Here is a 112,826-nt window from a genome sequence, read left to right on the forward strand (position 1 = left end):
CTGCGCGGGCAGGAAGGCACCATGTCCGAGATCGACCATGACACGGTCGCCTATCATTTCCATGAGCCGCTGGGCGTCGTGGGGCAGATCATCCCGTGGAATTTCTCGATCCTGATGGCCGCGTGGAAGCTGGCCCCGGCGCTGGCCGCCGGCAACTGCGTCGTGCTGAAACCGGCCGAGCAGACGCCCGCGGCGATCATGGTTATGGCCGAGCTCATCGCCGATCTGCTGCCCGCCGGGGTGCTGAACATCGTAAACGGCTATGGCGCCGAAGTGGGTGCGGCCCTCGCCCGCAGCCCACGGATTGCCAAGATCGCTTTCACCGGCTCGACCGAGACCGGGCGCAAGATCATGCAGGCCGCGACCGAGAACCTGATCCCCGTCACGCTGGAACTGGGGGGCAAGTCGCCCAACATCTTCTTCTCGGACGTGATGGCGCAGGACGATGCTTTCCTCGACAAGGCGGTGGAGGGGTTCGTGCTCTTCGCTTTTAACCAGGGCGAGGTCTGCACCTGCCCCAGCCGCGCGCTGATCCAGGAGGATATCTACGAGGAGTTCATCGCCCGCTGCATCGAGCGTGTGAAGGCGATCAAGCAGGGCGATCCGCGTGACCCCGAAACCATGGTTGGCGCGCAGGCGAGCCAAGAGCAGCAGGAGAAAATCCTCTCCTACCTGACGATCGGTGTGCAAGAGGGCGCCGAGGTGCTGACGGGGGGCGGTGTGGCGCGCTTCAATGGCGATCTTGCGGGCGGATTCTACATCCAGCCCACGATCCTGAAAGGCCACAACAAGATGCGCGTCTTCCAGGAGGAAATCTTCGGCCCCGTCGTGTCGGTCACGACCTTCAAGGACGAGGCCGAGGCATTGGCCATTGCCAATGACACGATGTACGGCCTCGGGGCCGGTGTCTGGACGCGCGACGGTACCCGCGCCTATCGCTTCGGCCGCGCGATCGAGGCAGGCCGTGTCTGGGTCAACAACTATCACGCCTACCCAGCGCATGCGGCCTTCGGCGGCTACAAGCAGTCGGGCATCGGGCGCGAAACCCACAAGATGATGCTCGATCACTACCAGCAGACCAAGAACATGCTGGTCAGCTACAACCCCAACAAGCTCGGCTTTTTCTAAGCCGTAGCCGGCGGGCGGCCCTGCAATCGCTCCCGCGCCCAAAGGGCCGCCCGCCACCAAACCGTTAATGGGAGGCGCCCCCTTCGCCGCCCCGCTGCCCACAGATAGAACACTGCGGCGAACAAGGCGGGATTCCACCAAGGCCCCCGGACGAGCGCGATCATAGAAAGCGGATTCTCGAACCGTTCAATCGGCGCAGATGGGCACGGTTTCGCCCGATGTGGCCACCAGGGCATCCCGCGGCGCCAGACGCAGCACCACCCCGCGTTTCCCGCCGTTGATGCAGATCTTCGACAGCGTCAGAATCGTAGCGTCGAACAGCACCGGACAGGGCTTTTTTTGCGCGATCGGGCTGATTCCGCCGACAGTGTAGCCGGTCTGCCGCAGGAGCGCCTCGCGTGAGAACATCGACGCGCGCTTCCCGCCGAAATGTCTGGCGACCGTCTTCAACGCCACGGTCCGGGCAACCGGGATCACGGCACATACGGGGGATTGGTCCACCGCAACCATCAACGTCTTGAACATCGCGTCAGGCTCGATGCCAAGCGCCGCGGCGGCATGGCGCCCAAGCTCACCTTCGGTGGCATCGAAGGCGTAGGTCAGAACCTGGAAGGGAATATCCAGGGTTTCGAGCCGGCGAACGGCAGGTGTGCTAACGGCCATAGGTCTTCCAGATGTCTTAGGGAGCAGGCCCCGGGGGCGCAGTTTCGCCAGTTTAACAGTTGCGGACGGTCGGCCAAGGCTTCTTCAATCGTCAACCGACCGCGCAGAATATGGTGTTCGGCGGGAACCGGGCCCCGCCGAACACGATCTGTCAGTCTCCAACCTGTCACCCAAGCTGGGCGTAGGCCTCGATTTCGACCTTCTGCCAGGGACGCATCATGGAAACCACTTGGACCAGCGTGGAGGCCGGACGAACGTCACCGAATACTTCGCAATGGGCCCGGGCCACTTCCTCGGCATCGTTGATGTCGCGCAGATAGACCACCGTGCGCACCACGTCCGAGAAGCTGGCGCCACCCTCGGCCAACGCCTTTTCGATGGTTTCGAAGATCGCCTTGGCCTGGATGTAAGGGCCGCTCTTCTCGTAACCGGCCGGGGCGCAGGTGCCTGAGACATGCACATGGTCGGATGTCGCGAAGGCGCGGGAATAGCCATACACGCCTTCGAACGCGCCGCCCGACGAGATCCCTTTCCTCGCAGAGGTCCGCTGTGCATAGGCCTCGATCTCGACCTTCTGCCAAGGCCGCATCATCGAAACGACCTGAACCAGTGTGCTTGCCGGCCGGATATCCCCGAACACCTCGCAATGGGCACGAGCCACTTCTTCGGCATCGTAGATGTCGCGCAGGAACACGGTCGTGCGCACGACCTCGTCGAATGAGCTGCCGGCCTCGGCCAATGCGGTCTCAATGGTCTTGAAGATCGCTCGGGCCTGAAGATAGGCGGTCTGCTTTTCGCAGCTTGCCGGGGCGCATGTGCCCGAAACGTGGACATGGTCGCCGTAGGACACGGCGCGGGAATACCCGAACACGTCCTCGAACGCGCCGCCAGAGGACACGTTCTTGCGAGCCTTGGCGCTGCGGCGTGTCGTGCCGCCCTGCACGGGGGTGATGTCTTGCTGAGTGCTGTCTTTCGGCATGGTACCTCCCATTTATTTGCCGGTGGATTTGAAATTGTTCAGGTGTAGGAATCCTTGACCCGGTACCAGCTCTCGACGACGGGCACGGCGCGGTCGGCGACGAAGTGGAATGGATGTGTCGGGAAGGTGATGTCGTCGAATTCTGTGCGCCCCTTGGGGTCGCCCAGCACCTTCAAAGCAATCTTGTGACCGAAATAGGTGGAGCGGGTGACGCCGGTCCCGCAATAACCCATCGCAAAGTGTATGCCCTTGGGCGTCTTGCCCAGATGCGGCAGCTCATCGAACGTGTAGCCAATCTGGCCCGTCCAGCCATGGGTCGCCTTGACCGCGCCCAGATCGGGGAATACCCGCAGCATGTCCGCCGCCAGATGCCCGAAGGCATGCGGCGTATTGGCGCGGACCATCCGGCCCACGCGCCCGCCCCAAATCAGCCGTGGCTCGGACGGCGCAGCGCGGAAATAGAAAAAGACCCGTGCCGAGTTGCCATACATGCGCTTGGCAGGCATCAGCGCGTCAATCGTCTGTTGCGGCACGGTTTCGGTGACGATCACCGAGGACGGCACTTGGACGATCCGCCGGCTCAGGTAGCGGTCGAAGCCCCTTGTGTAGCCATTGGTGGCCGCAATGACGTTGGCGGCGCGAATTGGCCCGGCAGGAGTGGAGACGACGAATTCACGTCCGTCCGCCTCGATTCCCAGAGCGGGTGTCTCTTCCAGCAGCACGGCACCGGAGTCGCGCAGCCGCGTCACCAGCGCATGGTGATAGAGGCCGGGATGCAGACTTGCATCGTCAGGTAGCACAGAGCCGCCGTGAAAGAAATCGGTGTAAATCTCTTTGTGCTGATCTTCCTTGGGCACCATGAATGACTCGACGCCAGCGTGTTTACGCAAATCCTCCATGTCGCGGGCCATGGCGTCATAGTGAGCAGGGCGAACCGCGCCGCGGAACCGCCCGCAGCGGCCGAAATGGCAGTCCAGCTTCTCCACCCGAATCAGCTCTTCAATGTAGTCCAGCATCGCGACGCCCTCGAGCAGCAGCGCTTTCGCTTTCAGTTCGCCGAACATCTCGATCAGCGTTTTCACATGGAACTTCTGGTTTCCGCTGCCCAGCTGGCTGCCGTTTCGGGTGCTGGCGCCCGCGCCCAGTTGATCCTTCTCCAGCACCGCCACTGAACGACCCGCACGGACCAGCGTCAACGCGGCCGAAAGTCCAGTAAAACCGGATCCGATCACCGCCACATCGACCTTTTCCGGCTGCGGCAGACGCTCGCCCCCGGAGGCATCTGGAATCTGTCTCCAATAGGGTTCGCAACACAGTGCGGCGGGAACTCCGCCTTGGGGCGGGGCTGCCTTTCCAGCAAGCTCGGCAAGCGTTGGTTGACGGTCGGCGGAGGGCTTTGTCATCTCGTTGCTTTCTTACAGGTCCAAGCGCGTTTTCCCGCGCATCCAGAAGCCGCAGGTGTGGGAAGTGATATGCATCTAATACAAAAAGATTGCGCTTCCTGCAACTTTTCTTTACACCTCGAGACATAGACAAAAACTGAACAGGACAAACCACGGGAGGTTGGAATACCATGAATGCAGAGAAGACAAAGTCCGGACGGCACTCCTTCGGCGCCTTAGCGACACCACTGGGACTGACCGGGGATTCAGCCCTGGAATTCCTCAAGAAAAATGGTGTTCACTTTGTGTTGGCGCAATTCGTCGACATTCACGGTGTCGCCAAGAGCAAAGCCGTTCCGCGGCACCATCTGGGGGATCTGCTGACTGACGGCGCAGGCTTTGCCGGGGCCGGCGCCTGGGGTCTCGGCATAAAACCTCACGAATCGGAATATATGGTGCGCTGCGAACTCGACACGCTGCGCCTGAAGCCCTGGCGCCCCGAATACGCCTCGATGTTCGGCGTCGGCTTGGTCGATGGCGAAGAGCATCCGATCGACACCCGCAACGTACTGCGCCGCCAACTTGACCGGCTGGCCAAACGCGGGCTGAAGCTGAATACGGGCATGGAACCTGAGTTCATCCTGCTCCGGGAACAGAACGGCGAGTTCGTCCCCTTCGACGAAACCGACAAGCTGGCCAAGGCCGCCTACGATTATCGCGGGCTGTCGCGCGCCCGGGAATTCCTGCATCCGCTCGTCGAGACGCTCGAGGCGGTTGGCATCGACGTCTACCAGATCGACCACGAGGACGCCAACGGCCAGTATGAGATCAATTTCAGGTACAACGAAGCGCTTCGCACCGCAGATCAGATCACGTACTTCAAGATGGCGGCCGCCGAGATTGCTCATGATATCGGGGCGATCTGTACCTTCATGCCCAAACCTAAGGCCGAATCCACCGGCAACGGGATGCACATCCACCTATCGCTGGAGGATGAGAGCGGCAAGAACGCATTCGGCGACGATAGCGACCCCCGGGGCATGGGGCTGAGCAAGCTGGCCTACCATTTCCTTGGAGGACTCCTGGCGCATGCGCCGGCGCTTACCGCTCTCTTGGCGCCCACGGTCAACTCCTACAAGCGGCTGGTTGTCGGGAACAACCTGTCCGGCACCACCTGGGCGCCGGTTTACGTCGCCTATGGCGACAACAACCGCACGGCCATGGTGCGCGTGCCTTACGGGCGCCTGGAGCTGCGTGTCGGCGACTCCGCGATGAACCCATATCTCGCGACGGCCGCGATGCTGGCGGCGGGTCTCGACGGGGTCGACCGCGAGCTCGACCCGGGCGAGCCCCATAACATCAACTTCTACGACCTGTCGCTGAAACAGATCGCGGAAATGGCTGTCGATGTGCTGCCGCAGAACCTGAACGAAGCGCTCGCGGCCCTGCGCAGCGACAGTTTGTTCGCCGACACGTTGGGCGAGGAGCTCATCTCGGAGTTCCTCGAGATCAAGCAAGAGGAATGGACGGAATACCACCGGTCGGTCTCGCAATGGGAGATCAACCGGTATTTGCGGTTTTACTAACTAGGAAGGAAGAAAAACATGTGCGGAATTGCAGGTTTGTTTATCAAGAACAAGGCGCTAGAGTCTCAAATGGGCGTCATGTTGGCGCAGATGACCTCGACGCTCTGCGGTCGTGGCCCGGACTCAGCCGGGTTCGCCATCTATACGACCGACGATCCGGGCTTTACCAAGCTGTCGGTCATCGCGCAGGGCGATGCCGATCTCGATAGTCTCCATGAGCAGATGTGCCGGGAGGTCGCCCCGGAGATCCAGAAATCGGCGACCGGCAGCAATGTCGTCTTCCGGGTGCCCGACGCCAAGGCGGGACAGGCCATCGAATGGATCGATGCCCGCCCCGCCGAACTGGCGCTAATCGGTCAGGGCAAGCGTCTGGAGATGTACAAGGACGTAGGCTATCCCGACGACGTGGCCGAGCGTTTTGGCATCGCCCAGATGCGTGGCACGCACGGTATCGCCCATACCCGGATGGCGACGGAATCCGCAGTAACGCCGGAAGGGGCGCACCCGTTCTCGACCGCCAACGACCAGTGCCTGGTGCACAATGGCTCGATTTCGAACCACGCCTCGATGCGCCGCGCCCTGCGCAAGGACGGCATCAAGGTCCGGACCGAGAACGACAGCGAAGTAGCCGCAGGCTACCTCAGCCAGCAGATGCACCAAGGCAAGTCGCTTGGCGACGCGCTCGACTCATCGCTCGACGTTCTGGACGGATTCTTCACCTTCGTGGTCGGCACCGAGAATGGCTTCGGCGTCCTGCGCGACCCCATCGCCTGCAAACCGGCGGTCATGGCCGAGACCAACGACTACGTCGCTTTCGCCTCCGAATACAAATCGCTGACCGGCCTGCCAGGCATTGAAAATGCCCGCGTCTGGGAACCGACCCCGGCCCACAGCTACTTCTGGGAGCATTGAGATGACGACCAACACCCTTCAAAAGGCGGGCAATGAGACGGTCTTCGACCTGTCCCGATCTTCCGTCCGCGACCTGAACGCCTATCTTCACGAACTGCCTGCTAATCGCCCCTGCGACCCGGTGCGTGTCACCCACCTGACCGGGGACCATTCGGTCGTCGCGGGGCTGGACGCGGATCTGGATATTCAGGTCGATGGCCATGTGGGCTATTTCTGCGGCGGCATGCTGCGCCAAGCCCGGCTGACCATCAACGGAAACGCCGGTCAGGGCGTCGGATCGAACATCGAATCCGGCCAGATCCACGTGCGTGGCGATGCCAGCCAGTCCGCTGGCGCCACCGGCCGCGGCGGGCGCCTCGTCATCGACGGCAACGCCTCTGCGCGCTGCGGTATCTCGCTCAAGGGCACCGATATCATCGTGAAGGGCAATATTGGCCACCTCTCCGCGTTCATGGCTCAGAGCGGGCGCTTGGTGGTCTTCGGCGATGCCGGCGACTCCCTCGGCGACTCCCTTTACGAGGCGCATATCTATGTGCGCGGCTCGGTGGCCAGCCTCGGCGCCGACTGCATCGCCAAGAAAATGCGCGATGAGCATCGCAAGGAACTGGCCGAACTGCTGGAAGCCGCGGGCGAGGCGGGCAAGGTCGATGTGAACGACTTCACCCGCTACGGCTCGGCACGGCAGCTCTACAACTTCAAAGTCGACAATATCGGAGCCTACTAACATGTCGGAAACCATTCTTCCCCACACGCCTCCGCGGATGTCGGCGACCTTTGACGACTATTCCCTTGCGGAGATCCGCCGGGCTGCAACCTCCGGTATCTATGATATCCGCGGCGGCGGCGCCAAGCGCAAGGTGCCCAGTTTCGACGATCTTCTGTTCCTGGGAGCGTCGATGTCGCGCTACCCGCTCGAAGGCTATCGCGAGAAATGCGACACCAGCGTCGTTCTGGGCACGCGCTTCGCGAAGAACCCCATCGAACTGAAGATCCCGATCACCATCGCCGGCATGAGCTTCGGCGCGCTGTCGGCGACCGCGAAAGAGGCGCTCGGCCGCGGGGCCAGTGCCATGGGCACCTCGACCACCACGGGTGACGGGGGCATGACCCCCGAAGAGCGCGGTCAGTCGACGACGCTCGTCTACCAGTACCTTCCGTCGCGCTATGGCATGAATCTGCACGATCTGAAGAAGGCCGATGCCATCGAGATCGTCGTGGGGCAAGGCGCGAAGCCCGGCGGCGGCGGCATGCTCCTGGGGCAAAAAATCACCGACCGCGTGGCGCAGATGCGCACCCTGCCCAAGGGAATCGACCAGCGTTCCGCCTGCCGCCATCCCGACTGGACCGGCGCAGACGACCTGGAACTGAAGATCCAGGAACTGCGCGAGATCACCGACTGGGAAAAGCCGATCTATCTGAAGGTTGGCGCGTCGCGGCCCTACTACGACGTGGCGCTGGCTGTGAAATCCGGCGCCGATGTCGTGGTGCTCGACGGGATGCAGGGCGGCACTGCCGCAACGCAGGATGTGTTCATCGAGCATATCGGCATTCCGACCTTGGCGGCCATCCGCCCTGCCGTTCAGGCCCTTCAGGACCTTGGGATGCATCGCAAGGTGCAGCTGATCGTCTCGGGCGGGATCCGCAACGGCGCCGACGTGGCCAAGGCGCTGGCACTCGGCGCGGATGCCGTCGCGATCGGCACCGCAGCAATGGTTGCGCTCGGGGATAACGACCCCAAGTGGGAAGATGAGTATCAGAAGCTCGGCACGACCGCGGGTGCCTACGATGACTGGCAAGACGGCCGCGATCCCGCGGGCATCTCGACCCAGGACCCCGATCTAATGAAGCGCCTCGACCCGGTTCAGGGCGGTCGCAGGCTGGCCAATTACCTGTCGGTCCTGACGCTCGAAACTCAGACCATCGCGCGGGCCTGCGGCCACAACCATGTTCACAACCTCGAACCCGAGGATCTGGTCGCGTTGACCGTTGAGGCCGCCGCAATGGCTCAGGTGCCGCTGGCCGGCACCGGTTGGATCCCGGGAAAGAGTGCCATGTGATCCAAATGCGCCGCCCCTTCCGCGGGGGGGGCGGGGCTGCCGACCACGTTTGGACTGGACGCGGGCCCGCGCCGGGGAATAGACTGGCGCGGGCGACGTTGTTATCGGCGCTGGGCCAGCGCGGCTTTCCGAAAAGTGCCCCGACAGAGCGACGTATCTTCGCCCCGGTGTCCAGTGCTGATCCGGGCAGCAGCCGTCGGGACCTTGACCGCGTCCCTGCCGTCCTGCATTCCATGGCGCCGCGCACACGTAAACCGAAAGCGGGCAGTTGCAAGGAGCCGAATTTGAAAGCGAAAAAGGGCGACCAGCGGCGCACCGAAACCAAATCCAAGAACATGGGAAGCGACGCGTTTGATCCCGTCGACATGACCTCCATTCCCATCGACATGCGCATTGGTTCGGTTGTGCGGCGCAAGCGGCAGCAGCTGGGGTTGACCTTGGCTGAGTTGTCGGCTGGCTGTGGTCTGTCCTCTGCCATGCTGAGCCGCATCGAGAACGGACAGAACGCCGCCAGCCTGGAAGTGCTGGAGCGGATCTCCGGCGCGCTTGGTGTCAAATTGTCCTTTCTGATGAGCGAGATCGACAAGCCACAGGGGATGGCTCAGCTACTCAAGGCCGGCGAACAACCCGAAGTCATCCGCACCGGATCGCGCTACGGACACAATTACCGGCTTCTATCCTACCAACGCGGCGCAAATCGCTTGTTTGAGCCATTCGTGATCCATTTGGATCGCGAAAGCGAAGAATTTCCACGTTTCCAGCATCCCGGAACCGAGTTTATCTACATTCTCGAAGGCAGGATGAAGTACAAATTCGGTGACAATTCGTATCTGCTCGAGCCCGGGGATGCCTTTACCTTTTCAGGCGAGGTCCTGCATGGGCCCGAGGACGTCCTGTCCGAGGCGGTCAATTTCATCGCCATCATCTTCCACGATTGACAGGCCATCGCGACGCGCGCCGATTGCGGTAGGGACTGATCTGCCCGAGGGGCAGCTCGGTCACGTCCATCGGTGGTTCCTGAAGTGGGCCCCGAAACGAAACGGGGTGACGGCCAAAACGAAATGCCCCCGTACCGGCGTATCGGTTCAGGCGGTTTGCGGCGGGCCGTCAGGCCCTGTGTTCAATGGGGTTTGCGCTCAATGCGAAATGAAATGGGTGTTTTCGGGGCTGTCACTGGGAAAGCGTCGCGCCTCGCCCCCCGAATACACCCAACGCAGGGAGGAACCCATACAATTTCCAAGACTTAAAGATTAATCACAGCCGACGTGACCTCGATTGTATCGTGCGGAGCCCGCACTCAGCCGTCCGTTTCCGTCGAGAAACGGGTGGATGGTCTCGAACTGGACATGGGCAAGACCCGCGCGGATGTGGGACGAACTCTTTCCGGCCGAGCAGGCGCGCATCGTGGCGCTGCTGGTCGAGCGAGCAGATATTGGCGAAGGCGGGCTCAACGTCCGGCTCCGTGTCGATGGCCTCGGCGGCCTCGCACGCGGGATTATGGCCGGCGGGATCGGAGAAGCTGCGTGACTCGCGCGACGCCGAAGGGACTTGCGAAGTACGCGACGACCTACGGAGAGACCTTCCGCCGGATAGATGCGGTCGCGAAGGTGGGCGAAAGCTTTCGCGTTCTCGATCTTAAGAAAGAGGCGGTGCGAGCCGCCGTCGAGAGTGCGACTTCCGTCAAGGCGCTATACGATAGTGCCGTCGCGGATGACTACGTCCTGTGAGCCACAGTTTCGTTCTCGGTCGCGAACGCAGAGAGACGGCTCATTCGAACCAGCCGATCCTCGCCAATCCAATCCTCAAGACGTTCCGGAAACAGCGTCACCTGATCGCGACCAACACCTTCGATGAAACCTGACATACATGCACTCCCATCCCTCAGGAAGCATACAACATGTTGGAGTTTCCACACAGCCTCGGCCCAGAGCTGCCGTAGACCATCGTCGCGAGGAATTTCTGCTTCGCGCTTAAAGCGGGCATTTCGAGTAGCCGCAATTGCGTTCAGCTGACTTCAACAAGCAACAGCAACTGAGACTTAAATGGGCGAAGCGGCAGCCGAAGCCAGATTTGAGAAAACGGCTTGACATTAATTAGGCGTACGAGAGGGCTCGACGCCATCAAGGATGTGTAAACGGACCCAGTCGTTATCCTTGTGCTTTCGACGAGCCACCGTCTATGTTCGTTAAAGTGCATCTCTGCAGGCCGAATTTGGTGAAATGGGCAAAATGTCGGATAGCGTAACGAGGTGGCTGGCGGACCATGACCTCGATGAGTACGCGGCGATCTTTCACGATAACAAGATAGATCTTGAGATCCTTCCGCATCTTTCGGTTGAAGACCTCAAGGACATGGGCATCACCGCCGTCGGCGATCGCAGGCGCATCATGCGCGCTATCGCGGCACTCGACGCATGCGCCGAGCCGTCAACGCCGCAACCTAAGTCTGCCCTTGCACCGCAGCGGATCGCGGCAAAGCGGCATGTCACGGTCATGTTCATCGACCTGTCCGGGTTCACACGCCTCACCGCCGGCCTCGATGTCGAGGACACGCATGCCGTGCTCGGGCAGTTCTTTGCGGTGGTCGACAGCATCGTCGAGAAATTCGGCGGCACGATCGACAAGCATATCGGCGACGCGGTCATGGCCGTTTTTGGTGGCCAGGTCGCGAGCACGAGCGACACCGAGAAGGCGGCGCGCGCCGCGCTCGAGATTCACGCGGCGATGCCGACGCTCGACCCGCCGATGCGCTGCCATATTGGGATCGCGTCGGGCCAGGTCATCGCCAGTGCGACTGGCAGCGACCTGCACACCGAGAATACGGTTCTCGGCGACGGGGTGAACCTCGCGGCGCGGATCACGGACCACGCGCAGGCGGACGAAACGCTGATCTCGGCGGATATACATCTTGCTCTTCGGTCGCGTTTTTCGGCCGAGGACCGGGGCGAGGTCGCGCTTCCTGGGATCGCTATGCCACAACGGTTGTGGTGCCTGTCGGATGTCGCCTCGCGTCAGAAAACGCCGAAACTCGCCTTCGTCGGACGCGAGCGCGAGGTTTCGCTGTTCCGCACCGCCTGCGAGCGCTGCAGCGAACACGGTTCTGGCGAGATCCATGTCGTGCTGGGCGAGCCGGGAATCGGCAAGACGCACCTGTTCGAAGAGATCGCCGCCATCGCGCACGATATGGGCTATAGCGTCCATCGCGCCGGGGTCCTCGATTTCGGCGCGCTCGAGGGGCGGTCGGCGTTGCAGGACCTTGTGCGAAGCCTGCTCGGGTCCGGCGCCCTGGGGGAGAACGTCACGGTGCGGCAGGCCGCCGACCGGGCCGTCGAGGCTGGCTGGATCGCGCCGGTCGACCGTGTACACCTGAACGCGCTTCTCGAACTTGAACAGGATGCGGGCGTCGCCGAGGTCTACGCCAACATGGACAATGCCGCGCGGCAACGCGGGCGTCGCACGGTCATGGCGAACCTGGTGCGTGCGCGCAGTGCCTTGGCGCCGCTGCTCTTGCAGATCGAGGATGTTCATTGGGCCACCCCCGATATCCTGTCGGCCCTGGCGCATGTCGCAGCGACGATCCGCGACGTCCCGTGCCTGCTGACTATGACAAGCCGCATCGACGGCGATCCGCTCGACCTCGATTGGCAGGCGCAGACCGGCGGCACGTATCTCGCCAAGATCGAACTGGCCGGCCTGTCCGAGGATCATTGCCGCCAACTGAGCCGGGCGATCATCACTTCGGGGGGCGACGACGTCGATCCGTTCATCCAACGCGCGGGCGGCAATCCGCTGTTTCTCGAACAATTGCTGCGCAGTCGTGGCGTCACCGCGTCCGGCGAGCTTCCGGGCTCCATCCAAGGCATCGTGCAGTCGCGCCTCGACGCGATCAATCCCGAAGCCCGCCGCACGATCCAGGCGGCCTCGGTGCTCGGACAACGCCTCTCGCCCGAGGCGCTGGCCTACCTCGTCGAGGACGACACTCCCGATCTGTCCGCCCTGATCCGCGCGGGTCTCATGCGCGAAAGCGGCGCCGATCTGGCGTTCGCGCATGCCCTCATCCGAGACGGATCTTACAACAGCTTGTTCAGGACGGAACGCAACATGCTGCATACCCGGGCGGCCAAATGGTTCGCCGGGCGCGATGCACCGCTTCACGCGAAGCACCTCGACCGCGCCGAGTCCCGCGACGCGCCGCGCGCCTACCTGGACGCAGCCGAAAGTCTGATCCGCGCCTACAAGTTCGAAGAGGCGGAACCCCTGCTCGAGCGGGCGCTTGCGCTGGACGTGGCCCCGGCGCTTCGGGTCGACCTGCTCGGTATGCTGGGCGAGGTGATGCGCCTGCAGGGGCGGCCGACCGAGGCGCTCGCACAGTGCGAGGCCGCCGCCGAGGTCGCCGAGACCGACGCGCAGCTCTGCCGCATCCACCTCGAGTGGGCGCAGTCGGCGCGTCAGACGAGCCAGTACCAGCTGGCGCTGGACAGCCTCGACATCGCCGAAGCTGCGGCGCGGCGCTGCGGCGCCGATGCCAGCCTCGCGCAGGTCTTCTACATCCGCGGCAACATCTACTTTCCGCTTGGCCGTTTCGAAGAGGCGCTTGCCAGCAACGGAGAGGCGCTCGGGCTGGCGCGGGCGCTCGGATCCGTCCGACTCGAGGTGGGAGCGCTCAGCGGTTTCGGAGACGCCTATTTCATGAAGGGATCGATGCGCACGGCCGTCGGATATTACAGCCAAGCGGTCGAGCGGGCGCGGCCCGACGGCCTGGTCCGCGACGTCGCCGCGAACCTGCACAATCTCAGCGTCGCGCGAAGCTACAGCGGCGATGTGCAGCAAGGCAGGGTGGAGGGCATGGAGGCGGTGGAAATATCGCAGACCTACTTCGCGCTCGTGCCCGAATGCGTTGCGCAGACCTGCCTTGGCGTCGCGCTGACCCTTCTGGACGAGATCGACGCAGCGCTGGACGCCTTCGCAAGCTCTGCCGAAGTCGGGCGGCGTGTCGGGGCCAAGCGGCTTGAGGCGCAAGCGCTCGAGCATCTGGCGCGCACGCAGGTCTATGCCGGACAGCGCGCCGAGGCGCGCGAGACCGGACATGAGGCTGTCGAGATCGCCCTGGCGCATGGCCCGACCTTCGTCGGGCCGAAGGCGCTGTCGGCGCTCGCGCTGGCGCTGGACGACCCTGACGAGCAGGACAGGCTTCTCGCCCATGGGGCCGAGATCATTGCGAAGGGGTGCGTCGGTCACAACCATCTGCATTTCTATCCCGATGCCTGTGCCATCATGATCGCCCGCGGCGAGGCCGACCGCGCCACGACGTATGCCCATGCGCTGGAGCGGTTCACCAATAAGGAACCGCTGCCGCTCGTCGATCTCGCTCTGCGCGAGATCCGCCTGCTCGCCGAGAACGGCGCGATACCGGCGGAGTCTGACGCGGCTGCGGCGCTGAGGGCCGATTTCGGGAAGATGGGGATAAGGCGCAGCCTGACGGGCCATACCGATTACGCGGATTGAGGGCGGGAGGCAGGCAGGAGATGAAGACCGGGGAGCGGGACAAGGATGACTGTGGAGAAAAAAATCCGGATCGCCAGCGGCCTTGTGGGTGGTGTCAGACGAATTCGAACCAGTCTCTGAATGGACAGTGAGGCTGCCCCTTATACCGCGCCGAGACCGCGCCACTCGATCAGAGCAGCGGTGCGGTTGAGCTTAAAATTTGGTCGTGAGTTGAGACTTCTTTCCGAATTGAACAGGTTGTAAATTGAGGCGTGGACGGAGGCGAATTTCTGCAAACTTCGCATGCGCCTGAAACGAAGCATCGCCTTCTCCCGTCGTCGAAACGGCAAGTGTGAATTCTCCGCCCTGTTGTTCAGCCAGCGGCCCGTTTCCCGCCTGTCTGCGGCGCCGATCTCTTTCAGCGCAGCACCATGTGAGCGCAGCAGGTCCGTGACGATCACCTCGGGCCGACCGTGCTTACGCATTGCTTTCTTTAAGAATTTCAACGCAGCCTTCTTATCACGGGTCTTCGTGACGAAGCTTTCCAGGACTTCGCCTTCATGATCCACGGCCCGCCAAAGATAGTGCCGCTCACCGTTGATCTTCACGAACATCTCGTCCAGATGCCACCGCCATCGGCTGGACTTCATTCCTGCAATTCGGCGCTTTCGGATCGCCGCCTCGGCACCGGCGCCATCCTCCGCCGGGACTGGCACGGCCAGCGCATCGAGGTGGTGATCGAGCCCGACGGCTTCCGCTGGGATGGCACCCTCTGGCCCAGCCTCTCGGCCATCGCCCGCGCCGCCACCGACACCCGCTGGAACGGCCCGCGCTTCTTCGGCTTGCGGGATGGTCTCCCATGAGCCGGGCTGCGAGCCGGCCCCCGACGCGCCGCTGCGCGCTCTACACCCGAAAGAGTTCCGAGGAGGGTCTCGATCAGGACTTCAACTCTCTCGATGCGCAGCGCGAGGCATGCGCCGCCTACGTGACGAGCCAGTCCAGCGAGGGCTGGACGGCGCTTCCCGCCCTCTACGATGACGGCGGGTATTCCGGCGGCACGATGGAGCGCCCGGCCCTCCAGCGCCTCCTCGGCGACACCATGGCAGGCCGCATCTACATCGTCGTCGTCTACAAGATCGACCGGCTCACCCGCTCGCTCGCCGACTTCGCGCGCATCGTCGAGATATTCGAGCGCCACGAGGTCAGCTTCGTCTCCGTCACCCAGTCCTTCAACACCACCTCCAGCATGGGGCAGCTCACCCTCAACATGCTGCTCTCCTTCGCGCAGTTCGAGCGCGAGATCACCGGCGAGCGCACCCGCGACAAGATCGCCGCCTCCAAGAAGAAGGGCCTTTGGATGGGCGGCACCCTTCCGCTCGGTTATGATCTGCCGGCCGAGAGCAGTCGTGTCCTCGTGGTCAATCCAGGCGAGGCCGACTTCGTCCGGCGGATATTCTCGGCCTATCTCGACCTCGGATCCGTGCATGCGCTGGAACAGCACCTGCGGCAGTCCGGCATCGTCTCGAAGGCACGCACCACCGCCGCCAGCCGCCAGCTGGGCGGCAAGCCCTTCAGTCGCGGCGCCCTCTTCCACCTGTTGCGCAACCGCCTCTACCTCGGCGAGATGCCGCATCGCGACACCACCTATCCCGGACAGCATGCCGCCATCGTGGATCGTGACCTGTTCGAGGCGGTTCAGGCCAGGGTCGAGACAAACACCCGGCGGCGCCGGAGGAGCAGGGACCGAGCGGTGGCATCGCCCCTCACGGGGCGCATATTCGACACCGACGGCCGACCGATGTCGCCGACCTTCGCCTACGGCCGCAATCGCAAGCTCTACCGCTACTGCGTCTCGGCGGATCTCCAGCAAGGCGGGCCACGCGCGGCGCAGGACGGGCGCGCGCCGGCACCGCGACGGATCTCCGCGGACGTGCTGGAAACGCTGCTGGAGAAGACGCTGAACCGGCTGCTCCCCGACCAGTCCTCCGATGCGCTGCCGCTCGTCAGCCGGATCGAGGTGCACCGGGCCCATCTCGACCTGACCCTGCCCATCCGGCTGCTCCGCACGATCCGCCGGCACCTCGGTGTCGGGGAGACCGCCGAGCCCGATCCGGTCCTGATCCGGGCGCTGCGCAATGCGCATCAGATGCTCGAGGTCGCGGCCGATGGTGCGCCCGCCCACCCTCGCGGCAGCCCCGGCCTCTCCCTACCGCCGCCGGCTCATCCGCCTGGCCTTCCTCGCCCCCGATCTGCAGGACGCCATCCTGGGCGGCCGTCAACCGTGCGAGATGGCCCTCGCCGCGCTGATGGATGCGGACTTGCCGCTTTCCTGGTCCGAGCAGCGGCGCAGGTTCGGCGCGCAACTCACCGCCTAAGGCCCGTCGCACATGATCCGGCGTCCCTGTTATTGACGGAAAACCACCTGATATCAGCGTTGCAAAGCCCCTGTTCCTGCGCCCGGATCGCCTGTTTGCGACCAGAACAGGAAAGTGGAATCTCGGACCCCAAGTTACTGGAATCGCACGATCTTCAACGAGACGCACCCGAGTCTCCGCTCGCGGGCGCCTGTTTTTGGCAAGGATTCGGGGAAAATTCCCTGTTATCGGCAAACTCACCCTCAATCCGTGCGAGCAGAGACCGCGCCGCCCAAAGGCCCACAAATGCGGCCAAGGGTCGGTTTGAAAGGGCGAGGGGATTGGGAAATGCACCGGAAAAAGTCCCTGTTACGGCCACTTGCGTGGTCGCGCAACGGTCAGAGACAAATTTCGAATGTGGATGGCGGAGAGACAGGGATTCGAACCCTGGAGACGGTTTCCCGCCTACACGCTTTCCAGGCGTGCGCCTTCGACCACTCGGCCACCTCTCCGTTGCGGCCTTCTAGCCGCAGGTGCGCGGGGTTGGCAAGGGGGCGCGGTGCAGGGTTTCTTGCCGGTGTCATTGCGCCGCGCGGATGCGTTTGCGGCTGTGGTCTACCATGAAGTCGACAAGGTGGCGCACCTTGGGATCCTGCCAGCGCCGGTGCGGGTAGAGACAGCCGAAGAGCGAAGGCTGTGGCGGTGTCTGCGGCAGCACCTCGACGAGGCGACCGGTCGCGATATGGTGTGCCACGTCGAAGAGCGGCCTGTTGGCGATGCCGTGACCGGCGAGCATCCAGTCGGTTAGCACGTCCGAATCGTCGGCATCAAATTTCCCCGACACGGCGAGCTTGCGCGGCCCGTCGCCGGTTTCGAGCGTCCAGAAGTATTCCGGTGAGCGGGGATAGCGCAGCAGCAGGCAGTTGTGCCCGCCATCGAGCAGGTCGGCGGGCCGCCGCGGGGTGCCGTGCCGGTCGAGATAGGACGGCGCGGCGCAGAGCGCGCGGCGGCAGTTCTCGATCCGCCGCAGCTTGAGGTTCGACTCCTGCGGCTGCCCGACGAAGAAGGCCACGTCAAGCCGCTCGGCGAGGATGTCCACCACCCGGTCCGAGAGCCGCATCTGCACCTGTATGTCGGGAAACCGCTCGACGAAGGAGGGCACCAGCGGCGCGATGATCCGTCGCCCGACGCCAAGCGGCGCAGCGATGCGGACCACTCCGCGCGGGGTCGAGGAATAGCTCGCCACCGCCGCCTCGGCGCTCTCGAGGGTGTCGAGCACCTTGCGCGCCTCGTCGTAGAACACGCGCCCCACCTCGGTGGGCGAGAGCGTGCGGGTCGTACGGTTGAACAGCCGCACCCCGAGACGCGCCTCGAGCTCCTTGATGCGCTTGCTCGCTACCGCGGGTGTCATCCGCAGGTCGCGCCCGCCCGAGGTGATGCTGCCAAGCTCGACGACGCGGACGAAGACGCGCAGGCTGTCGATATAGGGCATGGCTCCGCTCCTTACCGCCCGGGGCATGCAGGGAGTGAACACCAGTACGCCCTTATTTTCAATGATTTGTTGAAAGTATTTGCCGAATGCCGCCGTATTCATCGAAAGTCGATTGCGTTATCCTGTGGGCTGTCATGAAATCCGGAGGGGTTCGAATGCCGCAGCGAGACGAGATCAGGTTCCTGCTCAACGACCGCGAGGTCGCGTTGGCCGATGTTGCTGCCACGCGCACGCTGCTGGATTTCCTGCGGCTCGACCGGCGGCTCACCGGCACCAAGGAGGGCTGCGCCGAGGGCGATTGCGGGGCCTGCACCGTTCTGGTGGGCCGCTTGGAGTCGGGCGCGCTGCGCTACGAGCCGGTCAATGCCTGCATCCGCTTCCTCGCGTCGGTGGATGGCTGCCACGTGGTGACGGTCGAGCATCTGCGTGGCGAGGGCGGCGCGCTACACCCGGTGCAGCAGGCAATGGTTGCCGAACATGGCAGCCAATGCGGCTTTTGCACGCCGGGGATCGTGATGGCGCTCTACGCGCTCTGGATGAAGACGCCCGAGCCGGACGAGGCTCAGATCGAAACCGCCCTTCAGGGCAACCTTTGCCGCTGCACCGGGTATGCGCCGATCATCCGCGCGGCGCAGTCCGCCGCCCGCTACGGCACCCCCGCCGGCGACCGGCTTGTGCAGGAGCGCGACCGCGTCGCGGCCCGGCTGGCGGCGCTGCGCGATGGCGCGAGGGTGGTGACCGGCCCCGAGGAGGACCGCGCCATCCTGCCCGCGGACGTGGACGATTTCGCCGAGGTCTACGCCGATACGCCGGAGGCGACCGTTATCGCCGGGGCCACGGATGTGGGGCTGTGGGTCACGAAATTCCTGCGCCCCATCGGCCCCGCCATCTTCATCGGGCATCTCGACGGGCTGCGGCGGATCGAGGTGAGCGACAGTGATATCCGCATCGGTGCCGGGGTGAGCTATAGCGATTTCGCCCCGGTCATCGACGCGCATTTCCCCTGCCTTGCAGACTACTGGAGCCGCATCGCCGGGTGGCAGGTGCGCAACATGGGCACCATCGGCGGCAATATCGCCAACGGCTCGCCCATCGGCGACACCCCCCCCGCGCTGATCGCGCTCGGGGCCGGGGTCACCCTGCGCCACCGCGGCGTGCGCCGCACCCTGCCGCTCGAGGCGTTCTTTGTCGATTACGGCAAGCAGGACCGCGCGCCGGGCGAATTCGTCGAGGAAATCCGCATCCCCCGTATCGCACCCGGACAGGTCGTGGCGGCCTACAAGGTGTCGAAGCGGCGCGACGAGGATATTTCCTCCGTTGCCGCCGGGTTCTCGGTCACGCTGCAAGAAGGCCGGATCGCCGCCTGTCGCCTCGCCTATGGCGGCATGGCCGCCACGCCGAAACGCGCCTCCCAAGCCGAGGCGGCGCTCACCGGGCAGCCCTGGGGCGAGCCGGCAATCCGGGCGGCGATAGCCGCGCTGCCCGATGACTTCACCCCGCTTGCCGACATGCGCGCCTCTGCCGTCTACCGGATGCGCGCGGCGCAGAACCTGTTGCTGCGCTTCTATCTCGAACACGAGCACGGCGCAGCGATGCGGCTGAGCGCCTGAGGGAGACGAGCGATGAAAGATCAGACCGCAAGTCAAAGCCCGGTGCACCAGCCGCTCGCCCATGACAGCGCCGCCAAGCATGTCACGGGCCGGGCCACCTATACCGACGACATCCCCGAGCCCGCGGGCACGCTGCACGCGTATCTCGGCTGCGCCACCGAGACCCACGCGCATATCCGCGCGATGGACCTTGACGAGGTACGGGCCGCCCCCGGCGTGATCGGCGTGCTGACCGCCGCCGACATTCCGGGTCACAACGACATCAGCCCCACGGGCCACCATGACGAGCCGGTCTTTCCCACCGACCTTGTGGAATACCACGGCCAGCCGCTCTTTGCCGTGGTGGCCGAGACGCGCGACGCCGCCCGCCGCGCGGCGACGCACGCGCACATCGACTACGAGGTGCTGCCCCATGCGCTCGACCCGGTGGCGGCACAAGAAGCGGGATATCCCCATGTCACCGATCCGCTGACGCTGGCGCGCGGCGATGCCCGTGCCGCGCTCGCCACCGCGCCGCACCGCATCGAGGGCCGCATGGCGATCGGCGGACAGGATCACATGTATCTCGAGGGGCAGATCGCCTTTGCCGTTCCCGGTGAGGACGAGGATGTGAGCCTGCATTGCTCGACCCAGCATCCCAGCGAGGCGCAGCACATGGTGGCGCATGTCCTTGGCGTGGCGTCCAACGCCGTCACCGTCAATGTCCGGCGCATGGGCGGCGGTTTTGGCGGCAAGGAAAGCCAGATGAACCTGTTTTGCGCCGTTGCCGCGCTGGCCGCGAAAAAATGGAACCGCCCGGTCAAGATTCGCCCCGACCGCGACCAGGACATGACCGCCACCGGCAAGCGGCACGATTTCGTCGTCGATTACGACGTGGGCTTTGACGACGAGGGGCGCATCACAGGCGTCGATGGCACCTTCGCCGCGCGCTGCGGGTTTTCCTCGGACCTCTCGGGGCCGGTCACCGACCGCGCGCTGTTTCACGCCGACAACGCCTATTTCTACCCGCATGTGCGGCTGCAAAGCCGGCCGATGAAGACCAACACCGTCTCCAACACCGCGTTTCGCGGCTTTGGCGGGCCGCAGGGGGTGATCGTCGCCGAGCGCATGATCGAGGAAATCGCCTATGCGTTGGGGCGCGACACGCTGGATATCCGCAAGGCGAATTTCTACGAGGATGAGGGGCGCGACGTGACCCCCTATCACCAGACGGTCGCGGACAACATCATCCTTCGCGTGGTCGAGGAACTGGAGGCCAGCGCCGAGTACCGGGCGCGCCGCCGCGCCGTGCTCGACCACAACGCGCAGGGCGGCATCATCCGGCGCGGGATCACGCTCACCCCGGTGAAGTTTGGCATCTCCTTCACCGCCACGCATTTCAACCAGGCCGGCGCACTGATCCACGTCTACAATGACGGCTCGATCCACCTCAATCACGGCGGCACCGAGATGGGGCAGGGATTGAACACCAAGGTGGCGCAGGTGGTGGCCGATGCGTTCGGCGTGGATATCGCCCGCATCAAGATCACCCAGACCACCACCGAGAAGGTGCCCAATACCTCGGCCACCGCCGCCTCATCCGGGTCGGACCTCAACGGCATGGCCGCCCTCGACGCCGCCGATCAGATCAAGGCGCGGCTGGCGGCTTTCGCCGCCGGACGCTGGCAGACCACACCCGAGGCTGTGCGCTTCGTCGCTGGCGGCGTGCAGGTGGGGGCCGAGATGATCCCCTTCGCCGATCTGGTGCGCGCGGCGTACATGGCGCGGGTGCAGCTCTCGGCCGCCGGGTTCTACAAGACGCCCGACATCCACTGGGACCGCGCCACCGGCAAGGGCCGCCCGTTCTACTACTACGCCTATGGCGCCGCCTGTTCCGAGGTCGAGATCGACACGCTGACCGGCGAATACCGCATCTTGCGTGCCGACGTGCTGCACGACGTGGGCCGCTCGATCAACCCCGCTCTCGACCGCGGACAGGTCGAGGGCGCCTTCGTGCAGGGCGTCGGCTGGCTCACCACCGAAGAGCTCTGGTGGGACGAGGCGGGCCGCCTGCGCACCCACGCGCCCTCGACCTACAAGATCCCGCTCGCGTCGGACCGGCCGCGCGTGTTCAACGTCGCGCTCGCCGAGTGGTCGCAGAACCGCGAGCGCACGATCAAGCGCTCCAAGGCCGTCGGCGAGCCGCCCTTCATGCTGGGCATTTCCGTCTTTGAGGCAATCTCGATGGCGGTGGCGAGCGTGGCAGACTATCGCGAATGCCCCCGGCTCGACACGCCCGCCACGCCCGAGCGCGTGCTGATGGCGGTGGAGCGGCTGAAGGAGGGCGCGGCATGAGCCTCTCGGAGTTTCTCGACCGTCACCCCGATGCGGTGGAGGTGCGTCTCGCTCGCGTGCGCGGCTCGGCCCCGCGCGAGGAAGGCGCGGGAATGATCGTGAGCACCACCGCCTGCCACGGCACCATCGGCGGCGGACAGCTTGAATACATGATGATCGACGCGGCGCGCGCAATGCTGGCACAAGGGCAGATACGGCGTGATCTCGATATACCGCTCGGTCCCGAGATCGGGCAGTGCTGCGGTGGACGGGTGGAGGTGACGCTGCGCCTTATGGACGCCCCCGCCCGCCGCGCCGCCCGCGCCGGGGCCGAGGCAGAGGCACAGGCGCGGCCCCATGTCTACGTCATGGGCGCGGGCCATGTGGGCCGGGCGCTGGCGCAGCTGCTGGTGCAGATGCCGGTCCGCACGGTGGTGGTGGACAGCCGCCGCGCCGAGCTTGCGCTCTGCCCCGAGGAGGCAGACCGCCGCGAAAGCGCCCTGCCCGAGGCCGAGGTCGACCGCGCGCCCCCCGGCTGCGCCTTCGTCATCCTCACCCACGACCATGCGCTCGATTTCCTGCTGGCCGCACAGGCGCTTAGACGCGGCGACGCGGCCTATACCGGCATGATCGGATCGGCCACCAAGCGTGCGCGCCTGGCCACATGGTGCCGGGATCACTGCGACGGCCTGCGTATCGACGCGCTGACCTGCCCGATCGGGGCCGCCACCGGCGGTGACAAGCGCCCCGAGGCGATCGCGGCGGGCGTTCTGGCCGAGGTGATGGCCGCGCTTGCCCGTCACGCCGCAATGCAATCCCGCGCCCTGCACGTGTCAGGCTAGCGCACAACCCCGCCCGGACCGGTCACGGAGGAGAGCACCGCCGGGGCGGCCCATCAGCGAAAGGAGACCTGCACATGCAGGGAGGGAGCTATAGCTACAAACTGTTCGCGCGCCAGGATTTCAGTGCGTTCTGGGCGCTTTTCACCGACAACCTCATCAACCTGATCGTGCTGTCGGGGATTTGCCAGTTCGTGTTTCAGATGCCCGCCGAGATCGTATTCGGCCGCATCGTGCCGGGCGCGGCGGTGGCGATCCTGGCGGGCGTGGGCGTCTATACATGGCTCGCGGCGCGCGTCGCCGCGCGCGAGGGCCGCGACGTGACCGCCCTGCCCTACGGCATTTCGACACCGGTGATGTTCGTCTATCTCTTCGGGGTGATCGGCCCGATCTATTGGTCAACGCAGGACGCCGTGCTGGCCTGGCAGGTGGGGATCGGCGCAGGCTTCATGGGCGGCATCGTCGCAGGGCTCGGCGCAATCATCGGCCCGTTTCTGAAACGGGTGACGCCGCGCGCGGGCATGCTGGGCACGCTGTGCGGCATCGCGCTTGTGTTCATCGGCACGGTGCCGCTGGCCACGGTGTTCGAGGATCCGTTCGTGGGCTTTGCCTCGATGATCATCATCCTTTGGGGGCTGGTCGGTCGGTTCCGGTTGCCCTTCAACATCCCCGCCGGTCTTCTGGCGCTCGTCGTCGGGACGGTGGTGGCCTTCGGCATGGGCAAGGCGTCGGTCAGCTTCGAGGGTGTCGGCGTCTACCCGCCGCTGCCCTATTTCGGCGACCTCGTGCTGGGCATCCAGCACCTGTTCGCCAATCCCGAGCTGTTCCTCGTGCTTGTGCCGGTGCAGATATACAACTTCATCGAGACCATGAACAACGTCGAGAGCGCCGAGGCGGCGGGCGATTCCTACCCCGTCGCGCTCTGCCAGGTGACCGATGGCGCGGGCACCATGATCGGCGCTGTGTTCGGCTCGCCGTTTCCCACCACCGCCTATATCGGCCACCCGGCCTACAAGCGGATGGGGGCGCATGCGGGTTACGTGATCGGGGTGGGCGTCGTGATCCCCGTGGCGGCCTTCTTCGGGCTGCTTGCCTTTCTCAACAACCTGATCCCGGTGGCCGCCGCCGCACCGGTGCTGGTCTTCGTCGCCCTGAGCCTCATCACCAACACCGCCCACGCGATAAAGCCCGGACACATGGCCGCCGTCACCATCGCGATAATGCCGCATGTCTCGGCCTTCCTTGTGGTGAAATGGGGCTCGCTCATGGGCGCGCTCGGGGCGAGCGGCGTCGAGGGGCTTCCAGAGCTGGGGGACGAGGCGCTGACCGCCGCCCTGCTCCAGCAGGGCGCGCATTTCGAGGGCCATCTCGCGCTCAGCCAGGGGGCGATCCTCACCGGGCTGATCTGGGGGGCGATCGTCGCGAGCGTGATCGACGGGCGGTTCCGCAACGCGGGCGGTTTCGCGCTCGCGGCCTGCGCCATGTCGCTCGTCGGGATCATCCATTCGGCCACCCTGCATTGGCCCGAGCCGAGCGGCGTCAGCATGGGCTATCTCATCGCCGCGGCCTTTCTTCTGATCTACCCGGCGCTGCACCGCGATGGCGTGGGCTCGAACATCGACCTGCCGCTTGACGACCCGCAGCCGCTGGCCAGAGACTGAAAACCTGCGCCGGTGGCCGGGGCGCACAGGGTGCCTTGGCCACCGGCCCATAAATATCGGAACACCCATGACAGACAGACTATTGCGCGGTCGCCTTCTGACCTTCCATGCCGAGCCGCAGGGGCCGGAAGATACTGACGCCTACAGCTATATCGAGGACGGCGCGCTTCTGGTTGCGGAGGGACGCATCGGCGCAGCGGGGACATACGCGGACATCGCCGCGCAGGCACCCGGCCTGCCCGTGACCGACCACCGGCCACACCTGATGATGGCGGGATTCATCGACCCGCATATCCATTTCCCGCAGGTCCAGGTGATCGCCTCATGGGGCGCGCAGCTTCTTGACTGGCTCAACACGTATACCTTCCCCGAGGAAACCCGCTTTGCCGACCCGGACCATGCCGCGCGCATGGCGGCGCTGTTTCTCGATCAACTGACCGCGCATGGCACCACCACCGCCGTCGCCTATGCCTCGGTCCACCGGGCCTCGGCAGAGGCGCTGCTTTCCGAGGCGGAGCGGCGCGACATGCGCATCATCGCGGGCAAGGTGATGATGGACCGCAACGCACCCGAGGGGCTGCGCGACACGGCGCAAGCGGGCTATGACGACAGCAAGGCATTGATCGACCGTTGGCATGGGCGTGGCCGCGCGCATTATGCCATCACGCCGCGTTTCGCCATCACCTCGACGCCGGAACAGCTTGAAATGGCTGGTTCTTTGGTGGCCGACCATCCCGGTTGCTATCTGCAAACGCACCTGTCCGAGAACCACGACGAGATCGCCTATACCGCCAGCCTCTACCCGGACGCGCCGGATTACCTCGGCGTCTACGAGCGCTATGGCCTGCTCTCGCCAAAGGCCCTGATGGGGCATTGCCTGCACCTCTCGCCGCGCGAGATCGCGGTGATGCAGGAGACCGGCGCGCGGCCTGTCTTCTGCCCCACCTCGAACCTGTTTCTCGGCAGCGGGCTCTTTGACGATGCCGGGCTGCGGGAGCAGGGCCTTGTCAACGCCATCGCCACCGACGTGGGCGGCGGCACCAGTTATTCGATGCTGCAGACGCTCAACGAAGGCTACAAGGTGCTGCAGCTTCAGGGACAGAAGCTGCACCCGCTGCGCGCCTTTCACTGGATCACGCGGGGCAACGCCGCCGCACTGGGGCTAGAGGATCGCATCGGCACGCTGGAGGCGGGGAGCGAGGCCGATATCGTGGTGCTCGACGCGCGCGCCACTCCGGCGATGGCCTTGCGGATGGAGCGGGCCGAGACCCTTTCGGAAGAGCTGTTCATCCTTCAGATCATGGGCGATGACCGCGCCGTGGCGCAGACCTACGTGGCGGGCGCGCCCCAGAAATCCGGCACCGTTTCAACAACATAGGGTGTGTCGAACCAGTGTTCTTCGAGGTTGGGCCCCTCCCCGATCCGGTCCAGCACCACGAACTGCCCCGCCGCGCCCAGAGGCGCCAACACCCCGTGCCAGACCCCGCGTAACAGGTTGACCGACTGCCCGGGCGCGGTGACGAAGGCGCGCGGGTGCACCGGCACGCCGCCGTCGTCATCGGCCACGACCACGAGAAAGCGCGCGCCGCTCACCGGCATGAATGCCTGGCTGCCCGCGGGGTGGCGCTCGACCATGTCAACGAGGTGGGGCAGGTGCCGCGCGCTGGCGTCGAACAGGCTCAGCCCCGCGTGCCCGTCGCCGAAATCGAGCCGCGCGAGATCGTGGTGGCGGCCACACATTCCCTGGTTGATGAGCCTGTCCGGCGCGCCGCGCGCCTCGATCACGTCGCCCCAGGGCGCGAACGCCTCGGCGGTGAGCGGAGCCACGTCCAGCGGAATCATGGCAGCATGTCCCGCAACCGCAGCTCGGCGATACGCTCCACCTGACGGCACGCCTCGGAAAACTCGGTCTCGTTGTCGTTGTCGATACGCCGCTCCATCGCGGCGCGGACCTGTGCCGTGTCGTGATCCCGCACCGCGATGATGAAGGGAAATCCGTGTTTTTCCATATACTTGGCGTTGAGCCTCTGGAATTCGGCGCGCGCCTCGTCGGTCAGGTGATCGAGCCCTGCCCCGGCCTGCTCGGCAGTGCTCTGGGCGGTGAGGCGGCCGGCGGCGGCGAGCTTGCCGGCGAGGTCAGGGTGGGCGGTCAGCACATCGCGGCGCTCGTCGGGGGTGGCGCGGCGGAAGGCGCGGCAGAGCGCATTGTGCACCCCCGCCGCGCTATCATGCGCGGGGCCAAGCTCGAGCGCGTGGGCGCGTTCGGCCACCCAGGGCGAATGCTCGAACACAGCGCCGAAGCGCGCCACGAAACTGTCGCGGTCCATCTCGCTGGGGCGCTCGCGATCGACAGGCGGGTGAACCCGCGCCCAATGCTCGGCGATGTCGATGCGGCGGGCGCACCACACCCCTTCATGCCCTTGAACATGCTCGATGAATCGCCGCAGCCCGGCGATCTTGCCGGGCCGTCCGATCAGGCGGCAATGCAGCCCCACGCTCATCATCTTGGGCGCGCCGTCCTGCCCCTCGGCATAGAGCGTGTCGAAGGCGTCGATCAGGTAGTCGCCAAAGTCGCGGCCCGTGACCCAGCCGGGGGTGGCGGCGAAGCGCATGTCGTTGGCTTCGAGCGTGTAGGGAATCATCAACTGGTCGCGTCCTTCCATCCGCCGCCAGTAGGGCAGATCGTCGTCGTAGCAGTCCGACAGGTAGGCGAACCTCCCGGTTCGCGCCGCCAACCGCACGGTTCGCATGCTGCACCGTCCGGTGTACCAACCTCTTGGCAACTCCCCCGTCACCTCCTCGTGAAGGGCGATGGCCTCGGCGATCTGGCGGGCCTCTTCCTCCTCGGGCATGTCGCGATGCTCGATCCATTTCAGCCCGTGGCAGGCGATTTCCCATTCCGCCGATTTCATCGCCGCGACCTGCTCGGGCGAGCGGGCGAGCGCGGTGGCGACGCCGTAGACCGTCACCGGGATGCCCGCCCCGGTGAACAGCCGGTGCAACCGCCAGAACCCGGCGCGCGCGCCGTATTCATAAACCGATTCCATGTTCCAGTGGCGCTGCCCCTCCCACGGGGCGGCACCGGGAATGTCCGACAGGAATGCCTCGGAGGCGGGATCGCCGTGCAGCAGGCAATTCTCGCCGCCCTCCTCGTAGTTGAGCACGAATTGCACCGCGATCCGCGCCCCGCCGGGCCATTTCGGATCGGGCGGGTGCGCGCCATAGCCGCGCAGGTCGCGGGGATAACGGGTCATGTCTGTCCTCTCCGGTGATCGGTCGCGTGTTCGGGTTGCCATTCATTTATAAAGCAGAAGAATACGGAAGACTTTACGATTTTCGAAGAAAGACCATCTTCGCATCCCGTGCTGGTCCCCGCCGCCTAAACCGGGCAGAAACGGCGGGGTATACGCGCAAAGGACACGGAAAATGACTGGCTACCTGACCACCCATGTTCTCGATACCGCGCGCGGCATGCCGGCGGCGGGGCTGGCGATCGACCTTTATCGGATCGACGGCGAGACCCGCACCCACCTGTGCAACGTCGTCACCAATGAGGACGGGCGCACCGATGCGCCGATCCTGCCACAAGCGGAGTTTCGCCCGGGCACCTATGAATTGGTGTTTCACGCCGGAGCCTATCTTGATGCCGTTGGCGTGCCGCCGGAAAGCCCGCGTTTTCTCGATCTCGTGCCGCTACGCTTTGGCATGTCCGAGGCGGCGCATTACCATGTGCCACTGCTGCTGTCGCCGTTCGGGTATTCGACCTATCGGGGAAGTTGACGGCAGAGGGCGGGTTTGGCCTGGAGGGGACGTTCGGGTCTTGAGCGATGAGCCGCGCAGCGCCCGACCGCCGGGTGGGCGCAGGTCGGTTTATGATATGCGATTTATGGTGCAAGATACCTCTTTTATTTCAGCGACTTGCAGCGTTGCAAAAGCGCCCGCCCGAGGGGGCGGTCGGGCGCTGCGCGGCGGCGCGCAAGCGCGCCTTGATTCCGCGCGGGGCAGGAGGTGAATGGCAGCAACAGGCCAGACATGCCCACGCGCCCCACCGTCAGGACGCCGCGGGCAGCGACTCGCGTATCCGGCGGGTCATGAAGTCGATGAACAGCCTTGCCTTGGGGTCCTGCCGACGACGGTGGGCATAGAGGCAGGCGAGCTGGATGGGCACCGGCGGCTCGGAGTCGAGCACGCGGCAGAGCCGACCGGCGGCGAGGTGGTCCTGAACCTCGAAGAGCGGCTTGAGCACGATGCCGTGCCCCTCTAGCGCCCATTGGGTGAGCACGTCGCCGTGATCGGATTCGAACGGCCCCGAGACGGTGATCCGGCGCACGCCCTGGGGGGTTTGCAGGGGCCATTGGAATTCCGGCGCCCCGGCATAGCGCAGGTTGATGCAATCATGCTCGCTGCGCAGGCTCGCGCTCGTCCGTGGCTGTCCCTTGCGTTCGATGTATTCCGGCGCGGCGCAGAGCACACGTTCGCAATCGGCGATCTTGCGAATGCGCAGCGAGGAATCCTCTGGCACCCCGAGAAAGAACGCCGCGTCGAGCCCCTCGGCGGCGAGATCGAGCTTGCGATCCGACAGCCGCAGGCGGATGTGGATCAGCGGATAGCGGGCGTGAAACTCTGACATCGCCCCGGCGATGATCCGTTGCCCAAGGCCAAGAGGGGCAGCGATGTGCAGGCTGCCGCGCGGGGCCTGGGTGACGTCGGAGACATCGGCCTCGGCCTCGTCCACGGACTCGAGTATCTTGCACGCGCCGCGATAGAACAGCGTGCCCTGCTCGGTCGGGTTGAGCTGTCGGGTGGTGCGCTGAAAGAGGCGGACGCCGAGATGATCCTCGAGTGCCGCGATCCGCGCCGAGGCCACCGCCGCGGAGATGCGCTGATCGCGGGCCGCGGCGGACATACTGCCGAGTTCATAGACCCGGACGAAGGTCCTGATATTCTCGAGGTAGGCCATGCGCCGAGATTATTCGTCTTTTCTTGAAAGAGCTAGGTTTCCTTTCTCAATTCATGACAATCGCGGCATGTGGCACAAGGGGCGCGCAATCATGCGCAGGGAGGCGGAGAATGCACGATCTGGCGATCATCTGGGACTGGGCGGGTTTCGCGGTGCGGTGGCTTCATGTCGTCACGGCGATCGCGTGGATCGGCTCGTCATTCTATTTCGTGGCGCTTGACCTGGGCCTGCGGCGGGCCGACGACCTGCCGCCCGGTGCGCATGGCGAGGAATGGCAGGTGCATGGTGGCGGGTTCTACCACGTCCGCAAATACCTGGTGGCGCCCGAAAACATGCCCGCGCATCTGACATGGTTCAAATGGGAGAGCTATGCCACGTGGCTGTCGGGTGCGGCGCTTTTGATGATCGTCTACTGGGTCGGGGGCGAGCTATACCTGATCGACCCGAACAAGGCCGATCTGGCGCTGTGGCAGGGGATCGCGATCTCGGCGCTGTCGCTCTCGGTCGGCTGGCTGGTCTATGACCGGCTGTGCAAATCCGGCCTTGGGGAACGGCCCACGTTGCTTATGGCGCTGCTGTTCGTGCTGCTGGTGGCGATGGGCTGGGGCTATGACCAGGTGTTTACCGGGCGCGCGGCGCTGCTGCATCTCGGTGCGTTCACCGCCACGATCATGACCGCGAACGTGTTTTTCATCATCATGCCCAACCAGCGCATCGTGGTGGCCGACCTGCGCGAGGGCCGGGTGCCGGATGCGAAATACGGGCGCATCGCCAAGCTACGCTCGACCCACAACAACTACCTGACGTTGCCGGTGGTGTTCCTGATGCTGTCAAACCACTACCCGCTGGCCTTTGCCACCGAATGGAACTGGCTCATCGCGTCGCTGGTGTTCCTGATGGGGGTGACGATCCGCCACTTCTTTAACACCATGCACGCGGGCGGCGGGATGCTGTGGTGGACGTGGGCGGTGACCGCGATCCTTTTCGTCGGCATCATGTGGCTGTCGACCGCGCCGTTGCAGCACGATGAATACGGGGCCGCCGAGACGCGCCCGCTGAGCGCCGCCGAGCGCCAATTCGCCGAGACCGAGGGATTCGAGGAGGTGGCGTCGATCGTGCCCGGGCGCTGTGCCATGTGCCACGCGCGCGAGCCGTTCCAAGAGGGTATCCGCCGCGCGCCCAGGAACGTGCTGCTGGAGACCGAGGGCGATATCGCCCGCGCGGCGCGGGCGATCTATCTGCACGCGGGCGTGACGGACGCGATGCCGCCCGCGAACGTGAGCTTCATGGAAGAGGAGGAGCGCCGCCGCATCGTCGCGTGGTATCGCGCGGCGACGCGGTGAAGCGGCGCGTCAGAGCGGCTCGCGTTCATTCGCATTCACGCAACCCGCTCTGACCGATTGATTTCGCGTGTCCGAGAAGCTCAAAACCGGTTCCCACTTTTGAGCGACACGCTCTAGCCGTCGGTCTCGGCGGTCTTGCGCGGCAGCACCCAGTCGGGGCGTGGGAAATGGCAGGTATAGCCCTGCGGAAAGCGGGCGAGGTAATCCTGGTGTTCGGGCTCGGCCTCCCAGAAATCGCCGACCGGTTCCACCTCTGTCACGACCTTGCCGGGCCAGAGGCCGCTGGCCTCGACATCGGCGATGGTGCGCAGCGCCTCTTCACGCTGCGCATCGGAGCAGTAGTAGATGGCCGAGCGATAGCTCATGCCGACATCGTTTCCCTGACGGTTGAGCGTGGTGGGGTCGTGGATCTGGAAGAAGATTTCCAACAGCCGCCGATAGCTGATCCGCGAGGGATCGAAGATGATCTCGATGCCCTCGGCATGGGTGCCGTGGTTGCGGTAGGTGGCGTTGGGCACGTCACCGCCCGTGTAGCCCACCCGCGTCGAGATCACCCCGTCGAGCTTGCGGATGAGATCCTGCATCCCCCAGAAACAGCCCCCCGCCAGAACCGCGCGTTCGGTCATGTCACGTCCTCCACCTGATCGAGATAATCGCCGTAGCCTTCGGCCGCCATGTCGTCTCTGTGAATGAATCGCAGGCTCGCCGAGTTGATGCAATAGCGCAGCCCGCCACGGTCGCGGGGCCCGTCGGGAAAGACGTGGCCGAGATGGCTGTCGCCGTCGCGGCTGCGCACCTCGGTGCGGATCATGCCGAGCGTGGCGTCGCGCAGTTCCGTGACATGCGCAGGCGTGATCGGCTTGGTAAAGCTGGGCCAGCCACAGCCCGATTCGAACTTGTCGGAACTGGCAAAGAGCGGTTCGCCCGAGACGATATCGACGTAGATCCCCGGCTCCTTGTTGTTGAGATACGCGCCGGTGCCGGGACGCTCGGTCCCGTTCTGCTGGGTGACGCGGTACTGCTCGGGGCTGAGCGCGCTGATGCGCTCGGGATCCTTGTGGTAGGGGGCCATGCTACGCTCCATGTTCCTGGTTCCTTCAAGATGGGGTGAAAACGCAAAAAGACAAAGAGCCGGGTCACGGCACTTGCCGCAAATGGGGTGTGGTCATATGATCTGACCAGTTTTACCACGGGCCAGCGCCATGCCATTTGAAAAAGTGACCCCCGAAAAGCTATCGACCGCGGTGACGCGGCAGATCGAAAAGCTGATCCTGCGCGGCATCCTGCGCCCGGGCGAGCGCCTGCCCGCCGAGCGCGAGCTGGCCGAGAAACTGGGCGTGTCGCGACCGTCGCTGCGCGAGGCGGTGGCCAATTTGCAGGACAAGGGGCTGCTCACGGCGCGCGCCGGGGCCGGGATCTACGTGGCCGACGTTCTGGGCAGCGCGTTCTCGCCCGCGCTGATCCGGCTCTTTGCCGAGCATGCCGAGGCGGTGTTCGACTACATCGCGTTCCGCCGCGACCTGGAAGGGCTGGCCGCGTGCCGGGCGGCGCGGCTGGCATCGGACACCGATCTGCGGGTGATCCAGACCGTGATGGACAAGATGGAAGCCGCCCACAAGAAGACCAACCCGGCGGACGAGGCGCGGCTCGACGCGGAATTCCACATGGCGATCATCGAGGCGAGCCACAATGTCATCATGCTGCACATGATGCGCTCGATGTTCCAGCTTCTGCGCGAGGGCGTGTTCTACAATCGCCAGGTGATGTTCCGGCAGCGCACCACGCGGGGGGCCCTGCTCGACCAGCATCGCCGGATCAACGCCGCGATTCAGGCGCGCGATTCCAAGGGGGCACGCGAGGCGGTCGATGCACACCTCGCCTACGTGGAAAAGGCGCTCTCGGACCAGCAGAAGGCCGATCACAACGAAGCCATCGCGCGACAGCGGTTCGAGCACGAGCAATCGCGTTAGGATGGCGTGGTCTGGCGCGTGCATCGCAATCCGGGGCGGGCGCATCGCCCATCTGGTGGTCGCTGGCAAATGCGCCACCACATCTTGCATTGCGCATTGCGCAGCGCGCGAACCCGAATTTATTCAAGAAAATTGGTGCTTTGAGCACCGCAGTTCATGTGATACCCTCAAAGAAAATAAGCGCGGCAACAATCGTCGCCACGAGGCAGAAACAAGACAAAAAAGAGCAGAACCATGAAAATATGGGGCAGTCGGCCTCTGCTGTGGGGCCTGGTCGCGCTGGCGACGGTCTGGATGCTCGTGGTCGTGCCGCTGAGCGCGACGGCAGCTCCCTACGCGGGCTACGTGATCGACGGGCGCAACGGCAAGGTGCTCTATTCCGAGAACGCCAACACGCGACTTCACCCCGCCTCTCTGACCAAGATGATGACGCTCTACATCGTGTTCGAGGCGGTGGAAAACGGTGAGATCGGCCTCGACGATCTTGTGACCATCTCGCGCCACGCCGCCTCCGAGCCGCCCAGCAAGCTGGGCCTGCGCACCGGTCAGCGAATCAAGCTGCGCTATCTCGTCCGGGCCGCCGCAGTGCGTTCGGCCAACGATGCCGCCACCGCGCTGGCCGAGGCGATCGAAGGATCGGAGGCGCGCTTTGCCCGCCGCATGAATCGCACGGCCAAGGCGATGGGGATGACGCGGACCACGTTCAAGAACGCGCATGGCCTGACCGAGAGCGGGCACCTGTCCACGGCCCGCGACATGACGATCCTCGGGCGGCACGTGCTTTATGACTATCCCGATTATTACAACCTGTTCTCGCGGATCACCGCCGATGCCGGCGTCAAACGTGTAAGCCACACCAACCGCCGCATGCTGCGCAGCTACCACGGCGCGGACGGGATCAAGACCGGCTATACACGCGCCGCCGGGTTCAACCTCGTGGCAAGTGCCGAGCGGGGAGGCGAGCGCATCATCGCCACCGTGTTCGGCGGCAAATCCACCGCGTCGCGCAACGCGCAGGTGGCCAAGCTGCTCGACCTCGGATTTCGTAAGGCCGCGCACCGCGTCGCCCTGGCACCGCCGGGTCGCCCGCCCTACCTGGGCAAGCTGGACCATGCGCCGGTAACGATTGCCGCCGGAGCGGTACGCCCGGCCTATGCCGCGCGGACGGTGCGGCTTGCCACCGCCGCCGCGGTGCGCAAGAGCCTGCGGCCACGGCCCCGCCCCGGCGCCGAGCCGGTGGCGCCGGCGGCCCCTGTGATGCTGGCCGATGCCGACGGCATAGAGCGCGCGGTGCGCGACGCCGCCGAGGCCGCCGAGGCCAGCACGACAGAGATCGCCGCGGTCGAAGACATCCCGGCATTGCGCCCCGAACCGCGCCCCGAAACGATACCTGACGCGGAACCTGCCGCGGAAACCAGGGTGGCAGCCGGGTCGGCGGAGCCGGAACGGGAGGTCGTCACCCGCGTCTCTACCTCCGATGGTCGCCATTGGGGCGTGAACGTCGGGCGTTATCCCAACGAGTTCAAGGCGCGGCAGGTGCTGCTGCGCACAGCGCTGAGCGAGATTTCCACGCTCGACGGCAGTCTGCGCAAGGTGGTGCGCCATCCCACCGGGTTCGACGCGAATTTCATGGGTATGACCCGCGAGTCCGCCGATCTCGCCTGCCGTCGGCTGCAGGCGCGCCAGGTCACCTGCTTCATGATCGGGCCGGGCTGAGGCGCGTCAGTCGCCGCGCAGTGTGGCCCATGCATAGGGCGGCCACATCATCGCCCGCCGCAACCGTCCCAAAGGCCAGCGCCTGGGCGGGGTCTGCATGATTTCGGGGTAGCGTGCCCGAGGCGTGCGCCCGGTTGCCAGATCGGCGAGGATCGCGCCCGCGTGGCTGGCCATCGCGACACCGTTGCCGTGATAGTTGAGCGCCGCGAAGGCGCCCGGCATCTCGGGGATCGGCCCGGCGAAGGGCGTGAGATCGGGGGCGAGCGACAAAAGGCCATTCCAGCCATGCGGCGTCTCGACATGCCGCCATGCCGGGAACATCGCGTCGAAATGCCGCCGGATGGTGCGGTGCATCCGCTCGTCGTGACGCGGCGAGGAGAATAGCCCGCCGCGCATCCCGAAGAGCATCCGCCGGTCGGGCATCAGCCGGAAATAATGCAGGAAGAACCGATCATCGTAGCACATCTGGTGCGTGGTCCAGCCTTGGGCGGTCAGTTCTTCTTCGGTAAGCGGGCGGGTGACGATCACGTTGGACTGTGTCGGCAGGTAGCGGCCCCGCAGCCAGCCGGGCAGATCGTCCGACGAATAGCCGTTGGTGGCCACGATCAGGCGGCGCGCGGTGATCCGGGCGTCGGGCGTGGTGAGGTGAAAGCGGCCATCGGAGCGAATCGCGGTGACCGGCGAATTGGCGTGGATGCGTGCCCCTGCCCCGGTGGCGGCCCGGGCAAGGCCGAGCGCATATTTCAACGGGTTGAGGGCAAAGCCGATAGGCGTTGTGAGGGCCGCGAAGAACGGGCCGCGCATCCCCTCTCGTGCCAGTTCGGCGCCCGGAATGAGCGTGGGTGTTACGCCGTAATCCGCCTCGATCTGCGCGGCGCGGGCCGTGAACCCGGCGGCGGCGCGGGGTGTGTGGGCCATCGCCGTCTCGCCCTCGGAATGGGTATCAGCAATGATGCCGTGGCGGTCGATCAGGGCGCGCACCGTCTCGACCGCGGCCATCTCGGTGCGCCGCCAGTCACGGCGGGCATCCTCGCCGTGAAACCGGCGCAGCATCGCGTCCGACGCCTTGGCCCCGCCGAGACAGCAGAACCCGCCGTTGCGCCCCGATGCGCCCCAGCCTACGTGCTCTGCCTCGAAGACGCACACGTCCTCGCCCGCCTCTGCGAGGCGCAGCGCCGCCGACAGCCCGGTGAAGCCCGCGCCGATCACCGCCACGTCGCAGGCGATTTCGCCCTCGGCGGCGGGGTAGTCGGGGATATCGGCGGTCCCGGCCCAGAAGCAGGTGGCGCGCGGACCGGGCCCGTAGGCGTGCGCGGGGAAGACGCGCCTCATACCTGTTGCGCCGCGGCGCGCTCCTCGGCCTGTTGGCGCAGGCTGGCGCGCTTGGTGACGAGCGAGGCGGTGATGACCCCGACGGCCACGATGCCGATCATGATGGTCGAAAGCGCGTTGATCTCGGGGCTGACACCCAGCCGGATCGAGGACCAGATCTTGATCGGCAGGGTGGTGGCCGAGGGCCCGGCGGTAAAGGACGCGATCACCAGATCATCGAGCGAGAGCGTAAAGGCCAGCAGCCATCCCGAGATCACGGCGGGCGCGATAATCGGCAGGGTGACGAGGCGGAACGCGTCGAAGGCCGAACAGCCGAGATCGAGCGCCGCCTCTTCCAGCGAGCGATCGAAGCTCATCAGCCGCGAGGATACCACCACCGCAACAAAGGCCATCGAGAAGGTGGTGTGCGCAAGGATGATGGTGAGGATGCCGCGATCGAGCCCGATGCCGATGAAGAGAAGCAGGAGCGACAGGCCGGTGATCACCTCTGGCATCACCAGCGGCGCGTAGATCATGCCGGAAAACAACGTCCGCCCCGGGAACCGCCCGGCGCGCACCAGCACCAGCGCGGCCATCGTGCCCAGCACCGTGGCGATGGTCGAGGACGTCACTGCCACCTTGAGCGTAACGACGGCGGCGTCGAGGAACGCCTCGTTCTGGACGAGCGTGCCATACCATTTGGTCGAGAACCCGGCCCAGACGGTTACCAGCTTCGACTCGTTGAAGCTGTAGACGATGAGAATCAGCATCGGCAGGTAGAGAAAGGCGAAGCCCAGTGTGAGAGAGGTGGCGTTGAACCATGTCAGGCGTCTCATGCGCGCGCCCTCCGGTCGCCGATTTCTTCGAAAGAAATCGGGGCGAAATCTTTTGAAGATTTCGGATGCGTCGCGTTCGTCATCCCTCTGCCTCCCGGCTCTTCTGCTCGTTGCGCTGGAACAGGATGATCGGGATGATGAGGATCAGCAGCAGCACCACCGCCACCGCGCTTGCCACCGGCCAGTCGCGGTTGTTGAAGAATTCCTCCCACAGCACCTTGCCGATCATCAGCGTGCGCGATCCGCCCAGCAGCGAGGGGATGACGAATTCACCGATGGTGGGGATGAAGACGAGGAAACAGCCCGCCACGATCCCGTTCTTCGACAGGGGCACCGTCACCAGCCAGAAGGCCGTGAGCCGCGAGCAGCCCAGGTCCTCGGCCGCTTCGAGAAGCGAGCCGTCCATTCGCTCGAGCGTCGAGTAGATCGGCAGGATCATGAACGGAAGGTACGTATAGACGATGCCGATATAGACGGCCGTGGGGGTGTTGAGGATAACCAGCGGCTCGGAAATCAGCCCTGCCCAGAGCAGAAGCTGGTTGAGATAGCCCTCGGTCGAGAGAATCCCCATCCACGAATAGACCCGGATGAGAAACGACGTCCAGAACGGCAGGATCACCAGCATCATCAGCGTCGGGCGCCAGTGATCGGGCGCGTTGGCCATGCCATAGGCGATGGGATAGCCCACGATCAGCGTGATGAACGTGGCCAGCGCCGCGATCTGGAGCGACGACAGGTAGGCCTTCCAGTAGAGATCATCGGTGGTCAGGAAGGTGAAGTTCTCGAAATCGAGCGCGGCGAGGAAATCCTTGAACCCTGCCCATCCCTCGGACAGGTCGAGCGTGGGCGTGTAGGGCGGGATCGCGAGCGCGATATCCGACAGCGAAATCTTGAGCACGATTCCGAAAGGAACGAGGAACAGCGCCAGAAGCCAGGCATAGGGTAGCGCGATGAGGGCGAAGCGGCGCATCCCGTCACTCCCTCAAGAGCACGGCGGCGGTATCGGTCCACGACAGCCACACCGTGTCTTCCCAAGTGAAATCGCGACGCGAGAGGCGGCGGGTGTTGGCGGCCTGCGCCTTGACCATCTGCCCGCCTTCGATCTCGACATGGTAGGTCGAGAGATTGCCGAGATAGGCGATGTCGATGATCGTGCCCTGCACGGCATTGCGGCGGTCCGCCGGACGCTCGGCGGTGATCGAAACCTTTTCGGGGCGCAGCGCGAGGTGGCAGGTCTCGCCCTCGGCGAGGTCGATATCGAAGGCCGAGTAGATCGGTGCGGCCGCTTCGGCATAGTGCACCTCGTAGCCCTCGCCCGCCGGGCTGGCACGACCGGTGATGATCGTCACATCGCCAATGAAATCCGCGACATAGGTGGTGCTCGGGTTTTCATAGATGCGCGCGGGCGTGTCGGCCTGCACGATGCGGCCCTCGTCCATCACCGCGACGCGGCTGGCCACGGTCATCGCCTCTTCCTGGTCGTGGGTGACGATGACGAAGGTGGTGCCGGTCTTTTCCTGGATGTCCATCAGCTCGAACTGCGTGGCCTGCCGCAGCTTGGCGTCGAGCGCGCCCATTGGCTCGTCGAGCAGCAAGAGCTTGGGCGCCTTGGCGAGGCTGCGCGCGAGCGCCACGCGCTGCCGCTGGCCGCCGGAAATCTGGTGCGGTTTGCGGCGGGCGAATTGCGTGAGCCGCGTGAGCGTGAGCATTTCCTCGACCCGCGCGGCGATCGCGTCCTTCGACATGCGATCGCGCTTGAGGCCGAAGGCGATGTTGTCCCACACGGAGAGATGCGGAAAGAGCGCGTAGGACTGGAACATCATGTTCACCGCGCGCTTGTTGGGCGGGATGGGGGCGATGTCCTGCCCGCCCAGAAGGATGGTACCCTCGGTCGGGGCCTCGAAGCCGGCGAGCATCCGCATCATCGTGGTCTTGCCGCAGCCCGAGGGCCCGAGAAGGGCGAAGAACTCTTTCTCGTAGATGTCGAATGTCTGGTTGTCGATGGCGGTGAAATCGCCGAACCGCTTGGTGACATTCTTGAACTGGATGAGCGGTTTTTCGTCCGGATCGTTCCACGGCTCGAAGACGGTCTGCCCCATGCTGCCCCCGGCATTTACGGATATGAAAAGGCCCGCGCCGGGAGGGCGCGGGCCGGTCATCGCGATCAGGTGCCGGACTTGATCTTGGTCCACAGACGGGTGACCACCCGCTGCACCTTCGCCGGGTAGGGCGTGGTGGTGAAGAGGTTGTCGAGCGCCTCCTGCGAGGGATAGATCGCCGGATCACCGATCACGTCCTCGACCAGGTGTTCCTGCGACGCCTTGTTGCCGTTGGCGTAGTAGACGTAGTTCGACGCCGTCGCCATGTTCTGTGCGTCCATGATGAAGTTCAGGAACGTGTGGGCGCCGTCGGGGTTCGGGGCATCGACCGGAATGGCCATCTGGTCGAACCACATCTGCGCGCCTTCCTTGGGGGCGTTGTAGACGATCTCGACACCGTTATCGGCCTCGTCGGCACGGTCGCGCGCCTGAAGGATGTCGCCGGACCAGCCCACCGCGACGCAGATATCGCCGTTGGCCAGCGCGTTGATGTATTCGGAGCTGTGGAACTTCTGGATGTAGGGGCGCACCGCCATCAGGATCGGCTCGACCTTGGCGATCACGTCCGGGTCATGGCTGTTCGGATCTTCGCCGATATAGTTGAGCGCCATCGGGATCATCTCGGCGGGGGCGTCAAGGAAATGCACGCCGCAGTCGCCGAGTTTCTCCATGTTGTCGGGGTTGAGCACCAGTTCGAGGCTGTCGAGCGGCGCATCCTCGCCCAGTGCCTCCTGTACCTTGCCGACATTGGCGCCGATGCCGGTGGTGCCCCACATGTAGTTGATCGAGTAGGCGTTTTCCGGGTCGTATTGCTCGGTACGCTTGGTGACCACGTCCCACATGTTATCCAGATTGGGCAGCTTGGACTTGTCGAGCTTCTGGAACGCGCCCGCCTGGATCTGACGTTGCAGGAAGGTGCCCGAGGGCACCACCACGTCATAGCCCGAGCCGCCGGCGAGCATCTTGGTTTCCAGCACCTCGTTGCTGTCGAACACGTCGTAGACGAGATCGAGGCCGGTCTCTTCCTCGAACTTGGTGAGCAGCGATTCGTCGATATAGTCGGACCAGTTGTAGACGCGCACTTCCTCTGCCGAGGCGGCGGCGGTACCGAGCGCGAGCGTGGCGGTGGTGGTCAGTATAAGGTATTTCATGGTGGTCTCCCGTTGGTTCGGCACGTTGTCTGCCTTGGTGGCATTTGATCAAAAACTGCCGCGGATGGCAATATGGTAATGTTTTCACGCAGCCGTTAAACTCGCAAGCGATGAGTTTGCACAGACATCGGGGATGCCGGAGTGACATCGAGAACCGCACGCAAAACGGGCAGCGAGACCGCCCTCGCCCCGCGCCTTCCGGCGCATGAGACGATCTATCGCGAGTTGCGCGCGCTGGTGCTCTTTGGCGATCTGGCCCCCGGACAGGCGGTGACGATCCAGGGGCTGTGCGACCGGCTCGGTGCGGGCATGACGCCGGTGCGCGAGGCGCTGCGGCGGCTGATCGCCGAGGGCGCGCTGGAGTTCCAGGGCAACAGGCGGGTCTCGGTGCCGCTGCTGGATGCCGGGAATATCGGGGAATTGATCTTTGCGCGTCAATGGCTTGACCCTCACCTCGCGCGGCGCGCGACAGAGCGCGCAACGCCTGCGGACCTTGACCACCTGACCGAGGTCGACGACGATCTCGACCGCGCCATCCTGCGCGGGGACATGCGCGCCTATCTCGAACTCAACCACCGCTTTCACCGTGCGCTCTATGAAATTGCCGCGGCCCCGATCCTGACGGACGTGGCAGACGGGCTATGGCTGCGCTTTGGTCCGTCGCTGCGGGTGGTGTGCGGACGGGTGGGCACCGAGGGCCTGCCTGATCGGCACAAGGACCTGCTTGCGGCGATGCGCGCGGGCGATACCGAGGCCGCCGCCGAGGCAATCCGTGCCGACGTGGTGCAGGGGATGGAGCAGGTACGCCAATCGCTGTCGCGCCAGCCGCGGGACGACTGATTCGATTGACAGCGATAAATTTGATCATATTCTTGGTGGAAGGCGGCTGACCGGGCCGCACCCCCGATTCCCCGAGACGAAAGGGTCCGCCATGACCACGATCACCAATCACCTGCCCACCGCCGAGCTTCAGGCGCTCGATGCCGCGCATCACATGCATCCCTTTACCCATGGTGACGCGATCAACGCCAAGGGCGCGCGCATCGTCACCCGCGCGCGCGGCGTGACGCTGACCGACAGCGACGGCAACGAGATTCTCGACGCGATGGCGGGGTTGTGGTGCGTCAATATCGGCTACGGGCGCGAGGAGCTGGCCGAGGTGGCAGCGCGGCAGATGCGCGAGCTACCCTATTACAACACCTTCTTCCAGACCAGCCATGTGCCCGCCATCGCGCTGGCCAAGCGGTTGGCGGAACTGGCGCCGGGCGATCTCAACCACGTGTTTTATGCCTGTTCGGGCTCGGAGGCCAATGACACCAATATCCGCATGGTGCGCACCTACTGGGCGGAAAAGGGCGAGCCGGAGCGCAACATCATCATCGCGCGGCACAACGGCTATCACGGCTCGTCGATGGGCAGCGCGAGCCTTGGCGGCATGGGGGGCATGCACGCGCAGGGCGGTATGCCCATTCCCGACATCCACCATATCGACCAGCCCCACTGGTATGCCGAGGGCGGTGATACGGACCCGGAGGCATTCGGCCTCGCCCGCGCGCGGCAACTGGAGGAGAAGATCGAGGAACTGGGGCCGCACCGCATCGCCGCCTTCATCGGCGAGCCGGTACAGGGCGCGGGTGGCGTGATCATTCCGCCCGACAGCTATTGGCCGGAGATCCAGCGGATTTGCGACAAGTACGGCATCCTGTTGATCGCCGACGAGGTGATCTGCGGGTTCGGCCGCACGGGCAACTGGTTCGGCAGCCAGACGCTCGGCATTCGCCCCGACATCATGACCATCGCCAAAGGTCTGTCGTCGGGCTATGCGCCCATCGGCGGGTCGATCGTGTCGGACGAGGTGGCGCGCGTGCTGAATGGCTGCGAGTTCAACCACGGCTATACCTATTCGGGGCACCCGGTGTCCTGCGCCGTGGCGCTGGAGAACCTGCGCATCCTCGACGAGGAGGGGATCGTCACCCGCGTGGCCGAAGAAACCGGCCCTTACCTGAAGGAAAAATGGGAGAGCCTCGCCGCGCACCCGATGGTGGGCGAGGCGCGGATCGTGGGCATGATGGGGTCCATCGCGCTGACACCGGACAAGGGCGCGCGCGCGAAGTTCGCCTCGGAGCCGGGGACGGTGGGCTATATCTGCCGCGAGCGGTGTTTCGCCAACAACCTGGTGATGCGCCACGTGGGCGACCGCATGATCATTTCGCCGCCGCTGGTGATCTCGAAGTCGGAAATCGACACGCTGATCGACCGGGCGTGGCGCTCGCTTGACGAGGCGGAGCGGCAGGTCCGCGACGAGGGGCTGATGAAGGCGGCGGCGTGAGGGGTGGTTTGAGGCGCTGACGCGGCTGGCCTGGAGGGGACGTTGCCGTCTGGTCCCCGCGCGGAGTCAAGGCGCGTTTACGCGCCGCCGCGCAGCGCCCGACCGCCCCCCGGGCGGGCGCTGCGCGGCTCCTCAAGCGTTGTGCTGAACGCCCGCTTCAGGCCATTTCGCAGCGGCGTGAAGCGTCGTTCGGGGCGGGTCATCACCGCCCGACCGCTCTTGCCCCCCGCCCCCTCCCGCGCGACAGTGAGGCAAAGCAACCGGAGGGCGGAAAATGGCGAAGCTTGAGGACCGGATCGCGCAGGGGCGGGGGGACGAACCGGCAGACCTCGTGCTGCGGGGCGGTGCGGTGTTCGACCTGGTCACGGGGGCGATGATCCCCGGCGACGTGGCGATCTGCGGCGATACCATCGTCGGCGTCGGCGCCGAGTACGAGGGGCGGCAGGTGATCGACGTGGCGGGTCTCATCCTCGTGCCCGGCTTCATCGACACGCATCTGCATATCGAAAGCTCGCTGGTCACGCCGCTGGAGTTCGACCGCTGCGTGACGCCCCGGGGCGTGACCACCGCGATTTGCGATCCGCACGAGATTGCCAACGTGATGGGGCTGGATGGCATCCGCTATTTCCAGGAGGCGAGTGCGCATACGCTGATGGATATCAGGGTGCAACTCAGCTCCTGCGTGCCGTCCACGGACATGGAAACGGCGGGCGCCGAGATCGGGGCCGAGGATTTGCGGCAGGTGATGGGCCACCCCTCGGGCATCGGGCTGGCCGAGGTGATGAACTATCCCGGCGTGATCCACCGCGACCCCGGCATGATGGCCAAGCTGCGGCTCTTCGAGGGGGGCCACATGGACGGGCATTGCCCGCAGCTTTCAGGTCGCGATCTCAACGCCTATTGCGCCGCCGGTATCCGCACCGAGCACGAGGCGACCACCGTCGAGGAGGCGCGCGAGAAGCTGCAAAGGGGGATGCGGGTGCTGATCCGTGAAGGCTCGGTCAGCAAGGATCTCGAGGCGCTGGCGCCGCTGCTGTCGGACATCACCGCGCCCTACATGTGCCTGTGCACCGATGACCGCAACCCGCTCGATATTGCCGAGGAAGGCCATCTCGACCACATGATCCGGCGGCTCATCGCGCGCGGAGCCTCGCCGCTCGCGGCCTATCGCGCAGCGTCGCTGTCGGGGGCCGAGGCGTTCGGGCTGCGCGACCGGGGGTTGATCGCGCCGGGGCGACGGGCGGATATCGTGGCTGTGGGATCGCTGGAGGATTGCGACGCGCGGCTGGTGCTGTGCGCGGGCCGGGTGGCCGATGAGGCCGCGTTTGGCACGCGCAGCGGGGTGGCCCCGGTGGGGCGGCGCTCGGTCATGGCCCCGCGCGTGCGCGCCGAGGATTTCCGCCACGGCGGAAACCGGGCGGAAACGGATGTGATCGGTATCCTGGAGGGACGCATCCTGACAGAGCACCTGCGCGAGGAGATCGCGCCCGAGGACGGCGACAAGCGCCCCGACGCGGGCCGCGACCTGGTGCGGATCGCGGTGGTGGAGCGGCACGGGAAGAACGGCAACATCGCCACCGGCTTCGTGCGCGGCTTTGGCCTGCGGGCGGGGGCCATTGCCTCGACCGTGTGCCACGACCACCACAACATCGCCTGCGTCGGCATGGATTACGGCGACATGGCCGTGGCGGTGAACCGGATGGCCGAGATCGAAGGCGGTTTCGTGGTGGTGGAAGGCGGCCGGGTGCTGGCCGAATTGCCGCTGCCGGTGGCCGGGCTGATGAGTCTTGCACCGTTCGAGGAGGTGCGCGCGCGGCTGGTGGAGTTGCGCGCGGCGGCGAAATCGCTCGGCGTGGCGCTGCACGAGCCGTTCCTGCAACTGGCGTTTCTCGCGCTGCCGGTGATTCCGGCGCTCAAGATCACCGACCGGGGGCTGGTGGACGTGACGCGGTTCGAGTTGATCGGGTGAAAGAGCGGGGCGGGGCTGGCCTGGAGGGGACATTGAACCGTCTGGCGATGAGCCGCGCAGCGCCCGACCGCCGGGTGGGCGCAAAACCGGTTACGCAGCGCGATTTATGGTGCAAGATACTTCTGGAATTACCGTTACTTGCACCGTCGAGGAGCGCCCGCCCGAGGGGGCGGTCGGGCGCTGCGCGGCGGCGCGTAAACGCGCCTCGATTCCGCGCATGGGCACCAAGACCTGAACGTCCGCTCCGGGTCATTCGCGACGACACACGAGCGCAAGCCCCCCCGATTGCGCCCCTCAGAATGCCTTGAAGGTCAGCGTCGTCTCGGTGCGCTCGATCCCCTCGATATCGAGCAGGTTGTCGTTGATGTATTTGCCGATATCCGCGTCCTCTGGGACATAGAGCTTCATCAAGAGGTCAAAAGGGCCCGAGGTGGAGTGCAGTTCCGAGTGTATCTCGCGCAGGGCGATGTCCTCGGCCACGCGGTAGGAGTGGCCGGGCTTGCAGCGGATGTTGATGAAGACGCAGCGCATTTTGGCTCTCCCGCTGTGGTGATTTCTCCGCGAGTATTTCCGCTACGCGCGCGATTGTCCATGACCTCGGGCCGGGGTGAGGATGGGCCGCAGAAGCGCCAGCGGATGCGCGCGCAGGGACAGACGCAGGGAGGCGTAATCCTCGACCATTTCCTCGCCAAGGCTCATCGCGGGCAGGGTTGCCGCGGGCTCGTCGATCCGCTCGCCGTCGAGGTCGCGGGCAAAGAGCGGCAGCGGCGCTGCGCTGCGAATCGCGCGCGCCTGCCAGAGCGCGTCGCGGCGCGACATCCCCAGCGCGGCAAAGGCATCGGCCTCGGCCAGCCGCGCGATGAGCGCAGGCGCGGTGCCCGCGCGTCGCCACACGTCCTCGGGGCCCTGGTAGCCGTTGCCGCGCGCCGCCGCGATCCAGTCGGCCTCTTCGCGGGCCACGCCCCGCACCTGCCGGAAGCCCAGCCGCAGCGCCAGCCCGCCGCGCCCGTCCGGTTCCAGCGTATTGTCCCAGCAGGACGCGTTGATGCAGACGGGGCGCACCGTCACGCCATGTTCGCGCGCGTCGCGCACGATCTGCGCGGGGGCGTAAAAGCCCATCGGCTGGGAATTGAGCAGCGCGCAGGCAAAGACCGCCGGGTGGTGGCACTTGATCCAGGCGCTGGCATAGACCAGCAGGGCAAAGCTTGCCGCGTGACTCTCGGGGAAGCCGTAGCTGCCGAAACCCTCGATCTGGCTGAAACACCGCTCGGCAAAGTCCATGTCATAGCCGTTCTCGCGCATCCCCCGCAGGAAGCGGTTGCGAAACTCGCTGACATTGCCATGCTTCTTGAACGTCGCCAGCGACCGGCGCAGGCGGTCGGCCTCTTCCGGCGAGAAGCCCGCGCCGATGATGGCGATCTGCATCGCCTGTTCCTGAAAGAGCGGCACGCCCAGCGTCTTGCCCAGCACGCGGCCCAGCTCGTCCGAGGGAAAGCGCACCGCCTCTTCGCCATTGCGGCGGCGGATGAAGGGATGCACCATATCGCCCTGGATCGGCCCGGGGCGGATGATCGCCACCTGGATCACCAGGTCATAGAAGCATCGCGGGCGCATCCGGGGCAGGAAATTCATCTGCGCGCGGCTTTCCACCTGGAACACGCCGAGGCTGTCGGCGCGGCCCAGCATCTCGTAGACGCGCCCGTCCTCGGGCGGCAGCGTGGCGAGGCCGTAGCGCGTGCCATGGTGATCGGCCAAGAGGTCGAACGCGCGGCGCAGGCAGCTCAGCATGCCCAGCGCCAGCACGTCCACCTTGAGGATGCCGAGGGTGTCGATGTCGTCCTTGTCCCAGCAGATCACCGTGCGCTCCTCCATCGCCGCGTTCTCGATGGGCACAAGCTCGTCCAGCCGGTCGGCGGCGATGACGAAACCGCCGACATGCTGGCTCAGGTGGCGGGGAAAGCCGATGATCTCGTCCACCAGATCGAGCGTCAGGGCAAGGCGGCGGTCGCGCGGGTCGAGGCCGATCCCGGCGAGGCGCGCCGCGTCGGGGCGACGCGCGCTGCCCGCGCCCCATATCTGTGACGAGATCGCCGACAGCATATCCTCCGACAGGCCCATCGCGCGGCCCACCTCGCGGATGGCGCGCTTGGCGCGGTAGTGAATCACCGTGGCGCACAGCCCGGCGCGGTGACGCCCGTAGCGTTCATAAATCCACTGGATCACCTCCTCGCGGCGCTCATGCTCGAAATCCACGTCGATATCGGGCGGCTCGTCGCGGGCCTCTGACACGAAGCGCTCGAACACCATGGTGCCGATCTCGGGGCTGACCGAGGTGACGCCGAGGCAGTAGCAGACCACCGAATTGGCCGCCGAGCCACGCCCCTGGCACAGGATGCCGCGTGAGCGGGCAAAGGCCACCACGTCATGCACGGTCAGGAAATAGGGCTCGTAGCGCATCCGCGCGATGAGGGCCAACTCGTGCTCCATCATCGCGCGCACGCGGTCAGGCGCGCCCTGCGGATAGCGCCAGTTCAGGCCCGCCTCGGCCAACCGCCGCAGCCGCGCGGTCGGGGTCTCGCCGCCCTCCGCCTCGCTGGGATAGTCGTGGCGCAGCTCGTCGAGCGAGAAGGTCAGTCGCGCGGCCAGCGCCGTGGCGCGGTCCACCGCGTCCTCGTGCCCCGTGAACAGGCGGCGCATCTCGGCCTCCGAGCGCAGCCGCCCTTCGGCATTGGGCAGGGCGTGGCGGCCCAGCCGGTCCACCGTCAGCCCGAGCCGGATCGCGCTCAGCACATCGGCGAGGCGACGGCGATGGGCGCGGTGCAGGATCGGGCAGGCGGCGGCGACGGTGGGCAGGCCGAGCCGCGCCGCGATCCCCGCCAGCCGGTCAAAGCGTGCAGGATCGCGCCCGTCGTAATGCGGGTGCAGGAGCAGGTGCAGCCGGTCGCCGAGGCAGCCCCTCAGCCGCCGCGCCTGATCCTGCCAGCCGGGCGCGGTTTCGGGGTGCAGAAGGAGGTGCAAACCCCCTGCCCCCTCCAGCACGTCGGCAAGGGTCAGATCGCAGCCCCCCTTGGCCGCGCGCCGCCGCCCCAGCGTCAGGAGCCGACAGAGCCGCGCCCAGCCCTGCCGGTCGCCGGGCAGCGCGGTGAGCGTGAGGCCATCGCGCAGCACCAGCCGGGTGGCGGGGATGAGGCGGGGAGCGTTGGCCCATGCGGGCGGCGCGGGGTGCGGTGCGGGCGGGCCGTGCAGCCCCTCGCGCGCCTCCAGCGCCTGCCGCTCGCGCACCTGCCGCGCGATCTCTCGCGTGCGGGCATGGGCGCGCACGATCCCCGCCACGGAATTCACATCGGCCACCGCCACGCCCGCGAGGCCCAGCGCGGCGGCACGCTCGATGTATTCCTCGGGGTGGGCGGCCCCGGTGAGGAAGGTGAAATTCGAGGTAGCGGACAGTTCGGCGAACATCATGGGCGATTCGATCAGGCAGCGTTCCGGTCAGGATATTCATGTTTTGTTCTTTTGTGGAGTCGCCTGCCCACCCTGCGACAAAACCGGCGCGGGCCGTCTTGCGGGTTCACAAATTCGTGACCGCGCATATAACCGGATACCGGAAAGGCAGGGGACATGACGGGCAGGCGGGGCATGGGCAGAGGGTGGGCGCGCGGCGGCGCGGCGGTGCTGCTGGCGCTGATCCTCGCGCTGCGCGTCGCGGCGCTGCCGGTGGTGATGGCGGGCGGTGCGCCCGGCCCCGGCATGATGGCGATCTGCACCGGGGCCGAGATCATCTATGTCCCCATCGGCGGCGGCCCGGCCGAGCCCGCGCCCGACGCCGCCCACGACCCCTGCCCCGCCTTCGGCATCACCGCCGCGCTCGCCCTGCCCGACATTGGCGTGACCGTTCCCGCCGGACGGCTGGTTTCGCTCACCCCTGTGCCCGGCCAAGCGGCACGCGTCGCAGCGCGCCCTGCCCCAGCGCACCGGCCCCGCGCCCCGCCCCTCGCCTGATCTGACCCTGAATCCATCAAGACAGATCACCGGGCCGCCCCGAGGCGCGCCCGATTGCGAAGGACGACACGATGCTGAAACGATCCCTTGGCGCGGCGCTGGCCTGCGCCGGGCTGCTGGCCGGCATGGCCACGGCCCAGACCATGACCCCGACGGCCATGCAGGCGGGGGGCGCGATGCCCCACGACCACGCCCGCCACCACATGCACCGCCACGGGCCCGTCGGCCTGCCGGGCCGCCACCAGATCCCCGAGGGGCGGCTGGTGCTGGTCTACCGGGCGGGGGCGATGGCCATGTCGGGCATCCGCGCGGGCACCGACGATCTAGATGCGGCCACGTTGGTGACGACCGTGCCCAACGCCTTTGCCGGCATGCCGGGCCAGCCGCCCACCATCCGCATGGCCCCGGTGGAGATGACCGGCGAGATGCACATGCTGGGCGCGATGTATGGCGCGGGCGCGCGGCTCACGGTGATGGGCATGCTGCCCTATGTGAAGAAATCCATGACCATGCGGACCTATGCCGGCCCCACCGGAACCGCCGTCCTGGGGCAGAGCACCACGCGAAGTGACGGCCTGGGCGATATCCGCCTCGGCGCGCTGTGGTCCCTGCACGAGGCGGGGCGCAGCCGCACCGCGTTCGGCCTCGGCCTGAGCCTGCCCACCGGCTCGATCACCGAGACGGGGCAGATGCTCAGCCCGATGGGCACCACGCCCACCATGCGGCTGGCCTACTCGATGCAGCTCGGCTCTGGCACCTATGACCTGCACCCCGCCCTGACATGGGAGGCCGGGCGCGGCGCGCTCAACTGGGGGGCGCAGGCGCGCGGGATCATCCGGCTGGGCGAGAATGACGAGGGCTATCGGCACGGCCACGAGGCGGCGGTCTCGGGCTGGCTCAGCTATCGCGCGGCACCGTGGATCAGCTATTCGGGCCGACTGGAATACCGCCACGCCGGGCGCATTCACGGGCGCGATCCGCGCATCATGGGGCCGTCGCTCGGGGCCGATCCGCGCAATTACGGCGGGCGTTACGTGACGCTCCATGCCGGGGCCGACCTCGCGCCGAAAAAGGGACTGTTCAAGGGTCACCGAATCGGGGTGGAGCTGGGCGTGCCGCTCTACCAGGACCTTAACGGGGTGCAGTCCAAGACGGACTGGACCCTCGCGCTGGCATGGCGCAAGCCGTTCTAGGGGGCAGAGCGGGGGGTGCGTGGCGTAAAGCGGTTGTTGGGCAGGATGCGATGAGCCGCGCGAGTGCCCGACCGAGGGCGGGTGCTCCGACGGCTTTGGTCGTCGCTTTATGGCACCATGAACGTCGAGCGATCGTGCAGGTGTGCAACGTCGCAAAAGCACCCGCCCGTCCGGGCGGTCGGGTGCTCGCGCGGCGGCGTGCAAGCACGCCTCGACTCCGCGCGGGGGTACTTGGCTACGAGCGTCCGCTCCAGACTAACCCCCCTGCCCCGTGCCGTATGCTACCGCCCGTGGCTGCGGTCATAGCCGTTGCGCGGGGGGCTCTGCCAGCCCTCCAGCGCACCCGGCGCGGGTGCGAACACCTCGACCAGAAGCGGGAAACACGCCGCCGTGTCGCTTGTGTGCTCGGCCGAGCAATCGCCGCCGGGGCAGGCGCTAAGGGCGCCCAGAAGGTCGATCTCGGCGAAGAACTCCAGATAGTCACCCGGGCGCACGGGGCTGGCCTTCATGAAATACTGACCCGTGTCGCGGGTGAAGCCGGTGCACATGAAGACGTTGAGCACATCATGGACATGGGGCTCGGCCTCGGCCAGCGACACGCCCAGCTCGTCGGCCAGCGCGCGCGTCAGGTTGGAATGGCAGCAATGGTGATACTGAACCCCCGACAAGAGGTTGCCTGTGTAAGGATCGCAGCGCGTGCCGATCACGTCATGCACCGACCCGCCATATTCGTCGATCCCGTACCAGTCGAGCGTATCCGCGATGATCGTGGCCATCGGGCGCAGGTGCGGGAAGGACGACCAGAGTCGCTCGCCGGTGGTGACATGGGTGCCGTGCAGCGCGCGGGTCTTGCCGGAATAGAACCGCTCGGACAGGTCATCGGCGTTCCACAGGTTGAGATCGCCCACCTGCGGCCCCTCGACACTGCTGATGCGGAAGAATTGCCCCGCGCCCACGCGAAAGCAGGCGGCCTCGCGCGGGGGCACCACCACCTCGGCCACTTTCGCGGCCCCCTCGCGCGCGGCACGGTAGAGCCCTAGATCCGGCGCGGGCAGCGTGTCGTTGGGGTAGCAGATCACGGGGGCCACGGCGCGGCGCGTGGCAGCATCGGCGGGGGGGTGGGTCATCGGCTATTTCCTCTGGCGACCGGGATCGTGACAGACCTTCGGTGCGTCGCCATCAGATGTAAAGACCTCGGCCCCACACGCCGCGCAGCGCCAGCGCCGACGCAGGTCGCAGCCGCTCACCCGGTATTCGCGCCAACGGCAGCCGCGCGTCGCGCGGTTGGAATAGATCATCACCAGGATGAAGGCGACGATCAGGCCGACGACCACCAGCATGCCTCAGCCTTTCGCCATCGCCGCGACCATCTCGCCGAAGCGGCTGTAGCTGTCGGCCTGTTCCTCGGGGGTGGTGCCGGTGGCGTGGTGGCCCTCGGGGGTCTTCGCATAGTCGAAATTGATGCCGGTGCCCTCGATGATCCGGTTCATCATGTTGAAGAGCGCGCAGACCTGCACCGCCTCGTAGAGCGCGGTCTCGGACCAGCCAGCGTCATAGACGGCTTGCGCGTCGCGCGCGACCAGCCTGCTCGGCAGGGTATTGAGCTTGGCCACGTAGGCAAGCACGGGGCGCAACTTCTCGTCCACCGGCGCGGTGGCGGGATCGGCGATCAGCGCGTCGATAAGGCCCGCGTCGATGCCGAACACCTCGGCATAGGCCCGGTGCGCGCCCGCGCAGAACGTGCAGGCGTTGAGCGCCGAGACATAGGTGGCGATGAGTTCGCGCTCGCCGATGCTCAGCTCGCCCTCGCCGCGCAGGAGGCCATCGGTATAGACCATGAGCGGCTGCACGTTGTCGGGGAACCGCGCGTAGAGATCGCTCAGATGCGCGGGATCGGGGAGGCTGGGGAGGAAGGGCATGGGGTCTCCTTGCGTCATGTCTGACCGCAGTCATAGACCGCGCCGCGGGGAATTTGTATGGCTCGACCGATAGCTGGCGCGGATGTGATCCATCGGCCCGAGACGAGGAGACTGTCCATGCCCATCTACATCGACGCAGACGCCTGCCCGGTCAAGGACGAGGCGGAGCGGGTGGCCACGCGGCACGGGCTGCGGATGTTTCTCGTGTCCAATGGCGGGCTGCGGCCGTCACGCAACCCGCTGGTGGAGACGGTGATCGTGCCGGATGGCCCGGACGTGGCCGACATGTGGATCGCCGAGCGCTCCGGGCCGGGCGACGTCGTGGTGACCGGAGACATCCCGCTGGCGGCGAAATGCGTGGAGGCGGGGGCGATTGTCCTCAAGCACAATGGCGAGGCGCTGACGCGGGCCAATATCGGCAACGTGCTGGCGACGCGCGACCTGATGGCCGACCTGCGCGCCGCCGATCCGTTCCGGCAGGGCGGCGGCAAGGGATTCACCAAGGCGGACCGGTCGCGGTTCCTCGACGCGCTGGAGCGGGCGGTGCGCAGCGCCGGACGCGCCGGGGAGTGAGGGTTGGTGGCACGGACGCGGAAATCGGGGTTACGTCTCTGAATTGACCGCTCGGGTGACCTTGCCCGCCAGGTCCTCGGCGATCCGGGCTTCGAGTGCGAGACGCACCCGCGAATTGCGCTGGACACGGCGTTTCAGGGTGGCTGCGTCCCATTCCACAAGACGCGCGCCCGGGGCCACCCGCACCGTTGCAGAGGCCGGCTTGCCGGTCAGGAAGGCGACCTCGCCGATGAACACCTCCGGGGGAAGGGTGAACTCTTGCGAATTCTTCTCCGCCCACATGCTGCCCGATTCAATGAAGTAGAGCCTGTCCGGCACCTCGCCTTCTTGCGTCAACGTCTCTGTCGTCTCGACCACCCGCCGCGTGGATGAGCGCATCAGCGACCGGAACTCGCCCGGCTCCATGCCACCCATCGTGTGGTACAGGTCCATCAGGCTGCCGGGAATGATGAGCTTCGACCGGCTGACCAGAAGGACCACGAGCCCGTAGAATGTGGCTGTGGCCATGGCGAGGCTTGCGAACGCGGCCTCCCAGAGGGGGGTGGGCAAAACCAGAAGATAGAAAGCGATATAGATCGCGGAACCCGTGATGAAGGTGACGCGAAGGATGATCTGGTGGCGAAACAGCATGGCCATCGTCTGGACGACCGCACCGAGCAGCACCAATTGCTCGCCAGAAAACCAGCCGCCCTCCCCGAACATGATCACCTCCCTCTGCCGCCAACATGCTCCATCTTGCTCACCAAACTGTCGCACCATGGCCTGATCCTGCCCGCTTAACAAGGGTTTGACGCCGCCTCGGGGCAATCGCCGGTGCACGACTACCGGATGGATCGCGTTGCCGCGCCGGCAGGATGTCCGGGCGCGCATCTCTTGCCCCACCGGGTAACGATGTGGACGGCCCGGGGGTTTACAATGCGCGGGCGGTCCGCTCATGTATCGGGGACAGTCGGCAAGCCTTGGATATTCATGACCACCGCGACCGTTCAGCGCGCGAACCTGACCGGCGCCGCCTATGCCTTGGCGGCGGTTACGTGCTTTTCGGTCAACGATGTGGGGATCAAGTTCCTCTCGGGCGGTTACGCGCTGCACCAGGTGGTGTTCATCCGGGCGCTGGTGGCGCTCGTGGTGTTCACCTGCCTCGTCATGCCATTCGCGGGCGGGCTCACGGTGCTGCGCACGCGCCGCCCGGTGATCCACCTCGTGCGCGGGCTGTGCGTGGTGGCGGCCAACATGTGCCTGTTCCTCGGCCTCGCGGCGCTGCCCATCGCGGACGCCACGGCGATCTTCTTCGTCTCGCCGCTGGTCATCACGGTATTCTCCGTGGTCTTCCTGCACGAGACCGTGGGGCCGCGCCGCTGGGCTGCGATCGCGGTGGGATTCGTCGGCGTACTGATCATCGTCAAGCCTGGCACCGCGGCGTTTCAGGCGGCCTCGCTGCTGCCCATCGCAGCGGCGTTTCTCTATGCCACGCTGCACATGCTTACCCGCCGGATCGGCGGCACGGAAAGCGCCGCGACCATGGCCGCCTATATCCAGATCACCTTCCTCGTCGCCAGCACGCTCATTGGCCTCGCCATCGGCGACGGGCGGTTCGCCGGGTCAGGCCACCCGTCGCTGGAATTCCTGTTTCGCGGGTGGGAGTGGCCTGCCACGGGCGATTACCCCATCCTCGCGGTGCTGGGGGTCTCGGGGCTTTTCGGCGGGCTGTTCATCAGCCAGGCCTATCGCCTGTCGGAGGCCGCCTTTGCCGCACCGTTCGAATATGTCGCCATGCCGATGGCGATATTCTGGGGCGTGACGGTCTTTGGCACATGGCCGGACGCGACCGCGTGGATCGGCATCGCGCTCATCGTCGGATCGGGTCTCTACCTGCTGTGGCGCGAGACGGTGCGCGACGCGCAGGTGGCCCGCCGCGCCCCGACCTATCGCCGCTGAGCAAAGGAGACACGCCATGCCCCCCACCATCATTCCCTTCGAAGAGGGCGAGCGCGCGCTCGACTGGCTGAGCCTGTGCGCCGCGTTTCAGGCAGGCCACGACCGCCCCCGCGCCGAGATCGCCGACAGCTTTCTCTATCGCGGCGACGACACGCTGCTGAACCGGGCCGCATGGATCGACGGACTGGGCCTTGCCGTCAAGTCGGCCACCATCTTTCCGGGCAATGCGGCGCGCGACCTGCCCACGATCAATGGCGGCGTCAACCTCTATGACGACGCCACCGGCACGCTTGCCGCGATCGTGGATTTCCACCTCGTCACCAAGTGGAAGACCGCTGGTGACAGCCTCTATGCCGCCACACGGCTGGCGCGGTCCGACAGCCGGCGCATCCTGATCGTCGGCGCGGGCACGGTCGCGCATTCGCTGTGGCAGGCCTATCGCGCCGCCTTTCCCGACGCGGAGTTCACCGTGTGGAACCGCACCCGCGCGCGCGCCGAGGAGATGGCCGAAACATGCGGCGGCATCGCGGTGGCGGACGATCTGGAACAGGCCGTGCGCGCCGCCGATATTGTCACCTCGGCCACCATGAGCACCGAGCCGGTCCTCAAGGGCGAGTGGCTGCAACCGGGCCAGCATATCGACCTCATCGGTGCCTACCGCCCCGACATGCGCGAGGCCGACGACGAAGCGCTGTGCCGTGCGCGCCTGTTCGTGGACAGCATCGACACCACCGTGGGCCATATCGGAGAGATCGAAATCCCGCTCTCGGCGGGGACCATCAGCCGCGATGACATCGTTGCCGATTTCTACGATCCGCGCGCGTTTCAGCGCCTCTCCAATGACGAGATCACGCTGTTCAAGAACGGCGGCGGCGCGCATCTGGACCTGATGACCAGCCGCTACATCCTCGACGCATGGCAATCGGCGCGGTGATCTGGGTCACGCTGGCGCTCGGGGCGCTGGCGGGGGTCGCGCCGGTTCTGCGCGAGGTGGCCCGACCCCGGATCGACAGGGTGCGGGACAACGCGCCGGGGGCGTTCGCCACGCTGTCGCGCGGGCGGACGCATTACCGCTGGCACGGGCCGGAGGGCGGGCCGGTGACGGTCTGCGTGCACGGGCTGACCACGCCCTCGTTCGTCTGGGAGGGGCTGGTGCCGGGGCTTGTCGATGCGGGGCAACGGGTGCTGACCTACGATCTCTATGGGCGCGGCTATTCCGACCGGCCCGGCGGCGCGCAGGATCGGGATTTCTTCGTGGCGCAACTGGAGGAATTGCTGGCCGATCAAGGGGTTGAAGGGCCGGTGACGCTCGTCGGCTATTCGATGGGCGGGGCCATCGCCGCCGCTTTTTCCGCGCGACATCCTGACCGGCTACGCGAGCTGGTGCTGATCGCACCCGCCGGGCTGGGACATGATCTGGGGCCGGTGGCGCGGCTGGTGGCGCGGGGCGGCGTGGTGGGGCGGTGGCTGATGCTCGCGGTCTTTCCGATGAGCTTTCGCCGGGGCTGCGAGGCCGAGCGAGGGCTGCCCACAACGGTGCCGGGGATCGTGGACCGGCAACAGGCGGAACTGCGCTGGCGTGGGTTCATTCCGGCGGTGGCGCGGTCGGTCGCGGGGATACTGGCCGAGGCGCAGGACGCGACCCACGCCGCGATCGCGCGCAGTGGCGTGCCGGTGCGGGCGGTCTGGGGGGCCGAGGATCGGGTGATCCCGCTGTCGCGAAAGGCACGGCTGGTGGAGATAAATCCAGATGCATATCAGTATGTTATCGAGGGTGCGGGGCACGGGCTGACCTATACTCATACCGACCGGGTGCTGGCCGTGATCATGGAGTGACGGGCGGTGGTGCCCGGGCGCGCGTTGGTATATGCCGCGCCCCATGTCCGATTATCACCCGCCCGACACGCCACTCGACATCCTGCACGACGACCACGAATTGCTCGTCGTCAACAAGCCCGCGGGCCTGCTCAGCGTGCCGGGCAAGGGCGCGGATCTCGCCGATTGCCTGCTCTCACGGGTGCAGGAGGTGTTTCCCACCGCGCTCTTGGTGCACCGGCTGGACCGGGACACATCGGGCGTGATGGTCTTTGGCCTGAGCCCCCATGCGCAGCGGCACCTGGGGCTGCAATTCGAGAAGCGTCAGGTGAAGAAAACCTATGTGGCACGGGTACTTGGGCAATTGTCGCCCAAGACGGGCACGGTCGATCTGCCCATCGCCGTGGACTGGCCCAACCGCCCCCGCCAGAAGGTGTGCCACGAGACGGGGCGGGGGGCGGTGACGGAGTGGCGGGTGCTGCGGCAGGGGGACGGCGAGAGCCGGGTGCGGCTGATGCCGCGGACGGGGCGCAGCCATCAGTTGCGCGTGCACATGCTGAGCCTGGGGCACCCGATCCTGGGCGATCCGCTCTATGCCACGGGAAAGGCGCGGGATTATCCGCGGCTGATGCTGCATTCCGAGGAGTTGCGGCTGCGCCATCCGGATGGCGGGGCGGGGGTAAAGTTCCGCGCAAAGGCGCCGTTCTGAGGCCGTGAAACCGGGGGCTGTACCCTGTCGGTATTTCGTCGGTATTGCGTCGGTGCCGCCGGGGAAAGACCGCCGAGGCACTCGCCCGCCGCAAGCTATCGCTTCAGCACACGGTCCGTGAGGTTCAGCCGCCCCGCGATGATCGGGCGCAGGGTCTCTGCGAGGTCGGGCTCGCGCGCCATCATCTCGGCCAACTCGTCCAGCCGATTGGTGGCGATCAGGTTGAGCGCGTCGAGGCGCGGGGTGCCGTCGGCGTGCCGGGGCAGCGCGGTCACCGGCTGAACCAGTTCGGGTTGTGGCGCGGGGGCGAGGCGGCGGAGGGCGGCGGCGTCAAGCCCGGTCTCGACAAAGGCGTAGAGCCCCACCCCGTGCGCGGGCAGCGCATAGGTGCACAGCGCCACCTCGCGCACGTCCGCGTCGGCCATGAGCGCCGCGCGCAAGCCGGGGCCGTCACGGTCCACCCGGTCCTCGGTGCCCTCGCCGTCGGACCAGTGCATCAGCCGCCTTGTGACAAGATTGTAGGCCCGTTTGCCGGTCGCCATCCAGACCCGTGAAGGCCATGCCTTTTGCGCGAGCATCCGGTATTCGGACGGCGTGAGCAGGCCGGGGGCGTAGGCGCGCTTTTGCTTGAGCAGGTGGCGCAGGTCCTCGCGCGCCATGAGGCGAAAGAGCGGCCCGTGCCGGGGGTGGAGCGAGGCAAGCTGAAAGTCGATCACCGCCGCGCGGCCCTCGGGTGTCATCAGCCAGTTCTGCGGCTTGGCGATGTCGTTATGGGTGACACCCCGGCGCCGCATCTCGCGCAGGAGGCGGCGGGCGTCGCGATACCACGCGGCGTCGGCGGGCCGGGCGAGGTGCAGCGGCGTGCCGCGTGTCCAGCTTCTGAGCAGCCCGGTACGATCGGCGCGGATGAGCAGCGGGCAGCCTTCGATCCCTGCCACCGCGCGGAGCGCGCTCGCCTCCTTGCGCGCCAGCCACCATGCGACGGGGCGCGCCCAAAACGGCACGCCGTCGAGCTTGCGCAGCACGACCGGGAAATCCGCCACCCCGTCGAGATGGCCCGACACCGTCTCGGAGAAAACATCGCGCTTGTGCACGGTCTCTGGCAGGAAGCGCGCGGCGGAGAGGTCTGGCGAAGGCGTCATGGCGCCGGGTCTAGTTGGTTTCGCGCGCCGGGGAAAGCCCCGCACGCATCAGAGCCGTGCCCAGCAATCGGGGATCAGGTCCGGATTCGACAGCTTGGTCGTGCCGAACCAGGTGGCCGGTGCGATCACCCGCTTGTCCGGCCCCGGATCGAGCCACGCCCCCCACCACGAAAAGGTGGAATTGGCGATGACGTGATGCGCGCAGCGCGACATCAGGTGCATGTCGAACGCGCCGCGCGTCTCGTCGTTGATGTCCACCACCACCTGTTCGGCCCCGAGGTCGAGGTTGTCGCGCGCCCAGTCGGGATCGTTGGAAAAGACGAAGCAGGTGAGCGGGGTTCCGAGATCGCCGGTCAGCCGGTCGATGGCCTGCCGGTAATAATCCGGCGGGCAGGCGGCGTAGCTGCCCGAGGCGAGGTAATCGCCGCGCCGGACGTGCATCGAGACGGCACAGGGTGCGGCGTCGATCCGCGCCGCCATGTCGGCATTGGCGGGGTCGAGCGGGGTGGTGAAGGCAAGGTCGTCGCGCAGCCGGTCGGCGATGGCGGCGAAAAAGCGTTCGGACTGCCAGTAACCGTGCAGGTAGGTGCCGTCGGGCAGGTCGAAGAAATCCGGATCAAAGCCGAGCCCGCGCTCGCGGTGAAAGCGCGGATCGCGCCCGAAGAGCCGCCAGAACCCGTAGCGCAGCAGCCCGTCGGATTTGGCAGGTGGCAAGGGGACGTCGGAGAGGTAACGGGCCTGCGCGAAATGACCCATTCCGCAGGCCCTGGCGTTGCCGAGATAACGGGGATCTAGCGCCAGCCCGCAGCCAAGATGGTCGGCGAGCGCGCGCCCGGCGGCATACTGGAAAAGCTGGTTGCCCAAGCCCCCGAACAACCGCGCCACGATCATGCAAGGCCGCCCTGCGCCGGGGCGGGGCTGTGCCGCGACGCCTGCATCACCGCCCAGCGATAGCGCAGCCGCGCCCATTCCCGTCCGACCTGTTCGAACGGCGTGCGCACGCCACCCTGTATGGTCGAGCCATCGAGCCGGTCGGCGATATCGGTGATGCCCGAAGGGTAGATCGCGGCAGGACGTATCCTGGTGTGCCAATGGCTCTGAACAAAGGTATCCACGGGCCGGTCGAACGCCTCGGAGAGATGCAGGAGCCGCTCGGCGGCCGCCCGGCTCACCATCTGCGCGGTGGTGCGCAGCCCGGCCATGCGTGGCACCGAAAGCGTCGCCGGGCCATTGGTGTCCACCACGGTGGCCGGGCCATGCGACGGGCGCGTCTGGAATTGTATATAGCCCAGTTCGGCCACATGATCGCGCGCCAGCGCCAGCGCGGCGGCATAGGGCTCGGGTGCGATCTCGGCGTCGTCCTCGATGATGAACGCGTGATCGAGATCACGGCGCACGATCTCGGCCCATATCTGCCGGTGGCTGAGAAAGCAGCCGATCTCTCCGGTCTTGAGCCCGAACGGGTAGACGGGTGCGAAGAGCCGCGCGCCGACACAGGCCGCGAGGTCGGTCGAGGACATGGCGCGCCCGTCCACGGCGGCCCAGACCTCACCCGTCATTCCGCAGCCCGCGAGCAGCGCCTGCGCGTTCTCGCGACGCGCCGAGGCGCGCACGAGATGGAGGACAAAGGCGTGCTCGCTCACCGTCTCAGACGCCGGGCGTCCAGCCCGACACGGCCTTGACCTCGAGGAAATCCTCGATGCCCCATTTGCCGCCTTCGCGCCCGTGGCCCGACTGCTTCATTCCTCCGAAAGGTGCGCCGGCACCGCGCGACTTGCCATTCATCTCGACCATGCCGGAGCGCAAGGCACGCGCAAGCCGGTTGGCGCGCGCCGGATCGCCGGTCTGGACATAGTTGGTCAGGCCATAGGGCGTGTCATTGGCGATCGCGATGCCCTCTTCCTCGGTGTCGAAGGGGATGATCGACAGGACCGGGCCAAAGATTTCCTCCTGCGCGATGGTCATGTCGTTGGTCACGTCGGCAAAGACGGTGGGGCGCACGTAGAACCCCTTGTTGAAGCCCTCGGGCCGCCCGGTGCCGCCCGCCACCAGCCGCGCGCCCTCGTCGATGCCGGTCTGAATCAGATCCTGCACCTTCTGGAACTGCGTGGCGTTGACCACCGGTCCGATGTGGCGGCCCGGCTCGGACGCGGGGCCGACCTTTAGCGACCCGGCGATGGCTGCGGCCTCTTGCACGGTGCGGTCGTAGCGGTCGCGCTGTACCAGCATGCGCGTGGGGGCGTTGCAGGACTGGCCGGTGTTGTTCATGCAGTGCAGCACGCCGCGCTTGACCGCCTTTTCATCGGCATCGTCGAAGATCAGGTTGGCGCCCTTGCCGCCCAGTTCCAGGCTGACACGCTTGAGCGTGTCGGCGGCGGATCTGGAGATGAGCCGCCCGGCGCGCGCCGAGCCGGTGAAGGAGATCATATCGACGTCCGCGTGCGCCGAGAGCTGGCTGCCCACCCCCGCGCCGTCGCCGTTGACGAGGTTGAACACGCCCCTGGGCAGGCCCGCCGCGTCGATGATCTCGGCGAAGATCAGGGCGTCGAGCGGGGACTCTTCGGAAGGTTTGAGCACCATCGTGCAGCCCGCCACCAACGCGGCGATCACCTTGAGCGTGATCTGGTTCATCGGCCAGTTCCAGGGCGTGATCATGCCCACGACGCCCACCGGCTCGTGGATGATGCGGTCGTTCGGGGCGTGGTCGCCCAAGGGCGCGTCAAAGGCGAATTCGCGCGCGGCCTTGAGGAAATTGGCGGTGTGCCAGCTTCCGGCAGGCACCTGGCTGGAGCGGGCCATGTCGATGGGCGCGCCCATTTCCATGCTGATCGCCTGTGCAAGGTCCTCGGCGCGGGTCTCGTAGATCTCGAGGATCTTCTCGACATGGGCGATGCGCTCGGCGGGCGGGGTGGCCATCCATGCCGGAAAGGCGGCGCGCGCAGCGGCGACGGCAGCGTCTGTATCGGCCTGTCCGCCAAGCGCGATCACCGCGCAGGGTTCTTCGGTCGAGGGGTCGATTACCGGGTGATCGCGGCCCTCGCGCGCCTCCACCCATGCCCCGTCGATATAGAACTGGCGTTTCTCGATCATGGTTGACCTCCGTGAATTTAACGACACTCTGTCAGGGCCACCGGCGGGCTACAAGCCCGTATCGACCGGGTTGGGCGGCGTTTGATCAGACCCCGCCATACGCCGCCGCGAAGATCACGAAAGGAGATCACCATGAGTTTGCGCATCAACGATACCATCCCCGACCTCACCGTCGAGACCGATCTCGGCCGCTTTTCACTGCATGACTGGATCGGCGATGACTGGGCGATCCTGTTCTCGCATCCCAAGGACTTTACGCCCGTTTGCACCACCGAGTTCGGCGCTGTCGCGCAGCTTGCCGACGAGTGGGAGAAACGCGGCTGCAAGGTGATCGGCGTCTCGGTGGACAGCGCCGAGGACCATCGCAAGTGGAAGGCCGATATCGAGAAGGTCGGACGCGCAGCACCGGAATTCCCGATCATCGCCGATGCCGGGCTGGAGGTATCCAAGGCGTTCGGGATGCTGCCCGCCGAGGCCTATCTGCCCGAGGGGCGCACCCCCGCCGACAGCGCCACGGTGCGCAGCGTGTTCATCATCGCACCGGACAAGCAGGTAAAGCTGATGATGACCTACCCGATGACCGTGGGCCGCAATTTCGCCGAGGTGCTGCGCGCGCTGGACGCGCTTCAGACCACGGTGAAGCATGGTGTGGCCACGCCTGCCGACTGGACCGTCGGGCAGGACGTGATCGTGCCACCCTCGGTCGATGACGCGGCGGCGCGGGAGAAATTCGGCGATTTCGATGCCGATCTGCCCTATCTGCGGCGGGTGAAACTGCCGGGCTGAGGGCTTAGGGGGCCGGGCGACCGGCCCCTCTCTCCTTATCGCACGACCATCACCAAGGAATGAACCTTGGTGGGGGGGCGAGTTTGGCTTGGAGGGGACGTTGAGCCTCAAGCGCTGAGCCGCGCCATCGCATGTCCGCGGGCAGGCGATCCGACAGTTTTTCAGTGCGCTTTATTTCTGCTTTCCCGCAAAAGATTTAATCGGCGCGCTGGCTTAACCATATCGCCTGTCCGGGGGGCGGACATGCGATGGCGCGGCGGGCTTCGCCCTTGAATCCGCGCCGGGACCAAATCCCAAACGTCCGCTCCAGGCCACAAACGGTCCTGCGGCAAGCCCCCTACCGCACCACCATCACCGAGCAATCGGCGTGGCGCACCACGCGCGCGGCGTTGGGGCCGAGCAGGAAGTCGCGGAAATCTGGTTTGTGCGCGCCGATCACAATCAGGGCCGCGCCATCCGCCCGCGCCACGCGCAGGATTTCCTCGTAGGCGTTGCCGGTCACCACGACGTGACGGACCTTTTCGTTGGCCTCGGGTCCGAGAACCTCTGCCACGAGGTCGTGGAGCCGCTGCAGCGCATCTTCCTCGATACGTGGATGGTGACCCTTGTCGAAATAGGTGCCGACCACGCTCATCCCGTAGTCGGGGACCACGGTGATCACGTCGAGCTGCGCGTCGTCGAGGGCGGCAAGCCGCGCCGCCATGCGCAGCACGTGATCGTCGCGATGCGGGTTGCTGACATCGACGGCGCAGAGAACGGGACCGGTCATGCGGTGACTCCTTCCTTGGTGTTCGGCTCGCGCTCCATGCGGGCGCGCTGCAGCAGCACGATCAGCCCCAGCAGAAGGAAGGCGGGGATGAACAGAAGTTCCTGCGGCCATTGATCTACCGGTGCCTTGGCGCTGGTGACGGTCACCGGTTCGTCGCCGTAGAAATCATAGCCCTGCATCGTCTCGGAGAAGGGCGTGCCGAACATCGGCTCTTCGAGCAGAACGCGGTCACCCTCGGGGATGAGGGTAAGGCCATACTCCTGCAACAGCGCCGCGCCGTCCTTGTCCTCGGTCACCGACAGCACGAGGGTCGTCTCCTTGGGCTCGCCGCTGATGAAATCGGGGCCGGAGACGACCAAGCGGAGATCCTGCCCCGGCGTGGCCCGCCCGAGCGCCTGTTCGAGATTGGCGGGCTCGACCATCTCGAAGGGGGGCTGGATGCGGTTCATGAAATAGTCGGGCCGGAACAGCGCGAAGGCAACCAGAACCAGCGCCACGCTCTCGTAAATGCGGCTCTTGGTGAGGAACCAGCCCATCGTGCCGGCGGTAAAGACGAGGATCGCGATCGAGGCCACGATGAAGGTGATGATGCCTTGCGTCAGCGTCACGTCGATCAGCAGGAGGTTGGTGTTGAAGATGAACACGAAGGGCAGCGCCACGGTACGCAAGCTGTAGAAGAAGGCGGTGAAGCCGGTGCGGATCGCGTCGCCGCCCGAGACGGCGGCGGCGGCAAAGCTGGCCAGCCCCACCGGCGGCGTCACGTCGGCCATGATGCCGAAATAGAACACGAAGAGGTGCACCGCGATCAGCGGCACGATCAGCCCAGATTGCGCGCCAAGCTCGACCACGACCCCGGCCATCAGCGACGACACCACGATGTAGTTGGCCGTGGTCGGCAAGCCCATCCCGAGGATCAGGCTGAGAAGCCCCACGAAGATCAACATCAGCACGAGGTTGCCGCCCGAGACGAACTCGACCAGGTCGGCCATCACCTGCCCCACCCCGGTCAGCGTCACGGTGCCCACGATCACCCCCGCCGTGGCGGTGGCAAGACCGATGCCGATCATGTTGCGCGCGCCCGCGATCAGCCCGTCGAGCAGATCCTGAAGCCCGGCGCGCATGGCGTTGGCGGTATCGCTTTGGCCGCGAAAGATCGCCTTTAACGGGCGCTGCGTCAGCAGGATCACGAACAGCAGCGACGTCGCCCAGAACGCCGAGAGGCCGGGCGATTTCTGTTCGATCATCAGGAAGTAGACCAGCACCACGATGGGCAGCAGGAAGTAGAGCCCGGCCTTGTAGATCTCGCCCACCACGGGCAGGCGCACGTCTTCTGAATTGGGATCGTCCGGTTCCAGATCCGGCACGCCCGACGCCAGCCACAGAAGGGCCAGATAGGCGAGGATCAGCAGACCCGACAGGACCAGGCCCGAGCCCTCGGGCACCATCGCCACGATCCAGCCAACCGGGTATTGCACCCCGTAGCACAGCCCCGCGAAGCCCGCGAAAAAGACGAACATGCCGCCGATCGTGCGCCCGAGGCTGACCACGCGGTCGCCCAAAGTGGGCATGTTCTGTTTCACCGCCTCGAGATGGACGATGTAGACGAGCGCGATATAGCTGATCGTGGCGGGCAGGAAGGCGTGGGTGATCACCTCGACATAGGAAATGCCCACGTATTCAACCATGAGGAAGGCCGCCGCGCCCATAACCGGGGGCATGATCTGGCCGTTGACCGAGCTTGCCACCTCGACCGCGCCCGCCTTTTCGGAGGTGAAGCCCACGCGTTTCATCAGCGGAATGGTGAAGGTGCCGGTGGTGACCACGTTGGCGATGGAGGAGCCGGAGATGAGGCCGGTGGCGGCAGAGCCCACCACGGCGGCCTTGGCCGGGCCGCCGCGCAGGTGGCCGAGCGCACCGAAGGCCATCTTGATGAAGTAGTTGCCGGCGCCCGCCTTGTCCAAGAGCGCACCGAACAGGACGAAGAGAAAGACGAACTTGGCCGAGACGCCCAATGCGATACCGAACACGCCCTCTGACGTGATCCACATGTGGCTCATCGCCTTTTGCAGGCTGGCGCCCTTCCAGCGGATGACCTCGGGTATCCAGTCGGAGGCCCCGAAGAAGACATAGCCAAGGAAAATCGTGGCGATGATCGCCATCGCCGGGCCGAGCGCGCGGCGCGCGCCCTCGAACAGGATGATGAGACCGGCGAGCGCGGCCCATTTATCTGTGTGGTCGGCCAGCCCGCCGTTGTTGACGATCTTTTCGTAGAAGAAATAGCCGTAGAGCGCGAAGAATGTCCCTGCGAGGCCCAGCACCCAGTCATAGATAGGCACGTAGCGGCGCGGGCTGGAATTCAGCATCGGGTAGGCCATGAACGCCAGGAAAATCGCGAAGGCGAGGTGGATCTGGCGCGAGTTGTTGATCAGGTCGCCGGGCAGGACGTAATTGGCCAGCGGCGAGGCCAGCAGCACCTGGTAGAGCGACCAGACCACGGCCACCACCGCGATGAGCATCGCCACCGCGCCCGTGGGGTTGCGCGCGCCGCCATCGCTGGAGGCGACCATTTCCTGGAGTTCGCCCTCGCTGAGCGGGCCCTTGCCCTGCCTGTCCTCGGCCATATGTCCCGTCTCCCTGACACGCCGCGATCGGGGCGCGGTCGTTGATTATCGCTTGATAGTGGAATGACACGAACGAAAAAGGCAAGGGCAGCGTGCCGCCCTTGCCGTGTGGGTGGAGTCGTTATTCGATCCAGCCCTGTTCCTTGTAATACTTGGCCGCGCCCGCGTGCAGCGGAGCGGAAAGACCGGCGGTCGCCATTTCCTGCGGGTCGAGATTGGCGAAGGCGGGGTGCAGGCCGCGGAAATCGTCGAAGTTCTCGAACACCGATTTCACGACCGTGTAGACCGCGTCCTCGCTGACCGCATCGGAGCTGACGAAGGTGGCACCGACGCCGAAGGTCTGCGTGTCGGCGTCATTGCCGCGATACATGCCGCCGGGGATGGTGGCGGTGCGGTAGTAGGGGTTGTCGTTGACGAGCCCGTCGACGGCGTCACCCGAGACCTCGACCAGCACGCTGTCGCAGGCCGTGGTTGCCTCCTGGATCGAGCCCGAGGGGTGGCCGACGGTGTAGACCATCGCGTCGATCTGGTTGTCGCACAGAGCAGCAGACTGCTCGGCGGCCTTGAGCTCGGTCGCGAGCGCGAAATCGTCGGTGGTCCAGCCCTTGGCGTCCATCAGCACTTCCATCGTGCCACGCTGACCGGAGCCGGGGTTGCCGATATTGACGCGCTTGCCCTTGAGATCGTCGAAGGTGGTGATGCCGCTATCGGCGCGGGCCACCACGGTGAACGGCTCGGGGTGGACCGAGAACACCGCGCGCAGACCCTCGAACGCGCCGTCCTCCTCGAAGCGCGAGGTGCCGTGAAAGGCGTGATACTGCCAGTCGGACTGCGCCACGCCGAACTCAAGCTCACCCGCGCGGATGGTCTTGATGTTGTAGATCGAGCCGCCGGTGGATTCGACCGAGCAGCGGATGCCGTGATCCTTGCGGCCCTTGTTCACGAGGCGGCAGATCGCGCCGCCCGTGGGATAGTAGACGCCGGTGACGCCACCGGTGCCGATGGTGATGAATTCCTCGGCCATTGCCGCCGGGGCCATCATCGCGGCGAGCGCGGCCCCCGCAACGGTGAATTTGAACTTGGCAAACATCATTATCTCCCTTTGTTGCTGATGTTGTTGGGTTTTCGTATCAGCCGTCCCAGGTTTCGCCAAGGCGGCGGCTGCTCTCTTCGACCCGGGCGATGCGCGCGCGCGCCGCCGGGCCTGCGCGGCTCACCAGCATCCCGACCATTGCTTCGGCGAGGACGAGGGTGGCCACATAGGAGGAATAGAAATGCGGGCTGTCGGAGGGCACGACAAAGCCCGCCGAGGCGTGGCGCAGGGCTGGACAGGCGTGGCTGTCAGTGATGACCACGACATAGGCGCCCTGCGCCGCCGCGAGATGAGCGGCCTCGATCGAGCGGGTTGAGAATGGCGGCTTGGTGATGACGAGCAGCGCGTCGCGCGCGTCGAGCCCCGCGAGCGCGGCCCCGAGCGAGGCCCCCATCCGGCCACCGATGGTCCATTTACCGGTGCAGAAATGCGCCATGTAGGCGAGATATTCGACGATTCCCGTGGAGCCCAGCGCGCCGAACACCAGCACGTTGCGCGCGCCGTGAAGCCGGTCCACCGCCTGTTCCAGAAGCGCGCGGTCGATATCGCGCCGGAGCGATTCGAGATTGCTCTGGCAGGCGCTGACATGCGCCTCGAAGAAGCCGGTCTCTCCCGCCTCGTGCGCCGCCTGCAACCGCTCGGCGCGCTCGGCGAAGCTGTTGACGCGCGCGCCGATCTTTTCGCGCATCGCCTCGCGCAGGTCCTCGAAGCTCTGGTAGCCGATTGCGCGGGCGAAGCGCGAGAACGTGGCGGGGGCCAGGCCGCTGTCACTGGCGACGGTGCGCAGGGACCGCGTGGCGGTATCGACGGGATGGGCCGCCACGTATTCGCCCGCCTGCCGCAGCTTGTCGCTGAGGCCGTCGAAATTGCGCGACAGTCTCTGTTCGAACGAAGCGTTCAAACGGTCCCTCCCTGAATTTTAGATTATTCGTTCCATCTGTTTCACCCCTTGTCAATATGTGATTCATTTGTTTCATTCGTGCGAACCAGCAAGGACTCGCGCCATGACCCACGTCTTTCCCCGCCACACCAAGGCCCGCCCGCCCCGCGCCGCACGCGGCGACGGTGCTTATATCATCGACGAATCGGGGAAGAGATACCTCGACGGATCGGGCGGCGCGGCGGTCTCGTGCCTCGGGCATTCCGACCCGGACGTGACACAGGCGATCAAGGATCAGGCCGACCGAATCGCCTTTGCCCATACCGGGTTCTTCACGTCCGAGCCTGCCGAGCGGCTGGCCGACCGCTTGATCGCCCACGCGCCGGAGGGGATCGAGCGGGTCTATTTCGTCTCGGGCGGGTCCGAGGCGGTGGAGGCGGCGCTGAAACTCGCACGGCAGTATTTCCTGGAGAAGGGCGAGCCATCGCGCACCCGGTTCATCGCGCGCAGGCAGAGCTATCACGGCAACACGCTGGGCGCGCTGGGCACCGGCGGCAACATGTGGCGGCGCGAGCCGTTTGCGCCGCTGATGGTCGAGACCTCGCACATCGCGCCCTGCTATGAATATCGCGGGCGCGAGGATGGCGAGACGCCCGAGGACTATGGATTGCGCGTAGCCGATGAGCTTGAGGCGGAACTGCGCCGCGTCGGGCCGGAGAACGTGATCGGCTTCGTCGCCGAACCGGTGGTGGGGGCGACGCTGGGCGCGGTGCCATCCGTGCCGGGATATTTCCGGCGCATCCGCGAGATCTGCGACCGGCACGGCATCCTGCTGATCCTCGACGAGGTGATGTGCGGGATGGGGCGGACCGGCACGCTGTTTGCCTGCGAGCAGGACGACGTGCGCCCCGATATCGTGACCATCGCCAAGGGGCTGGGCGCGGGCTATCAGCCGATCGGCGCGATGCTGTGTTCGGGCGAGATATACGCCGCCATCGAGGGCGGATCGGGGTTTTTCCAGCATGGCCACACCTATATCGGCCATCCCGTCGCCTGTGCCGCCGCCGATGTCGTGGTCGGCAAGCTGACGGCGGGCGGGATGACCGACCGCGCGGCGCGGATGGGCGAGGTGCTGGGCGCGGCGTTGCGCGAGCGGTTCGGGCAGCATCCGCATATTGGCGACATTCGCGGGCGCGGCATGTTTCGCGGGCTGGAACTGGTCGAGGACCGGGAGAGCAAGACGCCCTTTGACCCGGCGCGCGGGATCAACAAGCGGATCAAGGCGGCGGCGTTCGAGGCGGGGCTGATCTGTTACCCGATGGGCGGCACGATTGATGGGCGGCGTGGCGATCACGTGCTGCTCGCGCCGCCCTTTATCCTGACCGAGGATCAGGTGGGCGAGCTGACCGACAAGCTGGCCACCGCGCTCGAGGTGGCGCTGGCGTGAGGGTGCTGCCCCGGCTGATGGTCGCGCCCACCGGGGCGCGGCGCGGCAAGGCCGACCACCCGGCCCTGCCCGTTACCCTGCCCGAGATCGTGGAAACCGCGCGCACGTGCCACGAGGCGGGGGCGGACGGGCTACACCTGCACCTGCGCGACGCCGAGGGGCGGCACCTGCTGGACGCCGGGGCCTATCGCGAGGCGCTGGCCGAATTGCGCGACGCGGTGCCCGAGATGGCGGTGCAGGTCACGACCGAGGCGGCGGGCGCCTATGCGCCACCCCATCAGCGGGCGGTGGCGCTGGCGGCGGGGGCCGATCTGGTTTCGGTCGCGTTGCGCGAGATGGCGGCGGAGGCGCGGGCGGCGCCGGGGTTTTATGCCACCTGCGCCGAGCGGGGCATCGCGGTGCAGCATATCCTTTATGACGCGGGGGATTTCGATCTGCTGACGCGGCTGGTGCCGGAGGGGTTGCGCGATATCGCAGAATTGCAACTGATCTTCGTGCTGGGGCGCTACAGCGCCGGGCAGGAGAGCGATGCGCGCGACCTGGGCCCGTTCCTCGACCGGCTGGCGGCGCGGGAGGGGCCCGTCGACTGGGCCGCCTGCGCCTTTGGCCGGGCCGAGACCGCGTGCCTGCGCGCCGCGCACGCGGCGGGGGGGAAGATGCGCGTGGGGTTCGAGAACAGCCTGTGGCACGAAGATGGCCGGGTGGCGCGTGACAATGCCGAACGGGTGCGGGCGGTGGTCGGGGCCTGCGGGTTGGACTCGCCGTGACCGGCCGAAGGGATGCGATGGACGCGGGTTCAGGTTCTGGGTGCGAAACGGCCAGATGACGGCCTGGACCTGAGCTTGTGCATTCCACCGGATCGGGGCAGTCGGCATAAGGGCTGGAAGGGATGTTGCAGTGAGCCGCGCATCGACGGGCCGCGGCGCGGCGATCCGACGGTGGTTCTGCCGTGCTTTATGGCTGCCGAATCCTAAAAGGGCCTGAGCGGTGCGCAGGTTGCAGCCATATCGCCGTGCCGGGGGGCGGCCCGGCGATGCGCGGCGGCGTGCAAGCACGCCTCGAATCCGCGCATTGGCACCAAGACCTGAAAGACCGCTCCAGGCCAATCGCGCCCCTCACAGGGCGGTGTCGAGGCGCTGCCACTCCGCTGCTGTCCCGGCGAGGCCGAGGCGCAGCCAGTGCCGCGAATAGGGGAAGATGCGCGACCAGATGCGATGGCGCGCGAGATGCTCTTGCGCCGCCACCGCATCGGGGGTGGCATAGGTGCGAAAGAGCGGCGTGCCGCCAACGAGCGACCAGCCCGCACGGAGGCTAAGTGCATCGAGCCGCGCGGCATCGCCGGTGAGGCGGGCGGCGGTTTCGGCCTGCCACGCGGTGTCGCGGAGGGCCTGCGCCCCCACCGTGATTGCCGGGCCGGAAACGGGCCAGGGCCCCGCCATCCCGGCGAGATGGCGGGCGATTTCCGGGGACGAGAGGGCGAAGCCGAGACGCAGACCGGCCAACCCGTAGAACTTGCCGAAGGACCGCAGGACGAGGATGTTTTCCGGCCCGTCGTGCAGGCGCGGGGCGAGCGACAGGCGCGGTTCGGGATCGGCGAAGCTCTCGTCCACGACCAGGAGCCTGACCCGGTCGGCAAGCGCCATCAGGCGGTCGGGATCGTGGCGGGTGCCGTCGGGGTTGTTGGGGTTCACCACCACGGCACAATCGGCCCCGGCGAGGGCGTCGAGGCTCAACGCCTCGTCCACCGTCCAGCCCCCGGCGCGCAGGGCGGCGGCGTGCTCGTTATAGGTGGGCACGAGCACCCGGGCGCGGCCCGGCGCGACGAGTTGTGGCACCGCCTGGATCGCCGCCTGCGCGCCGGCCAGCGGGGTGATGTGGGCGCGGGTGCCGTAGGCCTCTGCCGCCGCCGCGCGCAGGCGGGCCATGTCGGCACGGGTGGGCAGCACGGCAAAGGCACGTGGCGGAAGCGCGGGCAGCGGGTAGGGCACCGGGTTGATGCCCGTCGACAGGTCGAGCCAATCGGCGGCGTCGCCGCCGAAGCGGCGCTGCGCGGCGTCGAGATCGCCGCCGTGATCGCGGGGGGCGTTGTCCATGCCGTCTTAGACCAGCCAGAGGGCCAAAAGTGCAAGCGCGAGAAGCGTCATCGCGCGGGCATAGAGCGTCAGCGCGCGGCGCATCCGCGCCGCCCCGGGATCGGGCGCGCCGGGGTTGAGCCACGGCTCTTCGCTGACATGCGTGTCGTAGCGACGCGGCCCAGAGAGCCGCACGCCCAGCGCGCCCGCCATCGCCGCCTCGGGCCAGCCCGCGTTGGGCGAGCGGTGGTTGCGGGCATCGCGCAGCATCACCCGCAGGGCGCGGGCGGCGTGGCGCGGCGCGGCCAGCGCGAAAAGCAGCCCGGTCAGCCGTGCGGGGATGAAATTGGCAACGTCATCGAGGCGGGCGGCCAGCTTGCCAAAGGCATCAAAGCGGTCGTTGCGGTGGCCAATCATCGAATCAAGCGTGTTGATGGCCTTGTAGGCGGCGATGCCGGGCAAGCCCGCCACAGCGCCCCAGAAAACCGGGGCCACGATCCCGTCGCCGGTATTCTCGGCAAGGCTCTCTATCCCGGCGCGGGCCACGCCCGCCGCGTCGAGCATGGCCGGGTCGCGGCCCACGATCATCGCCACCGCCGCACGCGCGCCGGGCAGGTCGCCCGCCGCCAGCGGCGCGGCGACGGCGGCGACGTGATCGTGCATCGACCGAAGCGCGATCAGCGGCCAGGCCAGCACGCCACCCAGAACGGCGCCCAGGGGTCCGGCGGGCAGCAACCACTGCACCGCCAGCGCGGGGAGCGCGGCGAGCGCCACCACGGCCAGCGCGGTGATCGCCCCGGCGATCAGCCGCCGGTCGCGTGCCCCGGTATTCCAGCGCGCCTCGAGCGCCGCGACCGCCGCGCCGAGCCACGTCACCGGATGCTCGATCCGGGCATGGAGCCAACCGGGCCAGCCAAATGCGAGGTCGAGCGCCAGCCCGACCAGCATCATTCCGGCAAAGCTCATTCCGCACCGCCGGTTGCAAACCCGAATACACCCGACAGCCCCGCCTCGCGCAGGGCCGCCGCCACCGCGTCCGGCACCTTGCCCGGAGCGAAGATCAGCGCCCGCGCGGTGCCGGTATGCGCCCGCGCATGGCCCAGCGCGCCCAGGTCGCGCGCCAGCGCGTCGATCGGATCGTCGGGGCCGCGCAGGGCGGTGCAGCGCCGCGCGGATTCTGTGGCGATCCCGGCCACGGCCGCAAGATCATCGCGCGCCACGGCCCCGCGCCAGAACGACACGAGGTCCGAGATATCGGGGAAGTCATGATCTTCGGGGTCGGTGCGTTGGGGCGTGCCCAGATAGCCGCCCACGATCTCGCAACGAGGCGGCGGGGCGAGATCCTCGAGGTTGCGCGCCTCGCGCGAGGCCCAGAGCATCCGGTCCGGGGCGGGATGCATCAGCGGATCGGTCGCGCCCTCGACGTCGAGGCAGGCGCGGGCCAGCGCCTGCGGGTCGCCCTGCCATCCCGCCGCCCGCGCGCTCGCCACGAGGCAGGCGGTCGAGGCCCCGGCGCCCGCGCCCATCGGCATGTCGGGGTCGAGCCCCGGCCATGCGACGGGGCCAAGGCCCAGCGCCCGTGCGAAACCGGCCACGGCGCGGGGCGGGAACAGACGGTCGATGCCCGGCCCCTGCCCCGGTGCCGCCACCGCCAGCGCCGGGCAGGCCAGCGTCACCAGCGCGACCGGTCCATCGGGGCCGAGCCGCCCCTGTATCCATTCACCGAAATGGCCCGGCACGCGCGTAGCGGGCCGGGCCATCGGGGTCGTTGTGTCAGCCATCTTTGCCGCTCCCGTCATCCTGTCGTGTTGTCACGCGGGGATGACGAAAAGTCGAGGCCGAAACGCGGGCCTAGTGCACCACGGCGTCGGCGGGCGGCTCCTGTGTCGCGGTGCCCACGCGCTCGCCGATGATGAGCCCGTCGGGGCCGGCGGTCACCGGCACGGTGCTGCCGTCGAGGATGTCGCCCGACAGCAGCGCCTCGGCCAGCGGATCCTGCAACGCCTTCTGGATCACGCGCTTCAATGGGCGCGCGCCATAGACCGGGTCATAGCCCTCGTCGGCGAGCCACTGCCGCGCGCTGTCGTCCAGCTCGAGCCGGATATTGCGGGTGGCCAGCCGCTTGAGCAGGCGGCGCATCTGGATGTCCACGATGCTGGTCATCTGCTCGCGGGTGATCCGGTCGAAGACCACGATCTCGTCCAGCCGGTTGAGGAACTCGGGCCGGAAATGCGAGCGCACCGCCTCCATCACGTCGCGCTTGGCGGCCTCGGCATCGGACCCCTCTGGCAACTGGCTGAGCGCCTGGCTGCCAAGGTTGGACGTGAGCACGATGGTCGTCTGCTTGAAGTCCACCGTCCGGCCATGCCCGTCGGTCAGCACGCCATCGTCGAGCACCTGCAACAGCACGTTGAACACCTCCGGGTGCGCCTTTTCGACCTCGTCGAACAGCACCACCTGGTAGGGGCGGCGGCGGACGGCCTCGGTCAGCACGCCGCCTTCCTCGTAGCCGACATATCCCGGCGGCGCGCCGATCAGGCGGGCGACCGAGTGTTTCTCCATGAACTCGGACATGTCGATGCGGACCATCGCCGAATCGTCGTCGAAGAGGAACTCTGCCACGGCCTTGGTCAGCTCGGTCTTGCCCACGCCGGTGGGACCGAGGAACAGGAAGCTGCCAAGCGGCCGGTTCTCGTCGTTGAGGCCCGCGCGGGCGCGGCGCACGGCGTTGGCCACGGCCTTGACGGCGGTGTCCTGCCCGATCACGCGGCGGTGGAGGTTCTCCTCCATGCCCAGCAGCTTCTCGCGCTCGCCCTCGAGCATCTTGGCGGTCGGGATGCCGGTCCAGCGTTCGACCACCTGCGCGATCTGTTCGGGGCGCACGGCCTCTTCGACCATGATATCGTCATCGCCTTGTTGCTCGGCCTCGACCAGTCGCTTTTCAAGCTGCGGGATCACGCCGTAGCTGAGCTCGCCCGCCTTGGCGAGATTGCCCTCGCGCTTGGCGATGTCGAGTTCGGCGCGGGCGCGGTCAAGTTGCTCCTTGAGGTCGCGGGCGCTGGCCAGCTTGTCACGCTCGGCCTGCCATTGCGCGGTCATCTCGGAGGATTTCTCCTGCAACTCGGCCAGTTCGCGTTCCAGCTTGGCGAGCCGGTCCCTGGAGGCGGCATCGTCTTCCTTGCGCAGGGCTTCGCATTCGATCTGCTTTTGCAGGATATCGCGGTCGAGCGCGTCAAGCTCCTCGGGTTTGCTGTCCACTTCCATGCGCAGGCGGCTTGCCGCCTCGTCCATCAGGTCGATGGCCTTGTCGGGCAAAAACCTGTCGGTGATGTAGCGGTGCGAGAGGGTCGCCGCCGCAACAAGCGCCGAGTCGGAGATGCGCACGCCGTGGTGCAGCTCGTATTTCTCCTTGATGCCGCGCAGGATCGAGATGGTGTCCTCGACCGTCGGCTCCTCTACCGTGAGCGGCTGGAACCGGCGGGCAAGGGCCGCGTCCTTCTCCACGTGCTTGCGGTATTCATCGAGCGTGGTGGCGCCGATGCAGTGCAATTCGCCGCGCGCCAGCGCAGGCTTGATGAGGTTGGCGGCGTCCATCGCGCCATCGGTCTTGCCCGCGCCTACCAGCGTGTGCATCTCGTCGATGAAGAGGATGATTTCACCGGCGGCCTGCGTCACCTCGTTGAGCACGCCCTTGAGCCGCTCCTCGAAATCACCGCGATACTTCGCACCCGCGATCAGCGCGCCCATGTCGAGCGCGAGCAGGCGCTTGTTGCGCAAGGATTCGGGCACGTCGCCATTGATGATGCGCAGAGCGAGGCCCTCGGCGATAGCGGTCTTGCCGACGCCCGGCTCACCGATCAGGACGGGGTTGTTCTTGGTCCGGCGGCTCAGGATTTGCATGGCGCGGCGGATCTCGTCGTCGCGGCCGATGATCGGGTCGATCTTGCCCTCGCGGGCCCGCTTGGTGAGATCCTGTGCGTATTTATCCAGCGCCTCGTAGGTGTCCTCGGCGCTTGCCGTGTCGGCGGTGCGGCCCTTGCGCAGGTCGTTGATCGCCTCGTTGATCTGCTGCGCGCTCACGCCACCGGCGTCGAGCGCCTGCTTGGCGGGGCTCTTCACAACGGCCAGGGCGGTGAGCATCCGCTCCACCGGCACGAAACTGTCGCCAGCCTTCTGCGCGAGCTTCTCGGCCTCGGCCAGCACCTTGCCGGTCTGCTGGTCCATGTAGGTCTGCCCGGCATCGCCAGAGACCTGCGGGATTTTTGCCAGTGCGAGGTCGTTGGCCTGCGTCACCCGCGCGGCATCGCCGCCCGCGCGCTTGATGAGATTGGCGGCAAGGCCCTCGGGGTCGTCCAGAAGCGCCTTGAGCAGGTGTTCAGGGGCGAGTTTCTGATGGCTTTCGCGCATCGCGATCGTCTGCGCGGCCTGGATGAAACCGCGCGACCGCTCGGTGAACTTGTTGAAGTCCATGAGTCTTTTCTCCTTTCATAAGCATTCCCTCGTGGCGCACCCTCAAGCGGCATGCACCAGCCGGAACCTCGGTTAGTGAGATGGGGAAGCCGGGAGGGCGGTTCAAGTCAGGACGGGCGGAAATCCTGCCTCCGACTTCTCCCGGGGCTTGACGTGCACCCTGCCCGCCGCGACAAGAGCCACGACCGCCCCCGGAGACGCGCCCATGACCGCCGCAGATGACCGCCTGATCGTCGCCCTTGACCTGCCCGACGCCCATGCGGGGCTGGAGATGGCCGAGACGCTGGGTGACGCCGTGAGCTTCTACAAGATCGGGCTGGGGATGCTGACGGGCGGCGGGCTGGCGCTGGCAAACGAACTCAAGCACGAGCACGGCAAGCGCGTGTTCCTCGACATGAAGCTTTTCGACATCGGGGCCACGGTCGAGGCGGCGGTGCGGGGACTGGCGCGGTTCGATCTCGATTTCCTGACGGTGCATGGCGATCCGCACGTGGTGCGCGCGGCGCGGGAGGGTGCGGGCGGCACGCCCTTGCGCATCCTCGCCGTCACCATCCTCACCTCGCTCGACCGGGGCGATCTCGATGCCGGGATGATGAAGCCGGGCGCGGTGCCGGACCTCGTGGCCGAGCGCGCGGGCCGCGCGTTCGATGCCGGGGCCGACGGGGTGATCGCCAGCCCGCGGGAGGCGGCGATGATCCGTGCGCTGCCCGAGGCGGCGGGCCGCCTCATCGTCACCCCGGGCGTGCGCCCGGCGGGCAGCGCCCTTGGCGATCAGAAGCGCGTGGCCACGCCCGCGCAGGCGATCGCGGACGGCGCGGATCACATCGTGGTGGGGCGCCCGGTCTGGGCATCCAGTGATCCCCGCACTGCCGTGAGCGCGATCCTCGACGAGATCCGCGGGGCCTGATTCCGCAGGTCGCTGTTATCCCGCCCGGCTGCGCGTGAGGTCGAGGAAGACGTCCTGCAAATCCGCCTGTTCGATGCGCAGGTCGCGGATCTTGATCCCGGCGGCGCGCACCGCTTCGAGTACCAAGTCGGCCGGGGTCTCGCGGGCGCGGTAGGTGATCTCGATTGTGCCATCGGCGTGGTGAGCGGCCTCGATCCCGCGCCCCTCCGGCAACGCGGTAACGGGCGCGTCGGGGGTAAGGATCATGCGCCGCCCGTCGAGCCGGTCCAGAAGCCGCGCGGTGCTGTCGCGCGCCACCACCGCGCCCTCGTTGATGATGGCGATCTCGTCGCACATCTCTTCGGCCTCTTCGAGGTAATGGGTGGTGAGGATGATCGTCATCCCCTCGCGGTTGAGGCGACGGATGTTTTCCCAGAGCATCGCGCGCAACTCGATATCGACGCCCGCAGTCGGCTCGTCGAGCACGAGGATGTGGGGGTGGTGGACAAGCGCCTTGGCCAGCAGGAGCCTGCGCCGCATGCCGCCCGAGAGCGTGCGCGCGTAGGCCTCGGCCTTGTCCTCGAGCCCGACGAGCCGCAATATCGCATCGCTGCGCCGCTCGCGACGCGGCACGCCGTAGAGCCCGGCCTGCACTTCGAGCGCCTCGCGCGGGGTGAAGAACGGGTCGAGGTTCAATTCCTGCGGCATCACCCCGATGGAGGCGCGGCTTTGCCTCGGGTTGCGGTCCTGGTCGAAGCCCCAGATCGTGACCTGCCCGGCGGTTTTCACCACCAAACCGGCGAGGATGTTGATGAGCGTCGATTTGCCCGCGCCGTTGGGGCCGAGGAGACCGAAGACCGAGCCCTGCGGAATGTCGAGGTCAATGCCCTTGAGCGCGAGCTTTTCCGGGCCGTGGCGCCCGCCCGCGTAGGTCTTGACCAGACCCCGGATTTCGATGGCACTTGCCGCCATGCCGCTCTTGCCCCCCGCCTCTTGTTCCAGCATAGTCCGACCTAGTCCAATGCACCGCAAAAGGAAACGCCCCGATGGTAACGCAGGCCCCGGAAACCCGTATCGTCGACAATTATCGCGTGGCCTGCGACGGCGGCGAGGGGGCGCTGGGCCATCCCCGCGTGTGGCTCCAGATTCCGCGCGAGACGGGCTATGTGGAATGCCCCTATTGCGACGCCAAGCTCGTCCATCGCGATTTCGAGGGCAAGGTCTGAGCGGTCCGGCTTGTCTTATCCAGATTAGCCAATATTATCTGAATCCGCTAATCCTTGATAACATGGATAAGACATGGACCCGAGACGCAATCCATTCGTCCCCAGTGCTGGCGTTCGCCCGCCTGAATTCGCGGGACGCGAGCACCTCGTAGAGCAGACCTCGATAGCCTTCGACCGCATCAAGACAGGGCTTCACGCGAACTCGATGTTTCTGCTCGGACTGCGCGGCGTTGGCAAGACGGTGCTGCTCAACGCGCTTCACGAGGATGCGAGGGCCAAGGGATTCGAGACCATCAAGCTGGAAGTTCCGGACGACTCGGGCGGACATCTGGTGAAGGGCCTCGTGCCGGGCCTGTCGGTCATCCTGCGCCGCCTGGACCGCATCGCGAACATGGAACAAAAACTGGGCCTTGCGACCGCAGCCCTGCGAAATTTCGCGGCGATTTTCAGGATCGAGTACGAAGGATTCGGCATCGGCGCGACGCCTGCGACACCGGACGCAGGCAGCGGCGATCTGGAAGCCGACCTCCCCGAGTTGCTGCGGCTGGTGGCCGAGGCGGCGGCGGCCCGCAACAGCGCCATCGGAATTTTCATCGACGAAATCCAGTATCTTTCGAAAGCCGAACTGTCCGCGCTTGCACGTGCCTTGCACGAGGCGGCGCAATCGGGCTTCCGGCTGATCGTGATCGGTGCTGGTCTGCCGCAGATCGCAGCGCTTGTGGGCGACGCGAAATCCTATGCCGAGCGGCTGTTACTGTTTCCCGAGGTCGGCCCGCTGAACGAAGACGCCGCACGTCGGGCGCTGCGCGAGCCGATAGAACGCTCCGGGGCGAGAATAGACGACAACGCGCTTCAAATGATCATTCAAGAGACACAAGGCTATGCCTATTTTCTCCAGACTTGGGGAAAGTTCGCCTGGGATGAAGCGAATGACGACAGGATAACGGAATCGGACCTGACCGACGCAGCCCCCGCAATTCTTACCCACCTTGACATGAATTTCTTCCGCGTGCGCTTTGACAGATGTTCGGAACTGGAACAGCAATATCTGCGAGCGATGGCCGAACTCGGTCAGGGCCCGCACCGAACGGGAGATATCGCAAATGCGCTCGGCACGACAAGCAGCCAGGTTGCCGCGACGCGTAGCAAGCTTATCAAGGCAGGGATGATATATTCCCAAAGGCATGGGGAGACTGCGTTCACGGTTCCTCTCTTTGACCGGTTCATGCTGCGGGCGATGCCGCGTCTCGTGCCGTATTCGGCGAGAAAAGGGACAAGAAAATGAGTTTTGGCAAAGGCTGTCACCTGCACCTGATCGACGGGTCGTCCTTTATCTTTCGCGCGTATCACGCGCTGCCGCCGCTGACGCGCAAGTCCGACGGGCTGCCGATCGGGGCAGTGGCGGGGTTTTGCAACATGCTGCAACGCTATGTGGAGGGCAATCACGGCCCAGACGCGCCCACCCATGTGGCGGTGATCTTCGACAAGGGCAGCCACACCTTTCGCAACGATCTCTATGATGCGTACAAGGCCAACCGCGAGGAGATGCCCGAGGACCTGCGCCCGCAGATCCCGCTGACGCGCGATGCAACGCGCGCGTTCAACATCGCCTGCGAGGAGATCGAGGGATTTGAGGCCGACGACATCATCGCGACGCTGGCCTGCAAGGCGCGCGACTTGGGCGGGCGGGTGACGATCATCAGTTCCGACAAGGACCTGATGCAGCTTGTCGGCGGCGGCGTGGAAATGCTGGATGCCATGAAGAACCGGCGCATCGACGTGGACGGCGTGCGCGAGAAATTCGGGGTGGACCCGGAGCGCGTGGTCGATGTGCAGGCGCTGGCGGGTGACAGCGTGGACAACATCCCCGGCGCGCCCGGCATCGGCATCAAGACCGCCGCGCTGCTGATCAACGAGTTCGGCTCGCTGGAGGAATTGCTGGAGCGCGCCGGTGAGATCAAGCAGCCCAAGCGGCGCGAGACGCTGATCGACAAGCGCGAGCAGATCGAGATGTCGAAGCAGCTGGTGCAGCTCGACTGCGACACGCCGCTGGAGTTCACGCTCGACGACCTGGAGGTGCGCGACCCCGATCCCGAGACGCTGCTGGCGTTTCTGGCGGAGATGGAGTTTCGCACCCTGTCGAAGCGCATCGCCGAGGCGCTGGGCCGGGAGGCGCCGGTGATTCCAGAGCCTGCTGCGCCAAAGACGGCAGAGGATGCGACAAGGGCGCCCGAATGGCCCGCAATAGAGCCCGATGCCTACGAGCATATCAGCGACATGGACGCGCTCGGGCGGTGGATCGAGGCGATCCGGGCACAGGGCTACGTGGCGCTGGATACCGAGACCACGTCGCTCAACGAGATGCAGGCCGATCTGGTGGGCGTATCGCTGGCCACCGCGCCGGGGCGCGCCTGTTACATCCCGCTGGCGCACAAGGGGGGGGCGGCGGACGATCTGTTCGGCTCGGAGGACCTGGCCGAGGGGCAGGTGCCGATGGCCGACGCGCTCGCCGCGCTGAAGCCGGTGCTGGAGGACGACGCGATCCTCAAGATCGGGCAGAACATGAAGTACGATGCCAAGATCCTCGCGGGTCACGGCATCACGGTGGCCCCCATCGACGACACGATGCTGATGTCCTACGCGCTGCACGCGGGCGAGCACGGGCACGGGATGGACACGCTCAGCGAACGCTACCTGAGCCACGAGCCGATCCCGATCAAGGCGCTGCTGGGCTCGGGCAAATCCGCGATCACCTTTGACCGGGTTCCGGTCGAGGAGGCGGTGAAATACGCCGCCGAGGATGCCGATATCACGCTGCGGCTGTGGCTGACCTTCAAACCGCAATTGCACCGCGCGCGCGTCACCACCGTGTACGAGACGCTGGAGCGGCCGCTGGTGCCGGTGCTGGCAGAGATGGAGCGGCACGGCGTCAAGGTGGACCGCGACACGCTGCGCGCCATGTCGGGCAAGTTCGCGCAGAAGATGGGGGAACTGGAAGCGGAGATACACGCGCTTGCGGGGCGATCCTTCAACGTCGGAAGCCCCAAGCAACTGGGTGAGATCCTGTTCGACGAGATGGGGCTGGAGGGCGGGAAAAAGGGCAAGACCGGGGCCTATGCCACCGGCGCGGACGTGCTGGAGGATTTGGCGACCGAGCACGAGCTGCCGGCGCGCGTGCTCGACTGGCGGCAGCTATCGAAGCTCAAATCGACCTACACCGATGCGCTTCAGGATCATATCGACCCGCAGACGGGGCGCGTGCACACCTCCTATGTGCAGACCGGGGCCAACACGGGGCGGCTCGCCTCGACCGATCCGAACCTGCAGAACATCCCGGTGCGCAGCGAGGAAGGCCGCCGCATCCGCGAGGCGTTTGTTGCAGAAGAGGGCAACCTGCTGGTCAGCCTGGATTATTCCCAGATCGAGCTGCGCATCCTTGCCCATGTGGCCGGGATCGACACGCTGAAACAGGCGTTCCGCGAGGGGCACGACATCCACGCCATGACGGCAAGCGAGATGTTCGGCGTGCCGATGGACGAGATGACGCCCGAGGTGCGGCGGCAGGCCAAGGCGATCAATTTCGGGGTGATCTACGGCATTTCCGGCTTTGGCCTCGCGCGCAACCTGCGTATTCCGCGCTCCGAGGCGCAGGGCTTTATCGACCGCTACTTCGAGCGCTTCCCGGGCATCAGGGATTACATGGATGAAACCGTATCCTTTGCCAAGGAACACGGGTTTGTTCAGACGCTGTTCGGGCGCAAGATTCACACGCCCGAGATCGGGGCGCGCGGCCCGCGCGCGGGATTTGCCCGCCGCGCCGCGATCAACGCGCCGATACAGGGCACGGCGGCGGACATCATCCGCCGAGCGATGATCCGGATGCCCGACGCGATCCGTGATCTGCCCTGCAAGATGCTCTTGCAGGTGCACGACGAATTGATCTTCGAAGTGGCGGAGGATGACGTTGACCGCCTGATCGGGGTGGCGCGCGAGGTCATGCAGGGCGCCGCCGACCCGGCGGTGCATCTCGACGTGCCGGTGGTGGTGGACGCGGGACAAGGCGGAAACTGGGCCGAGGCGCATTGAAGGATTGAACCGCGACGGGATCTTGTCCCCGTTTGGGATCAGAAGCGGCCCGCGGTCGCATGTGGCCCCGGCCCGTGTGAATACGCCGGCGGTTCGATGGGAACCCGCGCGTCCTTAACAATAGCTTTCCGCCACGCGCGGTCGCGACAGCGAATTTCAACCCGGGTTCCCGAAAACGGGCCGCGTTTCAACCGGTGTCGCGTTACCGCGCATGCCAAGAACGCAGGAGCTGCCATGAACCCGTTTGCCAACCGTTCCCTGTCGCTGTCAGGCCCGGCCACCGACGCCCTGCCGGTGGTGCCGGACGATACCGTCGACCTGCCGCACGTGGCGGTCGGTCTCTATACCGAAACCGGCGGCGCGATCAGTATCGTGACCGTGAGCGGCGAGACGCGCACCGTCACGGTCGCCGATTTCTCTATCCTGCCCGTGGGCGTGCGCCGGGTGAACGCCAGCGGCACCACCGCCAGCGGTATCCACGCCCTGGTCGTTGCATGAAGACCGTCACCGATATCAGCGTGACCAGCGCCCGCCGGGTGTATCGGGCCTTCAGCCCGGCGCAGCTCTTCGCAAGCTCCGAGGACGGCGCGTGGTATGATCCGGGCGACCTCGGCTCGCTTTTCCAGGACGCGGTGGGAACCGTGCCGGTCACGGCACCGGGCGATCCGGTGGGCTATATGGGCGACAAGTCGGGCAACGGATACCATGCCACGCAGGCAACCGCCGCCGCGCGGCCCGTCCTGCAACAGGACGCGGGGGGGCGGTATTATCTCGATTTCGACGGGGTGGACGATTTCCTCAGCGCTGGCGACGTGCTCGATCTTGGCGCCAGTGACCGCACCGCCGCGTTCGGCGTGCAGGTGCCGGACACCGGCACGACGGCCTTTCTGAGCAAGAGGGGGTTCGGCGCGAGCGCCCCGGGCTGGGGGGTGCGGTCAGCCCAACAGCGGCTTCAGATCGAATACGATGACGGCGTATCGCTGGTTGTCGCATCCATAGGGGATGCCGCGGGCCTTGCGGATCGTGCCGTTCACATTGCGGAAATCGAGTTCGGGACCGAGGCGCGGAGCTATCGCAACGGGGTGCTGTCGGCGGCGCGGGCCGATCTGGCCGGTCACGGCGACAGCACCGGCGCGCGAAACTTCCAGATCGGTGGCCAGGCCCCCTTCTATGCCGAGATGCGCCTTTATGGTGCCCTTGTGCGGGAGCGGATTCTGACGAGCGGAGACCGGCGGCATGTGCTGGCTTACCTCGCGACCAAGGCGGGAGTCGCGCTTTGACACCGGGTCATGCTTCGGCCCGGTTATCGCGGGGCAGTGCCTGACGATCGAAGGAGACAGCCTTGATCAACGCGACAACTGGCTGCCCCTCGCCCAGCCCGAGATCCGCGACGGCCGCGCGGGTGACCCGCGCGCGCAGGTGTTGGCCGCCCACATCCAGAAGGACCTCGGCAAATGCGGTTGCCGCCTCCGGCTCGATGCTCAGGACGCGCGCGTCAAGCGCGTTGCGGATGCTCAGGCCCTCGGGGCGGGTCAGCGCCAGGGAAACGTCGCGCGCCCGCACCCGGAGCCGGACCTCTTGTCCCGGAGCAAGCGCGATCTGCGGAACCTCGAGCCGGGCGGAGCCGATATCGACGCGGCTCAGATGCAGGGCCATGTCCTGCGCGGCGATCCGTCCGGTCAGCATCACACCCGCCTCGAATCGGCCCTGAACACTCGAAAGATCGAGCCGCTCGAGCGTCTCGGCCACACCTCCGGTCGCCGCGATGCGCCCCTCGGCGAGTGCCACGATGCGATCGCAAAGCTGTGTCACCTCTTCCAGCGCGTGGGTGACATAGATGACGGGGAGGCCGAAGGCGTTCGGCAGACGCCCGATATAGGGCATGATCTCGCCCTTGCGGCGCGTGTCGAGCGCGGCGAGAGGCTCATCCATGAGCAAGAGCCGCGGCCGCGCCAGAAGCGTCCGGCCGATGGCCACGCGCTGTTTTTCTCCTCCGGAGAGCTGGTTTACGCGGCGCTCGAACAAGGGTGCGAGATCGAGGACATCGACGACGTCATCAAAGGAATACCGGGCAGCGACGTCCGCGGCGCGCCTGTGCGCGTAATCCAGGTTGCCGCGCGCGGTCAGGTGCGGAAATAACCGCGCATCCTGAAAGACATAGCCCACGCCACGGCGATAGGGTGGCAGATAGGCGCGCTCGCCCAGCCAGACCTCGTCGCCGTAGGCAATCCGCCCCTTCGCGCCGCGCTCGAACCCCGCGATGACGCGCAAGAGGGTGGATTTGCCACAGCCCGAGGGACCGAACAGCGCCGTGATCCCGTGCCCGGGGAAAACATGCGCAACCTCCAGCGTGAACGCGGGGTAGCGGACGCGCACATCGGTTGACAGATCGGTCATGGCCTCACCCGACATGGACAGGAAAGCGGCGGTTCAGGCTATAGACCGCGAGCAGGACGGAGAACGAGAACACCAGCAGGATTGCCGCGAGGCTGTGGGCGGCGGCGTAGTTGATCGTTTCGACTTCTTCGTAGATCTGGATCGAGACGACCTTGGTCCTGCCGGGGATGTTGCCACCGACCATCAGAACCACGCCGAATTCGCCGATCGTGTGCGCAAAGGTCAGCACCGTCGCTGTCAGGTAGCCGCGTACCGCCATCGGCGCCGCCACGCTGAAGAATGCGTCGCGCGGAGACGCCCGCAGCGAGGCCGCGGCCTCGAGCGGCGCGTGCCCGACCGCTTCGAACGCGCCCTGCAAGGGCTGCACCATGAAAGGCAGCGAATAGAGCGCCGAGGCAACGATCAGGCCCGTGAACGAAAAGGTCAGCGTAGACCCCGTCGCCGACAGCCACAGGCCGCCAAGGACGGACTCCGGGCTGAGAAACACCAGCAGGTAGAAGCCCAGCACCGTGGGTGGCAGCACGAGCGGAAGCGCAGTGACCGCTTCGACAACGGATTTCAGACGGGACCGGGTATGGGCCAGCCACCATGCGACCGGCGTGCCGACAAGCAGCAGCAGCAGCGTGGTAATCGCCGCAAGCCGGAACGTAAGCCAGAGGGGGCCGAGATCGGGCACATCCATATCAGCCGTCCGTGCCGTAGCCGAAGCGCTCGATCACCGCCGCGGCCCCGGGCGTGCGCAGGTAATCCAGAAACGCCTGCGCCGCCGCGTTGTCCGCGCCGTGGCGCAGCAACACGGCGTCCTGCCGGATCGGCGCGAACAGCTCCTGCGGCACGTCCCAGCGGCTGCCCTTGGTCCCGGCGCGCGGGCTCAGCACGGCGGAAAGCGCGACGAAGCCCAGTTCGGCGGCGCCGGTGGCGACCATCGAGTTGGTCTGACCAATATTCTGCCCCATGACGATCCTGGGTTGAAGCACCTCCCAGAGCCCGAGGGATTGCAAGGTCTCGCGCGCGGCGACGCCATAGGGGGCAAGATCCGGGTTGGCGATGGCCACAAAGCGCAGGTCGGGGTCTTTGAGTGCCGCGCGCCCATCCGCGCCGATGCGGTCGGGATCGGTACTCCACAGCGTCAGTCGCCCCACGGCATAGGTGAAATCCGTTCCCGCGACCGCTTTGCCGTCCTCAAGCAGGCGTGCGGGGGTGGCCGCGTCGGCGGACAGCAGCAGATCGAACGGCGCGCCGGCACCGATCTGGGCATAAAGCTTGCCAGTCGAGCCGATGGTCAGTTGCACGTCGTGTCCCGTAGTCTCGCGAAACGCGGGCAGGAGCGCCTCTGCCGTCTCGGCAAAGTTGGCGGCGACGGCTGCCAGCGCGCTGTCGGCACGCGCGGCAAGCGGACCCGCCAGCGATGTGGCGAAAACGAGCACGGCGAGCATCGCGCGGCGAGACAGGATCCGTGGCATCGTGCGGTGGCTCCGATTGGATATATTCAACAAAACATATCGCAAGCGTATTTCTGAACTGTCAATCGTTATTTTTCTCCGGGAATATCGCCGAGAAGCGATTGCAACGCGGCAAGACGCGCGGCCCCACCCTCGGCCGCGTCGGTTTCGAAAGCACGGTAGAGCAACAGCACCTCTCTCCCGAGATCGGTCAGCACCGCGCCGCCACCGCCGGGGCCGCCGCGTGTGCTCTCGACCAACGGACCACGAAACATTGCGTTCAGCGTACCGATCAACTCCCAGGCGCGCTTGTAGCTCATGCGCATCTCGCGGCCCGCGGCGGCGATTGACCCGCAGCGCTCGATCCGTTCCAGTAAATCCGCCTTGCCGGGCCCAATCATCTCGTCATCGCCAAAGACGATACGGATGCGCAAACGGGGCGGATGTTTCCGGGATGCCATATCGGTAGCATCCTCCCTCGGGCGCGCGAATTCAAGCGGTTTGAACCAACACTGACGGGGGTTTTCGGCTGCGATGCCGTGCCACTGAAACGATCGCCTTGCCCGCAGAAACCGAATTGCCGCCTGGTATCCGGCGGCTGTCAGCGTGGTCGCCACGGGTGCGTGGCCCGCTCTTGCAGCCAACAGCGGCGGCGCTGGATCAAAGAGCGCGCGGCGAACGATCGCTGTCATATCAAGTATCAAATTACACTTTTCAGGAGAGTGCCCCGTATGTAACTATCTAATGAGTTGAGTTTCGCCTCGATGTCGGCCACTTTCAGACGAGCGCCTGGCCGGATGGCGAGTAGTGGAGCGCGGCAAGGCATTTCAATTCAACCATGACGGCATCACGTCCCGTGTCCGGGTTCTGGAGGAAAACATGCGTGTACTCATTCTGGGGGGCGATGGCTATCTCGGCTGGCCCACGGCAATGGATTTCGCGGCCGCCGGCCACGAGGTGATGGTCGCGGACAACTACATGCGGCGGAATATTGCCGAGGCGACGGACAGTGACGCGCTGATCGGCGCCCCCTGCCTCAGTGAGCGCGCGGCCATCTTCGAGGCGGTCGGCGGCAAGCCGATCAAGGTGCGCATCGGCGATCTGTCGGACCCCGAGGTGATGTTCGGCCTGGTGCGCGAGACGCAGCCCGACACCGTCGTGCACTATGCCGAACAGCCCTCTGCCCCCTATTCCATGCGGGGGTTTCGCGAGGCGCGCGAGACCTTCCGCAACAATCTCGATGTCACGTTCAACTGCATCTGGGCGGTCAAGGAGCACGCCCCCGAGGCGCATATCGTCAAGCTCGGCACGATGGGTGAATACGGCACGCCTGATATCGACATCGAGGAAGGCTGGATCGAGATCGAGCACAAGGGCCGCAAGGACACGTTCCTCTATCCCCGCGCGGCCGGCTCGCTCTATCACACCACCAAGGTGCTCGATACCGACCTGCTCTGGTTCTATGTGCGCGCCTGCGGGCTACGGGTGACCGACCTGATGCAGGGGCCGGTTTACGGAATTTCAACCGACGAGGCCGATCTCGACCCGCGCCTGTGCCCCAATTTCCACTATGACGACATCTTTGGCACCGTGGTGAACCGGTTCCTCGTTCAGGCCGTCGCGGGGGTGCCGCTCACCGTCTATGGCGGCGGCGGGCAGACGCGCGGCTATCTCAACCTGCGCGACACGCTGCAATGCGTGCGCCTCGCCGCCGAACACCCCGCTGAGCCCGGCGAGTTGCGCATTTTCAACCAGTTGACCGAAACCTTCACCGTTAACGACCTGGCCGAGCGGGTCCGGCAGGCCGGAAGCCAGATGGGCCTCGACGTCGAGATCAGGTCGATCCCCAATCCCCGCAAGGAAAAAGAGGAACACTATTACAACCCCGCGCATAGCGGGCTGGCCGAGCTGGGGCTGAAACCGCATTACATGTCAGAGGCCGTGCTGGGCGCGATGCTGGAACGCATCATCGAGAACCGCGACCGTATCGTCACCGATCGCATCATGCCGCGCGTGCGCTGGAGCTGACGGGCATGGACAGATTCAGGGACAAGACGATCCTCGTCACCGGCGCCTGCGGCACCGTCGGCGCCGAGCTCGTTCGCCAGCTTGCGTCAAGCGCCGCCGCCCATATCGTGTGCATCGACAACAACGAGACCGAACTCTTCTTCCAGATCGAGCACTACCGCGCGACCGGCAAGGTTTCGGGCCACCTCGCCGACATACGCGACCGCGAGGCGCTGAAGCTGCGGATGCGTGGCGTCGATATCGTGCTGCACGCCGCCGCGCTCAAGCATGTGGGCCTGTGCGAGGACAGCCCCGCACAAGCGATCGCCACCAACATCCAGGGCACGCAGAACGTCATCGACGCAGCTCAGGAGAACGGTGTCGAGCGCGTGATCTTCACCTCGTCCGACAAGGCGGTGAACCCCACCAACGTGATGGGCACCTCCAAGCTGATGGGCGAGCGGCTGATGACCGCGGCGGCCGAGACCACGGCCAACGGGCACCACATCCGTGCGCGCAACGCGGGCACGGTCTTTGCCTCGACGCGGTTCGGCAACGTGCTGGGATCGCGCGGGTCGGTGGTGCCGCTGTTTCGCCGCCAGATCGCGGCGGGCGGGCCGATCACGCTGACCCATCGCGACATGACACGCTTTATCATGACGCTGGAAGAGGCCGTGCGGCTGGTGCTCGACTCGGTCTGGCTGGCCTGTGGCGGCGAGGTGATGGTCACCAAGATGCCGGTCGCCCGGATCAAGGACATCGCCCATGTCATGCGCGACACGCTCGCCCCCGGAGGCGGCATCGAGATCACCGAGATCGGCCCAAAGCCCGGCGAGAAGATGTACGAGGAGTTGATGAACGACGAAGAGGTACGCCGGACCTGGGAATACGGCGATTTCTTCGTGTCGCTCTCGGCCTTTGCCGATGCCACGGCCCCCGGCTATGCCCATCTGCGCGGCGCCCCGCGGACCGACCGGCCCTACAACTCGGCTCATGAAGCGGCCCTGAGCCGCGAGGCGTTGGCCGGTTATTTCGCCGAGAAGGGGGTGTTGGGGTGAGTGAGTAGAATGCGCCTGATTTTCGTTGCCAACTCTCCGAGTCCGAATACCGTTGAGCTCTACAACGCGCTGCATCGTCGTCACGATACAGAGGTTTCGGTCGCCTATCTCTCCAGGCGAAATGCGAAATGGCAGAATCCCTCATTTCCAACGGATCACGACATTCTGGAAAGTCGCAACCTGAGTCCATTCCCGTCTCGGGTTAATACGGCATTCTGTCCAGGGCTGTTGCTTCGGCTGCTATTCAAGGAACGTCGGGCCAGGATCATCATACAAGGCTACAGCAACCCGACGAATTTCCTGTTGATCCTGGCAATGTCTTTCCTGCGGCCAGGCGCGGATTGGGCATTCTGGGGAGAGCGCATAAAGAAATCCCCGAAGTCACACCCGATACGGTTCCTGGTAAAGCGCGCGGTCATCTCTGCGATCTCGAGGTCGCGCCGTGTTTACGCCGTTGGCCAAGCCGGCGTCAAAAGCTATGCCGAGCACGGGGTGCCGGAAAGGCTGTTGCGAAGCCTGCCGTATACCAAGGATTTCTCGGTCTACCAGTCGCCGGAAACCACGCATGACAACAAGGTTATCGTGACAACGGCACGTCTCGTGCCATCAAAGAAGATCGACCAGCTTGTCCGGGTTTTTTCCGACATTTCCGATGACTACCCCGACTGGCGCCTGGACATCATCGGCGATGGTGCGATGCGGCCGGAACTGGAAAATGGCATCAAGGAGAGCTTGCGCGACAGGATCACGTTCCACGGATACGCCGGGCCCGAGAAGCAATCTGAAATCTATGCCGGGTCAGACCTATTCGTGCTCCCGTCCATGCATGACGGCTGGGGCATGGTCGTTCCCGAAGCGATGGCTGCCGGCTTGCCGGTGATTACAACAGACGGTGTCATGGCAGGCAGGGATCTTGTCCGATCTGGCGAGAACGGTTTCTTGTTGCCTCCGGGTCAGAGTGAGCCTTTGAAGGCTATTCTCCTCGGGGTGATGCGCGGTGACCTCGACCTGGAAAAGATGGGGGCCACCGCTCTCGATAGTGTCTCAACCTACTATCCCGAGCACGTTTCCGAAGACCTCGTCGCGGACATTTCGACCGGCTGGAGGGGGCGCGAATGAAAGCCTCGTCTTGTTCCAGATCACATCGCGATGACAGCCAATTCGGAGGGCTGGCCCAGTTTTGCGCAACCGGTGCGGCACAGGTTCTCGCGGCCGCGGGCGGTCTGCTGCTTGCCGTCGTCATCGCGCGCACCGGCGGACCGGAACGGCTGGGCATGTTCACCATCATGCTCAGCCTGCTCGGAGTGCTGGGCATGATCGCGCGGCGCGGTCAGGGCAGCCTGCTGACGCGGTCGGTGGCGTGGGCAGTTCATGAAAAAGGAGCGCGCGCGTCCGTTTCCCTGCTTTTGCTGGCTGTTCGCCGGATCGTCCTGTCCAGCATTGTGCTTGGCCTGACTGGCTCTGCGATCCTGTCGAGCGGCATCCTGGGGGCACCGTTTCCCGGGGCTGTTCACGCCCTCCCCGTCATGCTGTTCCTGGTCACTTCTCTCGCATTGTTCGCGGCATACGCGCGCGGCAGTGCGCGTCCGTGGCTTGCCCCGCTGTTCGAGCTTGGCGGGATTTCGTGTCTGACAGTGCTGCTGCTCATGCCATCGCTTGTTCGGGGCAGCAACCTGACGTCAACGGGCGTGATGTCCGGTTTCCTGCTGTCGATGCTCGTCCTGGTATTGATAGCGGGTGCGATCACGCGGGCAAATCACCCCGTGAAACGCGAGATGCTCTTTCCCGAGGCGCGCCTGAGAGAGGAATTGAGCCGCGGTCAGGTTCCGTTCACGCTGATCGCCCTGGCCGGTTTCCTTATCCAGTCCGGGTCGTTCCTGCTGGCTGCGCCGTTCCTGAACGAGGTCGAAATCGGCCTGTTGCGGGGCGCCGAGAGGTTGGCGCTTTTGGTCAGTTTTTGCACGCTTGTCATCAACCCGATGATCGCGCCCGGGATCGTGCGGCTGTCACGTGGCGGAGACGCGAACACGCTGCGTCGGCTGACCTTTCAGGCAATGCTTGTCAGCGCCGGGATCGCGGCCTGCGTGCTGCTGCCACTGCTGAGCTGGCCCGAACGGGCGCTGGCGCTGCTGGGGGCGGAGTTCGGCACGGCAACCGGGTATTTGCGGATCATGGCGCTCGCACAGTTCGCAGCCGCGCTCTTGGGGCCGCTGGCGATGATACTGCACATGACCGGGCGCGAACGTGTGTCGATGTGGGCCAATCTCGCCACGCTGGCAGTGGCCGCCGTGCTTGTCCCGGGCTTGTCACTGACCCATGGCGCGTTCGGGTTCGCCCTGGCCTATGCGGCGATCATTATCACGCGGCTGGGGCTGATCGGGGGGGCAATCCTTTTGTCCGGGCCAATTGCACCTCGTGGTTCGGGAGGCATCAAATGAGCCGCTTGAGAATCGACAGGTCACCGAGTGTGCCACGTCTCAGACTCCTGCGTACCTACTGGATTGTTGTAATCCTGTGCATTATTGGGCTGTGGCCATTTGGTGGCCTTACAATCTCGCACTTGATCTTCTTTGGTGCACTCTCAATGGGGCTGTACGCAAGTTATTCGCGTTATATCCTTCCGCTTATTGTCTACTTCTCCATGATCCTGCTCTACTGGATCGTTGTGCCGTTTCTTCAGGATAGAATAGGTGTTGGGTATTATACATGGCGCGGGGACGTGCCGGATTTCGAACCGATGGCATTGTTGTTCGTCATGACGCATTTCTTGGGTATTCTTGCCGGCTTCCAGTTCAAGAGGATATCCTTGTCACACAAAGAGATTCCAGAGCTTGGATTTTCCTTCGTGGGCGTTGCCTTCATCTTGGCGCTGCTTGTGGCTCTAATGGCTTTCGTTGGGTTCGATACAATTATTTTGCCAAGGGTGGAACAAGAAGCAGGAGAGGCGCAAAATTACGTCATTCTGCTGAGGAATATTGCAAAGATTCTACCTGCATTTCTTGTTGCCTACTTCATATTGGAAGCAGACAACGAGCTGAAGAAGAATGCAAGATTTGCAATCTTTATCCTCCTCGCATCGTGCCTCCTGATCGTGTCAAACCCTGTGAATACGAGTCGCTTTCTTTCTCTGTTCGGCCTTTTCGTGGTCATCCTCACGTATTCGATAAAATCCTCAAGACTGAATGTTCTTGCATGGTTACTTGCATTTGCACCGGCGTATGCAATATCTCTGCTTGGGATCACGTCAGCCATGCGCTCTGGTATTCAAAAGATCGACCTGACAAGAGCATTCCAGAGCCTTCAGTCACTTGAGTTTTCTTCCTACTCTATATTCCTGGACGCACTCAAGCTGGACAGTTTTTCCCAGGGAAATTACCTGTTCTCACATCTTTTCATCGTAGTGCCGCGCGCTATTTGGCCTGGGAAGGCTGAATCCATCGGTATTTATACGGCAGAACGATCCGGATATGTATACAATAATGTAGGTTTGAATTCATTCTTCAATTCTTATGCTGATTATGGATTCTTCGGGCTTTTCTTATTTAGTATGCTTTTTGGAATTCTCGCCAAGAATCTAAATCCTGCATCCGAGTTGGCATCCTTCCGGAATCGTCGCTTCATGTATGGCGTCTTGTTCACCGGAATGACCCCGATGTTTTTTCGGGGGGACCTGAGCACAGCGATGCTCGCACTTTATCCGGCAATACTTGTGTATGAAGCCATACGTTTTTCAACGAGGTTCCGGTTAATGTCAGGCGTTCGTTGAATGAAGCTGCGCATCGCCAACGTCATTGAGGAAGGCAAGCTTGGTGGGCCGCAGGTGCGGATGGTGCGGGTGGCGGCGGCGCTCAACGACCGGGCCGAGACGCTGATCGTCATGCCACGGGCCAATTCCACCCCGTTTCGCGCGATGTGCGCGCGCCATGGTGTGCCTTATCGTGTCCTCCCGCTCACCCGGATCACCAGGGAATGGCGCGCGGCGCTGGCTTATGTCCTGTTCTCGCCTTGGGAGGTGTTGGTCCTCGCGCGCCTTTTCCGCCGCGAGAGGGTCGATCTCGTGCACGCGTCGGGCGGAAGCTGGCAGGTGAAGGCGGTGATCGCGGCGCGGCTGGCTGGCATCCCCTCGGTCTGGCACCTCAACGACACCTCGATGCCCGGCTGGGTGCATGCGCTGTTCCGGAGGGTCGCTCCCTTGGCGGGGGGATTCATCTACACATCCCGAAGGGTCAGGGCGTATTATGGCCGATACGTGGGCGCGGACAGGCCATTTGCCTTTGTTCCGCCGCCGGTTGACGTTCATGAGTTTCACCCCGACGCACCCTGCCCCGGAGATGAGCAAGCGATTGCCCGGTTCGGTAACGGCCCGGTCATCGCGACGGTCGGCAACGTCAACCCGATCAAGGGGTTTGAGACATTTATCCGTGCCGCGGCGCGATTGCGCAGCCTCGGGCATGGGGTCCAAACGGTGATCGTCGGTCCGATCTTCGAGCGCCAGCGCGCGTATCACCGCAGGCTGATGGCGCTGGCCCGGGACCTTGGCCTCGACAGCATCCATTTCGTCGGCGGCCGCTCCGATGTGCGCCCGTTCCTGAGACGCGCCGATGTCTATGTCTGCCCTTCGCTGTCCGAAAGCTGGGGCATGGCGCTTTGGGAGGCGATGGCGATGGCCCGCCCCGTGGTCAGCACCGATGTCGGCGACGTGGCCCGCCATGTCCGCGATGGCGAGGCCGGGTTCATCGTGCCCGTGGGCGACGATGCGGCGATGGCCGAACACATTGCGCGGCTGCTCGACGACCCGGACCGGCGGGCCCGGATGGGCGCGGCCGCGCGCGAGACGGCAATGGCATTCCAACCGCAGGAGATTGCCGGGCTGACGCTTGGGATTTACCAGCGTGTAAAAGAGAATGGCGCATCCGCAACTGGTGGAAATAGATCGTGAGGGCTCGGACGGATGTTCGTTACGTTGTGGATGATATCGGCCGGGAGGCCGCCGGTTTCGACCCCAGGGACATGGACGTGCTCGCTTCGGGGCGGTATGTGCTGTTTCAAACGACGCAGTGAAACAGGAAAGGGGCGGGCGTGAAAATTTCCATCATCATGGCCGCTTACAACTCGCAGGCCACCATCGGTCGGGCCATCGGGTCCTTCCTCGCGCAGGACCATCCCGACAAGGAACTTGTCGTCATCGACGGCGCCTCGCACGACGATACCTGCGCCATCGCCAAAGGCTTTGACAGCCCGGCGATCAAAGTGTTCAGCGAACGCGACGAGGGCATCTATGACGCACTGAACAAGGGGATCGCGCGGGCAGAGGGTGCTGTCGTCGGGTTGTTGCACACGGACGACCTGTTTGCGCGGCACGACGTGCTGTCGCGGGTGGCACGTATCTTCGACAGTGGCGGCATGGATGGTGTATACGGCGATCTGGAATATGTCGCCCGCACCAATCCCGATCGCGTGATCCGCTATTGGCGTTCGGGTGCCTACCGGCCGGCCCTGTTGAGGAAGGGGTGGATGCCGCCGCATCCGACCTTGTTTCTGCGTCGTGAGGTCTTCGACAAGCACGATGCCTATGACACCGGATTTCGTATCGCCGCCGATTACGAAGCCATCCTGCGCTGGCTGGTCAGGGCCGAACTGGATTTGGCTTACATACCGGATGTCCTGGTGCGGATGCGCGTCGGCGGCGAGAGCAATCGTTCGCTGGGCCGCATCCTTCGCAAGAGCCGCGAGGACCTGTGCGCCATCCGTCGGCACGGGATCGGGGGTATAGGGGTGTTGGCGGCCAAGAACGTCGGCAAGGTATCACAATTCATGCGGCGCGACCGTGGTAAAGATGTTCAGGCAAGGTAAGATAATCCCATGAAAAAGGCACTCATCACCGGCATCACCGGACAGGACGGTTCCTATCTGGCAGAGTTTCTGCTGGAAAAGGGCTACGAGGTGCACGGCATCAAGCGCCGCGCCTCGCTGTTCAACACCGCGCGGATCGACCACATCTACCAGGATCCGCATTCCAACCATCAACGGCTGAGGTTGCATTACGGCGATCTCACCGACAGCTCCAACCTCACCCGCATCCTGAGCGAGGTGCAGCCCGACGAGGTGTATAACCTCGGGGCGCAAAGCCACGTGGCAGTGAGCTTCGAGTCGCCGGAATACACCGCCGACGTGGACGCCATCGGCACGCTGCGCCTGCTCGAGGCGATCCGCTTCCTCGGCATGGAGAAGACGACGCGCTTCTACCAGGCCTCGACATCCGAGCTTTACGGGCTTGTGCAGGAGACCCCGCAGCGCGAGACAACGCCGTTCCACCCGCGCTCGCCCTACGCGGTGGCCAAGCTCTACGCCTACTGGATCTGCGTCAACTATCGCGAGGCTTACGGGATGTATGCCTGCAACGGCATCCTCTTCAACCACGAGAGCCCGCGCCGCGGCGAGACCTTCGTCACCCGCAAGATCACGCGCGGCCTGGCCAATATCGCGCAGGGGCTGGAGGACTGTCTCTACATGGGCAATATCGACGCGCTGCGCGACTGGGGCCATGCACAAGATTACGTGCGGATGCAGTGGATGATGCTGCAACAGGACGCACCGGAGGATTTCGTGATCGCCACCGGCAAGCAGTATTCGGTGCGCGAGTTCATCCGCTGGACGGCGGAGGAGCTGGGCATTTCGCTCAGCTTCTCGGGCGAGGGGGTGGACGAGATCGCCACCGTCACGGACATCGCGGGTGACAAGGCCCCGGCGGTCAAGCCCGGCGACGTGATCCTGCGCATAGACCCGCGCTATTTCCGTCCCGCCGAGGTGGAGACGTTGCTGGGCGATCCCACAAAGGCCAAGGAAAGACTCGGCTGGATACCCGAGATCACGGCTCAGGAGATGTGCGCCGAAATGGTCGCCGAGGACCTGCGCACCGCGCGGCGGCATGCGCTGTTGCGCGAGCATGGCATGGCGATGCCGGTATCGGTAGAATTTTGAATTGAGCGTCTGGGTCAATGTTTAAGATTATCAGTAGACTCCTGAAGCATCCTTTTAACCGTCAGCATCGAGGTGCGGCGGTAATGAGATTTCTGCGATGGCAGGTATCTTGCCGGTTGCTGGCGGTTCCGCACATCATGCCATTCGTTGATCAAACAGTGCTCGTCATGGAAAAAGGTATGACCGGTGCAACTGGAAACTGGTATTCAGGGCTGCATGAAGGGCCTGATATGGCATTTGCATTGCATTTCTTGCGCGCTGATGACCTGTTTGTTGATGTCGGCGCGAACGTCGGGAGCTATACCATACTGGCATCGGGTGCCGTGGGGGCACGCAGCATCAGTTTTGAGCCGATCAAACAAACATTTGCCAAGATGCAAAGGAATGTCGCTGTTAACAGACTGGAAAGGCTCGCAGACTGCCACAATATCGGATTGGGTGGAGAAAATGGCGTTCTGTATTTCACGGTTCAGAACGATACGACGAATCACGTTGCAACCGAATCTGAGAAGTCGAATGGTGATGTGGCCGAGGTGCTTGTACGCCGTTTGGATGACGTTTTGAACGATGAGGTTCCATCGTTAATCAAGATCGATGTCGAAGGCTGGGAAGCTCAAGTGCTAGCCGGTATGTCCAAAACGCTTACCCGGTCTAAACTGAAAGCAATCATTGCAGAGACGAACGCAGCTTCACTCAGATATGAGGAGAGCAGCGAATGTAGTGTTTTTCGAATAATGGCAGAAAATGGCTTCTCGCCTTACTCGTATGATCCATTTGAACGTAGGCTCGTGCCTGGTGAAACTCCGAATAACACAATATTTCTCAGAGACATTGAAGAAGTGAAACAGCGCCTATCAAGCGCGAAGAAGTTCAATTTGGTGAATGGCCAAATTTGACAGGGGCAACAGCAATATGAAGCTAACGCGCGTCTACGTGGCAGGGCACAGGGGAATGGTGGGCGGCGCGATCCTGCGGCGGCTGGAGGCGCGGCGCGCGGCGGGCGAGGAGATCGACCTGATCACCGCCACCCATGCCGAGCTTGACCTCACCGATCAGGCGCAGGTCGCGGCGTTCATGGCCGATCAGCGCCCCGACGTGGTGATCCTCGCCGCCGCGAAGGTGGGTGGCATCCATGCCAACAACACCTACCCCGCCGATTTCATCTACGAAAACCTGATGATCGAATGCAACGTGATCCATCAGGCATACGCGGCAGGTGTGCGTCGACTGTTGCAGCTTGGGTCGTCCTGCATCTACCCGCGCGAGGCCCCGCAGCCGATGCGCGAGGACGCGCTGCTCACCGGCCCGCTGGAGCCCACCAACGAGCCCTACGCCATCGCCAAGATCGCGGGCATCAAGCTGTGCGAGAGCTACAACCGTCAGCACGGCACCGATTTCCGCTCGGTCATGCCCACCAACCTTTACGGCCCCGGCGACAATTTCCACCCCGAGAATTCGCACGTCCTGCCCGCCCTCATCCGTCGCTTTCACGAGGCGGCGGAGACGGGCCGCGAGGAGGTCACGATCTGGGGCACCGGGCGGCCACGCCGCGAATTCCTGCACGTGGATGACATGGCAGAGGCCTCGCTCTTCGTGCTGGACCTAGACTGGGACCGCTATGACGCCAACACGCAGCCGATGCTGAGCCACATCAACGTGGGCACCGGCGAGGATATCGCCATCCTCGACCTCGCGAAGATGGTGGCGCGTGTGACGGGCTTCGACGGGCGGATCACCACCGACCCCACGAAACCCGACGGCACCATGCGCAAGCTGATGGACGTAAGCCGGTTGGCGGATATGGGCTGGCGCGCAAGGATCGGGCTGGAACAGGGCGTCGCGGACACGTATCGGTGGTTTCTGGAAAACCTCGACAGGTTTCGCGGCTGAGACGCGGCAGGGAGGACGCAAGGATGACACAGGATATTCACCCGCTTCTGCTCTGCGGCGGATCGGGCACGCGGCTCTGGCCGCTATCGCGCAAGAGCTATCCGAAGCAGTTCACCCGGCTCACGGGCGAGGAAAGCCTGTTTCAGGCCTCGGCGCGGCGTCTGTCGGGCCCCGGCTTTGCCGCACCCGCGATCGTCACCGGGTCGGATTACCGCTTTGTCGTGACCGAACAGTTGGCCGCCGTCGAGGTCGCCGCCGCCGCCACGCTGATCGAGCCCGAGGGACGCAACACCGCCCCCGCGATTCTGGCCGCGGCAATGGAGCTGCATGCGCGCGCGCCGGGCGCACTGATGCTGGTCGCACCCTCGGATCACGTGATCCCGGACGCGGAGGCGTTTCGCGCCTCTGTCATGGCGGCGGTCCCGTCGGCCGAGGCGGGACAGATCGTGACCTTCGGTATCCGCCCCGACAGGGCAGAGACGGGCTATGGGTGGCTCGCACTGAGCGAAGCGCCAGAAAACGGCTTTGCCCCGGTGCCGCAGCCGCTCAAGGGCTTTGCCGAGAAACCCGACGCGGCAACCGCCGAGGCGCTGCTATCGGGCGGGATGCACCTGTGGAATGCGGGCATCTTCCTGTTTGCCACCGGCACGATCCTGTCTGCCTTCGAGAGCCATCAGCCCGGGCTGCTCGCCGCCGTGACGCGCGCCTTCGAGGAGGCCGAACGCGACCTGCATTTCCTGCGGCTCGCGCCTGCACCCTGGTCGGAATGCGATGACATCTCCGTGGATTACGCGGTGATGGAGAAGGCCGAGAACCTTACCGTTGTCCCCTTCGGCGGCGCGTGGTCGGACCTCGGCGGCTGGGACGCCGTGTGGCGCGAGAGCGGGCCGGATTCGGGCGGCGTGGTGACCTCGGGCCCGGCCACCGCCATCGACTGCACCGATACGCTGTTGCGCGCCGAGGATGAACAACAGGCACTGGTAGGTATCGGCCTGAGCGACGTGATCGCCGTGGCCATGCCCGACGCGGTGCTGGTGGCCCACAAGGACCGCGCGCAGGACGTGAAACAGGCCGTCGCCGCGTTGAAGGCGCAAGGGGCCAAGCAGGCCGAGACCCTGCCGCGCGACTACCGCCCCTGGGGCTGGTTCGAGAGCCTTTCCGTGGGCGGACGGTTCCAGGTCAAGCGCATCCACGTCAATCCCGGTGCGGCGCTTAGCTTGCAAAGCCATCACCACCGGTCCGAGCACTGGATCGTCGTCGAGGGCACCGCCCGCGTGACCATCGACGACACGGTAACGCTCTTGAGCGAGAACCAGTCAGTCTACATCCCGCTGGGCGCGGTCCACCGGATGGAAAACCCCGGCAAGGTGCCGATGGTGCTGATCGAGGTGCAGACCGGCACTTATCTGGGCGAGGACGACATCATCCGATACGAGGATGTCTATGCCCGCGGGCAAGGGGCCAAGGGGTAATCAGGCCCAGCGCCCGATCGCCGTCACGGTGACCTCTGGCGCGCCCGGCTGGCTTAGCGCCGCCATCGCGCGCAAATGCCCCGCCGTCTCGTCGCCCGCCCGCGTGGCGATCCAGACGCCGGATGCGGTGGTGGCACTGGCCGAAACCGTGGGCCGCGTGGCCGGCGCGAAGGGGGCGGGATAGCTCCATGCCGTTTCCGCCACCCCGGCAAAGAGCGCGCCGTGCGCGGTGTCGGGGGCGTCAAGGGTGAGCGTGTGGCGACAGACCTGCGTGCCGTCAGGATAGCGCAGCGCCTCGCCGTCAGGTCCGGTGCTGCGGGTGACGTTGTGGTCACCCTGCACCGCCTGCCACGCACCCCACGCCCCGCCCGAACGGGTGCGAAACGCCAGCGCCGCGCCATCCGCGCCGATGAATATCTGCGCGAGGTCGTCCGCACCGAGCCGCATCGACAGGCACAGCCCTGCTGTCGCCCCCGCGGGGCGCGGGCCAAGGGTGGTGCCATCCACGGCAAAGCTGCCTGCGGGCTGCGCCGGGTCGTCGAGATCGGCCATCACCGGCACCGCCCCTGCCCCGTCCTGCCCCCAGCCAAAGGCACCGGTGGTCAGAAGCCGCCCGGGCGCGGCGTCGCCCGCGTCCGCCTGCACCGCCGCACCGGTGGCGAGGCCGGTGGTGGCCTCAAAGCTCAGCGCCGTCACCCAGGCCGCTCCGTCCGCGCTCACCTTGATGGCAAAATCGTCGTTGCCGCTGGTCCCCATCTCGGCGCGCCCGCCAAATCCCGTCTGGAACAAGAGGCTTGCGGTGTCGGCAGCGCTGGCCTTGTTGATCTTGAGTTGATGCCCCGCCCCCTCGTGGTTGAAAAGCGTGGCCGGGGCCGAGACGGTGAGCCGGTTGGTGGTGTCAAAGCCGGCATTGATGCCCACCCCGTCGAGATTCTCCAGAACCGGCGAAGACAGCGGCACCCAATCGGTGCCCGCATGGCGAAAGAGCCGCCCGTCGCTCTTGTCGATGGCGAGCCAGCCCTCGCCTGGCGCAACAAACAGCCAGCTTTCGTTGACGAAGGCGGCGAGCATCTCCGCCTGCCCGGCCCATGCCCCGGTGGGCGCGGGCCCCAGCGCCCAGACCTGCCCCGCCTGCGGCAGGGCCGGGGGCGTGGCCGCCCCGATCCCTTCGACCGCCAGTTGCACCGCGATATCGAGCCGGGTCAGCGCCTCGTTATGGGTGACGTGTTTCTGGGCCTGCGAGGGCAGGATGAAGGGCAGCGACAGGCGCGGTGAGGTATCTTGCATTGGGGCACTCCGGGTTTTGGGGCATCGCTCGGGACGCGCCCAATCTTGGAGCGATGTCTTGCCAGTCCGTGAACGCCGCGCGCGGTGCTCAGCCCGTGAGCCGCGCCACCATCGCGCTCGCCGGATCCGCCAGCGCCTCGATCACGTCGAAATGGTGCTTGCCTCTCGCGATCTCGAGCGGCGCGCCCCACGCCTCGGACAGCCAGCGCGCCTGGTCGAGGAAGGCGGGCAACTCGTCGCCACCGACCCAGACCGAGACCGGCACCGGAAGGGGGCGCATGAGCACCGGGCTCTCGGCCTCTGCCGCGGGCTCATCGAGGCGGAACTGTTCGTTCATCGAGGTGCGCAAGAGCGGGCGCAGGTCCGAGACCGGCGAGATCGGCGCGACGTGGCGAAGCCGCGCCGCAACCTCGGCTGGCAGCACGCCGGGCACCGCCATGCGCGCCACGAGGTGTCCGCCCGCCGAATGCCCCGCCAGCGCGACCGACCCTGCCACGCGGTCTGCTGCCATCGTCACCGCCTGCGCGATCTGGCGGGTGATATCGGCGATGTGCACCTCGGGGCAGAGATCGTAGGAGGGCATCGCCACCGCCCAGCCGCGCGCGAGCGGCCCAGCCGCGAGATGCGACCAGAACGAACGGTCGAAGCGCAACCAGTAGCCGCCATGCACAAAGACGCACAGGCCCCGCGCCGTGCCCCGGGGGTGGAAGAGGTCGAGCGCCTGCCGCGCGCTCTTGCCATAAGGCAAGCCAAGTTCTGCCTGCCCCGCCTGCCGCACGCGAAACGCCTCTGCCGCCACGGTCCAGCGCGCGGGATACTGCGCGCCACCCGGGATGTTCGGCACGTTCGCATAGGCGTTGTCCAGTTCGCTCATCCCTTTGCCCCTCTTCTGGCCCTAGACATTCCTAGCCCAAGCTGCTTTGGCTTTGCGAGAGCATTCGACATCGCAAGAGGACCGCGCCATGACCACGACCGACCTGAAATCCATGCTGAACGATCCCGCCCTGCTGGCGGAGAAGGCCTATATCGGGGGGCAGTGGGTGGATGGCGACAACGGCACGTTTCAAGTCACCAACCCTGCCCGTGGCGACGTGATCGCCAACGTCGCCGATCTGAGCCGCGCGCAAGTGGCCCATGCCATCGCCACCGCCGAGGCCGCGCAGAAGGAATGGGCCAAATGGACCGGCAAGGAACGCGCGACGGTACTGCGCAAGTTCTTTGACCTGATGATGGAGAACCAGCACGATCTCGGCGTGATCCTGACCGCCGAGCAGGGCAAGCCGCTGGCCGAGGCCAAGGGCGAGATCGCCTATGGCGCCTCGTTCATCGAGTTCTTTGGCGAAGAGGCCAAGCGCATCTATGGCGAGACCATCCCCGGCCACCAGCGCGACAAGCGCATCACCGTCATCAAGCAGCCTATCGGCGTCGCCGCCTCGATCACGCCTTGGAATTTCCCCAACGCGATGATCACCCGCAAGGCCGCCCCCGCGCTTGCTGCTGGCTGTGCCTTCATCGGGCGGCCCGCGGCGGAAACGCCGCTTTCGGCCACGGCGATGGGCGTTCTGGCCGAGCGCGCGGGCATCCCGGCGGGCGTGTTCAACATCGTGCCGTCGTCGAGCGCAAGCGACGTGGGCAAGGAGTTCTGCGAGAACCCGGGCGTGCGCAAGCTCACGTTCACCGGCAGCACCGAGGTGGGGCGCATCCTGCTGCGGCAGGCCGCCGACCAGGTGATGAAATGCTCGATGGAGTTGGGCGGCAACGCGCCCTTCATCGTCTTCGACGATGCCGATCTCGATGCGGCGGTCGAGGGCGCGATCCTGTGCAAGTTCCGCAACAACGGCCAGACCTGCGTCTGCGCCAACCGCATCTACGTGCAATCGGGCGTCTACGACGCGTTCGCCGCCAAGCTCCAGGCGGCGGTGGAAAAGCTCAAGATGGGCGATGGGTTCGAGGAGGGCACCACGCTGGGGCCGCTCATCAATGCCGACGCCATCGAGAAAGTGCAGGAGCACGTCGCAGACGCCACCGCCAAGGGCGCAAAGGTGGTGATGGGCGGCGGCACGCCCGCGCAGGGGCCGGGTCATTTCCTGCCGCCCACGATCCTCGCGGATGTGACGCAGGACATGCTGATTGCCACCGACGAGACCTTCGGCCCCCTCGCACCGCTCTTCCGCTTCGAGGACGAGGATGACGTGATCGCCATGGCCAATGACACGATCTTCGGCCTCGCCTCGTATTTCTACGCCAAGGATCTGGGCCGCGTCACCAAGGTGGCAGAGGCACTGGAATACGGGATCGTTGGCGTCAATACCGGCATCATCTCGACCGAGGTAGCCCCGTTCGGCGGGGTCAAGCAGTCGGGCCTGGGCCGCGAAGGCAGCCACCACGGCATCGATGAATTCCTCGAAATGAAATATGTCTGTATGAGCGTGTAGAAAAATCGTCGCTTTGGCCGGACCCGGAGTGACGCTACGCTGTGCGCGTGGCGTCATCTCGAAAGAAGCGGTCATGATTCGGTTCCTTTCCCTTGCCCTTGGCCTGACGATCGGCGTGGCCGCGTCGTCTGCGGAAGAGGAGGCGGAATCACGCGTCGTGACCGGCGCGCTCACGTACCAGCAAAAGATCGCCCTGCCACCCGGCGCGCGGGCGATGGTGCGCGCTGAGGGCCGGTTTGGCGTATCGCTGGGCGAGACCGAGTTTGCGGGCGACGGGCTAGAAATGCCGCGCCGCTTCACTGTCGAAGTGCCACCCGGGCTCTCGGGGACGGCGCGGGCGCTGATCGAGGTGAACGGCGCGCCGAGGTGGATCATCAAGGGTGTGCCCTTCGCCGCAGGCGCGGAGCCGGTGGCGCTGGGCGAGTTGTTCCTCAATCCCGTGAGCCCTCTCGCCTTCGCCACGGATTTCATCTGCGGTGACGTAAGCGTGTCGGTGGGCATGCTGGGCGACGAGGCGGCGCTGCGCGCCGAGGGCCGCGACATTCCCTTGGTTCAGGTCGAGACAGCCTCAGGGGGGCGCTATGACGCCGTGGACGAGCCCGGCACAAGCTTCTGGAGCAAGGGTGACGCGGCAATGGTCCGGCTCAACGGTCGCGACCTGCCCGAGTGCCACAAGGTGCGGCCGCCCGCCGAACGCCCGTACCGCGCGCGCGGAAACGAACCGGGCTGGTACGTCTCGCTTGACGGGCAGACAGCCGAGATCGTGGCTGACTACGGCGAAATCACGCGAGAGGCACCCCGCCCCGAGGCGCGTGCCATGCCCGGCGGTTATGAATTCGACCTGTCCGGGGCCGATGCCCGCCTGCGCGTCGAAGAGCATCTGTGTCACGACGACGCCACCGGCATGCCCTATCCCGATACCGCGTACCTTGCGCTCGGCGACCGGGAACTGCGCGGCTGCGGTGGCGATCCTGCCGATCTGCTTACCGGCGGCGCATGGCAGATCACCGCCCTCGGCGATGCCACTCTGATAGAGCCGGAGCGCCTGTCTCTGAACTTTCTCGACGCCGGGCGCGTGGCGGGCAGCGGTGGCTGCAACCGCATCGCCGGTGGGTTCAGCCTGTCGGGCGAGGGACTGCATTTCGGGCCGATGGCCAGCACCATGATGGCCTGCCCCGAGCCGCTGATGGAACAGGAACGGCGGATGCTCGACGCGCTTGAACAGGTCATGGCGTTCGATGTGGACACACGCGGACGGCTGCGGCTCTTGGCCGAGGATCACCGGACCGTCCTGATCGAGGCCGCGCGACCCTGAACAAGAGTGCACCCATGGGGATTACGGGTCGATATCGACGCGAACGGTCTTGTCGCCCCACCCATCGACCGAGCAATGCGCACGGATCTGGATCCTGCGCGTGCCGTCGGGCAGGTCGAGATTGGTGAGCGAGCGAGTGAACGGCTGCTCGTTCACGTGCGGATGATGCAGCAGCCGGTAACCGATCCGCTTGCCATCGGCATCAAGCACCTCCCACCCGTCGGCATAGTGATCCCAGCCGGTATCGGGATGCTCCAGCGTGACATCGACGCGCCACGACATGCCCGACTTGGTGGCCACCGCCGTGCGGATTTCGGGCTCGTGCGCGAGCGCGGGGACGGCAAGGGAAACGGCCAGCGCCGCGGCGAGGGGGAACGCGATCTGTCTCATACGCGGCACCATACCCGGTCCGTGCCGCGAATGCACTCACGTCCGCGTGTCTTTCCCGTCGCCCTCGGGGCGCATCAGCACAGCGCGCGAGTGCGAGGCGAATTCGCGCCGCAACAACACCATGAGCGTGATCGCCACCGCGGCCAACAACGCCACCGCCCCGAACAGCCACGCCGCTGCGGCCAGCGCGAAATAGAGCGCGCGTAGCCCGCGGTTGAAGCCGCGCGCGGCGGTGATATTGATCTCGGCCGCCTTCTGCGCGCGCGGCTGCGCCGCGGGGTCGGCGGGATCGTTCGGCACCGCCGCCATCATCACGGCGCAATAGCCGAACAGTCGATTGGCCCAGACGAACTTGAGAAAGGCGTTGGCGAGAAAGGCGACGATCACGAGGATCTTGACCTCCCACACGATCACTGGCGCCGTACCGGTCAACAGGTCGTCGGCCAACCCGATCAGCCGCTCCACCTCGCCCAGCAGCGCCAGCGTGCCACCGATGGCGATGAGCGTGGCCGAGGCAAAGAACGAGGTGCCCTGACGCAGTTGCCCGATGATCTGCGAATCGAAGATGCGCGGGTCTCGGGCGACGAATTGCACCATCCATTCGCGGCGATACTGCGCCATGAGGTTCGAGGTCGAGGGAAGCCGGCGTGGCGGGTGCTCGATCAGCAGCGTCACCCCCGACCATGCAATTACGAGCATCACGAAGGCGGCAAGATCGAGCGGTGCGAAATGCCCGAGCGCGTCGTTGAGGATATCCGTCATGGCGCTCAAAACGGTCGCACGACCACGGCCCAGAGAACCGCGATTGCGCCCAAGACGCTGATTTCGTTGAAGATACGCAGGAAGCGGTCGCTCTCGGTAAACGTGCCCTTGCGCGCGCGCAGCACCAGCCGCCCGGTCCAGCCGTAATGCGCCGCCAGCGCCAGTACCAGCGCCAGCTTGAGATGCGTCCAGACCGGCCAGCCCAGCCAGTGCGCGAGATAGAGGCCCGTGGCGATGGCGATCACGCCAAGGCCCAGCGAGAACCGGTAGAGCCGGATGGTCAGATCGCCCAGCGGCCCGAATTCGCCCAGCCGGTCCCACTCGCGACGCCAGTAGATGAGCGCGCGCGGCACGGCAAAGATGGAAGTCATCCACCCCATGACACAAAGAATATGGATGATCTTGACCCACTCCATGTGCGATGACTGCCCGAGGTGGTGTGCCTGCGCAAGGTCTGCCGCGCGGCCCGCGGCAAAAAAGGACTCGCGGACAGGCCAAATTGGTTATATAGTTTTACCAATTTTAGGAGCATCCCATGCAAATGCCCGAGCCGAACCCCGACATTCTCGCCCGCAAGGCGGAACTGGTGGCGCGCCTGCGCAAGGTTCTGCCGCGCGATGCCGTGATCGAGGATCCGGTGGAAACACGCGCCTATGAATGCGACGCGCTGACCGCCTACAAATGCCCGCCTCTCGCCGTGCTCCTGCCTGCCTCGACGCGAGAGGTCTCCGACGCACTGGCCATCTGCCACGAAATGGGCGTGCCGGTGGTGCCGCGCGGTGCGGGCACCTCGCTTGCCGGCGGCGCACTGCCCACCGCCGACAGTGTCATCGTCGGCGTGGCGCGGATGAACGAGGTTCTGGAAACCGACTACGACAATCGCTTCATCCGGGTACAGACCGGGCGCACCAATCTCAGCGTCACCGGCGCGGTGGAGGAAGAGGGGTTTTTCTACGCGCCCGACCCGTCCTCACAGCTTGCCTGCGCCATCGCGGGCAATATCGCGATGAATTCAGGCGGCGCGCATTGCCTCAAATACGGGGTGACCACCAACAACCTTATGGGCGTGACCATGGTGCTGATGGACGGCACGGTGGTGGAGCTCGGCGGCGCACATCTCGACGCTGGCGGCTATGATCTGCTGGGTCTCGTCTGTGGCTCGGAGGGTCAGCTTGGCGTGGTGACCGAGGCGACGCTGCGCATCCTGCGCAAGCCCGAGGGCGCGCGCCCGGTGCTGATCGGTTTCGATTCGAGCGAGGTCGCGGGCGCCTGCGTGAGCGACATCATCAAGGCGGGCGTGCTGCCCGTGGCGATCGAGTTCATGGACCGCCCCTGCATCCGCGCGACAGAGGATTTCGCCCATGCCGGATACCCCGATTGCGAAGCGCTTCTGATCGTGGAGGTCGAAGGCTCGGACCCCGAAATCGACGAGCAATTGGACCTCATCGAGGCGATCGCGCGCCGCCACGACCCGGTGGAATTGCGCCAGAGCCGTTCGGCCGAGGAGAGCGCGGCGATCTGGAAGGGGCGCAAATCCGCCTTCGGCGCGATGGGGCAACTTGGCGATTACATGTGCCTCGACGGCACCATCCCGGTGAGCGCCCTGCCCCACGTACTGGGCCGGATTGGCGAGATGAGCCAAGAGTTCGGCCTCGACGTGGCCAATGTGTTCCACGCGGGCGACGGCAACATGCACCCGCTGATCCTGTACGATGCCAACAAGCCAGGAGACCTGGAAACCTGCGAGGCCTTCGGGGCGGAAATCCTCAAGCTCTGCGTCGAAGTCGGCGGCTGCCTCACCGGCGAGCATGGCGTGGGGATCGAAAAGCGCGACCTGATGGCGCATCAGTACGGGGCCGACGACCTTTCCGCGCAAATGGACGTAAAGGACGTGTTCGATCCCAGGTGGCTCCTGAACCCGGCCAAGGTGTTTCCACTCGACGTCTCGGGCACGCGGCGCGCGGCCTGACCTTCGCCCCCCGGGGGCCTCCCCCCCGGACCTCCAGAGTACTTTTACCAAGAAGAAACCGCATGACACCCGAGACAGAGGCAGAGCTTGCCACGATCATCAAGGAGGCCGATGGCCCGCTGCGCATCGAGGGCGGCGGCACGCGGCCCATCGGCGGCGCATCGAACGGTGCGCGGCTCTCGACATCGGCGATGACGGGGATCGAGCTTTACGAACCCGGCGCGCTCACCCTCGTGGTGCGGACGGGCACGCCGCTTGCCGAGATCGAGGCCACGCTCGAGGCCGAGGGGCAGCGGCTCGCCTTCGAACCGATGGACCATCGCGGACTTCTGGACACCAACGGAACCCCCACCATCGGCGGCGTGGTGGCCGCCAATGTCAGCGGACCGCGCCGCGTTCAGGCCGGGGCCTGCCGCGATTTCCTGCTGGGGGTGCGGTTCGTTGACGGGCAGGGGCGCATCGTCCGCAATGGCGGCCGGGTGATGAAGAACGTGACCGGCTACGACATGGTCAAGCTGATGGCGGGCAGCTACGGCACATTGGGCATTCTGACCGAGGTAGCACTCAAGGTGCTGCCCCGCCCGCGCGCCACCGGCGTGCTGCTCTGCGAGGGGCTGGACGACGCCACCGCCATTCAGGTGCTGTGCCGCGCTCTGGGCTCGCCCTACGAGGTGAGCGGTGCCGCGCATCTGCAACACGGTCTTGATGGCGCGCCCATGACGATGATCCGGCTCGAAGGGTTCGCGGACTCGGTCGCCTATCGGGCCGGTGAGATGCAAAAGCTGCTGGCCGATTCCGGCACCTTCACGCTCGAGACCGACCCGGACCGCACCGCCGCCGACTGGCGGCATATCCGCGATGTCGAGCCGTTCCACGGGCGCGCGGGTGACGTCTGGCGGCTCTCGGTCAAGCCCACCGACGCGCCGGGGATCGTCGCCGCCCTGCCGGGCGCCGAGGCGGTCTATGACTGGGGCGGCGGGCTTGTCTGGCTGCTGGTGCCTGAAGACACGGGCAAGACGGCGATACGGCAGGCCGTGGCGCAGCGCGGCGGCCATGCCACACGGGTGCGCGGTGCGGGGACGGACGCGTTTCCGCCGCTGCCCGCGCCGGTGGCCGCGCTTCAGGCCGGGCTGCGGCGGCGTTTCGATCCGCGCGGCATCCTCAATCCCGGCCTGATGGCCGAGGCGTAGGAGAGGGCGATGAAGACCGAGTTCACCGAACAGCAACTGGCCGACCCGAAAATCGCCCGCGCCAACGAGATCCTGCGATCCTGCGTCCATTGCGGCTTCTGCACCGCCACCTGCCCGACCTATCAGGTGCTCGGCGACGAACTCGACAGCCCGCGGGGCCGCATCTACCTCATCAAGGACATGCTCGAGAACGACCGCGTTCCCGATGAGAAGACGGTCAGGCATATCGACCGCTGCCTGTCGTGCCTCGCCTGCATGACGACCTGCCCCTCGGGCGTGCATTACATGCACCTGGTCGATCAGGCGCGCGAATATATCGAGGAACGCTATCAGCGCCCCCTGGGCGACCGGATGCTGCGCTGGATCCTGGCGCGCATCCTCCCCTATCCGATGCGGTTTCGCGTGGCGCTTCTCGGGGCCAGGATCGGGCGGCCCTTTGCCCGACTGATGCCCGATGCGCGGCTGCGCGCGATGCTGGAAATGGCACCCAAACAGGTGCCGCCCGTCAGCCGCAACGACGATCCGCAAACCTTCCCCGCGCAAGGCGCACGCAAGAAGCGCGTGGCGCTGATGACGGGCTGCGCGCAGCGCGCGCTCAACACCGATATCAACGACGCCACCATCCGGCTGCTCACCCGGCTGGGCTGCGAGGTGGTGGTGGCCGAGGGCGCGGGCTGTTGCGGGGCACTGACGCATCACATGGGCAAGACCGAAGAGAGCCACGCGACGGCCGCGAAGAACATCCGAGCCTGGGCGCGCGAGATGAATGGCGAGGGGCTGGACGCCATCGTCATCAACACCTCGGGCTGCGGCACCACCGTCAAGGATTACGGCCACATGTTCCGCCACGAAGCATTGGCCGACGATGCCGCGCGGGTGAGCGAGATCGCAGTGGACGTGAGCGAATTGCTGATGCAAATCGACCTTCCCGAGGGCGAGGAAAAGGGCCTTACAATCGCCTATCACGCCGCCTGTTCGCTGCAACACGGCCAACAGATCAAGACCTTCCCCAAGGACTTGCTGAAGCGCGCCGGGTTCAAGGTAGTCGAGCCCGCCGACAGCCACCTGTGCTGCGGCTCGGCGGGCACCTACAACCTGATGCAGCCGGAGATTTCCAAGCAGCTCAAGGACCGCAAGGTCCGCACGCTGGAGGCCAAGCGCCCGGACGTCATCGCCGCGGGCAATATCGGCTGCATGATGCAGATCGGCGGTGGCACCGAGGTGCCGGTCGTGCACACGGTGGAACTGCTGGACTGGGCCACCGGCGGGCCGCAGCCGCCCGCGCTGGCGCAGGCGGAAAACGGTATGGCAGGCGTGCCGATCCTGCGCGCAAGCCGGTCATAATCTGGCCCGAAATGCCTGCTAGCCGGAGGAGGATCGGATCGCCGGAGAGACCATGCTGCGCACCATTGCACCGCTCGCCCTGCTCGCCCTGCTCGCCACACCGCTCGCCGCGCAGGACAGCCGCCTCGAGCGGCTCGACGCAGGCGACACCGCCCGCGCGTGGGAGGCGGTCGGGCGTCTCGAACTGGCCGGGCGCGGCTTCTGCACCGGCGCGCTGGTGGCCCCCGATCTTGTCCTGACGGCAGCGCATTGCCTTCATGACCGCGCCACAGGCAAACGGATCGACCCTGCACGAATCGAGTTCAAGGCCGGCTGGCGCAACGGGCGCGCGGCCGCCTATCGCACGGTGCGCCGCGCGGTGCTGCATCCCGACTATCGCTTTGACGCGGACGTGACTGCGGAGCGCGTGCGCAATGACGTGGCGCTGCTCGAGCTTCATCACCCGATCCGCAACACCCGCGTTACCCCGTTCGAGACCGACCGCCGCCCCCGCAAGGGGCAGCGCATCGGCGTGGTGAGCTACGCCAAGGGCCGCGCCGAGGCCCCGTCGCTTCAGCAAGAGTGCAACGTGATGGCGCGGCAGCAGGGTGTGCTCATCATGTCCTGCGACGTGGATTTCGGTGCCTCCGGCGCGCCGGTCTTCAGCTTCGAGGGCGGGCGCGCACGGATCGTCTCGGTGGTCTCGGCGATGGCCGAGGTCGAGGGCCGCAAGGTGTCGCTGGGCACGCAGCTCCTGGCGCCGCTCGACACGTTGCGCACGGCGCTCGAGGCCGGACAGGGGGTGTTTCAGGATGCCGCCCCCAAGACCTTCACCTCCGGCACCCGGCGCGACACCGGCGCAAAATTCGCGCGGCCATGAGCGGCGAGCAGCGGGTTCTTGCACTTCTGGCGGCGCTCTGCCTGTGGGCGGGCGCGGCTGTGGCGCAGTCGAGCGGGCTCACCCGCCTCACCGACCGCGACGACCTCTTTGGCTGGGAGGCCGTAGGCCGGGTCGATATCGGGCGCTCGGGCTATTGCACCGGGGTGCTCATCGCGCCCGATCAGGTGCTGACGGCGGCGCATTGCGTCTTTGACCGCTCCGGGCGACCCGTGGCCGCCGATACGATCCGGTTCCGCGCCGGGCTGCGCAACGGCAAGGTGATCGCCGAGTCCGGGGTGATGGGCTACGTGGCCGCAGAAGGCTACGATCCGCGCGGCGGCATGAGCGCCGCCAACATCCGCAACGACGCCGCCCTCCTGCGGCTCGCGACCCCGATCAACAGTGCCGTGGCCGCCCCTTTCGCCATCCATGACCAGCCCCGCGACGGCGCGCAGATTAGCGTCGTCTCCTACGGTCGCGACCGCGACAGCGCCCCGTCATGGCAACGCCGGTGCAACATGCTGTGGCGCGCCGAGGGAATCATGGCCTTTGACTGCGACGTGATCTTCGGCTCCTCCGGCGCGCCGGTCTTGGCCCCACATGGCGGCCGCCCGCGTATCCTGTCGCTGGTGAGCGGCGGTAGCCGCGTCGAGGACAAACGCCTGTCCTATGGCATGGACCTGCCCGATCTCGTTGCCGGTCTCAAGCGCGACCTGCGCGCCGCCACCGTCGGCATGGCGACCGCCAATCCCGGCTTCAAGCGGGTACAGGCGGGCGAGGGCCGGCGCGGTACCGGCGCGCGCTTCGCCCGACCCTGAGCCGCGCCGCACCCCTCTTGACAGGCGCGCGGGCGTTTCCCAAATCCATGATGCCCCGGGGCCGGATGACGGGCCGGGGCGCAACCGGCCTGTCTCCAACGGGAAGGCCGCCAACATTGGTATCGCTCAAAGGAGGATGACCCATGCGCAATTTCGATCTTGCACCGCTCTACCGGGCCACTGTCGGTTTCGACCAAATCGCCGATCTTCTGGATCGCGTGATGGCGAGCGACATGAGCCAGCCGAGCTATCCGCCCTACAACATCGAGAAGACCGACGACGACGCCTATCGCATCTCGATCGCCGTCGCGGGATTTTCGGCCGACGACCTGACGGTCGAGGTCAAGGACGGGGCGCTCGTGGTCTCGGCCCGCAAGAGCGAGGATGACGAGAGCGAACGCACCTACCTGCATCGCGGCATCGCCACGCGCGCGTTCGAGCGGCGCTTCCAGCTTGCCGATCACGTGCGCGTCACCGGTGCGAGCCACGCCGACGGCATGCTGCATGTCGATCTGGTGCGCGAGGTGCCCGAGGCGCTCAAGCCGCGGCGCATCGCCATCGCAAGCGCCGACGCGGCCCGCGAACAGGACGTGATCGACGCCGAGAAGGTAAACTGAAGCCTGCGCCTCGCACCGATGGCCCGGCAAGGGATGCCTCGCCGGGCCTTTTCGTTGCCAGTCCGGTCGGGCCGGAATACCGAGCCCGTTGTGCAACCGGCTGAAACCAGGCTGAACATGCGTCTTGCCGCACCATTCTCCCGGACGCCATTGAGATGGAACCAAATCTGATCCGCGTTCCGCCCGCCTTATTCTGGTGAGGTCTTGATGTTTTCCATGTCCTTGGTTGCGGGAAACGGATTGGAACCTGCGACTTTCGGATCATGAGTCACGGTCTCCCGAGTCAGCCGGGCTGCGCTCGACTACCCTCTCCTATCGGAATCGCGATCTTTTTGCTGACGGGCATGGTGCGTCCACGGATCGAAGCAGCCGGGCATCTTCGACGCCGGTCAAAAATTGGCCAAATTCTTGATTAATGTCGGCTCATGGCATCAAGGCTCAAAGACAGGGGAACCGTCACTCCCTTTAGAAAGCGGCGAGGCGTCCGCCGCTTCCTACCCACCCGCCTGCTGATCTTAAGCCTGTTTGCCGCTGTGGTGGCTTTTGGCAATTATCTAAAGCACACCGCTCTGGAACAAAGCTGGTGGGTGTCTAACGTCGGCGCCCCTTTCGAAGGCGCGCCTACCTCCATGCGGCCGCGTGCACTGCACGGTGGGGATGCGATGCAAAGACGTGGCGGCCTCGCCATCAGCCGACGTAGCGCGGGCAATGGCGCCGCTTCCTACGGACGCGTGACCTACGTCAGGGACGGTGACACAATCGAAGTTGACGGACGTCCAATCCGCATTGCCACTTTGGACTGCGGCGAGTCCGGCACCATCGCAGGACACATTGCGACACGGCGGATGAAGGCGCTGGTCTCTAGCGAGCGCGTCACTTGCAGCCTGACCGGGGAACGCAGCTATGATCGCTGGATTGGCAGCTGTCGGCTGGCGAGTGGGCAGGACATCGCAAGTGTAATGATCGGTGAAGGCCTGTGCCGTCGCTGGCGTTAGTGTTACGCTGGCGCCAGGGTGTTCACCCGGCTTTTCGTTGCGGTCATGCGGGGGTGTCCTGAACGCAGGAAGCCACCCGAGGGTGGCTTTTAGCGCATTGATATTTTGTAGGTATTTTTGGTTGCGGGAGTAGGATTTGAACCTACGACCTTCAGGTTATGAGCCTGACGAGCTACCTGGCTGCTCCATCCCGCGGTGTTTGTTTGTTATCGTTGAGAGATTTATCGGGGGATTTCCAGGTTTGGCGGCGACCTACTCTCCCACGTCTTGAGACGCAGTACCATTGGCGCGACGGCACTTAACGGCCGGGTTCGGGATGGGACCGGGTGTTTTGCTCGTGCTATGGCCACCAAACCGGGGAATCCCCTGATTGATACAATCGGCCCTTTTTGCGGGCTGTCGCAAGTCGCGTTGACACGTTTTGGTGTATGCTTTTTGGCCCAGTCTTTCTGTTACTGGATCAAATCAAGCCTATCGGGCGATTAGTACCGGTCAACTGAGCGCATTGCTGCGCTTACATCTCCGGCCTATCGACGTGGTGGTCTACCACGGCCCTCGGGGATACCTTGTTTTGAGGGGGGCTTCCCGCTTAGATGCCTTCAGCGGTTATCCTGTCCGGACATAGCTACCCTGCACTGCGGCTGGCGCCACAACAGGTCCACCAGTGGTCCGTTCACCCCGGTCCTCTCGTACTAGGGGCAACTCCTCTCAAGTATCCTACACCCACGGCAGATAGGGACC

The 112,826-nt window shown here is 65.7% G+C and carries 100 protein-coding genes, 2 tRNA genes, 2 rRNA genes and 3 pseudogenes (1 of these 107 running past the window's edge); 59 read left to right on the forward strand and 48 right to left on the reverse strand.

Translation table 11 applies throughout. The features are described from left to right. The coding region (adh, locus tag CRJ03_RS17665) for an aldehyde dehydrogenase (RefSeq protein WP_104017721.1) at nt 1-1,128 on the forward strand (1,128 nt) is incomplete at its 5' end. A 186-nt stretch (nt 1,129-1,314) separates the two neighbouring features. Here adh and CRJ03_RS17670 read toward each other — a convergent pair. The 3 genes from CRJ03_RS17670 to CRJ03_RS17680 form a co-directional block, all read right to left on the reverse strand. Then, nucleotides 1,315-1,791 (reverse strand): aminoacyl-tRNA deacylase, encoded by a 477-nt coding sequence (locus CRJ03_RS17670; protein ID WP_104020197.1) that lies wholly within the window; start codon nt 1,789-1,791, stop codon nt 1,315-1,317. A 166-nt stretch (nt 1,792-1,957) separates the two neighbouring features. Further along, nucleotides 1,958-2,770 carry a Rid family hydrolase gene (locus CRJ03_RS20175; RefSeq protein ID WP_206018397.1) on the reverse strand — a complete coding sequence of 271 codons (813 nt, stop codon included), beginning with the start codon at nt 2,768-2,770 and terminating at the stop codon, nt 1,958-1,960. 38 nt (nt 2,771-2,808) lie between these two features. Next, nucleotides 2,809-4,173, reverse strand: a complete 1,365-nt coding sequence (locus CRJ03_RS17680) for an NAD(P)/FAD-dependent oxidoreductase (RefSeq protein ID WP_104020198.1) — start codon at nt 4,171-4,173, stop codon at nt 2,809-2,811. Between the two features lie 170 nt (nt 4,174-4,343). On the opposite strand from CRJ03_RS17680, the gene glnT reads away from it, so the two are divergent. The 5 genes from glnT (at nt 4,344) to CRJ03_RS17705 (ending at nt 9,645) form a co-directional block, all read left to right on the forward strand. After that, nucleotides 4,344-5,738, forward strand: coding sequence for a type III glutamate--ammonia ligase (gene glnT / locus CRJ03_RS17685; RefSeq protein WP_104020199.1), 1,395 nt, complete (start codon nt 4,344-4,346; stop codon nt 5,736-5,738). Between the two features lie 18 nt (nt 5,739-5,756). Further along, nucleotides 5,757-6,650, forward strand: coding sequence for a class II glutamine amidotransferase (locus tag CRJ03_RS17690; protein ID WP_104020200.1), 894 nt, complete (start codon nt 5,757-5,759; stop codon nt 6,648-6,650). Between the two features lies 1 nt (nt 6,651). Next, nucleotides 6,652-7,374, forward strand: coding sequence for a GltB/FmdC/FwdC-like GXGXG domain-containing protein (locus CRJ03_RS17695; RefSeq protein WP_206018398.1), 723 nt, complete (start codon nt 6,652-6,654; stop codon nt 7,372-7,374). A 1-nt stretch (nt 7,375) separates the two neighbouring features. After that, nucleotides 7,376-8,707, forward strand: a complete 1,332-nt coding sequence (locus tag CRJ03_RS17700) for an FMN-binding glutamate synthase family protein (RefSeq protein WP_104020202.1) — start codon at nt 7,376-7,378, stop codon at nt 8,705-8,707. Nucleotides 8,708-8,940: 233 nt separating this feature from the next. Then, nucleotides 8,941-9,645, forward strand: coding sequence for a helix-turn-helix domain-containing protein (locus CRJ03_RS17705; RefSeq protein WP_206018399.1), 705 nt, complete (start codon nt 8,941-8,943; stop codon nt 9,643-9,645). Nucleotides 9,646-9,957: 312 nt separating this feature from the next. Here the strand turns inward: CRJ03_RS17705 and CRJ03_RS20515 are convergent, their stop codons facing one another. After that, entirely contained in the window at nt 9,958-10,110 is a 153-nt protein-coding gene (locus tag CRJ03_RS20515) for a Fic family protein (protein ID WP_338066360.1), read from the reverse strand. Here CRJ03_RS20515 and CRJ03_RS17715 point away from each other — a divergent pair. The 3 genes and pseudogenes from CRJ03_RS17715 to CRJ03_RS17725 all read left to right on the forward strand — a co-directional run. Then, a pseudogene (locus CRJ03_RS17715) lies at nt 10,073-10,234 on the forward strand (recombinase family protein); the annotation flags it as partial. The gene CRJ03_RS20515 and the pseudogene CRJ03_RS17715 sit on opposite strands and share 38 nt — an antisense overlap. After that, complete coding sequence (locus CRJ03_RS20705; protein WP_104020203.1) at nt 10,231-10,434, forward strand: hypothetical protein; 204 nt, start codon at nt 10,231-10,233, stop codon at nt 10,432-10,434. The pseudogene CRJ03_RS17715 and the gene CRJ03_RS20705, both read left to right, overlap by 4 nt. A 501-nt stretch (nt 10,435-10,935) precedes the next feature. Beyond that, nucleotides 10,936-14,211 carry an adenylate/guanylate cyclase domain-containing protein gene (locus tag CRJ03_RS17725; RefSeq protein ID WP_165375351.1) on the forward strand — a complete coding sequence of 1,092 codons (3,276 nt, stop codon included), beginning with the start codon at nt 10,936-10,938 and terminating at the stop codon, nt 14,209-14,211. A gap of 140 nt (nt 14,212-14,351) precedes the next feature. Here CRJ03_RS17725 and CRJ03_RS17730 read toward each other — a convergent pair. Next, nucleotides 14,352-14,870, reverse strand: a pseudogene (locus CRJ03_RS17730) (IS6 family transposase); the annotation flags it as partial. Between CRJ03_RS17730 and CRJ03_RS17735 the strand changes: the two are divergent. The 3 genes and pseudogenes from CRJ03_RS17735 to CRJ03_RS17745 all read left to right on the forward strand — a co-directional run bounded on the left by CRJ03_RS17735 (nt 14,814) and on the right by CRJ03_RS17745 (nt 16,565). Further along, on the forward strand, nt 14,814-15,053 hold the full coding sequence (locus tag CRJ03_RS17735) for a DUF2924 domain-containing protein (RefSeq protein ID WP_104020287.1): 240 nt from the start codon (nt 14,814-14,816) through the stop codon (nt 15,051-15,053). The pseudogene CRJ03_RS17730 and the gene CRJ03_RS17735 sit on opposite strands and share 57 nt — an antisense overlap. Beyond that, nucleotides 15,050-15,847 (forward strand): annotated as a pseudogene (locus tag CRJ03_RS17740) (recombinase family protein); the annotation flags it as partial. The gene CRJ03_RS17735 and the pseudogene CRJ03_RS17740, both read left to right, overlap by 4 nt. 508 nt (nt 15,848-16,355) lie before the next feature. After that, a complete protein-coding gene (locus tag CRJ03_RS17745) occupies nt 16,356-16,565 on the forward strand; it encodes a hypothetical protein (protein ID WP_104020205.1) in 210 nt (69 codons plus the stop codon). A 401-nt stretch (nt 16,566-16,966) separates the two neighbouring features. On the opposite strand, the gene CRJ03_RS17750 is transcribed toward CRJ03_RS17745, so the two are convergent. After that, nucleotides 16,967-17,056: transfer RNA gene (locus tag CRJ03_RS17750), tRNA-Ser, on the reverse strand. A 68-nt stretch (nt 17,057-17,124) separates the two neighbouring features. Next, nucleotides 17,125-18,036, reverse strand: a complete 912-nt coding sequence (locus CRJ03_RS17755; RefSeq protein WP_104020206.1) for a LysR family transcriptional regulator — start codon at nt 18,034-18,036, stop codon at nt 17,125-17,127. Nucleotides 18,037-18,191: 155 nt separating this feature from the next. Here CRJ03_RS17755 and xdhA point away from each other — a divergent pair, with 155 nt between their 5' ends. From xdhA to guaD, 5 genes are all read left to right on the forward strand, one after another. Further along, nucleotides 18,192-19,646, forward strand: a complete 1,455-nt coding sequence (xdhA, locus tag CRJ03_RS17760; RefSeq protein WP_104020207.1) for a xanthine dehydrogenase small subunit — start codon at nt 18,192-18,194, stop codon at nt 19,644-19,646. Between the two features lie 12 nt (nt 19,647-19,658). Then, on the forward strand, nt 19,659-21,980 hold the full coding sequence (gene xdhB / locus CRJ03_RS17765) for a xanthine dehydrogenase molybdopterin binding subunit (protein WP_104020208.1): 2,322 nt from the start codon (nt 19,659-19,661) through the stop codon (nt 21,978-21,980). After that, nucleotides 21,977-22,801, forward strand: coding sequence for a xanthine dehydrogenase accessory protein XdhC (gene xdhC, locus CRJ03_RS17770; protein WP_104020209.1), 825 nt, complete (start codon nt 21,977-21,979; stop codon nt 22,799-22,801). Before xdhB ends, xdhC begins: the two co-directional genes overlap by 4 nt. 74 nt (nt 22,802-22,875) lie before the next feature. Continuing rightward, nucleotides 22,876-24,459, forward strand: coding sequence for a xanthine/uracil/vitamin C permease (locus tag CRJ03_RS17775; protein WP_104020210.1), 1,584 nt, complete (start codon nt 22,876-22,878; stop codon nt 24,457-24,459). A gap of 67 nt (nt 24,460-24,526) precedes the next feature. Continuing rightward, complete coding sequence (gene guaD, locus CRJ03_RS17780; protein WP_104020211.1) at nt 24,527-25,837, forward strand: guanine deaminase; 1,311 nt, start codon at nt 24,527-24,529, stop codon at nt 25,835-25,837. Here guaD and CRJ03_RS17785 read toward each other — a convergent pair. Continuing rightward, on the reverse strand, nt 25,789-26,301 hold the full coding sequence (locus CRJ03_RS17785) for an ureidoglycolate lyase (protein WP_104020212.1): 513 nt from the start codon (nt 26,299-26,301) through the stop codon (nt 25,789-25,791). The genes guaD and CRJ03_RS17785 overlap by 49 nt on opposite strands. Further along, on the reverse strand, nt 26,298-27,713 hold the full coding sequence (gene puuE / locus CRJ03_RS17790) for an allantoinase PuuE (protein WP_104020213.1): 1,416 nt from the start codon (nt 27,711-27,713) through the stop codon (nt 26,298-26,300). The genes CRJ03_RS17785 and puuE overlap by 4 nt, the downstream gene beginning before the upstream one ends. Before the next feature lie 172 nt (nt 27,714-27,885). Here puuE and uraH point away from each other — a divergent pair, with 172 nt between their 5' ends. After that, nucleotides 27,886-28,239: a hydroxyisourate hydrolase gene (uraH, locus tag CRJ03_RS17795; RefSeq protein ID WP_104020214.1), complete on the forward strand. Its 354-nt coding sequence runs from the start codon at nt 27,886-27,888 to the stop codon at nt 28,237-28,239. A gap of 271 nt (nt 28,240-28,510) precedes the next feature. Here the strand turns inward: uraH and CRJ03_RS17800 are convergent, their stop codons facing one another. Continuing rightward, complete coding sequence (locus CRJ03_RS17800) at nt 28,511-29,419, reverse strand: LysR family transcriptional regulator (RefSeq protein WP_104020215.1); 909 nt, start codon at nt 29,417-29,419, stop codon at nt 28,511-28,513. A gap of 110 nt (nt 29,420-29,529) precedes the next feature. On the opposite strand from CRJ03_RS17800, the gene CRJ03_RS17805 reads away from it, so the two are divergent. Next, complete coding sequence (locus CRJ03_RS17805; RefSeq protein WP_104020216.1) at nt 29,530-30,762, forward strand: urate hydroxylase PuuD; 1,233 nt, start codon at nt 29,530-29,532, stop codon at nt 30,760-30,762. A 113-nt stretch (nt 30,763-30,875) separates the two neighbouring features. On the opposite strand, the gene msrA is transcribed toward CRJ03_RS17805, so the two are convergent. Continuing rightward, nucleotides 30,876-31,388, reverse strand: a complete 513-nt coding sequence (msrA, locus tag CRJ03_RS17810; RefSeq protein ID WP_104020217.1) for a peptide-methionine (S)-S-oxide reductase MsrA — start codon at nt 31,386-31,388, stop codon at nt 30,876-30,878. Beyond that, nucleotides 31,385-31,834, reverse strand: a complete 450-nt coding sequence (gene msrB, locus CRJ03_RS17815; RefSeq protein WP_104020288.1) for a peptide-methionine (R)-S-oxide reductase MsrB — start codon at nt 31,832-31,834, stop codon at nt 31,385-31,387. The genes msrA and msrB overlap by 4 nt, the downstream gene beginning before the upstream one ends. 130 nt (nt 31,835-31,964) lie before the next feature. Here msrB and CRJ03_RS17820 point away from each other — a divergent pair, with 130 nt between their 5' ends. Next, nucleotides 31,965-32,732, forward strand: coding sequence for an FCD domain-containing protein (locus tag CRJ03_RS17820; RefSeq protein WP_104020218.1), 768 nt, complete (start codon nt 31,965-31,967; stop codon nt 32,730-32,732). Nucleotides 32,733-32,966: 234 nt separating this feature from the next. Continuing rightward, nucleotides 32,967-34,448 carry a D-alanyl-D-alanine carboxypeptidase family protein gene (locus CRJ03_RS17825; protein ID WP_104020219.1) on the forward strand — a complete coding sequence of 494 codons (1,482 nt, stop codon included), beginning with the start codon at nt 32,967-32,969 and terminating at the stop codon, nt 34,446-34,448. A 6-nt stretch (nt 34,449-34,454) separates the two neighbouring features. On the opposite strand, the gene CRJ03_RS17830 is transcribed toward CRJ03_RS17825, so the two are convergent. The 5 genes from CRJ03_RS17830 to CRJ03_RS17850 all read right to left on the reverse strand — a co-directional run bounded on the left by CRJ03_RS17830 (nt 34,455) and on the right by CRJ03_RS17850 (nt 39,845). Next, on the reverse strand, nt 34,455-35,780 hold the full coding sequence (locus CRJ03_RS17830; protein ID WP_104020220.1) for an NAD(P)/FAD-dependent oxidoreductase: 1,326 nt from the start codon (nt 35,778-35,780) through the stop codon (nt 34,455-34,457). Continuing rightward, complete coding sequence (locus tag CRJ03_RS17835; protein ID WP_104020221.1) at nt 35,777-36,595, reverse strand: ABC transporter permease; 819 nt, start codon at nt 36,593-36,595, stop codon at nt 35,777-35,779. The genes CRJ03_RS17830 and CRJ03_RS17835 overlap by 4 nt, the downstream gene beginning before the upstream one ends. A 79-nt stretch (nt 36,596-36,674) precedes the next feature. Further along, the gene (locus CRJ03_RS17840) at nt 36,675-37,565 is read right to left on the reverse strand and encodes an ABC transporter permease subunit (RefSeq protein WP_104020222.1); all 891 of its coding nucleotides are present in this window, start codon (nt 37,563-37,565) and stop codon (nt 36,675-36,677) included. 4 nt (nt 37,566-37,569) lie between these two features. Next, the gene (locus CRJ03_RS17845) at nt 37,570-38,694 is read right to left on the reverse strand and encodes an ABC transporter ATP-binding protein (RefSeq protein WP_104020223.1); all 1,125 of its coding nucleotides are present in this window, start codon (nt 38,692-38,694) and stop codon (nt 37,570-37,572) included. A 65-nt stretch (nt 38,695-38,759) separates the two neighbouring features. Next, entirely contained in the window at nt 38,760-39,845 is a 1,086-nt protein-coding gene (locus CRJ03_RS17850) for a polyamine ABC transporter substrate-binding protein (protein ID WP_104020224.1), read from the reverse strand. Between the two features lie 141 nt (nt 39,846-39,986). On the opposite strand from CRJ03_RS17850, the gene CRJ03_RS17855 reads away from it, so the two are divergent. The 3 genes from CRJ03_RS17855 to ade all read left to right on the forward strand — a co-directional run bounded on the left by CRJ03_RS17855 (nt 39,987) and on the right by ade (nt 44,143). Then, entirely contained in the window at nt 39,987-40,685 is a 699-nt protein-coding gene (locus CRJ03_RS17855; RefSeq protein WP_206018400.1) for a GntR family transcriptional regulator, read from the forward strand. A 91-nt stretch (nt 40,686-40,776) separates the two neighbouring features. Then, nucleotides 40,777-42,174, forward strand: coding sequence for an aspartate aminotransferase family protein (locus CRJ03_RS17860; RefSeq protein ID WP_104020226.1), 1,398 nt, complete (start codon nt 40,777-40,779; stop codon nt 42,172-42,174). Between the two features lie 274 nt (nt 42,175-42,448). Then, entirely contained in the window at nt 42,449-44,143 is a 1,695-nt protein-coding gene (gene ade, locus CRJ03_RS17865; RefSeq protein ID WP_104020227.1) for an adenine deaminase, read from the forward strand. 294 nt (nt 44,144-44,437) lie between these two features. On the opposite strand, the gene CRJ03_RS17870 is transcribed toward ade, so the two are convergent. Both CRJ03_RS17870 and CRJ03_RS17875 read right to left on the reverse strand, forming a co-directional pair. Beyond that, nucleotides 44,438-44,674: an Lrp/AsnC ligand binding domain-containing protein gene (locus CRJ03_RS17870; protein WP_104020228.1), complete on the reverse strand. Its 237-nt coding sequence runs from the start codon at nt 44,672-44,674 to the stop codon at nt 44,438-44,440. Between the two features lie 42 nt (nt 44,675-44,716). Further along, a complete protein-coding gene (locus CRJ03_RS17875) occupies nt 44,717-47,602 on the reverse strand; it encodes an error-prone DNA polymerase (RefSeq protein ID WP_104020289.1) in 2,886 nt (961 codons plus the stop codon). Nucleotides 47,603-47,761: 159 nt separating this feature from the next. Between CRJ03_RS17875 and CRJ03_RS17880 the strand changes: the two genes are divergently transcribed. Continuing rightward, nucleotides 47,762-48,142: a hypothetical protein gene (locus tag CRJ03_RS17880; protein ID WP_104020229.1), complete on the forward strand. Its 381-nt coding sequence runs from the start codon at nt 47,762-47,764 to the stop codon at nt 48,140-48,142. Between the two features lie 71 nt (nt 48,143-48,213). Further along, on the forward strand, nt 48,214-49,335 hold the full coding sequence (locus CRJ03_RS17885; RefSeq protein WP_104020230.1) for a transporter: 1,122 nt from the start codon (nt 48,214-48,216) through the stop codon (nt 49,333-49,335). A gap of 281 nt (nt 49,336-49,616) precedes the next feature. On the opposite strand, the gene CRJ03_RS17890 is transcribed toward CRJ03_RS17885, so the two are convergent. From CRJ03_RS17890 to CRJ03_RS17900, 3 genes are read right to left on the reverse strand one after another with little or no spacing between them, the layout of a single operon-like run. Then, on the reverse strand, nt 49,617-50,462 hold the full coding sequence (locus CRJ03_RS17890) for an urea carboxylase-associated family protein (RefSeq protein ID WP_104020231.1): 846 nt from the start codon (nt 50,460-50,462) through the stop codon (nt 49,617-49,619). A 3-nt stretch (nt 50,463-50,465) separates the two neighbouring features. Next, entirely contained in the window at nt 50,466-50,675 is a 210-nt protein-coding gene (locus tag CRJ03_RS17895; protein WP_104020232.1) for a hypothetical protein, read from the reverse strand. Between the two features lie 3 nt (nt 50,676-50,678). Beyond that, complete coding sequence (locus tag CRJ03_RS17900) at nt 50,679-51,254, reverse strand: carboxymuconolactone decarboxylase family protein (RefSeq protein WP_165375352.1); 576 nt, start codon at nt 51,252-51,254, stop codon at nt 50,679-50,681. A gap of 117 nt (nt 51,255-51,371) precedes the next feature. On the opposite strand from CRJ03_RS17900, the gene CRJ03_RS17905 reads away from it, so the two are divergent. Further along, nucleotides 51,372-51,827, forward strand: coding sequence for a YaiI/YqxD family protein (locus CRJ03_RS17905; protein WP_104020234.1), 456 nt, complete (start codon nt 51,372-51,374; stop codon nt 51,825-51,827). A gap of 30 nt (nt 51,828-51,857) precedes the next feature. On the opposite strand, the gene CRJ03_RS17910 is transcribed toward CRJ03_RS17905, so the two are convergent. Beyond that, nucleotides 51,858-52,709 (reverse strand): cyclic nucleotide-binding domain-containing protein, encoded by an 852-nt coding sequence (locus CRJ03_RS17910; RefSeq protein WP_206018401.1) that lies wholly within the window; start codon nt 52,707-52,709, stop codon nt 51,858-51,860. Nucleotides 52,710-52,796: 87 nt separating this feature from the next. Between CRJ03_RS17910 and CRJ03_RS17915 the strand changes: the two genes are divergently transcribed. From CRJ03_RS17915 to CRJ03_RS17930, 4 genes are read left to right on the forward strand one after another with little or no spacing between them, the layout of a single operon-like run. After that, entirely contained in the window at nt 52,797-53,765 is a 969-nt protein-coding gene (locus CRJ03_RS17915) for a DMT family transporter (protein WP_104020236.1), read from the forward strand. A gap of 16 nt (nt 53,766-53,781) precedes the next feature. Beyond that, nucleotides 53,782-54,699 (forward strand): ornithine cyclodeaminase family protein, encoded by a 918-nt coding sequence (locus CRJ03_RS17920; protein WP_104020237.1) that lies wholly within the window; start codon nt 53,782-53,784, stop codon nt 54,697-54,699. After that, nucleotides 54,681-55,601, forward strand: a complete 921-nt coding sequence (locus tag CRJ03_RS17925; protein WP_104020238.1) for an alpha/beta fold hydrolase — start codon at nt 54,681-54,683, stop codon at nt 55,599-55,601. The genes CRJ03_RS17920 and CRJ03_RS17925 overlap by 19 nt, the downstream gene beginning before the upstream one ends. Before the next feature lie 43 nt (nt 55,602-55,644). Beyond that, nucleotides 55,645-56,289, forward strand: coding sequence for an RluA family pseudouridine synthase (locus CRJ03_RS17930; RefSeq protein WP_104020239.1), 645 nt, complete (start codon nt 55,645-55,647; stop codon nt 56,287-56,289). A 95-nt stretch (nt 56,290-56,384) separates the two neighbouring features. Here the strand turns inward: CRJ03_RS17930 and CRJ03_RS17935 are convergent, their stop codons facing one another. From CRJ03_RS17935 to CRJ03_RS17950, 4 genes are read right to left on the reverse strand one after another with little or no spacing between them, the layout of a single operon-like run. Further along, a complete protein-coding gene (locus tag CRJ03_RS17935; RefSeq protein WP_104020240.1) occupies nt 56,385-57,431 on the reverse strand; it encodes a phosphotransferase in 1,047 nt (348 codons plus the stop codon). 48 nt (nt 57,432-57,479) lie between these two features. Continuing rightward, entirely contained in the window at nt 57,480-58,322 is an 843-nt protein-coding gene (locus tag CRJ03_RS17940) for an alpha-1,2-fucosyltransferase (protein WP_104020241.1), read from the reverse strand. After that, entirely contained in the window at nt 58,319-59,074 is a 756-nt protein-coding gene (locus CRJ03_RS17945; RefSeq protein WP_104020242.1) for a glycosyltransferase family 25 protein, read from the reverse strand. Before CRJ03_RS17945 ends, CRJ03_RS17940 begins: the two co-directional genes overlap by 4 nt. Nucleotides 59,075-59,078: 4 nt before the next feature. After that, nucleotides 59,079-60,521: an aldehyde dehydrogenase family protein gene (locus CRJ03_RS17950; protein WP_104020243.1), complete on the reverse strand. Its 1,443-nt coding sequence runs from the start codon at nt 60,519-60,521 to the stop codon at nt 59,079-59,081. A 132-nt stretch (nt 60,522-60,653) separates the two neighbouring features. Between CRJ03_RS17950 and CRJ03_RS17955 the strand changes: the two genes are divergently transcribed. Continuing rightward, entirely contained in the window at nt 60,654-61,307 is a 654-nt protein-coding gene (locus tag CRJ03_RS17955) for a peroxiredoxin (protein WP_104020244.1), read from the forward strand. A 337-nt stretch (nt 61,308-61,644) separates the two neighbouring features. Here the strand turns inward: CRJ03_RS17955 and CRJ03_RS17960 are convergent, their stop codons facing one another. The 4 genes from CRJ03_RS17960 to CRJ03_RS17975 form a co-directional block, all read right to left on the reverse strand. Next, nucleotides 61,645-62,076, reverse strand: a complete 432-nt coding sequence (locus CRJ03_RS17960; protein WP_104020245.1) for a universal stress protein — start codon at nt 62,074-62,076, stop codon at nt 61,645-61,647. Beyond that, nucleotides 62,073-64,697, reverse strand: a complete 2,625-nt coding sequence (locus tag CRJ03_RS17965; protein ID WP_104020246.1) for a TRAP transporter permease — start codon at nt 64,695-64,697, stop codon at nt 62,073-62,075. Before CRJ03_RS17965 ends, CRJ03_RS17960 begins: the two co-directional genes overlap by 4 nt. Nucleotides 64,698-64,818: 121 nt before the next feature. After that, a complete protein-coding gene (locus CRJ03_RS17970) occupies nt 64,819-65,787 on the reverse strand; it encodes a TAXI family TRAP transporter solute-binding subunit (RefSeq protein ID WP_104020247.1) in 969 nt (322 codons plus the stop codon). Between the two features lie 40 nt (nt 65,788-65,827). Continuing rightward, nucleotides 65,828-66,691, reverse strand: a complete 864-nt coding sequence (locus CRJ03_RS17975) for a MurR/RpiR family transcriptional regulator (protein WP_240611715.1) — start codon at nt 66,689-66,691, stop codon at nt 65,828-65,830. 103 nt (nt 66,692-66,794) lie between these two features. Here CRJ03_RS17975 and CRJ03_RS17980 point away from each other — a divergent pair, with 103 nt between their 5' ends. Together CRJ03_RS17980 and CRJ03_RS17985 are read left to right on the forward strand one after the other, a co-directional pair. Next, nucleotides 66,795-68,117, forward strand: coding sequence for an aspartate aminotransferase family protein (locus CRJ03_RS17980; protein WP_104020248.1), 1,323 nt, complete (start codon nt 66,795-66,797; stop codon nt 68,115-68,117). Continuing rightward, nucleotides 68,114-68,884 (forward strand): beta-keto acid cleavage family enzyme, encoded by a 771-nt coding sequence (locus tag CRJ03_RS17985; protein WP_104020249.1) that lies wholly within the window; start codon nt 68,114-68,116, stop codon nt 68,882-68,884. Before CRJ03_RS17980 ends, CRJ03_RS17985 begins: the two co-directional genes overlap by 4 nt. A 348-nt stretch (nt 68,885-69,232) precedes the next feature. Here the strand turns inward: CRJ03_RS17985 and cobD are convergent, their stop codons facing one another. The 4 genes from cobD to clpB form a co-directional block, all read right to left on the reverse strand. Continuing rightward, nucleotides 69,233-70,210, reverse strand: a complete 978-nt coding sequence (cobD, locus tag CRJ03_RS17990; RefSeq protein ID WP_104020250.1) for a threonine-phosphate decarboxylase CobD — start codon at nt 70,208-70,210, stop codon at nt 69,233-69,235. 6 nt (nt 70,211-70,216) lie between these two features. Beyond that, entirely contained in the window at nt 70,217-71,155 is a 939-nt protein-coding gene (gene cbiB / locus CRJ03_RS17995; RefSeq protein ID WP_104020251.1) for an adenosylcobinamide-phosphate synthase CbiB, read from the reverse strand. Next, nucleotides 71,152-71,970, reverse strand: a complete 819-nt coding sequence (locus CRJ03_RS18000; RefSeq protein ID WP_240611716.1) for a propanediol utilization protein — start codon at nt 71,968-71,970, stop codon at nt 71,152-71,154. Before CRJ03_RS18000 ends, cbiB begins: the two co-directional genes overlap by 4 nt. A 70-nt stretch (nt 71,971-72,040) precedes the next feature. Continuing rightward, nucleotides 72,041-74,659 carry an ATP-dependent chaperone ClpB gene (gene clpB / locus CRJ03_RS18005; protein ID WP_104020253.1) on the reverse strand — a complete coding sequence of 873 codons (2,619 nt, stop codon included), beginning with the start codon at nt 74,657-74,659 and terminating at the stop codon, nt 72,041-72,043. A 205-nt stretch (nt 74,660-74,864) separates the two neighbouring features. Here clpB and pyrF point away from each other — a divergent pair, with 205 nt between their 5' ends. Next, on the forward strand, nt 74,865-75,566 hold the full coding sequence (gene pyrF / locus CRJ03_RS18010) for an orotidine-5'-phosphate decarboxylase (protein WP_104020254.1): 702 nt from the start codon (nt 74,865-74,867) through the stop codon (nt 75,564-75,566). A gap of 15 nt (nt 75,567-75,581) precedes the next feature. On the opposite strand, the gene CRJ03_RS18015 is transcribed toward pyrF, so the two are convergent. Next, nucleotides 75,582-76,517: an ABC transporter ATP-binding protein gene (locus CRJ03_RS18015; RefSeq protein WP_104020291.1), complete on the reverse strand. Its 936-nt coding sequence runs from the start codon at nt 76,515-76,517 to the stop codon at nt 75,582-75,584. A gap of 74 nt (nt 76,518-76,591) precedes the next feature. Here CRJ03_RS18015 and CRJ03_RS18020 point away from each other — a divergent pair, with 74 nt between their 5' ends. The 5 genes from CRJ03_RS18020 (at nt 76,592) to CRJ03_RS18040 (ending at nt 82,137) form a co-directional block, all read left to right on the forward strand. Beyond that, nucleotides 76,592-76,771 carry a zinc-finger domain-containing protein gene (locus CRJ03_RS18020; RefSeq protein ID WP_104020255.1) on the forward strand — a complete coding sequence of 60 codons (180 nt, stop codon included), beginning with the start codon at nt 76,592-76,594 and terminating at the stop codon, nt 76,769-76,771. 73 nt (nt 76,772-76,844) lie between these two features. After that, nucleotides 76,845-78,056 carry a DUF8462 domain-containing protein gene (locus tag CRJ03_RS18025; RefSeq protein ID WP_104020256.1) on the forward strand — a complete coding sequence of 404 codons (1,212 nt, stop codon included), beginning with the start codon at nt 76,845-76,847 and terminating at the stop codon, nt 78,054-78,056. Continuing rightward, the gene (gene polA / locus CRJ03_RS18030) at nt 78,053-80,857 is read left to right on the forward strand and encodes a DNA polymerase I (protein ID WP_104020257.1); all 2,805 of its coding nucleotides are present in this window, start codon (nt 78,053-78,055) and stop codon (nt 80,855-80,857) included. Before CRJ03_RS18025 ends, polA begins: the two co-directional genes overlap by 4 nt. Nucleotides 80,858-81,091: 234 nt before the next feature. After that, a complete protein-coding gene (locus CRJ03_RS18035) occupies nt 81,092-81,355 on the forward strand; it encodes a spike base protein, RCAP_Rcc01079 family (protein WP_104020258.1) in 264 nt (87 codons plus the stop codon). Then, on the forward strand, nt 81,352-82,137 hold the full coding sequence (locus tag CRJ03_RS18040) for a LamG-like jellyroll fold domain-containing protein (RefSeq protein ID WP_104020259.1): 786 nt from the start codon (nt 81,352-81,354) through the stop codon (nt 82,135-82,137). The genes CRJ03_RS18035 and CRJ03_RS18040 overlap by 4 nt, the downstream gene beginning before the upstream one ends. Before the next feature lie 7 nt (nt 82,138-82,144). Here CRJ03_RS18040 and modC read toward each other — a convergent pair whose 3' ends face one another. The 4 genes from modC to CRJ03_RS18060 all read right to left on the reverse strand — a co-directional run bounded on the left by modC (nt 82,145) and on the right by CRJ03_RS18060 (nt 85,313). After that, on the reverse strand, nt 82,145-83,254 hold the full coding sequence (gene modC, locus CRJ03_RS18045; protein WP_165375354.1) for a molybdenum ABC transporter ATP-binding protein: 1,110 nt from the start codon (nt 83,252-83,254) through the stop codon (nt 82,145-82,147). A 4-nt stretch (nt 83,255-83,258) separates the two neighbouring features. Further along, nucleotides 83,259-83,936 (reverse strand): molybdate ABC transporter permease subunit, encoded by a 678-nt coding sequence (gene modB, locus CRJ03_RS18050; protein WP_104020261.1) that lies wholly within the window; start codon nt 83,934-83,936, stop codon nt 83,259-83,261. A 1-nt stretch (nt 83,937) separates the two neighbouring features. Beyond that, nucleotides 83,938-84,717: a molybdate ABC transporter substrate-binding protein gene (gene modA / locus CRJ03_RS18055; RefSeq protein ID WP_104020262.1), complete on the reverse strand. Its 780-nt coding sequence runs from the start codon at nt 84,715-84,717 to the stop codon at nt 83,938-83,940. Nucleotides 84,718-84,785: 68 nt separating this feature from the next. Next, nucleotides 84,786-85,313: a winged helix-turn-helix domain-containing protein gene (locus CRJ03_RS18060; protein ID WP_338066361.1), complete on the reverse strand. Its 528-nt coding sequence runs from the start codon at nt 85,311-85,313 to the stop codon at nt 84,786-84,788. A gap of 262 nt (nt 85,314-85,575) precedes the next feature. Between CRJ03_RS18060 and CRJ03_RS18065 the strand changes: the two genes are divergently transcribed. The 11 genes from CRJ03_RS18065 (at nt 85,576) to CRJ03_RS18115 (ending at nt 98,104) form a co-directional block, all read left to right on the forward strand. Continuing rightward, entirely contained in the window at nt 85,576-86,724 is a 1,149-nt protein-coding gene (locus tag CRJ03_RS18065; protein WP_104020292.1) for an NAD-dependent epimerase/dehydratase family protein, read from the forward strand. A 5-nt stretch (nt 86,725-86,729) separates the two neighbouring features. Beyond that, nucleotides 86,730-87,761, forward strand: coding sequence for an SDR family NAD(P)-dependent oxidoreductase (locus tag CRJ03_RS18070; protein WP_104020264.1), 1,032 nt, complete (start codon nt 86,730-86,732; stop codon nt 87,759-87,761). Between the two features lie 9 nt (nt 87,762-87,770). Continuing rightward, nucleotides 87,771-88,880 (forward strand): glycosyltransferase, encoded by a 1,110-nt coding sequence (locus CRJ03_RS18075; RefSeq protein ID WP_104020265.1) that lies wholly within the window; start codon nt 87,771-87,773, stop codon nt 88,878-88,880. Further along, nucleotides 88,877-90,199 carry a lipopolysaccharide biosynthesis protein gene (locus CRJ03_RS18080; RefSeq protein WP_104020266.1) on the forward strand — a complete coding sequence of 441 codons (1,323 nt, stop codon included), beginning with the start codon at nt 88,877-88,879 and terminating at the stop codon, nt 90,197-90,199. The genes CRJ03_RS18075 and CRJ03_RS18080 overlap by 4 nt, the downstream gene beginning before the upstream one ends. 203 nt (nt 90,200-90,402) lie before the next feature. Next, the gene (locus CRJ03_RS18085; RefSeq protein WP_129590310.1) at nt 90,403-91,527 is read left to right on the forward strand and encodes a hypothetical protein; all 1,125 of its coding nucleotides are present in this window, start codon (nt 90,403-90,405) and stop codon (nt 91,525-91,527) included. Then, the gene (locus CRJ03_RS18090; protein WP_104020268.1) at nt 91,528-92,700 is read left to right on the forward strand and encodes a glycosyltransferase; all 1,173 of its coding nucleotides are present in this window, start codon (nt 91,528-91,530) and stop codon (nt 92,698-92,700) included. Between the two features lie 140 nt (nt 92,701-92,840). Next, on the forward strand, nt 92,841-93,614 hold the full coding sequence (locus CRJ03_RS18095; RefSeq protein ID WP_104020269.1) for a glycosyltransferase family 2 protein: 774 nt from the start codon (nt 92,841-92,843) through the stop codon (nt 93,612-93,614). A 9-nt stretch (nt 93,615-93,623) separates the two neighbouring features. After that, nucleotides 93,624-94,742 carry a GDP-mannose 4,6-dehydratase gene (gmd, locus tag CRJ03_RS18100; RefSeq protein ID WP_104020270.1) on the forward strand — a complete coding sequence of 373 codons (1,119 nt, stop codon included), beginning with the start codon at nt 93,624-93,626 and terminating at the stop codon, nt 94,740-94,742. Between the two features lie 17 nt (nt 94,743-94,759). Beyond that, nucleotides 94,760-95,638, forward strand: coding sequence for an FkbM family methyltransferase (locus CRJ03_RS18105; protein ID WP_104020271.1), 879 nt, complete (start codon nt 94,760-94,762; stop codon nt 95,636-95,638). Between the two features lie 16 nt (nt 95,639-95,654). Then, nucleotides 95,655-96,632, forward strand: a complete 978-nt coding sequence (gene fcl / locus CRJ03_RS18110; protein ID WP_104020272.1) for a GDP-L-fucose synthase — start codon at nt 95,655-95,657, stop codon at nt 96,630-96,632. Nucleotides 96,633-96,655: 23 nt separating this feature from the next. Next, a complete protein-coding gene (locus CRJ03_RS18115) occupies nt 96,656-98,104 on the forward strand; it encodes a mannose-1-phosphate guanylyltransferase/mannose-6-phosphate isomerase (RefSeq protein WP_104020273.1) in 1,449 nt (482 codons plus the stop codon). Here CRJ03_RS18115 and CRJ03_RS18120 read toward each other — a convergent pair whose 3' ends face one another. After that, nucleotides 98,105-99,391 (reverse strand): DUF2793 domain-containing protein, encoded by a 1,287-nt coding sequence (locus tag CRJ03_RS18120; protein WP_104020274.1) that lies wholly within the window; start codon nt 99,389-99,391, stop codon nt 98,105-98,107. 88 nt (nt 99,392-99,479) lie between these two features. Beyond that, nucleotides 99,480-100,265, reverse strand: a complete 786-nt coding sequence (locus CRJ03_RS18125) for a hormone-sensitive lipase (protein WP_104020275.1) — start codon at nt 100,263-100,265, stop codon at nt 99,480-99,482. An 88-nt stretch (nt 100,266-100,353) separates the two neighbouring features. Here CRJ03_RS18125 and CRJ03_RS18130 point away from each other — a divergent pair, with 88 nt between their 5' ends. Beyond that, complete coding sequence (locus CRJ03_RS18130; RefSeq protein ID WP_104020276.1) at nt 100,354-101,826, forward strand: NAD-dependent succinate-semialdehyde dehydrogenase; 1,473 nt, start codon at nt 100,354-100,356, stop codon at nt 101,824-101,826. 73 nt (nt 101,827-101,899) lie between these two features. Continuing rightward, nucleotides 101,900-103,141 carry an META domain-containing protein gene (locus tag CRJ03_RS18135; protein ID WP_104020277.1) on the forward strand — a complete coding sequence of 414 codons (1,242 nt, stop codon included), beginning with the start codon at nt 101,900-101,902 and terminating at the stop codon, nt 103,139-103,141. A 21-nt stretch (nt 103,142-103,162) separates the two neighbouring features. Here the strand turns inward: CRJ03_RS18135 and CRJ03_RS18140 are convergent, their stop codons facing one another. From CRJ03_RS18140 to CRJ03_RS18150, 3 genes are read right to left on the reverse strand one after another with little or no spacing between them, the layout of a single operon-like run. After that, a complete protein-coding gene (locus CRJ03_RS18140) occupies nt 103,163-103,531 on the reverse strand; it encodes a hypothetical protein (protein WP_104020293.1) in 369 nt (122 codons plus the stop codon). Nucleotides 103,532-103,567: 36 nt separating this feature from the next. Next, nucleotides 103,568-104,293 carry a DUF599 domain-containing protein gene (locus CRJ03_RS18145; RefSeq protein ID WP_104020278.1) on the reverse strand — a complete coding sequence of 242 codons (726 nt, stop codon included), beginning with the start codon at nt 104,291-104,293 and terminating at the stop codon, nt 103,568-103,570. Between the two features lie 5 nt (nt 104,294-104,298). Next, complete coding sequence (locus CRJ03_RS18150) at nt 104,299-104,709, reverse strand: CopD family protein (RefSeq protein ID WP_104020279.1); 411 nt, start codon at nt 104,707-104,709, stop codon at nt 104,299-104,301. A gap of 119 nt (nt 104,710-104,828) precedes the next feature. Between CRJ03_RS18150 and CRJ03_RS18155 the strand changes: the two genes are divergently transcribed. The 6 genes from CRJ03_RS18155 to CRJ03_RS18180 all read left to right on the forward strand — a co-directional run bounded on the left by CRJ03_RS18155 (nt 104,829) and on the right by CRJ03_RS18180 (nt 111,090). After that, nucleotides 104,829-106,262 carry an FAD-linked oxidase C-terminal domain-containing protein gene (locus CRJ03_RS18155; protein ID WP_104020280.1) on the forward strand — a complete coding sequence of 478 codons (1,434 nt, stop codon included), beginning with the start codon at nt 104,829-104,831 and terminating at the stop codon, nt 106,260-106,262. Nucleotides 106,263-106,324: 62 nt separating this feature from the next. Then, the gene (gene glcE / locus CRJ03_RS18160; RefSeq protein WP_104020281.1) at nt 106,325-107,452 is read left to right on the forward strand and encodes a glycolate oxidase subunit GlcE; all 1,128 of its coding nucleotides are present in this window, start codon (nt 106,325-106,327) and stop codon (nt 107,450-107,452) included. A 9-nt stretch (nt 107,453-107,461) separates the two neighbouring features. Beyond that, entirely contained in the window at nt 107,462-108,796 is a 1,335-nt protein-coding gene (glcF, locus tag CRJ03_RS18165; RefSeq protein WP_104020282.1) for a glycolate oxidase subunit GlcF, read from the forward strand. Between the two features lie 52 nt (nt 108,797-108,848). Further along, complete coding sequence (locus tag CRJ03_RS18170; protein WP_104020283.1) at nt 108,849-109,655, forward strand: trypsin-like serine peptidase; 807 nt, start codon at nt 108,849-108,851, stop codon at nt 109,653-109,655. Beyond that, complete coding sequence (locus CRJ03_RS18175) at nt 109,652-110,473, forward strand: trypsin-like serine peptidase (protein WP_104020284.1); 822 nt, start codon at nt 109,652-109,654, stop codon at nt 110,471-110,473. The genes CRJ03_RS18170 and CRJ03_RS18175 overlap by 4 nt, the downstream gene beginning before the upstream one ends. Nucleotides 110,474-110,616: 143 nt before the next feature. After that, the gene (locus CRJ03_RS18180; RefSeq protein WP_104020285.1) at nt 110,617-111,090 is read left to right on the forward strand and encodes an Hsp20 family protein; all 474 of its coding nucleotides are present in this window, start codon (nt 110,617-110,619) and stop codon (nt 111,088-111,090) included. Nucleotides 111,091-112,203: 1,113 nt separating this feature from the next. Here CRJ03_RS18180 and CRJ03_RS18185 read toward each other — a convergent pair. From CRJ03_RS18185 to CRJ03_RS18195, 3 genes are all read right to left on the reverse strand, one after another. Next, a tRNA-Met gene (locus tag CRJ03_RS18185) sits at nt 112,204-112,280 on the reverse strand. Nucleotides 112,281-112,324: 44 nt separating this feature from the next. Next, nucleotides 112,325-112,439: ribosomal RNA gene (gene rrf, locus CRJ03_RS18190) — 5S ribosomal RNA — on the reverse strand. A 107-nt stretch (nt 112,440-112,546) separates the two neighbouring features. Beyond that, nucleotides 112,547-112,826 (reverse strand): 23S ribosomal RNA (locus tag CRJ03_RS18195) (its annotated part continues 1,999 nt past the right edge of the window); the annotation flags it as partial.

Source organism: Roseovarius nitratireducens, assembly GCF_002925845.1.
In the GTDB taxonomy this organism is placed as follows: domain Bacteria; phylum Pseudomonadota; class Alphaproteobacteria; order Rhodobacterales; family Rhodobacteraceae; genus Roseovarius; species Roseovarius nitratireducens.

Bases quoted from the DNA above. Each gene is read 5' to 3' on its own strand.
- modA (WP_104020262.1), bottom strand. From the start codon at position 84,717: ATGCCACGGATCCTGTCTCGCCGCGCGATGCTCGCCGTGCTCGTTTTC.
- CRJ03_RS17915 (WP_104020236.1), top strand. From the start codon at position 52,797: ATGACCACCGCGACCGTTCAGCGCGCGAACCTGACCGGCGCCGCCTAT.
- CRJ03_RS17835 (WP_104020221.1), bottom strand. From the start codon at position 36,595: ATGAGACGCCTGACATGGTTCAACGCCACCTCTCTCACACTGGGCTTC.
- puuE (WP_104020213.1), bottom strand. From the start codon at position 27,713: ATGACCCGTTATCCCCGCGACCTGCGCGGCTATGGCGCGCACCCGCCC.
- CRJ03_RS17680 (WP_104020198.1), bottom strand. From the start codon at position 4,173: ATGACAAAGCCCTCCGCCGACCGTCAACCAACGCTTGCCGAGCTTGCT.
- CRJ03_RS17880 (WP_104020229.1), top strand. From the start codon at position 47,762: ATGACGGGCAGGCGGGGCATGGGCAGAGGGTGGGCGCGCGGCGGCGCG.
- pyrF (WP_104020254.1), top strand. From the start codon at position 74,865: ATGACCGCCGCAGATGACCGCCTGATCGTCGCCCTTGACCTGCCCGAC.
- fcl (WP_104020272.1), top strand. From the start codon at position 95,655: ATGAAGCTAACGCGCGTCTACGTGGCAGGGCACAGGGGAATGGTGGGC.
- glnT (WP_104020199.1), top strand. From the start codon at position 4,344: ATGAATGCAGAGAAGACAAAGTCCGGACGGCACTCCTTCGGCGCCTTA.
- uraH (WP_104020214.1), top strand. From the start codon at position 27,886: ATGACTGGCTACCTGACCACCCATGTTCTCGATACCGCGCGCGGCATG.
- CRJ03_RS17940 (WP_104020241.1), bottom strand. From the start codon at position 58,322: ATGATCGTGGCGCGGTTGTTCGGGGGCTTGGGCAACCAGCTTTTCCAG.
- modB (WP_104020261.1), bottom strand. From the start codon at position 83,936: ATGGATGTGCCCGATCTCGGCCCCCTCTGGCTTACGTTCCGGCTTGCG.
- CRJ03_RS18145 (WP_104020278.1), bottom strand. From the start codon at position 104,293: ATGACGGATATCCTCAACGACGCGCTCGGGCATTTCGCACCGCTCGAT.
- CRJ03_RS17800 (WP_104020215.1), bottom strand. From the start codon at position 29,419: ATGGCCTACCTCGAGAATATCAGGACCTTCGTCCGGGTCTATGAACTC.
- CRJ03_RS18090 (WP_104020268.1), top strand. From the start codon at position 91,528: ATGAAGCTGCGCATCGCCAACGTCATTGAGGAAGGCAAGCTTGGTGGG.
- CRJ03_RS17905 (WP_104020234.1), top strand. From the start codon at position 51,372: ATGCCCATCTACATCGACGCAGACGCCTGCCCGGTCAAGGACGAGGCG.
- CRJ03_RS18040 (WP_104020259.1), top strand. From the start codon at position 81,352: ATGAAGACCGTCACCGATATCAGCGTGACCAGCGCCCGCCGGGTGTAT.
- CRJ03_RS17970 (WP_104020247.1), bottom strand. From the start codon at position 65,787: ATGTTTGCCAAGTTCAAATTCACCGTTGCGGGGGCCGCGCTCGCCGCG.
- CRJ03_RS17860 (WP_104020226.1), top strand. From the start codon at position 40,777: ATGACCACGATCACCAATCACCTGCCCACCGCCGAGCTTCAGGCGCTC.
- CRJ03_RS17920 (WP_104020237.1), top strand. From the start codon at position 53,782: ATGCCCCCCACCATCATTCCCTTCGAAGAGGGCGAGCGCGCGCTCGAC.
- CRJ03_RS17755 (WP_104020206.1), bottom strand. From the start codon at position 18,036: ATGCCCTATATCGACAGCCTGCGCGTCTTCGTCCGCGTCGTCGAGCTT.
- CRJ03_RS17785 (WP_104020212.1), bottom strand. From the start codon at position 26,301: ATGATTCCGCTGGACGTGGCTCCGCTCACCGCCGAGGCGTTCGCGCCC.
- CRJ03_RS17935 (WP_104020240.1), bottom strand. From the start codon at position 57,431: ATGACGCCTTCGCCAGACCTCTCCGCCGCGCGCTTCCTGCCAGAGACC.
- CRJ03_RS17980 (WP_104020248.1), top strand. From the start codon at position 66,795: ATGACCCACGTCTTTCCCCGCCACACCAAGGCCCGCCCGCCCCGCGCC.
- CRJ03_RS20175 (WP_206018397.1), bottom strand. From the start codon at position 2,770: ATGCCGAAAGACAGCACTCAGCAAGACATCACCCCCGTGCAGGGCGGC.
- clpB (WP_104020253.1), bottom strand. From the start codon at position 74,659: ATGGACTTCAACAAGTTCACCGAGCGGTCGCGCGGTTTCATCCAGGCC.
- CRJ03_RS18075 (WP_104020265.1), top strand. From the start codon at position 87,771: ATGCGCCTGATTTTCGTTGCCAACTCTCCGAGTCCGAATACCGTTGAG.
- polA (WP_104020257.1), top strand. From the start codon at position 78,053: ATGAGTTTTGGCAAAGGCTGTCACCTGCACCTGATCGACGGGTCGTCC.
- CRJ03_RS17695 (WP_206018398.1), top strand. From the start codon at position 6,652: ATGACGACCAACACCCTTCAAAAGGCGGGCAATGAGACGGTCTTCGAC.
- CRJ03_RS17845 (WP_104020223.1), bottom strand. From the start codon at position 38,694: ATGGGGCAGACCGTCTTCGAGCCGTGGAACGATCCGGACGAAAAACCG.
- CRJ03_RS18035 (WP_104020258.1), top strand. From the start codon at position 81,092: ATGAACCCGTTTGCCAACCGTTCCCTGTCGCTGTCAGGCCCGGCCACC.
- CRJ03_RS17885 (WP_104020230.1), top strand. From the start codon at position 48,214: ATGCTGAAACGATCCCTTGGCGCGGCGCTGGCCTGCGCCGGGCTGCTG.
- guaD (WP_104020211.1), top strand. From the start codon at position 24,527: ATGACAGACAGACTATTGCGCGGTCGCCTTCTGACCTTCCATGCCGAG.
- CRJ03_RS17850 (WP_104020224.1), bottom strand. From the start codon at position 39,845: ATGAAATACCTTATACTGACCACCACCGCCACGCTCGCGCTCGGTACC.
- CRJ03_RS18025 (WP_104020256.1), top strand. From the start codon at position 76,845: ATGGACCCGAGACGCAATCCATTCGTCCCCAGTGCTGGCGTTCGCCCG.
- CRJ03_RS18135 (WP_104020277.1), top strand. From the start codon at position 101,900: ATGATTCGGTTCCTTTCCCTTGCCCTTGGCCTGACGATCGGCGTGGCC.
- CRJ03_RS17925 (WP_104020238.1), top strand. From the start codon at position 54,681: ATGGCAATCGGCGCGGTGATCTGGGTCACGCTGGCGCTCGGGGCGCTG.
- CRJ03_RS17930 (WP_104020239.1), top strand. From the start codon at position 55,645: ATGTCCGATTATCACCCGCCCGACACGCCACTCGACATCCTGCACGAC.
- glcF (WP_104020282.1), top strand. From the start codon at position 107,462: ATGAAGACCGAGTTCACCGAACAGCAACTGGCCGACCCGAAAATCGCC.
- modC (WP_165375354.1), bottom strand. From the start codon at position 83,254: ATGACCGATCTGTCAACCGATGTGCGCGTCCGCTACCCCGCGTTCACG.
- CRJ03_RS18150 (WP_104020279.1), bottom strand. From the start codon at position 104,709: ATGGAGTGGGTCAAGATCATCCATATTCTTTGTGTCATGGGGTGGATG.
- CRJ03_RS18130 (WP_104020276.1), top strand. From the start codon at position 100,354: ATGACCACGACCGACCTGAAATCCATGCTGAACGATCCCGCCCTGCTG.
- CRJ03_RS18015 (WP_104020291.1), bottom strand. From the start codon at position 76,517: ATGGCGGCAAGTGCCATCGAAATCCGGGGTCTGGTCAAGACCTACGCG.
- CRJ03_RS17745 (WP_104020205.1), top strand. From the start codon at position 16,356: ATGGTGCGCCCGCCCACCCTCGCGGCAGCCCCGGCCTCTCCCTACCGC.
- CRJ03_RS17700 (WP_104020202.1), top strand. From the start codon at position 7,376: ATGTCGGAAACCATTCTTCCCCACACGCCTCCGCGGATGTCGGCGACC.
- xdhB (WP_104020208.1), top strand. From the start codon at position 19,659: ATGAAAGATCAGACCGCAAGTCAAAGCCCGGTGCACCAGCCGCTCGCC.
- CRJ03_RS17830 (WP_104020220.1), bottom strand. From the start codon at position 35,780: ATGAGGCGCGTCTTCCCCGCGCACGCCTACGGGCCCGGTCCGCGCGCC.
- CRJ03_RS17875 (WP_104020289.1), bottom strand. From the start codon at position 47,602: ATGTTCGCCGAACTGTCCGCTACCTCGAATTTCACCTTCCTCACCGGG.
- ade (WP_104020227.1), top strand. From the start codon at position 42,449: ATGGCGAAGCTTGAGGACCGGATCGCGCAGGGGCGGGGGGACGAACCG.
- msrA (WP_104020217.1), bottom strand. From the start codon at position 31,388: ATGACCGAACGCGCGGTTCTGGCGGGGGGCTGTTTCTGGGGGATGCAG.
- CRJ03_RS18115 (WP_104020273.1), top strand. From the start codon at position 96,656: ATGACACAGGATATTCACCCGCTTCTGCTCTGCGGCGGATCGGGCACG.
- CRJ03_RS18020 (WP_104020255.1), top strand. From the start codon at position 76,592: ATGGTAACGCAGGCCCCGGAAACCCGTATCGTCGACAATTATCGCGTG.
- xdhC (WP_104020209.1), top strand. From the start codon at position 21,977: ATGAGCCTCTCGGAGTTTCTCGACCGTCACCCCGATGCGGTGGAGGTG.
- CRJ03_RS18175 (WP_104020284.1), top strand. From the start codon at position 109,652: ATGAGCGGCGAGCAGCGGGTTCTTGCACTTCTGGCGGCGCTCTGCCTG.
- CRJ03_RS18085 (WP_129590310.1), top strand. From the start codon at position 90,403: ATGATCCTGCTCTACTGGATCGTTGTGCCGTTTCTTCAGGATAGAATA.
- CRJ03_RS17870 (WP_104020228.1), bottom strand. From the start codon at position 44,674: ATGCGCTGCGTCTTCATCAACATCCGCTGCAAGCCCGGCCACTCCTAC.
- CRJ03_RS18000 (WP_240611716.1), bottom strand. From the start codon at position 71,970: ATGGCTGACACAACGACCCCGATGGCCCGGCCCGCTACGCGCGTGCCG.
- CRJ03_RS18070 (WP_104020264.1), top strand. From the start codon at position 86,730: ATGGACAGATTCAGGGACAAGACGATCCTCGTCACCGGCGCCTGCGGC.
- CRJ03_RS17670 (WP_104020197.1), bottom strand. From the start codon at position 1,791: ATGGCCGTTAGCACACCTGCCGTTCGCCGGCTCGAAACCCTGGATATT.
- CRJ03_RS17775 (WP_104020210.1), top strand. From the start codon at position 22,876: ATGCAGGGAGGGAGCTATAGCTACAAACTGTTCGCGCGCCAGGATTTC.
- CRJ03_RS17725 (WP_165375351.1), top strand. From the start codon at position 10,936: ATGTCGGATAGCGTAACGAGGTGGCTGGCGGACCATGACCTCGATGAG.
- CRJ03_RS18120 (WP_104020274.1), bottom strand. From the start codon at position 99,391: ATGCAAGATACCTCACCGCGCCTGTCGCTGCCCTTCATCCTGCCCTCG.
- gmd (WP_104020270.1), top strand. From the start codon at position 93,624: ATGAAAAAGGCACTCATCACCGGCATCACCGGACAGGACGGTTCCTAT.
- CRJ03_RS18125 (WP_104020275.1), bottom strand. From the start codon at position 100,265: ATGAGCGAACTGGACAACGCCTATGCGAACGTGCCGAACATCCCGGGT.
- CRJ03_RS18180 (WP_104020285.1), top strand. From the start codon at position 110,617: ATGCGCAATTTCGATCTTGCACCGCTCTACCGGGCCACTGTCGGTTTC.
- CRJ03_RS17690 (WP_104020200.1), top strand. From the start codon at position 5,757: ATGTGCGGAATTGCAGGTTTGTTTATCAAGAACAAGGCGCTAGAGTCT.
- CRJ03_RS20515 (WP_338066360.1), bottom strand. From the start codon at position 10,110: ATGCGCGCCTGCTCGGCCGGAAAGAGTTCGTCCCACATCCGCGCGGGT.
- CRJ03_RS18155 (WP_104020280.1), top strand. From the start codon at position 104,829: ATGCAAATGCCCGAGCCGAACCCCGACATTCTCGCCCGCAAGGCGGAA.
- CRJ03_RS17820 (WP_104020218.1), top strand. From the start codon at position 31,965: ATGCCATTTGAAAAAGTGACCCCCGAAAAGCTATCGACCGCGGTGACG.
- CRJ03_RS17840 (WP_104020222.1), bottom strand. From the start codon at position 37,565: ATGCGCCGCTTCGCCCTCATCGCGCTACCCTATGCCTGGCTTCTGGCG.
- cbiB (WP_104020251.1), bottom strand. From the start codon at position 71,155: ATGAGCTTTGCCGGAATGATGCTGGTCGGGCTGGCGCTCGACCTCGCA.
- CRJ03_RS17890 (WP_104020231.1), bottom strand. From the start codon at position 50,462: ATGACCCACCCCCCCGCCGATGCTGCCACGCGCCGCGCCGTGGCCCCC.
- CRJ03_RS17735 (WP_104020287.1), top strand. From the start codon at position 14,814: ATGCCACCGCCATCGGCTGGACTTCATTCCTGCAATTCGGCGCTTTCG.
- CRJ03_RS18170 (WP_104020283.1), top strand. From the start codon at position 108,849: ATGCTGCGCACCATTGCACCGCTCGCCCTGCTCGCCCTGCTCGCCACA.
- CRJ03_RS17705 (WP_206018399.1), top strand. From the start codon at position 8,941: ATGGCGCCGCGCACACGTAAACCGAAAGCGGGCAGTTGCAAGGAGCCG.
- CRJ03_RS17825 (WP_104020219.1), top strand. From the start codon at position 32,967: ATGAAAATATGGGGCAGTCGGCCTCTGCTGTGGGGCCTGGTCGCGCTG.
- CRJ03_RS18105 (WP_104020271.1), top strand. From the start codon at position 94,760: ATGTTTAAGATTATCAGTAGACTCCTGAAGCATCCTTTTAACCGTCAG.
- xdhA (WP_104020207.1), top strand. From the start codon at position 18,192: ATGCCGCAGCGAGACGAGATCAGGTTCCTGCTCAACGACCGCGAGGTC.
- CRJ03_RS18080 (WP_104020266.1), top strand. From the start codon at position 88,877: ATGAAAGCCTCGTCTTGTTCCAGATCACATCGCGATGACAGCCAATTC.
- CRJ03_RS17960 (WP_104020245.1), bottom strand. From the start codon at position 62,076: ATGACCGGTCCCGTTCTCTGCGCCGTCGATGTCAGCAACCCGCATCGC.
- CRJ03_RS18140 (WP_104020293.1), bottom strand. From the start codon at position 103,531: ATGAGACAGATCGCGTTCCCCCTCGCCGCGGCGCTGGCCGTTTCCCTT.
- CRJ03_RS18065 (WP_104020292.1), top strand. From the start codon at position 85,576: ATGCGTGTACTCATTCTGGGGGGCGATGGCTATCTCGGCTGGCCCACG.
- CRJ03_RS17900 (WP_165375352.1), bottom strand. From the start codon at position 51,254: ATGCCCTTCCTCCCCAGCCTCCCCGATCCCGCGCATCTGAGCGATCTC.
- CRJ03_RS17950 (WP_104020243.1), bottom strand. From the start codon at position 60,521: ATGATCGAGAAACGCCAGTTCTATATCGACGGGGCATGGGTGGAGGCG.
- glcE (WP_104020281.1), top strand. From the start codon at position 106,325: ATGACACCCGAGACAGAGGCAGAGCTTGCCACGATCATCAAGGAGGCC.
- msrB (WP_104020288.1), bottom strand. From the start codon at position 31,834: ATGGCCCCCTACCACAAGGATCCCGAGCGCATCAGCGCGCTCAGCCCC.
- CRJ03_RS17965 (WP_104020246.1), bottom strand. From the start codon at position 64,697: ATGGCCGAGGACAGGCAGGGCAAGGGCCCGCTCAGCGAGGGCGAACTC.
- cobD (WP_104020250.1), bottom strand. From the start codon at position 70,210: ATGGACAACGCCCCCCGCGATCACGGCGGCGATCTCGACGCCGCGCAG.
- CRJ03_RS17805 (WP_104020216.1), top strand. From the start codon at position 29,530: ATGCACGATCTGGCGATCATCTGGGACTGGGCGGGTTTCGCGGTGCGG.
- CRJ03_RS17955 (WP_104020244.1), top strand. From the start codon at position 60,654: ATGAGTTTGCGCATCAACGATACCATCCCCGACCTCACCGTCGAGACC.
- CRJ03_RS17895 (WP_104020232.1), bottom strand. From the start codon at position 50,675: ATGCTGGTGGTCGTCGGCCTGATCGTCGCCTTCATCCTGGTGATGATC.